97 protein-coding genes and 3 pseudogenes (1 of these 100 only partly in view) are annotated in these 112,988 nt (G+C 72.6%); 60 read left to right on the top strand and 40 right to left on the bottom strand.

The features are described from left to right. The 3 genes from QM782_RS02375 to QM782_RS02365 form a co-directional block, all read left to right on the top strand. Positions 1 to 836 carry the 3' portion of an electron transfer flavoprotein subunit alpha/FixB family protein gene (locus QM782_RS02375; RefSeq protein ID WP_415201338.1) on the top strand. It extends 97 nt beyond the left edge of the window, so 836 of the gene's 933 nt are visible here — the last part of the coding sequence; its start codon lies beyond the left edge, outside the window; its stop codon occupies positions 834 to 836. A 5-nt stretch (positions 837 to 841) separates the two neighbouring features. Then, positions 842 to 1,507: an alpha/beta hydrolase gene (locus QM782_RS02370; protein ID WP_415201337.1), complete on the top strand. Its 666-nt coding sequence runs from the start codon at positions 842 to 844 to the stop codon at positions 1,505 to 1,507. Positions 1,508 to 1,580: 73 nt separating this feature from the next. Next, positions 1,581 to 2,312, top strand: coding sequence for a hypothetical protein (locus tag QM782_RS02365; protein WP_415201336.1), 732 nt, complete (start codon positions 1,581 to 1,583; stop codon positions 2,310 to 2,312). Between the two features lie 12 nt (positions 2,313 to 2,324). Here QM782_RS02365 and QM782_RS02360 read toward each other — a convergent pair whose 3' ends face one another. Both QM782_RS02360 and QM782_RS02355 read right to left on the bottom strand, forming a co-directional pair. Next, positions 2,325 to 3,311, bottom strand: coding sequence for an alpha/beta hydrolase (locus QM782_RS02360; protein ID WP_415201335.1), 987 nt, complete (start codon positions 3,309 to 3,311; stop codon positions 2,325 to 2,327). An 11-nt stretch (positions 3,312 to 3,322) separates the two neighbouring features. After that, positions 3,323 to 3,652, bottom strand: a complete 330-nt coding sequence (locus tag QM782_RS02355) for a hypothetical protein (RefSeq protein WP_415201334.1) — start codon at positions 3,650 to 3,652, stop codon at positions 3,323 to 3,325. Positions 3,653 to 3,787: 135 nt separating this feature from the next. Between QM782_RS02355 and QM782_RS02350 the strand changes: the two genes are divergently transcribed. The 3 genes from QM782_RS02350 (at position 3,788) to QM782_RS02340 (ending at position 9,042) form a co-directional block, all read left to right on the top strand. Next, the gene (locus QM782_RS02350) at positions 3,788 to 7,273 is read left to right on the top strand and encodes a TIR domain-containing protein (RefSeq protein WP_415201333.1); all 3,486 of its coding nucleotides are present in this window, start codon (positions 3,788 to 3,790) and stop codon (positions 7,271 to 7,273) included. A gap of 72 nt (positions 7,274 to 7,345) precedes the next feature. After that, positions 7,346 to 8,383, top strand: coding sequence for an isocitrate/isopropylmalate dehydrogenase family protein (locus tag QM782_RS02345; protein WP_415201332.1), 1,038 nt, complete (start codon positions 7,346 to 7,348; stop codon positions 8,381 to 8,383). Continuing rightward, positions 8,380 to 9,042, top strand: a complete 663-nt coding sequence (locus QM782_RS02340; protein WP_415201331.1) for a YceH family protein — start codon at positions 8,380 to 8,382, stop codon at positions 9,040 to 9,042. The genes QM782_RS02345 and QM782_RS02340 overlap by 4 nt, the downstream gene beginning before the upstream one ends. Here the strand turns inward: QM782_RS02340 and QM782_RS02335 are convergent. Further along, on the bottom strand, positions 9,026 to 10,219 hold the full coding sequence (locus QM782_RS02335) for a patatin-like phospholipase family protein (RefSeq protein WP_415201330.1): 1,194 nt from the start codon (positions 10,217 to 10,219) through the stop codon (positions 9,026 to 9,028). The two genes, QM782_RS02340 and QM782_RS02335, sit on opposite strands and share 17 nt — an antisense overlap. A 99-nt stretch (positions 10,220 to 10,318) precedes the next feature. Between QM782_RS02335 and QM782_RS02330 the strand changes: the two genes are divergently transcribed. Then, complete coding sequence (locus tag QM782_RS02330; RefSeq protein ID WP_415201329.1) at positions 10,319 to 10,513, top strand: hypothetical protein; 195 nt, start codon at positions 10,319 to 10,321, stop codon at positions 10,511 to 10,513. Then, positions 10,510 to 11,694, top strand: a complete 1,185-nt coding sequence (locus tag QM782_RS02325; protein WP_415201328.1) for an MFS transporter — start codon at positions 10,510 to 10,512, stop codon at positions 11,692 to 11,694. Before QM782_RS02330 ends, QM782_RS02325 begins: the two co-directional genes overlap by 4 nt. 6 nt (positions 11,695 to 11,700) lie before the next feature. On the opposite strand, the gene QM782_RS02320 is transcribed toward QM782_RS02325, so the two are convergent. The 4 genes from QM782_RS02320 to QM782_RS02305 form a co-directional block, all read right to left on the bottom strand. Then, positions 11,701 to 12,480: an SDR family oxidoreductase gene (locus QM782_RS02320; protein WP_415201327.1), complete on the bottom strand. Its 780-nt coding sequence runs from the start codon at positions 12,478 to 12,480 to the stop codon at positions 11,701 to 11,703. After that, the gene (locus QM782_RS02315) at positions 12,480 to 13,421 is read right to left on the bottom strand and encodes a 3-hydroxyacyl-CoA dehydrogenase (RefSeq protein ID WP_415201326.1); all 942 of its coding nucleotides are present in this window, start codon (positions 13,419 to 13,421) and stop codon (positions 12,480 to 12,482) included. The genes QM782_RS02320 and QM782_RS02315 overlap by 1 nt, the downstream gene beginning before the upstream one ends. Next, complete coding sequence (locus QM782_RS02310) at positions 13,421 to 14,428, bottom strand: Bug family tripartite tricarboxylate transporter substrate binding protein (protein ID WP_415201325.1); 1,008 nt, start codon at positions 14,426 to 14,428, stop codon at positions 13,421 to 13,423. The genes QM782_RS02315 and QM782_RS02310 overlap by 1 nt, the downstream gene beginning before the upstream one ends. Positions 14,429 to 14,751: 323 nt before the next feature. After that, entirely contained in the window at positions 14,752 to 15,555 is an 804-nt protein-coding gene (locus tag QM782_RS02305) for an SDR family NAD(P)-dependent oxidoreductase (protein WP_415201324.1), read from the bottom strand. A gap of 300 nt (positions 15,556 to 15,855) precedes the next feature. Here QM782_RS02305 and QM782_RS02300 point away from each other — a divergent pair, with 300 nt between their 5' ends. Next, entirely contained in the window at positions 15,856 to 16,668 is an 813-nt protein-coding gene (locus QM782_RS02300; protein ID WP_415205567.1) for a MurR/RpiR family transcriptional regulator, read from the top strand. 13 nt (positions 16,669 to 16,681) lie between these two features. On the opposite strand, the gene QM782_RS02295 is transcribed toward QM782_RS02300, so the two are convergent. Beyond that, positions 16,682 to 17,377: a GntR family transcriptional regulator gene (locus QM782_RS02295; protein ID WP_415201323.1), complete on the bottom strand. Its 696-nt coding sequence runs from the start codon at positions 17,375 to 17,377 to the stop codon at positions 16,682 to 16,684. 109 nt (positions 17,378 to 17,486) lie between these two features. Between QM782_RS02295 and QM782_RS02290 the strand changes: the two genes are divergently transcribed. The 26 genes from QM782_RS02290 to QM782_RS02165 all read left to right on the top strand — a co-directional run bounded on the left by QM782_RS02290 (position 17,487) and on the right by QM782_RS02165 (position 45,260). Further along, positions 17,487 to 18,911, top strand: coding sequence for an FAD-binding oxidoreductase (locus QM782_RS02290; protein ID WP_415201322.1), 1,425 nt, complete (start codon positions 17,487 to 17,489; stop codon positions 18,909 to 18,911). A gap of 2 nt (positions 18,912 to 18,913) precedes the next feature. Then, the gene (locus tag QM782_RS02285) at positions 18,914 to 19,450 is read left to right on the top strand and encodes a TRAP transporter small permease (protein ID WP_415201321.1); all 537 of its coding nucleotides are present in this window, start codon (positions 18,914 to 18,916) and stop codon (positions 19,448 to 19,450) included. Further along, positions 19,447 to 20,724: a TRAP transporter large permease gene (locus tag QM782_RS02280; RefSeq protein WP_415201320.1), complete on the top strand. Its 1,278-nt coding sequence runs from the start codon at positions 19,447 to 19,449 to the stop codon at positions 20,722 to 20,724. Before QM782_RS02285 ends, QM782_RS02280 begins: the two co-directional genes overlap by 4 nt. A gap of 29 nt (positions 20,725 to 20,753) precedes the next feature. After that, the gene (locus QM782_RS02275) at positions 20,754 to 21,770 is read left to right on the top strand and encodes a TRAP transporter substrate-binding protein (protein WP_415201319.1); all 1,017 of its coding nucleotides are present in this window, start codon (positions 20,754 to 20,756) and stop codon (positions 21,768 to 21,770) included. Next, positions 21,767 to 22,552 (top strand): SDR family oxidoreductase, encoded by a 786-nt coding sequence (locus tag QM782_RS02270; protein ID WP_415201318.1) that lies wholly within the window; start codon positions 21,767 to 21,769, stop codon positions 22,550 to 22,552. Before QM782_RS02275 ends, QM782_RS02270 begins: the two co-directional genes overlap by 4 nt. Further along, entirely contained in the window at positions 22,549 to 23,337 is a 789-nt protein-coding gene (locus tag QM782_RS02265) for an SDR family NAD(P)-dependent oxidoreductase (RefSeq protein WP_415201317.1), read from the top strand. Before QM782_RS02270 ends, QM782_RS02265 begins: the two co-directional genes overlap by 4 nt. A gap of 6 nt (positions 23,338 to 23,343) precedes the next feature. Further along, complete coding sequence (locus tag QM782_RS02260) at positions 23,344 to 24,216, top strand: isocitrate lyase/PEP mutase family protein (protein ID WP_415201316.1); 873 nt, start codon at positions 23,344 to 23,346, stop codon at positions 24,214 to 24,216. A gap of 29 nt (positions 24,217 to 24,245) precedes the next feature. Next, the gene (locus tag QM782_RS02255; RefSeq protein WP_415201315.1) at positions 24,246 to 25,163 is read left to right on the top strand and encodes a dihydrodipicolinate synthase family protein; all 918 of its coding nucleotides are present in this window, start codon (positions 24,246 to 24,248) and stop codon (positions 25,161 to 25,163) included. 230 nt (positions 25,164 to 25,393) lie between these two features. Further along, the gene (locus QM782_RS02250) at positions 25,394 to 26,356 is read left to right on the top strand and encodes an ABC transporter substrate-binding protein (protein ID WP_415201314.1); all 963 of its coding nucleotides are present in this window, start codon (positions 25,394 to 25,396) and stop codon (positions 26,354 to 26,356) included. Positions 26,357 to 26,359: 3 nt separating this feature from the next. Further along, complete coding sequence (locus tag QM782_RS02245; protein ID WP_415201313.1) at positions 26,360 to 27,217, top strand: ABC transporter permease; 858 nt, start codon at positions 26,360 to 26,362, stop codon at positions 27,215 to 27,217. An 8-nt stretch (positions 27,218 to 27,225) separates the two neighbouring features. Further along, the gene (locus QM782_RS02240; RefSeq protein ID WP_415201312.1) at positions 27,226 to 28,008 is read left to right on the top strand and encodes an ABC transporter ATP-binding protein; all 783 of its coding nucleotides are present in this window, start codon (positions 27,226 to 27,228) and stop codon (positions 28,006 to 28,008) included. Between the two features lie 270 nt (positions 28,009 to 28,278). After that, on the top strand, positions 28,279 to 29,322 hold the full coding sequence (locus tag QM782_RS02235; RefSeq protein WP_415201311.1) for a TauD/TfdA family dioxygenase: 1,044 nt from the start codon (positions 28,279 to 28,281) through the stop codon (positions 29,320 to 29,322). Between the two features lie 42 nt (positions 29,323 to 29,364). Then, complete coding sequence (locus tag QM782_RS02230; protein WP_415201310.1) at positions 29,365 to 30,336, top strand: Bug family tripartite tricarboxylate transporter substrate binding protein; 972 nt, start codon at positions 29,365 to 29,367, stop codon at positions 30,334 to 30,336. A gap of 114 nt (positions 30,337 to 30,450) precedes the next feature. After that, positions 30,451 to 31,188 carry a histidine utilization repressor gene (gene hutC / locus QM782_RS02225; protein ID WP_415201309.1) on the top strand — a complete coding sequence of 246 codons (738 nt, stop codon included), beginning with the start codon at positions 30,451 to 30,453 and terminating at the stop codon, positions 31,186 to 31,188. 114 nt (positions 31,189 to 31,302) lie between these two features. Then, positions 31,303 to 32,847, top strand: a complete 1,545-nt coding sequence (hutH, locus tag QM782_RS02220) for a histidine ammonia-lyase (protein WP_415201308.1) — start codon at positions 31,303 to 31,305, stop codon at positions 32,845 to 32,847. Between the two features lie 34 nt (positions 32,848 to 32,881). Beyond that, positions 32,882 to 34,597, top strand: a complete 1,716-nt coding sequence (gene hutU / locus QM782_RS02215; protein ID WP_415201307.1) for a urocanate hydratase — start codon at positions 32,882 to 32,884, stop codon at positions 34,595 to 34,597. Between the two features lies 1 nt (position 34,598). Next, positions 34,599 to 35,444: a phytanoyl-CoA dioxygenase family protein gene (locus QM782_RS02210; RefSeq protein WP_415201306.1), complete on the top strand. Its 846-nt coding sequence runs from the start codon at positions 34,599 to 34,601 to the stop codon at positions 35,442 to 35,444. A 53-nt stretch (positions 35,445 to 35,497) separates the two neighbouring features. Further along, on the top strand, positions 35,498 to 36,232 hold the full coding sequence (locus tag QM782_RS02205; protein WP_415201305.1) for a transporter substrate-binding domain-containing protein: 735 nt from the start codon (positions 35,498 to 35,500) through the stop codon (positions 36,230 to 36,232). A 192-nt stretch (positions 36,233 to 36,424) separates the two neighbouring features. Further along, on the top strand, positions 36,425 to 37,093 hold the full coding sequence (locus QM782_RS02200) for an amino acid ABC transporter permease (protein ID WP_415201304.1): 669 nt from the start codon (positions 36,425 to 36,427) through the stop codon (positions 37,091 to 37,093). A gap of 50 nt (positions 37,094 to 37,143) precedes the next feature. Then, entirely contained in the window at positions 37,144 to 37,722 is a 579-nt protein-coding gene (locus QM782_RS02195) for a HutD family protein (protein ID WP_415205566.1), read from the top strand. 8 nt (positions 37,723 to 37,730) lie between these two features. Further along, positions 37,731 to 38,948, top strand: a complete 1,218-nt coding sequence (hutI, locus tag QM782_RS02190; protein ID WP_415201303.1) for an imidazolonepropionase — start codon at positions 37,731 to 37,733, stop codon at positions 38,946 to 38,948. Continuing rightward, positions 38,945 to 40,357, top strand: a complete 1,413-nt coding sequence (locus QM782_RS02185; protein WP_415201302.1) for a formimidoylglutamate deiminase — start codon at positions 38,945 to 38,947, stop codon at positions 40,355 to 40,357. The genes hutI and QM782_RS02185 overlap by 4 nt, the downstream gene beginning before the upstream one ends. Before the next feature lie 40 nt (positions 40,358 to 40,397). Further along, complete coding sequence (hutG, locus tag QM782_RS02180) at positions 40,398 to 41,216, top strand: N-formylglutamate deformylase (protein WP_415201301.1); 819 nt, start codon at positions 40,398 to 40,400, stop codon at positions 41,214 to 41,216. Beyond that, positions 41,213 to 42,592: an FAD-binding oxidoreductase gene (locus QM782_RS02175; protein ID WP_415201300.1), complete on the top strand. Its 1,380-nt coding sequence runs from the start codon at positions 41,213 to 41,215 to the stop codon at positions 42,590 to 42,592. The genes hutG and QM782_RS02175 overlap by 4 nt, the downstream gene beginning before the upstream one ends. 94 nt (positions 42,593 to 42,686) lie before the next feature. Beyond that, a complete protein-coding gene (locus tag QM782_RS02170) occupies positions 42,687 to 43,013 on the top strand; it encodes a hypothetical protein (protein ID WP_415201299.1) in 327 nt (108 codons plus the stop codon). Between the two features lie 150 nt (positions 43,014 to 43,163). After that, on the top strand, positions 43,164 to 45,260 hold the full coding sequence (locus QM782_RS02165) for a TonB-dependent receptor family protein (RefSeq protein WP_415201298.1): 2,097 nt from the start codon (positions 43,164 to 43,166) through the stop codon (positions 45,258 to 45,260). Positions 45,261 to 45,276: 16 nt separating this feature from the next. On the opposite strand, the gene QM782_RS02160 is transcribed toward QM782_RS02165, so the two are convergent. The 4 genes from QM782_RS02160 to QM782_RS02145 all read right to left on the bottom strand — a co-directional run bounded on the left by QM782_RS02160 (position 45,277) and on the right by QM782_RS02145 (position 49,882). After that, complete coding sequence (locus QM782_RS02160; protein ID WP_415201297.1) at positions 45,277 to 46,323, bottom strand: ABC transporter ATP-binding protein; 1,047 nt, start codon at positions 46,321 to 46,323, stop codon at positions 45,277 to 45,279. Continuing rightward, positions 46,320 to 48,536 (bottom strand): ABC transporter permease, encoded by a 2,217-nt coding sequence (locus QM782_RS02155; protein ID WP_415201296.1) that lies wholly within the window; start codon positions 48,534 to 48,536, stop codon positions 46,320 to 46,322. The genes QM782_RS02160 and QM782_RS02155 overlap by 4 nt, the downstream gene beginning before the upstream one ends. Positions 48,537 to 48,539: 3 nt before the next feature. Continuing rightward, on the bottom strand, positions 48,540 to 49,562 hold the full coding sequence (locus QM782_RS02150; protein ID WP_415201295.1) for an ABC transporter substrate-binding protein: 1,023 nt from the start codon (positions 49,560 to 49,562) through the stop codon (positions 48,540 to 48,542). 65 nt (positions 49,563 to 49,627) lie between these two features. After that, positions 49,628 to 49,882: a hypothetical protein gene (locus QM782_RS02145; protein WP_415201294.1), complete on the bottom strand. Its 255-nt coding sequence runs from the start codon at positions 49,880 to 49,882 to the stop codon at positions 49,628 to 49,630. Here QM782_RS02145 and QM782_RS02140 point away from each other — a divergent pair. The 3 genes and pseudogenes from QM782_RS02140 to QM782_RS02130 all read left to right on the top strand — a co-directional run. Then, positions 49,842 to 50,225: pseudogene (locus tag QM782_RS02140) on the top strand (hypothetical protein); the annotation flags it as partial. The gene QM782_RS02145 and the pseudogene QM782_RS02140 sit on opposite strands and share 41 nt — an antisense overlap. Then, positions 50,206 to 50,613 (top strand): annotated as a pseudogene (locus tag QM782_RS02135) (TonB-dependent receptor domain-containing protein); the annotation flags it as partial. The pseudogenes QM782_RS02140 and QM782_RS02135, both read left to right, overlap by 20 nt. 55 nt (positions 50,614 to 50,668) lie before the next feature. Next, positions 50,669 to 51,007 (top strand): hypothetical protein, encoded by a 339-nt coding sequence (locus QM782_RS02130; protein WP_415205719.1) that lies wholly within the window; start codon positions 50,669 to 50,671, stop codon positions 51,005 to 51,007. A gap of 155 nt (positions 51,008 to 51,162) precedes the next feature. Here the strand turns inward: QM782_RS02130 and QM782_RS02125 are convergent, their stop codons facing one another. Further along, a complete protein-coding gene (locus tag QM782_RS02125) occupies positions 51,163 to 52,056 on the bottom strand; it encodes a patatin-like phospholipase family protein (RefSeq protein WP_415201293.1) in 894 nt (297 codons plus the stop codon). 96 nt (positions 52,057 to 52,152) lie between these two features. Continuing rightward, positions 52,153 to 55,065, bottom strand: coding sequence for a protein kinase domain-containing protein (locus QM782_RS02120; protein ID WP_415201292.1), 2,913 nt, complete (start codon positions 55,063 to 55,065; stop codon positions 52,153 to 52,155). Between the two features lie 161 nt (positions 55,066 to 55,226). Here QM782_RS02120 and QM782_RS02115 point away from each other — a divergent pair, with 161 nt between their 5' ends. After that, entirely contained in the window at positions 55,227 to 55,739 is a 513-nt protein-coding gene (locus QM782_RS02115) for a hypothetical protein (protein ID WP_415201291.1), read from the top strand. Positions 55,740 to 55,765: 26 nt separating this feature from the next. Here QM782_RS02115 and QM782_RS02110 read toward each other — a convergent pair whose 3' ends face one another. Then, entirely contained in the window at positions 55,766 to 56,248 is a 483-nt protein-coding gene (locus QM782_RS02110; RefSeq protein WP_415201290.1) for a GNAT family N-acetyltransferase, read from the bottom strand. A 66-nt stretch (positions 56,249 to 56,314) separates the two neighbouring features. On the opposite strand from QM782_RS02110, the gene QM782_RS02105 reads away from it, so the two are divergent. Both QM782_RS02105 and QM782_RS02100 read left to right on the top strand, forming a co-directional pair. Further along, positions 56,315 to 56,866, top strand: a complete 552-nt coding sequence (locus QM782_RS02105; protein ID WP_415201289.1) for an ECF-type sigma factor — start codon at positions 56,315 to 56,317, stop codon at positions 56,864 to 56,866. A gap of 475 nt (positions 56,867 to 57,341) precedes the next feature. Further along, positions 57,342 to 57,701 carry a hypothetical protein gene (locus QM782_RS02100; RefSeq protein ID WP_415201288.1) on the top strand — a complete coding sequence of 120 codons (360 nt, stop codon included), beginning with the start codon at positions 57,342 to 57,344 and terminating at the stop codon, positions 57,699 to 57,701. A gap of 5 nt (positions 57,702 to 57,706) precedes the next feature. On the opposite strand, the gene QM782_RS02095 is transcribed toward QM782_RS02100, so the two are convergent. Further along, positions 57,707 to 58,027 (bottom strand): hypothetical protein, encoded by a 321-nt coding sequence (locus tag QM782_RS02095; protein ID WP_415201287.1) that lies wholly within the window; start codon positions 58,025 to 58,027, stop codon positions 57,707 to 57,709. Between the two features lie 417 nt (positions 58,028 to 58,444). Between QM782_RS02095 and QM782_RS02090 the strand changes: the two genes are divergently transcribed. Next, positions 58,445 to 58,624 carry a hypothetical protein gene (locus tag QM782_RS02090; protein WP_415201286.1) on the top strand — a complete coding sequence of 60 codons (180 nt, stop codon included), beginning with the start codon at positions 58,445 to 58,447 and terminating at the stop codon, positions 58,622 to 58,624. 32 nt (positions 58,625 to 58,656) lie between these two features. Then, positions 58,657 to 63,558, top strand: coding sequence for a neuraminidase-like domain-containing protein (locus QM782_RS02085; RefSeq protein WP_415201285.1), 4,902 nt, complete (start codon positions 58,657 to 58,659; stop codon positions 63,556 to 63,558). 157 nt (positions 63,559 to 63,715) lie between these two features. Here the strand turns inward: QM782_RS02085 and QM782_RS02080 are convergent, their stop codons facing one another. From QM782_RS02080 to QM782_RS02070, 3 genes and pseudogenes are all read right to left on the bottom strand, one after another. Next, on the bottom strand, positions 63,716 to 64,438 hold the full coding sequence (locus tag QM782_RS02080; RefSeq protein WP_415201284.1) for a PEP-CTERM sorting domain-containing protein: 723 nt from the start codon (positions 64,436 to 64,438) through the stop codon (positions 63,716 to 63,718). A gap of 504 nt (positions 64,439 to 64,942) precedes the next feature. Further along, positions 64,943 to 65,248 (bottom strand): annotated as a pseudogene (locus tag QM782_RS02075) (alpha/beta fold hydrolase); the annotation flags it as partial. Continuing rightward, positions 65,224 to 65,508 carry an alpha/beta fold hydrolase gene (locus tag QM782_RS02070; protein ID WP_415201283.1) on the bottom strand — a complete coding sequence of 95 codons (285 nt, stop codon included), beginning with the start codon at positions 65,506 to 65,508 and terminating at the stop codon, positions 65,224 to 65,226. The gene QM782_RS02070 and the pseudogene QM782_RS02075, both read right to left, overlap by 25 nt. A gap of 401 nt (positions 65,509 to 65,909) precedes the next feature. Here QM782_RS02070 and glgB point away from each other — a divergent pair, with 401 nt between their 5' ends. The 7 genes from glgB (at position 65,910) to QM782_RS02035 (ending at position 79,428) form a co-directional block, all read left to right on the top strand. Next, positions 65,910 to 67,817, top strand: coding sequence for a 1,4-alpha-glucan branching protein GlgB (glgB, locus tag QM782_RS02065; protein ID WP_415201282.1), 1,908 nt, complete (start codon positions 65,910 to 65,912; stop codon positions 67,815 to 67,817). Next, a complete protein-coding gene (locus QM782_RS02060; protein WP_415201281.1) occupies positions 67,792 to 69,900 on the top strand; it encodes an alpha-1,4-glucan--maltose-1-phosphate maltosyltransferase in 2,109 nt (702 codons plus the stop codon). Before glgB ends, QM782_RS02060 begins: the two co-directional genes overlap by 26 nt. Beyond that, on the top strand, positions 69,897 to 73,271 hold the full coding sequence (gene treS / locus QM782_RS02055; protein ID WP_415201280.1) for a maltose alpha-D-glucosyltransferase: 3,375 nt from the start codon (positions 69,897 to 69,899) through the stop codon (positions 73,269 to 73,271). Before QM782_RS02060 ends, treS begins: the two co-directional genes overlap by 4 nt. 21 nt (positions 73,272 to 73,292) lie before the next feature. Continuing rightward, positions 73,293 to 73,991, top strand: a complete 699-nt coding sequence (locus QM782_RS02050) for a mechanosensitive ion channel family protein (protein ID WP_415201279.1) — start codon at positions 73,293 to 73,295, stop codon at positions 73,989 to 73,991. Beyond that, positions 73,988 to 75,754 (top strand): malto-oligosyltrehalose trehalohydrolase, encoded by a 1,767-nt coding sequence (gene treZ, locus QM782_RS02045; RefSeq protein WP_415201278.1) that lies wholly within the window; start codon positions 73,988 to 73,990, stop codon positions 75,752 to 75,754. Before QM782_RS02050 ends, treZ begins: the two co-directional genes overlap by 4 nt. After that, entirely contained in the window at positions 75,751 to 78,804 is a 3,054-nt protein-coding gene (gene treY, locus QM782_RS02040) for a malto-oligosyltrehalose synthase (RefSeq protein WP_415201277.1), read from the top strand. The genes treZ and treY overlap by 4 nt, the downstream gene beginning before the upstream one ends. 117 nt (positions 78,805 to 78,921) lie before the next feature. Continuing rightward, on the top strand, positions 78,922 to 79,428 hold the full coding sequence (locus QM782_RS02035; RefSeq protein WP_415201276.1) for a hypothetical protein: 507 nt from the start codon (positions 78,922 to 78,924) through the stop codon (positions 79,426 to 79,428). A 171-nt stretch (positions 79,429 to 79,599) separates the two neighbouring features. Here the strand turns inward: QM782_RS02035 and QM782_RS02030 are convergent, their stop codons facing one another. From QM782_RS02030 to QM782_RS02020, 3 genes are read right to left on the bottom strand one after another with little or no spacing between them, the layout of a single operon-like run. Beyond that, positions 79,600 to 80,385: a hypothetical protein gene (locus QM782_RS02030; RefSeq protein ID WP_415201275.1), complete on the bottom strand. Its 786-nt coding sequence runs from the start codon at positions 80,383 to 80,385 to the stop codon at positions 79,600 to 79,602. 7 nt (positions 80,386 to 80,392) lie between these two features. Beyond that, entirely contained in the window at positions 80,393 to 80,704 is a 312-nt protein-coding gene (locus QM782_RS02025; protein WP_415201274.1) for an AzlD family protein, read from the bottom strand. After that, positions 80,701 to 81,411, bottom strand: a complete 711-nt coding sequence (locus tag QM782_RS02020; RefSeq protein WP_415201273.1) for an AzlC family ABC transporter permease — start codon at positions 81,409 to 81,411, stop codon at positions 80,701 to 80,703. Before QM782_RS02020 ends, QM782_RS02025 begins: the two co-directional genes overlap by 4 nt. A gap of 172 nt (positions 81,412 to 81,583) precedes the next feature. On the opposite strand from QM782_RS02020, the gene QM782_RS02015 reads away from it, so the two are divergent. After that, positions 81,584 to 82,453, top strand: a complete 870-nt coding sequence (locus QM782_RS02015) for a LysR family transcriptional regulator (protein WP_415201272.1) — start codon at positions 81,584 to 81,586, stop codon at positions 82,451 to 82,453. 707 nt (positions 82,454 to 83,160) lie between these two features. Here the strand turns inward: QM782_RS02015 and QM782_RS02010 are convergent. Further along, positions 83,161 to 84,147: a 2Fe-2S iron-sulfur cluster-binding protein gene (locus QM782_RS02010; protein ID WP_415201271.1), complete on the bottom strand. Its 987-nt coding sequence runs from the start codon at positions 84,145 to 84,147 to the stop codon at positions 83,161 to 83,163. Positions 84,148 to 84,245: 98 nt separating this feature from the next. On the opposite strand from QM782_RS02010, the gene QM782_RS02005 reads away from it, so the two are divergent. Then, complete coding sequence (locus QM782_RS02005) at positions 84,246 to 85,169, top strand: LysR family transcriptional regulator (protein WP_415201270.1); 924 nt, start codon at positions 84,246 to 84,248, stop codon at positions 85,167 to 85,169. 15 nt (positions 85,170 to 85,184) lie between these two features. On the opposite strand, the gene maiA is transcribed toward QM782_RS02005, so the two are convergent. The 9 genes from maiA to QM782_RS01960 all read right to left on the bottom strand — a co-directional run bounded on the left by maiA (position 85,185) and on the right by QM782_RS01960 (position 93,584). Further along, a complete protein-coding gene (gene maiA / locus QM782_RS02000) occupies positions 85,185 to 85,823 on the bottom strand; it encodes a maleylacetoacetate isomerase (protein WP_415201269.1) in 639 nt (212 codons plus the stop codon). 2 nt (positions 85,824 to 85,825) lie between these two features. Then, a complete protein-coding gene (locus tag QM782_RS01995) occupies positions 85,826 to 86,710 on the bottom strand; it encodes a Bug family tripartite tricarboxylate transporter substrate binding protein (RefSeq protein ID WP_415201268.1) in 885 nt (294 codons plus the stop codon). 226 nt (positions 86,711 to 86,936) lie between these two features. Beyond that, positions 86,937 to 88,061, bottom strand: coding sequence for a cupin domain-containing protein (locus QM782_RS01990; RefSeq protein ID WP_415201267.1), 1,125 nt, complete (start codon positions 88,059 to 88,061; stop codon positions 86,937 to 86,939). A gap of 28 nt (positions 88,062 to 88,089) precedes the next feature. Further along, complete coding sequence (locus QM782_RS01985) at positions 88,090 to 88,797, bottom strand: fumarylacetoacetate hydrolase family protein (RefSeq protein ID WP_415201266.1); 708 nt, start codon at positions 88,795 to 88,797, stop codon at positions 88,090 to 88,092. A gap of 32 nt (positions 88,798 to 88,829) precedes the next feature. Beyond that, complete coding sequence (locus QM782_RS01980) at positions 88,830 to 90,200, bottom strand: MFS transporter (protein ID WP_415201265.1); 1,371 nt, start codon at positions 90,198 to 90,200, stop codon at positions 88,830 to 88,832. Positions 90,201 to 90,240: 40 nt separating this feature from the next. Further along, the gene (locus QM782_RS01975; RefSeq protein ID WP_415201264.1) at positions 90,241 to 91,494 is read right to left on the bottom strand and encodes an NAD(P)/FAD-dependent oxidoreductase; all 1,254 of its coding nucleotides are present in this window, start codon (positions 91,492 to 91,494) and stop codon (positions 90,241 to 90,243) included. A 26-nt stretch (positions 91,495 to 91,520) separates the two neighbouring features. After that, positions 91,521 to 91,835, bottom strand: coding sequence for a non-heme iron oxygenase ferredoxin subunit (locus tag QM782_RS01970; protein ID WP_415201263.1), 315 nt, complete (start codon positions 91,833 to 91,835; stop codon positions 91,521 to 91,523). 10 nt (positions 91,836 to 91,845) lie between these two features. Next, on the bottom strand, positions 91,846 to 92,319 hold the full coding sequence (locus tag QM782_RS01965) for an aromatic-ring-hydroxylating dioxygenase subunit beta (RefSeq protein ID WP_415201262.1): 474 nt from the start codon (positions 92,317 to 92,319) through the stop codon (positions 91,846 to 91,848). 2 nt (positions 92,320 to 92,321) lie between these two features. Further along, positions 92,322 to 93,584, bottom strand: a complete 1,263-nt coding sequence (locus QM782_RS01960) for an aromatic ring-hydroxylating dioxygenase subunit alpha (RefSeq protein WP_415201261.1) — start codon at positions 93,582 to 93,584, stop codon at positions 92,322 to 92,324. Between the two features lie 705 nt (positions 93,585 to 94,289). Between QM782_RS01960 and QM782_RS01955 the strand changes: the two genes are divergently transcribed. The 3 genes from QM782_RS01955 (at position 94,290) to QM782_RS01945 (ending at position 96,742) form a co-directional block, all read left to right on the top strand. Further along, positions 94,290 to 94,847, top strand: coding sequence for a DNA-binding protein (locus QM782_RS01955; protein ID WP_415201260.1), 558 nt, complete (start codon positions 94,290 to 94,292; stop codon positions 94,845 to 94,847). Positions 94,848 to 95,234: 387 nt separating this feature from the next. Then, a complete protein-coding gene (locus tag QM782_RS01950) occupies positions 95,235 to 95,675 on the top strand; it encodes a hypothetical protein (protein ID WP_415201259.1) in 441 nt (146 codons plus the stop codon). 47 nt (positions 95,676 to 95,722) lie between these two features. Beyond that, entirely contained in the window at positions 95,723 to 96,742 is a 1,020-nt protein-coding gene (locus QM782_RS01945) for a CapA family protein (protein WP_415205565.1), read from the top strand. A 90-nt stretch (positions 96,743 to 96,832) separates the two neighbouring features. Here the strand turns inward: QM782_RS01945 and QM782_RS01940 are convergent, their stop codons facing one another. Together QM782_RS01940 and QM782_RS01935 are read right to left on the bottom strand one after the other, a co-directional pair. Beyond that, on the bottom strand, positions 96,833 to 97,939 hold the full coding sequence (locus QM782_RS01940) for an acyltransferase family protein (protein WP_415201258.1): 1,107 nt from the start codon (positions 97,937 to 97,939) through the stop codon (positions 96,833 to 96,835). Between the two features lie 24 nt (positions 97,940 to 97,963). Then, on the bottom strand, positions 97,964 to 99,997 hold the full coding sequence (locus tag QM782_RS01935) for a diguanylate cyclase domain-containing protein (RefSeq protein ID WP_415201257.1): 2,034 nt from the start codon (positions 99,995 to 99,997) through the stop codon (positions 97,964 to 97,966). 141 nt (positions 99,998 to 100,138) lie between these two features. On the opposite strand from QM782_RS01935, the gene QM782_RS01930 reads away from it, so the two are divergent. Together QM782_RS01930 and QM782_RS01925 are read left to right on the top strand one after the other, a co-directional pair. Continuing rightward, positions 100,139 to 101,551 (top strand): alpha/beta hydrolase, encoded by a 1,413-nt coding sequence (locus QM782_RS01930; protein WP_415201256.1) that lies wholly within the window; start codon positions 100,139 to 100,141, stop codon positions 101,549 to 101,551. Further along, on the top strand, positions 101,548 to 103,752 hold the full coding sequence (locus tag QM782_RS01925) for a hypothetical protein (RefSeq protein ID WP_415201255.1): 2,205 nt from the start codon (positions 101,548 to 101,550) through the stop codon (positions 103,750 to 103,752). The genes QM782_RS01930 and QM782_RS01925 overlap by 4 nt, the downstream gene beginning before the upstream one ends. Here the strand turns inward: QM782_RS01925 and QM782_RS01920 are convergent. Genes QM782_RS01920 through clsB form a run of 4 tightly spaced genes read right to left on the bottom strand, consistent with a single transcriptional unit; the run spans position 103,747 to position 108,217 of the window. Continuing rightward, positions 103,747 to 105,171 carry an alpha,alpha-trehalose-phosphate synthase (UDP-forming) gene (locus QM782_RS01920; RefSeq protein WP_415201254.1) on the bottom strand — a complete coding sequence of 475 codons (1,425 nt, stop codon included), beginning with the start codon at positions 105,169 to 105,171 and terminating at the stop codon, positions 103,747 to 103,749. The genes QM782_RS01925 and QM782_RS01920 overlap by 6 nt on opposite strands. Positions 105,172 to 105,228: 57 nt before the next feature. After that, entirely contained in the window at positions 105,229 to 105,984 is a 756-nt protein-coding gene (gene otsB, locus QM782_RS01915) for a trehalose-phosphatase (RefSeq protein WP_415201253.1), read from the bottom strand. Beyond that, positions 105,981 to 106,991 carry a lysylphosphatidylglycerol synthase domain-containing protein gene (locus tag QM782_RS01910; protein WP_415201252.1) on the bottom strand — a complete coding sequence of 337 codons (1,011 nt, stop codon included), beginning with the start codon at positions 106,989 to 106,991 and terminating at the stop codon, positions 105,981 to 105,983. The genes otsB and QM782_RS01910 overlap by 4 nt, the downstream gene beginning before the upstream one ends. Beyond that, positions 106,988 to 108,217, bottom strand: coding sequence for a cardiolipin synthase ClsB (gene clsB / locus QM782_RS01905; protein ID WP_415201251.1), 1,230 nt, complete (start codon positions 108,215 to 108,217; stop codon positions 106,988 to 106,990). The genes QM782_RS01910 and clsB overlap by 4 nt, the downstream gene beginning before the upstream one ends. 164 nt (positions 108,218 to 108,381) lie before the next feature. Between clsB and QM782_RS01900 the strand changes: the two genes are divergently transcribed. Both QM782_RS01900 and QM782_RS01895 read left to right on the top strand, forming a co-directional pair. Further along, positions 108,382 to 108,684, top strand: a complete 303-nt coding sequence (locus tag QM782_RS01900) for a helix-turn-helix transcriptional regulator (protein WP_415201250.1) — start codon at positions 108,382 to 108,384, stop codon at positions 108,682 to 108,684. Positions 108,685 to 108,737: 53 nt separating this feature from the next. Then, entirely contained in the window at positions 108,738 to 110,045 is a 1,308-nt protein-coding gene (locus QM782_RS01895) for a type II toxin-antitoxin system HipA family toxin (protein ID WP_415201249.1), read from the top strand. 49 nt (positions 110,046 to 110,094) lie between these two features. Here the strand turns inward: QM782_RS01895 and QM782_RS01890 are convergent, their stop codons facing one another. Continuing rightward, positions 110,095 to 110,910: an AraC family transcriptional regulator gene (locus QM782_RS01890; RefSeq protein ID WP_415201248.1), complete on the bottom strand. Its 816-nt coding sequence runs from the start codon at positions 110,908 to 110,910 to the stop codon at positions 110,095 to 110,097. Between the two features lie 71 nt (positions 110,911 to 110,981). Between QM782_RS01890 and QM782_RS01885 the strand changes: the two genes are divergently transcribed. Then, a complete protein-coding gene (locus QM782_RS01885; protein ID WP_415201247.1) occupies positions 110,982 to 112,223 on the top strand; it encodes an MFS transporter in 1,242 nt (413 codons plus the stop codon). Between the two features lie 260 nt (positions 112,224 to 112,483). On the opposite strand, the gene QM782_RS01880 is transcribed toward QM782_RS01885, so the two are convergent. After that, entirely contained in the window at positions 112,484 to 112,987 is a 504-nt protein-coding gene (locus QM782_RS01880; protein WP_415201246.1) for a 6,7-dimethyl-8-ribityllumazine synthase, read from the bottom strand. Position 112,988: the final 1 nt, after the last annotated feature.

Below are 112,988 nucleotides of genomic sequence, written 5' to 3'. Positions count from 1 at the left end.
ACGTGCTGGTCGCCGGCCACAACGCCGGCGCCGCCGCCCAGGCCGCCAGCCAGATCGCCGGCGTCGCCAAAGTCCTGCACGCCGACGCCCCCAGCCTGGCCCACGCCCTGGCCGAAAACATCGCCGCCCAAGTCCTGGCCATCGCCGGCGGCTACAGCCACATCCTGTTCGCGGCCACCGCCGGCGGCAAGAACGTCGCCCCGCGCGTAGCCGCCAGGCTGGACGTCGCCCAGATCAGCGACATCACCAAAGTCATCGGCGCCGACACCTTCGAGCGCCCGATCTACGCCGGCAACGCCATCGCCACCGTGCAAAGCGGCGACAGCGTCAAAGTCATCACCGTGCGCACCACCGGCTTCGACGCTGCCGCCGAAAGCGGCGGCAGCGCCGCGGTGGAAAGCCTCGCCGCCGTCGCCGACACCGGCAAGAGCGCCTTCCTCGGCTCGGAAATCGCCAAGAGCGAACGCCCCGAACTGACCGCCGCCAAGATCATCGTCTCCGGCGGACGGGCGCTGGGCAGCGCGGAGAAATTCAACGAAGTCATGACCCCGCTGGCCGACAAGCTCGGCGCGGCGATCGGAGCCAGCCGCGCGGCGGTGGACGCCGGCTACGCGCCCAACGACCTGCAGGTCGGGCAGACCGGCAAGATCGTGGCGCCGCAGCTGTACATCGCCGCGGGCATCAGCGGGGCGATCCAGCACCTGGCCGGCATGAAGGACTCCAAGGTGATCGTGGCGATCAACAAGGACCCGGAGGCGCCGATCTTCTCGGTGGCCGACTACGGGCTGGAGGCCGACCTGTTCCAGGCCGTGCCGGAGCTGGTTAAGGCGCTTTGAGCGCCATGCGCCTGGAGCCGGCCGCGCCGGCGGGCGTGCAGCTGCTCGACGGCCCCGCCGGGCCGATGGAAGTGCTGCTCGACGCGCCGGCCGGCGTCCAGGGCACGACCGCGGCGGGCATCGCCGTCGTCACCCACCCGCAGCCGCTGCTGGGCGGCCATGCGCGGCACAAGCTGCCGCAGTTCCTGGCGCGTGCGCTGGCCGAGGCCGGCTGGCAGGTCGCCCGCCCCAATTTCCGCGGCGTGGGCGCGAGCGCCGGCGTGCACGACGAGGGCCGGGGCGAGGCCGACGACGTGCTGGCGCTGTGCGCGGCCCTGCGCGCCGCCTGGCCCGGCCGGCGCCTCGCGCTGCTCGGCTTCTCGTTCGGTGCCTTCGTGCAGGCGCGCGTGGCGCACGCCCTGGCGGCGCGCGGCGAACCCGCGTGGCGCGTGGGCCTGGCCGGCATGCCGTTCGGCAGCGTGCCGAGCGGCCGCCGGTTCGACACGCCCGGCGGCATCGCCGACGCGCTGGTCGTGCACGGCGAGCGCGACGAGGTCGTGCCGCTGGCCAACGTGCTGGACTGGGCGCGGCCCGGCACGCAGCCCGTGGTCGTGGTGCCGGGCGCGGACCATTTCTTCACCGGTCGCCTGCCGGTGCTGCGCCAGCTGATGCTCGCGCACCTGGCCGGCTGACGGGCTGACGCGGCCTTCCTCGCGGCCGCCGGCCGCCTGACGGGACGTCCGTCCGGCCGGTATCCTCCGCCGCATGCGCAGCCCCATCGATTTCAGTTCCTGGCAGGGCGTGCTGTCCACGCTGCTGGGGCTGGTGCTGGTCTCGCTGGTGGCGGTCGCGGTCCGCCTGCTCGTGATGCAGCGCGTGCAGCAGCGCCGCGAGCGCCAGAACCGCCAGATCAACGAACGCCTGAAGACGCTGATCGCGGCCTACAAGACGCTGGGCGGCTCGTTCACCGGCGAGCTGGCGGTCGACCCGCGCCACCTGCGCGACCAGCGCCAGCGCGCCGCCGAGACCGCCGGCGAAGGCGCGGACGACGGCGGCGCCGGTGCCGAGCGCCGCCGCCGCATCCGCGATGCGGTGGAGGCGGCGCTGTCCGACGTCATCCTGCTCGGCACCGCCGAGCAGGTGCGCCTGGCGGCCCGGGCCGCGCAGGACATGGTCGCCGGGCGCCAGATCGAGACCGCGGAGCTGGTGCTGTCGCTGCGCACCTTCATCCGTCAGGTGCTGGACCTGGAGGCGATTTCGGCCGACGTGGCGGTGCCCCGGCAGGGGCCGCTGCGCACCGGCGCCGGGGGTGGTCGCGGCGCGGCGGCGGGCGCGTCCCAGGGCGGGCGCGCGGGCGGCGGCGGGGCTGGGCAGGGCGGCGGCGCCGGCATGGCCGCCGGCGGGATGGCCGGGCTGGGCCTGGCGCGGCACGCGGCCGGTGAGGAGGGCGATGCCGCGCCTGCTTCCGCGTCGCCGACGGACGAGCGCGGCGGCTGAGCCGGCGCCCACCTACCGCGTGCGGCCGGGCGCCGCGACGAAGTCCGCGATCGCCTCGGCCACGCCGGCGGCCAGCGGCAGGCGGGCATCCCCGTAGGCTGCCAGGTTGGCCGCGCGGTCGTCCGCCGGCACGGCCTTGAGCACGTGGTTCGCTGCGGGCAGCAGCACCAGCCGGCTGCCCGGCGCGGCCGCCGCCAGGCGGCGCGCATCGGCCACGCCGACCTGCAGGTCGCGCCCGCCCTGCAGCACCAGCGCCGGCAGCTGGACGCCGGCCAGCAGCTGCGCCGGATCGAGCGCGAAGCTGCTGACCAGGAAGCCCTGCACGCGCGGATGGAACAGCGGCCGCAGCGCCGGGTGCAGGGCCGAGACGTCCACGCGCCGGCCGGCCTCCAGCGCGTCGATCGCCGGCAGCGCCTGGCCCAGCAGCGGGCCGTTGGCGGGATGGGCCTGCAGCTGCTCGCGCAGCACCTGGCCGAGCGGCCGCCCGGCCGTGGCGACCAGCACCAGGCCGCACAGGCCCTCGGTGCCGCGGCGGGCCGCGGCCAGCGCGACCAGGCCGCCCTCGCGGTGGCCCCGCAGCCAGACGCAGCCGGCACCGGTGTCGCCGCGCAGCGCGCGCACCCAGCCGTGGACGTTGTCCGCGTAGTCCTCGACCGTCACCGCGTTCGCGTCGGCCACGGCGGCGGCGCTGCCGAACATGCCGCGCTTGTCGATGCGCACGGTGGTGATGCCGCGCGCGGCCAGCGCCTGCGCGAGCCGCCGGTAGGGGGCGGCCTGCAGCCCGGCGGCGGGCGCGTTGCCGTCGCGGTCGGTCGGGCCGGAGCCCGGGATCACCAGCACCACCGGCGCGGCCGGCGTGCCGGGCCCGGCCAGCGTGCCCTGCAGCGGCGCCAGCGGCCCCGGCGCCTGGACCGTGCGTTCGGCCGCGGCCGAAGCGGCGGCACCGCAGGCGAGGGCGCAGGACAGCAGGGCGGGCAGCGGCAGCAGCTTCCTCGGCATGGGGGTTCCCTTCAAGCGATGGCGTCGCCGAACTGCTGCTCGAACGCCGTGCAGAACGCGGCCGATCCCGCCAGCGACAGGCTGAACACGCGCAGCGGCTGGCCGGCGCCGCCGACGTCGTCGGCCACCTGCAGCTCGGCCTCCCAGTCGCCGCCGTCCTCCACCGGGCCGCGGTCGGGGAACTGCGTCCCGGCCCAGTCCAGCACCTGCGCGATCTCGGCCTCGACGGCGGCGGCGTCCGCGGGCACGACGGCCGCCATGGCCTCGAACAGGCCGGTGCCGTCGGTGCCGGCGCTGGGGTCGAACAGCAGGTAGTGCAGGGAGAAGGGCGGGGCGGTCATGTGGTGCGGCAGGGCAATGGCGGAGCGGGCTGGCAAATATCCACCAATTGCACGATGCCGGCGCACCAGCGTAACGCTATGCTGCGCCGGCCGACGGGCGACTCGATCCCGCGGCCGCGCCACGGAGGAGAGAGCATGGGGGAGCCGCTGCTGTTCCTGTCGCACGCCGGCTGCGACACCGAAGCCGCGCTGGCGCTGGCCCGGCGCATCGAGGCCGCGCCGGCGGCGCGCGCGCGTGGGCTCAGGGTCTGGGTGGACAAGCGCGACCTGCGCCCCGGCACGCCGTGGATGGACCAGCTCGAATATGCGATCGCGCAGGAATCGACGGCATTCGCGGTCTACCTCAGCGAAGCCGGCGCCGAGCACTGGGTGCGCATGGAGGTGCGGGTGGCGCTGGACCGCGTGATCGCAGACGGCCGGCGCGGCGCGCACTACCCCTTCCTGCCCGTGGTCGAGCGCAACCTGCTCGACATCGCGCGGCTGCCGCCGTTCGCTCGCCACTACCAGGGCGTGGCCCTGTCGGCGGACGACGGTCTGCAGCAACTGATCGCCGCCGTGCTGGGCGACGCGGCGGAGCCGCGCCGCATCGCGCTGGTCGACGAGCCCTTCCGCGGCCTGGAGGCCTTCGGCGCCGACCATGCCCACCTGTTCTTCGGCCGCGATCAGGAGACGCGCGAACTGCTGGACAGGCTGCGCACGCAAAGCCTGGTCATGGTGGTCGCCGACAGCGGAGCCGGCAAGTCTTCGCTGGTGCAGGCCGGCGTGGTGCCCGGCTTCCGCGAAGGCCGGCTGGCCGACCCCGGCGCGCCGCGCCCGGGCCCGGGCAGCTGGCACGTGGTGCAGATGCGGCCGTTGAACGTGCCGCTGCAGGCGCTGGTCGATGCGGTGTCGGACAGCGCACGCGATGTGCCGGACCTGCAGGCCGCGCTGTTCGACCAGGCCTGCAGCCGCCTGAAGCAGGGTGACGCCAGCGCGCTGGCCGACGTGCTGCGCGCAGGCGCGCCGCGCGGTGCGCAGGTGCTGCTGGTCGTGGACCAGTTCGAGGAACTGTGGACGCAGACGCTGGACGGGCGCCTGCGCACCACCTTCCTGGACGGACTGCTGCTGGCCGTGGCGCCGGTGGACCGGCGCGTGCGCGTCGTCGCCACCATGCGCCGGGACCATTTCTTCCAGACGGCGTCGCATGCCGGGCTGTACCAGCGGCTGGAGGCGGATGGGCGGGCGGCATGCTTCAGCCTGCGCCGCATGGCCGACACGCAGCTCCGGGATTGCATCGAGAAGCCGCTGGCGCTGGCGGGCGTCGACGCGCGGCAGGCGGCGGTATTGGCTGCCGAGGTGCTGCGTGACGTGGGCGGCGAGCCGGGCGAACTGGCCCTGGTCGAGATGGCCCTGTTCAAGACCTGGGCCGAGCGGAACAGGCACCCCACCCTGCTCGATGCCTACAAGGACATCGGCCGCGTCGAAGGCGCGTTGGCGTATGCGGCCGAAGAAGCGCTGCACCGGCTCGGCCCGGCGCGCGCGGCGCTGGCCGAGACGGTGTTCGTCCGGCTCGTCACCCAGTCCGCCGAGGGCGGCGTCACGCGGCGCCGCGCGCACCGCGACGAGTTCGCGCCCGCCGCCTGGGCCGTCGCGCAGCAGCTGGGCACGCGCGAGTCCAACCGCCTGCTCGTGCTCGGGCGCGAGCCGGCGGAGGGTGAACGGGCCGGCGGCGCGGCCCTCTCGGCGGCGGCCGGCGACGCCAGCCACACGGTCGAACTGGCGCATGAACAGATCGCCACGCAATGGGTGCGCTACGGCCAGTGGCTGCGCGGCGTCGACGGCCAGGCCGAGGACAAGGGTGCGCTGGACCGCCTGATCGTGCGTGTGCAGGACTGGGTGGCGGGTGGCCGGCGCTGGAGGGAGGCGACGGCCGGCCGCGGCGAACGCATCGCGTTCGACCGGCTGCGCCAGCGGCGTGGGCACTGGATGTCGGTGGACGAGCAGTCGTTCACCCGGCTGGCCTACTACGTGGCGGGTTTGCCGTGGGCGCTGGCGGGATTCGGCGTCGTGGTCGCCGTGTTCGGCGGGGGGATGTGGATCTTGCAGCAGCAGGTGCGCCTCGTCGATGCCGAGGCCAACGAGATCGGGCACCAGCTCGCGCCAGTGCAGCAAGTGCAGCAACTCGATGACGAGGCGGTACGGCAGCTGATGACTGCCGACGAGAAAGTCCGGCTGGCGTTTGCGATCAAGCTGCGCAGTGATCCTGGATTGGCGCGGTTGTTCAGCCGGCATGCTTGGGTCATCACGCGAGCACTCGCCGGCCGTTCGGCGGCATTGCGCGATCAGTTGATCCAGCAGGTCGTCATGCCGGCTTCGGATGCTGCGGGTTTCGATACGCTGCGTGCGGTTGCCTCTCTGGGTGTGGGGCTGTCGACGCCGCACGCCATCGAGCCGCTGCTCCAGGCGATGGGCGCGACCACGGATGTAGGTGCCCTGCGTGCCCTGGGCGAGGGCCTGGCGGCGGTGGCTGCCAAGCTGGATGCGCAGCAGGCCGGGCGGGCGATCGAGCCGCTGCTCCAGGCGATGGGCGCGACCTGGGATGCAGATGCCCTGCGTGCCCTGAGCCAGGGACTGGCGGCGGTGGCTGCCAAGCTGGATGCGCAGCAGGCCGGGCGGGCGATCGAGCCGCTGCTCCAGGCGATGGGCGCGACCACGGATGCATTTGCCCTGCGTGCCCTGGGCGAGGGCCTGGCGGCGGTGGCTGCCAAGCTGGATGCGCAGCAGGCCGGGCGGGCGATCGAGCCGCTGCTCCAGGCGATGGGCGCGACCACGGATGCAGTTGCCCTGGGTGCCCTGGGCGAGGGCCTGGCGGCGGTGCCTGCCAAGCTGGATGCGCAGCAGGCCGGGCGGGCGATCGAGCGGGTGCTCCAGGCGATGGGCGCGACCAGGGATGCAGATGCCCTGCGTGCCCTGGGCCAGGGACTGGCGGCGGTGGCTGCCAAGCTGGATGCGCAGCAGGCCGGGCGGGCGATCGAGCGGGTGCTCCAGGCGATGGGCGCGACCACGGATGCAGATGCCCTGCGTGCCCTGGGCCAGGGACTGGCGGCGGTGCCTGCCAAGCTGGATGCGCAGCAGGCCGGGCGGGCGATCGAGCCGCTGCTCCGGGCGATGGGCGCGACCACGAATGCATTGGCCCTGCGTGCCCTGGGCCAGGGCCTGGCGGCGGTGGCTGCCAAGCTGGATGCGCAGCAGGCCGGGCGGGCGATCGAGCGGGTACTCCAGGCGATGGGCGCGACCACGAATGCATTGGCCCTGGGTGCCCTGGGCCAGGGCCTGGCGGCGGTGCCTGCCAAGCTGGATGCGCAGCAGGCCGGGCGGGCGATCGAGCCGGTGCTCCAGGCGATGGGCGCGGCCACGAATGCAGGTGCCCTGGGTGCCCTGAGCCAGGGACTGGCGGCGGTGGCTGTCAAGCTGGATGCCAAACAGGCCGCCATGGCCATCCAGTCGGCGCTTGCCATCCCGTTTTCCGATCGCGAGACCGTCGACCGGCTCCTCCAGCCGATCCACCAACGCCCGCCCGCTGGCATGCCCGCGTCGGCTACTTTGTGGGATGTACTGGCCTGGGTTCCCGGGCGGCCGTAGCAGTTGCCTGAACCGCGCCGGCGGCCGCCGCCGGTTATGCTGCCCCGCGTTTCCGTAGCCAGGAGGCCCGCCATGACCATCCCCATCCCCGCCACCCTGATCGCCGGCGACGGCATCGGCCCCGAGATCGTGGAGGCCACGCTGGCTGCGCTGGACGCCCTCGGCGCGCCGTTCGACTGGGACCGCCAGGTCGCCGGCCTGGGCGGCGTGCAGGCCGCCGGCGACCCGCTGCCCGCGGCCACGCTCGCCAGCATCCGCCGCACGCGGCTGGCGCTGAAGGGGCCGCTGGAGACGCCCTCGGGCGGCGGCTACCGCTCGTCCAACGTGCGGCTGCGCGAGGAGTTCCAGCTCTACGCCAACCTGCGCCCGGCGCGCACCCTGATCCCGGGCGGGCGCTTCGACAAGATCGACCTGCTGGTCGTGCGCGAGAACCTGGAGGGCCTGTACATCGGCCACGAGCACTATGTGCAGATCGACGGCGACCCGCACGCCGTGGCCATGGCCACCGGCATCAACACCCGCGCCGGCAGCCGCCGCCTCCTCGAGTACGCGTTCGACACCGCGGTCGCCGCCGGACGCCAGAAGGTCACGCTGGTGCACAAGGCCAACATCATGAAGGCGCTGACCGGCATCTTCCTGGAGACCGGGCTGCAGCTGTACGAGGAGCGCTACAGGGGCCGGTTCGCGCTGGACACCGTGATCGTCGACGCCTGCGCGATGAAGCTGGTGCTGAACCCCTGGCAGTTCGACATGCTGGTCACGACCAACCTGTTCGGCGACATCTTGTCGGACCTGGTGGCCGGGCTGGTCGGCGGCCTGGGCATGGCGCCCGGCGCCAACATCGGCAAGGACGCCGCGATCTTCGAGGCCGTGCACGGCTCGGCGCCCGACATCGCCGGCCAGGGCGTCGCCAACCCGGTGGCGCTGCTGCTGGCCGCCGCGCTGATGCTGGAGCACGTGCGGCTGCCCGACCTGGCGCGCCGCCTGCGCACCGCCATCGACGAGACGCTGAATGTGGACCGCGTGCGCACCGGCGACCTGTACGGCGGCACGGCCGGCACCGCCGCGTTCACCAAGGCGCTGGTCGCGCGCATCCGGGGCGGCGCATGACGGTCCCCATCCTGTCCCTGGCCGAGGCCCGCGTGCTCGGCGTGCTGATCGAGAAGCAGCGCACCGTGCCCGACACCTACCCGCTGACGCTGAACGGCCTGGTGGCCGGCTGCAACCAGAAGACCAGCCGGCACCCGGTCATGGAACTGACCGACGCGCAGGTGCAGGAGGCGCTGGACAACCTGCGCGCGATGAGCCTGGCGAGCGAGAGCAGCGGCGGCCGCGCGATGCGCTACGCCCACAACGCCGACGGTGTGCTGCGCATTCCCTCGCAGTCGCAGGCGCTGCTGGCCGTGCTGCTGCTGCGCGGCCCGCAGACCGCCGGCGAGCTGCGCATCGCCAGCGAGCGCATGCACAACTTCGCCGACATCTCCTCGGTCGAGGCCTTCCTGGACGAACTGGCCGAACGGCCGGCCGGCGCGCTGGTGGCGCGGCTGCCGCGCCTGCCCGGCGCGCGCGAGAGCCGCTGGATGCACCTGCTGTCCGGCGGCGCGCCCGAGGCCGCCGCGGCGCTGGACGCGCCGCTGCCGGCCACCGACCCGGCCGGCGAGGTGCCGGCGCTGCGCGCGCAGGTGGCGCGGCTGCAGGACGAGGTGGCGGCGCTGAAGGTGACGCTGGAGCGCGTCTGCGCCGAGCTGGGCATCACCCCCAGCCCATGAACGCCCGCACCTCGCCGGCGCGCGCCAGCGTGTCGGCCCGGCCCAGCGCCATCAGCTCGCAGGTGAAGCCGGCGTCGAACAGCAGGTAGCTGGCGAAGGCGGCGGCCTGCGCGGCGCTGGCCGGGCGCGGGCGGTGGTCGGCGAACAGCCGGTGCACGACGCCGGGCAGCTTGTGGACGTGGCGCTCCGCGATCGCGTCCAGCCGCTGCGAGGGCGTGATCAGCAGCAGCTCGACCGGGCGCAGCGTGGTGGCCGCGCGCGCCGCCGGCGGCACCAGCGCCAGCGTCTGGTTGATGCGCAGCATCCGCTCCACGTCCACCGGCAGCGCGTCCAGGAAGATGCTGGACAGCGCGTGGCCGGCGATCTGCGCCACGCTGGGCGCGCCGGTGTGGGCGTTCGGCGCCGGCATGCCGGGCGGCTCCTGCAGCCGGCCGGCGCCGACGGCCAGGATGCGCGCGGCGCCCAGGTGGATGGCCGGCGACAGCGGGGCGGACTGGCGCATGCTGCCGTCGCCGAAGTATTCCGTGCCCTCGGGCATCGGCAGCGCCTGCGCCGGGAACACGAACGGGATCGCCGCGGAGGCCAGCAGGTGGGCGTGCGTCAGCGGCTCCTGGACGGCGCGCCGCTGCGAGCGCAGCCAGGGCTGCATCGGCCGCGCCGCCTGGTAGAAGCTGACGTGGTCGCCGCCGCTGTAGCTCGATGCGGTGATCGCCAGCGCCTGCAGGTGCCCGGCGCGCAGCAGCGCCGGCAGGCGCTTCAGCGGCACCAGCCGCTCCAGCAGGCCGGCCAGCGGGGCGTTGTCCAGCAGGCTGGCCGGCTGCGCGTGCCGCCAGCGCACCAGCAGCCGCGCCAGCCCCCACAGCATGCGCAGGTGGCCGGGCGCGTCCAGCAGCTTCAGGGTGCCGACGTCGTACACCTGCTCGGGCCGGAACCGCTGCCAGACCAGTCCCATCGCGGTCACGGCCCGGTCGAAGTCGGCCGCGCCGCAGGCCAGCGCCGCCGCGTTGATCGCGCCGGCCGAGGTGCCGACCAGCACCGGGAACGGGTTGCCCGCGGCCGCCGCGCCGGCCGCGCGCCGCAGCTGCGCCAGCGCCTGCAGCACGCCGACCTGGTAGGCCGCCCGCGCGCCGCCGCCGGTCAGCACCAGCGCCGTGGGGGCGGGGGAGGGGGGGCGCATGCGGCGAGTCTAGGGCGTGCTCCGACGGGCGTTGCTTGGCGTCGGCCCTAGGTATGCTCGGCGGCTTCGCCCCGCGGCTGCTGCCGCCCCTGGTTTGCCATGCCCCTGTTCGTCGCTCCTGCGCTCCACCCGCTGGGACCCGCGCGCCTGCCGCGCGTGCTGGCCGTGCCCGCCCACATGGCGGCTGGCGAGGCGCCGCGGCAGCAGATCCGGTGCGCGGGCGCGTTGCCCGGGCGCGGCGGCGGCCAGGTGGCGCGGCGCCGGCCGCAGAAGCGCAAAGGCGCGGCCGCATGAGCGCGCCGCAGCACCGTGGCGCGGTCTTCACGGTCGCGCTGGCGCAACTGCTGGGCACCTCGCTGTGGTTCAGCGCCAACGCCGCGGCCGACGACCTGGCGCGGGCCTGGGGCCTGGGTGCGTCGGGCATCGGCTGGCTGACCGGCGCGGTGCAGCTGGGCTTCATCCTCGGCACGCTGGTGCTGGCCCTGGCCGGGCTGGCGGACCGCTTCGCGGCCAGCCGCATCTTCGTCGCCAGCGCCGTGCTGGGCGCGGCATGCAACCTCGGCTTCGCCTTCCTGGCCACGGGGCTGGCGAGCGGCATGGCGTTCCGGTTCTGCGTCGGCCTGAGCCTGGCCGGCGTGTACCCGCTGGGCATGAAGCTGATCGTCGGCTGGGCGCCCGCGCGCGCCGGCGCCGCGCTGGCGCTGCTGGTGGCCATGCTGACGCTGGGCACGGCGCTGCCGCACGCGCTGCGCGCGCTGGGTTCGTCCTGGGACTGGCAGCTGGTGATCTCGGCCTCGTCCGTGCTGGCCCTGGCGGCGGCCGGGCTGGTCGCCGCGCTCGGCGACGGGCCGCATGCGCCGCCGCCGCTGCGCGGGCGCCGCGGCGTCCAGGCCTCGGTGCTGCAGGCCTTCGCGGCGCCGCAGCTGCGCGCCGCGGCGCTGGGCTACTGGGGCCACATGTGGGAGCTGTACGCGTTCTGGACGCTGGTGCCGACGCTGCTGGCGCAGGCCGGGCTCGCGCAGCGCACCGGCTGGAGCGTGCCGGCGCTGTCCTTCGCGGTCATCGCGGCCGGGGCGGCGGGCTGCCTGCTCGGCGGCGCGCTGAGCCAGCGCCTGGGCAGCGCGCGCGTGGCCGGCGGGGCGCTGGCGCTGTCGGGCCTGTGCTGCGTCGTCTGCGCGGCGGTCGGCGAGCGCCTGCCGGCGGCCGGGCTGGTGCTGCTGTTCGCGGTGTGGGGCGCTGCCGTGGTCGCGGATTCGCCGCAGTTCTCCGCGCTGTCGGCCCGCAGCTGCCCGCCGCAGTGGGTCGGCAGCGCGCTGGCGATCCAGAACTCCATCGGCTTTGCGCTGACCGTGGCCGCGATCGCGCTGACGACGGTGCTGGTCGAGCGCTGGGGCCTGCGCACCGCCTGGCTGCTGCTGCCCGGGCCGGTGCTGGGTTTGGCCCTGTGCCGCCCGCTGTGGCGGGCGGGGGGCTGAAGCTTCTCAGCCCAGGTGCTCGACGTTGCCGCAGACCGACAGGCTCTGGCCGCTGATGGCAGCGCCCGCCGGCGAGCAGATGAACAGGATCTGGTGCGCGATGTCCTGGGCGCTGACCATCCTGCGCAGCGACACCTTGGACAGCACGCGCGCGCGCATGGCCTCGTGCCCGATGCCCAGGGAGGCCGCCTTGGCCGCGATCACGCGCTCCTGGCGCTCGCCGGCCACGACGCCCGGCAGGACCGCGTTGACGCGGATGCCGCAGGGGCCGAGTTCCATCGCCCAGGTCTGCGTCAGCCCGATGACGCCGAACTTGGAGGCCGCGTACGGCGTGCGCAGCGGAAAGCCCAGCCGGCCGGCCGTGGACGACAGGTTGACGATGGCGCCGCCGCCGGCCGCCTTGAGCAGCGGCACGGCCCGCCGCGCGCAGAGGAAGGTGCCGGTCAGGTTGACCGCGATCGTGCGGGCCCAGGCCTCCGGCTCCACGTCTTCCAGTGCGGCCGTGGGGCCCGCGACGCCTGCGTTGTTGACCAGCACGTCCAGGCGGCTGTCCCAGCGCGAAGCCAGCTGCGCGAACAGCGCGTCCACCTGCGCCGCGTCGGACACGTCGGCCACGCTCTGGCCGACGCCCGGCCAGCGTGCGCGAACCTCGGCCAGCGCCCGCTCGTCGACGTCGCAGATGTGAACCTGCGCACCACCCGCGGCGAAGGCTTCGGTGATCGCCAGTCCGATGCCTTGCGCGCCGGCCGTCACCAGCACGCGCAGGCCTTCAACACCCGTGTCCATCATGGCTCCGATCCGTCCGGCTGCCGTCTTTGGTGCGCGCGCAGCGCCATCAGGCGCACGTCGCGCCAGCGGGCGCGCTGCGCCAGCTGGTCGGCGCCGAGCACGCGCCGGCGCTCCGCCTCGATGCCGGCCACGAGCTGCGGTGACCAGGCGTTGGGCCCCTGCGAGGCGCCGACCGCGGCGTAGGTGTGGCCGTAGCGCTGCGCATAGTCCGCCACGCCGGCCGGCGCGTTCAGGTCGATCGTCTCGAACGGCCCCATGAACGACCAGCGCAGGCCGAGCCCGTGCTTCATGACCTTGTCCAGGTCGGCCGTGCTCGCATAGCCCTGCTCGAACAGGTTCAGCACCTCGTTGAGCACGGCGCCCTGGATGCGGTTGAGCAGGAAGCCGTCGATCTCGCGCCGCACCAGCACCGGCTCCTGGCCGGCGCGCGCGTAGAGGTCCATCGCGCGGGACACGGCGTCTTGCGCAGTCCACGGGGCGGGGCACACCTCCACCAGCGGCACCAGGTTGGGCGGGTTCGTCGGATGCGCCACCAGGCAGCGGTGGCGCCCGGCCAGCGCTGCGGTGAAGCGCGAGGCGGGGATCCACGAGGTGGAGCTGGCCAGTACCGCGTCGGGCGGCGCCAGCGCGTCGAGCTGCTCGAAGATCGCCTGCTTGGCCGGCACGGTCTCGGGGATGTTCTCCTGCACCAGCGCCACGCCGGTGCAGGCGCCTGCCAGCGAATCCGTGGGCGCGATGCGCGCGGCGATCGCGCCGGGTGTCTCGTCGAGCAGCCCGGTGGCATCCATGTCGTGCAGGGTGTCTGCGATGCTCCGCACCGCGGCGTCCAGCGTCGCGGACCGGGTGCCGTACAGGCGGACCTGCCGGCCGGCCCGTGCGAAGACGATGGCCCAGGCCCGGCCGATCAGGCCGGCGCCGACGACGGCCACGCTGGGCATCAATCCGCCCGGATGTCGTTGGCCTTCACCACCGCGCCCCACAGCGTGAACTGGTCGCGCGTGAGCTTGGCCAGGTCTTCGGGCGTGCCGCCGCCGGGCTCGTCGCCGCGCTCGACGACCGAGCGCACCACGGCCGGGTCTTTCAGCGCCGCGTTCATCGCGGCGTTGGCCTTCTGTACCACGGCGGCGGGCAGGCCGGGCGGGCCGTAGAAGCCGATGAAGGAGCTGATCTCGAAGTCTTTCAGGCCCACCTCGTCGGCCGTCGGCACGTCCGGCAGGATTGGCACGCGCGTGCGGGTCGTGACCATCAGCGGCCGCATCTGGCCCGACTTGATGAAGGGCGAGACCACCGACACGGCGTCGAAGATGGCTTCGACGCGGCCGGCGATCAGGTCCACGGCCACCGCGGCGCCGCCCTTGTACGGCACGTGGTTCATGGCCGGCTTGCCCAGGCGCTCGCGCAGCAGCTCCATCGTCACGTGGGTCAGGCCGCCGGCGCCGGAGCTGCCGTAGTTGATGCCGGTCTTCTTGCCCTCTTCCTGCACGAAGCGCACGAACTGCTGGTAGTCCTTGATCGGCGAGGTGGCCGGCACGACCAGCACCAGTCCGGAGGTGAGCATGGTGCCGATCGGCGTCAACTTCAGCGGATCGACGACCGGCGTGTTCTTGTAGGTGTGCGGCGCGATGGTCATCACGCCGTTGCCGGCCAGCAGCCGGTAGCCGTCCGGCGGCGACTTCATCACGTAGTCGTTGCCGATGTTGCCGTTCATGCCGCCCCTGTTGTCGATGATCACCGGCTGCCCGAGCACCTTCTGCATGCCCGTCGTCAGGGCCCGCGCGACGAAGTCGGTCTGGCCTCCGGGCGGGTAGCCCACAACGATCGTCACGGGCTTGGTCGGCCATTCGGCCTGGGCGTGCACGGCCGGGACGGCGAGAAGCGCGCTGCCGGCGATCAATGCGGCGCGCAGTGCGGTGCGCCGGGCGGCGTTGGGCTGGAAGTCGGACATGGTGCGGTGTCTCCTGTCGGTCGAGGTCGTAAGGGAAGGGGGATGGAGCGGGATCTCAGTTTTCCGCGGCGCCGGCGCGCCACCCGCAGCGCATGCAACCGGGCTGCAGGCAGTGGTTCGAACGGCCGCTGAGCAGGCCATGCCCGCGGGCGCCACGGACGGGCCTTGCCCGGCCGCAGGCGTGCCTTGCCGGCCGCAGCGGCTCCGGAGGAGCCGCCTCGTCGGGCCGTCCAGGCCTGCGCAGGCAGGCTTGGAGCCGCGGCCCTCCGCCCCCTGGAGGGGGTTGGCGAAGCGCGCAGCGCGCAGGCCGGGGGTGTCTCATGTCAAACGGGCTGGGGGTTCTTGGCGAGGTCGTACAGGATCGCCGCGCTGGTCAGCCCGCCATCGACGACCAGGTCGTGGCCGGTGACGAAGCGGGCGTCGTCGCTCGCCAGGAACGCGATCACGTCGGCGACTTCGTCAGGGCGCCCGTAGCGGGCCATGGGCGTGGCTGAGACGATGGCGTTGCGCACGATCTCGTTGTGCAGCGTCGCGGTCTGCGGCGTCTCGATGGGGCCGGGCGAGACCGAGTTCACCGTGATGCCGAAGGGCGCCAGGTCGATGGCGCAGGACTTGGCCAGCGCCAGCACGCCGCCCTTGGACGAGGAATAGGCCACGCGGCCGGACCAGACCTGCTGGCCCGAGATGGACGCCAGGAACACGATGCGTCCCGCCCTGCGCTCGGCCATGTGCCGGGCCACGGCCTGGGTGCACAGGTAGCTGCCCGTCAGGTTGATGCCGATCACGCGGTCCCAGGCGTCGAGGGTGTTGTCGAGCACGGAGCCCTGGTGGCTCACGCCGGCGCTGTTGACCAGCACGTCGATGGCGCCGAAGTCGGCGCAGGCCTGGCCGACCACCTGCCCGACGTTGGCAGCATCGCGCACGTCCAGCCGGTACGCGCGCACCTGGCCGTCGCCCGCGCCGAGTTCGGCGACGGCCGCGCGCAGGCGGTCCTCGTCGACGTCCGCCAGCGCCACACGGGCGCCGTCGCGCACGAGCCGTCGCGCCGTCGCGAAGCCCAGGCCGCTGGCGCCGCCGGTGATCAGAGCTACCTTGCCGGCCATGCGGCCGGGTGGGGGAGGGGTCATGCAGGTCTCCAGAAGAATGTCGATGGGGCCGCGGACAGGTGCCTGGGGCAGAGGGGCGCGGCACCCGGGGATTGTAGAAATTATTATCTATTACGTGGAAATATAGAAATATATGAAAAAGGCTTCTCCGATAGATGAAACCCGGAGGCCGCGGCGTTGTGCTGGCCGCCGCCCGTTGTACCGTTTGGGGCGCGCCCGCGCGGCTGCGCGCGCGCTGCCTGACTCCGGTACCCGCCGATGACCGCCTCCCAAGATTCCTTGCCGACCCGCAAGCCCGCCAGCGCGGAAGAACTGCTGGTGATGGCCCGCGCCCATTTCGACGGCTTGAGCCGGCAGCTCAAGCTCATCGCCCGGCACGTGGAGGCGAATCGCGAGCGCATGGGCCTGGAGGGCATCCAGGAGACCGCGGCGAAGTGCGGCGTGCAGCCGTCCGCGGTGGTGCGCTTCGCGCAGCATTTCGGCTTGTCGGGCTTTTCCGAGATGCAGGCGCTGTTCCGGCACGAGGCCGCGCAGAAGCTGGTGCCGCACCCGGACTACCGCGACCGGATCCGCTCGCTGGTGGGCAGCGGCGCCCGGCCGCTGGCGTCGGCCCGGATCGCCGAAGAGGTGATCCGCGGCAGCGTGGAGAGCCTGCAGGCGCTCGAAGCCGGCCTGGCGCACGCGGACTTCGAGGCCGCCGTGGCGCTGATGGTGGAGGCCAAGGCCCTGTGGCTGGTGGCCGCCCGGCGCGCCTTCCCGGTGGGCGCCTACCTGGCCTATGCGCTGCAGCAAACCAGCAAGCCCATCCACTGGCTGAACGGGCTGGGGCACATGCAGCACGCGGAGATGCGCGCCATGTCCGAGGGCGACGTCATGATCGCCGTGTCCTTCGATCCCTATGCGAAGGAGACGCTGGAGGTGGTGGAGGCCGCGCTGGCGCGCGGCGCGCGGCTGATCGCGCTGACGGACAGCAAGTTCAGCCCGCTGGTCCGGCAGGCGTCGGCCACGCTGCTGGTGCAGGACAGCGCGCCCTACGGCTTCCGCTCGCTGACCTCCACGCTGTGCCTGGCCCAGTCGCTCTTCATCAGCCTGGCCTACCGCATGGAGCTGGAGCCCCCGCGGCTGCAGCGGTAGGCGGCGGGCCCCGTCAGGCGCGGGCGCCGCGCCGTGCCTTCAGGTTGGCCACGTAGCTCGCCCGCGTGCCGGCCACGTGCTCGCGCATCAGCGCGTCGAAGGCGGCGAAGTCGCCCGCGACGAAATGCGCCAGCAGCTGCCGGTGCTGCTCGAAGCCGGCCGGCTTGAGCACGTCCTGCGTGGCCGACAGGTGCGTGCGCATGGCCGCGATCTTGGCGCCGGCCGTGGCGTAGGCGGCCTGCAGGTAGGGGTTGCCGCAGTTCAGCACGAAGGCCTCGTGCAGCCGCGTGTCGGCGCGGCTGTAGCGCACGCCGTCCCTGGCCTTGCGCGCGGCGGCCATCTCGGCGATGGCGGCCTGCAGGTCGGCGATGGTCTGCTCGCGCGCGTTGCGGTGCGCCAGCTCGGCCGCGCGCGGCTCGATCAGGCAGCGGAACTCGCACAGCGCCTCCACGTCGGCCTCGGTCGGCTCGAACACGTAGCTGCCGCGCTGCGGCCGCACCGCCACCAGGCCGAGCGACTGCAGCTGCGCCAGCGCCTCGCGCACCGGCGTGCGGCTCACGCCGAATGAGGCGGCCAGCGTCTCCTCCGCGATCATCTCGCCGAGCGCGAACTGGCCGTCCACGATGGCGTCGCGCAGGCGCTGCGCGACCTGCGCGGCCAGCGACCTGGGCGTGTCGATCTTGAAGCGGAGGGCGTTGGGGTCCGGCATGCGCGGAAGTCTCGCAGATACCGCCGCGGGCCGCGGCGCCGGCGGCTGCGCCTGCCATCGGTGTTTGTACTAGTGCTTTAGTACCTTACATACAAGACACTGCGCGGCCATGAACACCACCAGCTTGCCGGGCGTGGACGCGGCCCGGGCCATCGAAGTCCTGTCGCGGCTGCGCGAGCAGCTGGGCGCGGCCGCCGTGCTGATCGGCGACGACGTGCCGGAACGCAACCGCAACGACTGGAGCACCCAGCCGCCCACGCGCCCGCTGGCCGTGGTGCGGCCGGTCGACGCCGCGGGCGTGTCGGCCGCGCTGCGCGCCTGCCGCGAGGCCATGCTGCCGGTGGTGCCGCAGGGCGGGCTGACCGGCCTGTGCGGCGGCGCCCGGCCCGAGGATGGCTGGGTCGCGCTGTCGCTGGAGCGCATGGTCGGCGTGGAGGAGATCGACACCGCCGGCTCCACGATGACGGTGCGCGCCGGCACGCCGCTGGAGGCGGTGCAGCGCGCCGCCGCGGAGGCCGGCCTGTACTTCGCGCTGGACCTGGGCTCGCGCGGCTCCTGCGCGATCGGCGGCAACCTGTCGACCAACGCCGGCGGCAACCGCGTGATCCGCTACGGCATGGCGCGCGAGCTGGTGCTGGGGCTGGAATGGGTGCTGCCGGACGGCACCATCGTGACCAGCCTGAACAAGATGATGAAGAACAACGCCGGCTACGACCTGAAGCAGCTCTTCATCGGCAGCGAAGGCACGCTGGGCGTCATCACGCGCATCGTGCTGCGCCTGCATCCGCAGCCGGGCTGCACACTGTCGGCGCTGTGCGCGCTGCCGGACTACGCGGCCGTGGTGCGCCTGCTGGGCGAGGCCCGGCGCGGCCTGGGGCCGCTGCTGTCGGCGTTCGAGGTCATGTGGCCGGACTACTGGCAGGTGGTGACCGAGCGCGTGGGCGTGCGCTCGCCGGTGGCCGGCCGGCACGGCTTCTACGTGCTGGTCGAGGCCCAGGGCACGGACGAGGCCGTGGACGGCCCGCGCTTCGCCGACTGGCTGGAGCGCTTCGCCGGCAGCGGCGTGCTGGCCGACGCCGCGGTGGCGCAGTCGATGGCCGACACGCAGGCGTTCTGGGCGCTGCGCGATGCCTGCTCGGAGTTCTTCCAGGTGCTGGGCCCGCACATCTCCTACGACGTGGCGCTGGCCGTGCGCGACATGGACGCCTTCGCCACGCAATGCAAGGCGGCGCTGGCCGAGCAGATCCCGGGCTGCGAGAGCATCTACTACGGCCACATCGGTGATGGCAACGTGCACCTGGTCGCCTGGGTGCCGGGCCTGCCGCTCGAGGCGCAGCCGAAGAAGCGCATGGACGACGCGATCTACGGCACGGTGCGCGCGTTCAACGGCAGCGTCTCGGCCGAGCACGGCATCGGCACGGCCAAGAAGCCCTACCTGTCGTACGCGCGCAGCCCCGAGGAGATCGCGCTGATGCGCACGCTGAAGCAGGCGCTCGACCCGCACAACCTGCTGAACCCCGGCAAGGTCATCTGACCATGGACCGCGTCTTCAAGGCGGTGGAGGCGGTGCTCGCCGTGCTGCTGCTGGGCATGGTGCTGATGGTGTTCGGCAACGTGGTGCTGCGCTACGTCTTCAACTCGGGCATCGAGGTGTCCGAGGAGCTGTCGCGCTTCTTCTTCATCTGGCTGACCTTCATCGGCGCCATCGTGGCCATGCGCGAGGGCGCGCACCTGGGCATGGACAACTTCGTCAGCCGGCTGTCGCGCCGCGGCAAGCTCGTCTGCCTGGCGCTGTGCCAGGGCATGGTGCTGTTGTGCTGCGCGATGATGTTCCGCGGCACCTGGGTGCAGCACGAGATCAACGCGACCACGGCCGCGCCGGTCACCGGCCTGTCGATGATCTGGGTGTTCGGCGTGTCCTACCTCACCAGCGTGGCGATCGCGGCGATGGCGCTGCACACGCTGTGGCGCATCGCCACCGGCCGCATCACGGACGGCGAGCTGATCGCCATCAAGGAGAGCGAGGAGGCCCTGCCCGACACCCACGCGGAAGCTCAGGCGGCCAGGCCATGACCATCGCCGTCTTCACCGTCTCGCTGCTCGGCGCGATGCTGCTGGGCCTGCCGATCGCGTTCGCGCTGCTGGTCTGTGGCGCGGCGCTGATGGTGGCGCAGGGCCAGATCGACACCACCATCCTGTCGCAGAAGCTGATCGAGGGCGCCGACAGCTTCCCGCTGCTGGCGATCCCGTTCTTCATGCTGGCCGGCGAGCTGATGAACGCCGGCGGCATCTCGCGGCGCATCGTCAACTTCGCGCTGGCCTGGGTCGGCCACATCCGCGGCGGCCTCGGCCTGGTGGCGGTGTTCGCCTCGGTCATGATGGCCGCGATCTCCGGCAGCGCGGCGGCCGACGCCGCCGCCATCGGCGCGCTGCTGATCCCGATGATGCGGCGCGCCGGCTACGACGTGCCGCGCTCGGCCGGCCTGATCGCCGCCGGCGGCGTGATCGCGCCGGTGCTGCCGCCGTCGATCGGGCTGATCGTGTTCGGCGTGATCGCCAACGTGTCCATCGGCAAGCTGTTCCTGGCCGGCATCGCGCCCGGGCTGATGATGGGCGTGGCGTTGCTGCTGGCCTGGCAGTGGGTGGCGCGGCGCGACAACGTGTCCGTGCTGCCGCGCCAGAGCATGGCCGCGCGCGGCCGCGCCGCGCTGGACGGCGTCTGGGCGCTGCTGATGCCGCTGGGCATCATCGGCGGGCTGAAGTTCGGCGTGTTCACGCCGACCGAGGCCGGCGTGGTGGCCTGCGTCTATGCCTTCGTGCTGGGCGCGCTGGTCTACCGCGAGCTGCCGCTGCGCGCGGTGTACGGCCTGCTGGTGTCGGCGGCCAAGAGCACTGCGGTCGTGGTGTTCCTGATCGCCGCGGCGCTGGTGTCGGCCTGGCTGATCACCACGTCCGACGTGCCGCAGCAGGTCTCGGCCATGCTGCAGCCCTTCATGTTCAACAAGATCGTGCTGATGTTCGTGATCATGGCGCTGGTCGTGGTCGTCGGCACGGCGCTGGACTTCGCGCCCACGCTGATGATCCTGACGCCGGTGCTGATGCCGGTGATCAAGGAGGCCGGCATCGACCCGGTCTACTTCGGCGTGCTGTTCATCATGAACAACGCCATCGGCCTGATCACGCCGCCCGTGGGCATCGTGCTGAACGTGATCTGCGGCGTGGCCAAGATCTCGATGAAGGACCTGATGAAAGGGCTGTGGCCCTTCCTGTGGGCCGAACTGGCCGTGCTGTTCCTGCTCGTGCTGTTCCCCGACCTGGTGCTGGTGCCGCTCAGGTGGTTCAGCTGATTCCCGCCTCTTCAACCCGGAGACATGACATGACCCCGTTCCCCCGCGCCCTGCCCACCGTGCTGGCCGCCGCCGCGCTGGCCCTGGCCGCAGGCCCGGCCAGCGCGCAGTTCCAGAACCGCAACTTCCGCGTCTCCAACGGCGTCAGCAAGGAACACCCGATGGGCAACGGCCTGGCCGCCATGGGCGCCTGCACGCTGGAGAAGTCCGGCGGCAAGATGAAGATCCAGGCGTTCTGGGACGGCGCGCTCGGCAGCGACCTGACCAGCACCCAGAGCGTGCGCACCGGCTCCATCGACATGGTGCTGACCTCCACCGCGCCGGTGGTCTCCATCGTGCCGGCGCTGGGTGTGTTCGACCTGCCGTTCCTGTTCGACACCGCGGCCGAGGCCGACCAGCTGCTGGATGGCAAGGTCGGCGACTGGTTCTCGGCCAAGCTGCCGGCCGTGGGCCTCGTCAACCTGGCCTGGTGGGAGAACGGATTCCGCCACACCACGAACTCCAAGCGCCCGATCACCAAGGCCGAGGACTTCGAGGGCGTGAAGATGCGCGTGATGCAGAACAACGTCTACCTCGACACCTTCAAGACGCTGGGTTCCAACGCCGTGCCGATGGCCTTCACCGAGGTCTACTCGGCGCTGGAGACCCGGACCGTGGACGGCCAGGAGAACCCGTTCACCAACATCGAAAACATGAAGTTCTACGAGGTGCAGAAGTACCTCACGCTCAGCAAGCACGCCTACAGCCCGACGCTGGTGCTGTTCTCCAAGAAGATCTGGGACGGGCTGTCGCCGCAGGAGCAGGCCGTGCTCAAGGAATGCGCCGTGGTCGGCCGCGCCGAGCAGCGCCGCGCCAACCGCGCGATGGAGGCCAAGAGCGTGGACAACCTGCGCGGCAAGGGCATGGCCGTCAACGAGATCGCGCCGGCCGAGATGGCGCGCATCCGCGAGAAGACCAAGGTGATCTACGAGCGCCACGCCAAGGCCATCGGCGAGGAGCCGATCGCCATGGTGCAGGCCGAGCTCAAGCGGATCCGCGGGCAATGAGCGGACTGCTGGACGGGCAGGTCGCCTGGGTTACCGGCGGCGGCAGCGGCATCGGCCTGGCCGGTGCGGTGGACCTGGCCAAGGCCGGCGCGCGCGTGGTCATCTCCGGCCGCGACGCGGCCAAGCTGGCGCAGGCCATCGCCGAGGCCGAGGCGCGCGGCGCGCCCGCGGGCCGCATCACCGCCAGGCCGCTGGACGTGGCCGATGCCGGGGCCGTGAACGCGGTGGCCGGCGCGATCCAGGCCGAACTGGGCCGGGTCGACATCCTGGTCAACAGCGCCGGGCTCAACTACCCCAAGCGCTACTGGTGCGACACCGACGCCGAGACCTTCGCCGACGTGGTGGGCATCAACCTCAACGGCGCCACCTACTGCACGCTGGCGGTGGTCCGGGGCATGCGCGCGCGCGGGCAGGGCACGGTCATCAACGTGGCCTCGTTCGCGGGCTTCCACTACGAGTACATGACCGGCCCGGCCTACACCTCGAGCAAGGCCGCGCTGATGGCGCTGACGCATTCCTTCAACATCGAGGAATGCGTGAACGGCCTGCGCGCCACGGCGCTGTGCCCGGGCGAGGTGGCCACGCCGATCCTGAAGAAGCGGCCGGTGCAGCCGAGCGAGGCCGACAAGGCGCGCATGCTGCAGGAGGCCGACATGGGCCGCGTCATCCGCTTCATCGCCGAGGCGCCCGCGCACGTGTGCGTCAACGAGCTGGTGGTCTCGCCGGTGTGGAACCGCACCTACGTGCAGGACCAGCCGCTGGTGCGCCGGAGGGCGCCGTGAGCGAAGGGCTCGTCGTCGCGGTCACGGGCGCGGGCCAGGGCATCGGCCTGGCGGTGGCGCGCCGGTTCGCCGAGCGCGGCGCGCGCGTCGTCGTCTCCGACATCGATGCCGACCGCTGCCGCCACGCCGCGCAGCAGATCGGCGCGCTGGCCGTGCCGGGCGACGTGACGCGCGCCGAGGACTGCGCCGCGCTGGTGCAGCAGGCCGTGGCGGCCGGCGGCCGGCTCGACGTGATGGTCTGCAACGCCGGGATCATGCAGCTCAAGCCGCTGCTGGAGCTGGACGGCGCGGACTGGGACCGCATGCTCGGCGTCAACGTCAAGGGCTGCTTCCTGACGCTGCAGGCCGCCGCGCGGCAGATGCTGCAGCAGGCCCCGCTGGCTGCCGGCCGGCCGGCCGGCAAGATCGTCACGATGGCGTCGATCGCCGGCCGCAGCGGCGCCGGGCCGATCGCCGCCGTGATCCCGCACTACCGCGCCAGCAAGGCGGCGGTGCTGAGCCTCACGCAGTCGGCCGCGATCGCGTTCGCGCCCCGGCTCACGGTCAATGCGATCTGCCCCGGCCTCGTGGAGAGCGAGATGTGGCGCGGCATGGACCGCGCCTGGGGCGCGCTGCAGGGCCTGCAGGAAGGCCAGGTCTGGCAGCAGCGCATCGCCGGCATCCCGCTGGGCCGGCCGCAGCGGCCGGAGGACGTCGCCGACGTGGCGACCTTCCTGGCCGCGCCGGAATCGGACTACATGACCGGCCAGGCGCTGAACGTCGACGGCGGCCTGATGATGAACTGAGGTGCCATGGAACACCCTGCAGCCACCCTGCGGCGCCTGCTCGCCGCCGGAACCATCGTCCAGGCGCCCGGCGCCTACGACGGCCTGAGCGCCCGCCTGGTCGAGCGCGCGGGCTTTCCCGCGATCTACATGACCGGCTTCGGCGCCACGGCCACGCGGCTGGGCCAGCCCGACATCGGCCTGCTCACGCAGACCGAGATGACCACGCACGCGCGCGACATGGTGCGCGCGGTGGGCATCCCCGTGATCGCCGACGCCGACACCGGCTACGGCGGCCCGTCCAACATCGAGCGCACGGTGCGCGAGTACGTGCAGGCCGGCGTGGCGGCGATCCACCTGGAGGACCAGGTCGCGCCCAAGCGCTGCGGGCAGATGGCCGGCATCCGGCTGATCGACGCGGCCGAGAATGCGCGCCGCCTGCGCTGCGCCGTGCAGTCGCGCGGCGGGGACCCGCTGCTGGTCATCGGCCGCACCGATGCGTTGCCGGCCGCCGGCATCGACGAAGCGGTGTCGCGCGCCCGGCGCTACCAGGACGCCGGCGTGGACCTCGTGTTCGTGGACGGCATCAAGACCGTGGCCGAAGTCGAGGCCGTGGCGCGCCGCGTGGCCGGCCCCAAGGTCGTCTCCATCGTCGACGGCACGCCGGCCGTGGCCCTCACCGCGCCCGCGCTGCAGGCCATGGGGTTTTCCATCGTGTTCTACGCCGTCACGGCCCTGTTCAGCGCCGCGCGCGCCGTGCAGGACGCCCTGGCCGCCCTGCATGCCGGCGGCACGCCGGGCGCGCTGGCGCAGCCCGGCTTGTCGTACGCTGCGTTCGCCGACACCGTCGGCCTGCCGCACCACCAGCAGCTCGACGAGCAGTTCGGCGGCGGCGCCTGATTCCCCCGATCCGAAAGACCCTCACTGCCATGACCACCTCCGTTCCCCATGCCGGCATCTGGCCCGCGCTGCTGACGCCGCTGAACGCCGACCTCTCCATCGACATCCCCCGGTTCGCGCGGCATGCCAAGGCGCTGATCGAGAAAGGCTGCGCCGGCGTGACGCCGTTCGGCACCACGGGCGAGGGCCCGTCGTTCACGGTGGCCGAACGCCGCGCCGCGCTGGAAGGCCTGATCGCCGGCGGTGTGCCGGCCGAGCGCATCCTGGTCTCGACCAGCTGCGCGGCCCTGCCCGATACGCTGGAGCTCACGCGCCACGCGCTCTCGGTCGGTGCCACGCGCTGCCTGATCCTGCCGCCGTTCTTCCTGAAGGGCGTGCCCGACCAGGGCGTCATCGACTGCTATCGCCATGTCATCGACGGCGCGGCCGACGCGCGCCTGCGCGTGGTGCTGTACCACATCCCGCAGATCTCGGGCGTGCCGCTGTCGCACCCGGTCATCGCCGCGCTGCGCCGGCTGTACCCCGACACCATCATCGGCCTGAAGGACAGCGGCTGCACGCGCGCCGACTCCGTGGCCTACGCCGAGGCCTTCATGCCCGGCATGCAGGTCTGGGTCGGCAACGAGCCCGACCTGCCGACCATGGGCGCGCGCGGCAGCCTGGGCGCCGTGAGCGGCATCGCCAACGTGATGCCGCACCTGGTCGGCCGCCTGGCCGTGGCCCAGGGCGACGAGGCCGCGCAGCGCGACCTGCAGCGCGTGCGCGCCTTCCTGGACATCCTGGGCGGCTACGGCATGACGGCCGCGTTCAAGGCCATCATGGCCCTGCTCGACGGCGACGCCGGCTGGCGCCGCGTACGCCCGCCGCTGGTGGCGCTGGACGAGGCCGAGCTGGCGCGCATCAAGGCGCAGATGCGCGGCTTCGCGCTCGACCGCAACCTCGATTGAGCCTGGCACGCTTTCTGCGGAGTCCGCGCATTCGCCGGGCGTTCCGGCCTGCCCGCGTGCCGCGCCGGTAGCCGCGCACCAGACCGGCCCGCGCGGCGCCCCATTCCCGGGATGTCGTGGGTTTGTCTGTATATACAGGCCTGCTCAGGCGAATGAGACTGCGCCCCGCGCGGCCCTGGAGGCCGCCGCCGGCGCGTTCGCAGCGTTCAATCCCAACCGAGGAGGGCCGCATGGCCAAGACTGTTTTCTCCAAGCTCGCCACCCTGCTGGCCGCCGGCGCGCTGGCCGGCGTGGCCCAGGGGGCGGCGGCCCAGACCAAGGTCGTGATCGGCATGTCCGGCTGGACCGGCTTCGCGCCGCTGACGCTGGCCGACAAGGCCGGCATCTTCAAGAAGAACGGGCTGGACGTGGAGATCAAGATGGTCCCGCAGAAGGACCGCCACCTGGCCCTGGCGTCCAAGTCCATCCAGTGCGCCGCCACCACGGTGGAGACGCACGTGGCCTGGAACACCAACGGCGTGCCCATCGTGCAGATCTTCCAGCTCGACAAGTCCTACGGCGCCGACGGCATCGCCGTGCGCAACGACATCAAGAGCTTCGCCGACCTCAAGGGCAAGACCGTGGCCGTGGACGCGCCCGGCACGGCGCCGTACTTCACGCTGGCCTGGATGCTGAGCAAGAACGGCATGCACGTGAAGGACGTCAAGACCGTCACGCTGGCGCCGCAGCCGGCCGCCCAGTCCTTCGTGGCCGGCCAGAACGACGCGGCCGTGACCTACGAGCCCTACCTCTCGACCGTGCGCGGCAACGCCAGCGCCGGTAAGATCCTGGCGACCACGCTGGACTTCCCGCACATCCAGGACACGCTGGGCTGCGCGCCCGACTGGCTCAAGGCCAACGGCACGGCCGCCAAGGCGCTGGCCGACTCGTACTTCCAGGCCCTGGAGATGATCCAGAGCGACCCGGCCAAGTCCAACGAGATCATGGGCGGCGCCGTCAAGCAGACCGGCGAGGCCTTCGCCAAGTCCGCGAGCTACCTGCGCTGGCAGGACAAGGCGGCCAACCAGAAGTTCTTCGCGGGCGAGCTGGAGGCCTTCATGAAGGAGGCCGCCGCGATCCTGCTGGAGTCCGGCGTGATCCGCAAGCTGCCCGACAACTGGTCGGCCATGTACGACGCCCGCTACATCCAGTAAGCGATGGCCGGCGACAGCACCCGCGTCCTGCCCCCGGCCGCGCCCGCCGCCCCCGTGCCCGCGGCCCCGCGGCGCCGGCGCCGCGGCATGGTGCCGCTGGCCCCCGTCAGCCCCACGGCCCGCTGGCTGCTGGGCCTGGGCTTCTTCGTGCTGTTCGTGGCAGTCTGGGCGTTCTTCACGCTCGGCGGCTTCGTCTCGCCGACCTTCCTGGCCAGCCCCGTCACGATGGTGCAGGAGGCCTGGCTGCTGCTGACCGAGTACGGCTTCGCCCACGACATCGGCATGACGGTCTGGCGCGTGGTCGGCGGCTTCGTGCTGGCGGCGGTGGTCGCCGTGCCGCTGGGCATCGCGATGGGCGCGTACAAGCCGGTCGAGGCCTTCCTCGAACCCTTCGTCTCGTTCTGCCGCTACCTGCCGGCGTCCGCATTCATTCCGCTGCTGATCCTGTGGGCCGGCATCGGCGAGACGCAGAAGCTGCTGGTGATCTTCATCGGCTCGGTGTTCCAGATCATCCTGATGGTGGCCGTGACGGTGGGCGGCGCGCGCAAGGACCTCGTGGAGGCCGCCTACACGCTGGGCGCCGACAGCCGCGGCATCGTGCGCCGCGTGCTGATCCCCGGCGCCGCGCCCGGCATCGCCGAGACGCTGCGCCTGGTGCTGGGCTGGGCCTGGACCTACGTGATCGTGGCCGAGCTGATCGGCTCGTCCTCGGGCATCGGCCACATGATCACCGACAGCCAGGCGCTGCTGAACACCGGCCAGATCATCTTCGGCATCATCGTCATCGGCCTGATCGGGCTGGTCTCCGACTTCATCTTCAAGGCGGTCAACAGGAAGCTGTTCGCCTGGGCCAGCCTGTGAGCCACGCCATGCGCAACCAGCTGTCGATCCGCGGTGTCTCGCGCACCTTCACCAGCCCCGGCGGCCAGTCCACGCAGGCCCTGCAGCCGGTGGACTTCGAGGTCCGCAGGAACGACTTCGTGACCATCCTCGGCCCGTCGGGCTGCGGCAAGTCCACGCTGCTGCGCATCGTCGCGGGGCTGGACGACCCGACGTCCGGCCAGGTGCTGCTGGACGGCCAGCGCATCGAGGGCCCGGGCGCCGACCGCGGCATGGTGTTCCAGAGCTACACGCTGTTCCCCTGGCTCGACGTGGCGCAGAACATCCGCTTCGGCCTGCGCGAGCGCGGCCTGCCCGAGGCGCAGCAGAAGGAGCGCGCCGACTACTTCATCGCCAAGGTCGGGCTGCGCGGCTTCGAGCAGCACTTTCCCAAGCAGCTCTCCGGCGGCATGCAGCAGCGCACGGCCATCGCGCGCGCGCTGGCCAACGACCCCAAGATCCTGCTGATGGACGAGCCCTTCGGCGCGCTCGACAACCAGACCCGCGTGCTGATGCAGGAGCTGCTGCTGGGCATCTGGGAGGCCGAGCAGAAGACGGTGCTGTTCGTCACCCACGACATCGACGAGGCCATCTTCATGGCCAGCCGCGTGGCCGTGTTCAGCGCGCGGCCGGGCCGCATCAAGACCGAGATCGCCGTGGACCTGCCGCACCCGCGCCACTACACGGTCAAGACCACGCCCGCGTTCATGGAACTCAAGGCCCGGCTGACGGAGGAGATCCGCGCCGAATCGATGGCGGCGGCAGAGCATTGACCCCGGGCCGGCCGGGTCGCCGCCTGCACGCCGCGTGGCACGCCGATTGCGTGCCATGGCCTCGCGATGAGGGACAGCCCTGCATGGACGTCGATCCGGTGCATGCCTGCTCCTGCCGGGGGCCCGGTTCCGCTCACGCCGCGTCGCCCGCGGCCGGATGACAGTCCTGATTGACAGTCCTGGACGGAGCATCGATAAATTGATCCGTCCTGTCTATACAAATAGGAGATTCCTGGCATGAACGACCGAACCACAGCCGCTGCACCCCCCATGCCTTCGCATCCGATGGAGGGGGCGGAGGCCTGGGTCGGGGCCGACCTGGCGCAGGCGTCCGACTGGCTGTTCCATCTCGACGGCGCCGTGGTGGAAGAGCTGGACCGTGCCTCGCGCCGGCTGCTGGACGCGGGCGTGGATCCGCTGTCCATCCGCCGCGAGGACTTCGACGTGCCCTCCTGGCGCGAGGACTTGGTGCGCCTGCGCGACGTGCTCGAGAACGGGCGCGGCGTCGTCAAGATCACCGGCCTGCCGGTGCAGCGGTTCGGCATGGAGCAGCTCAAGCTGCTGTGGCTGGGCATCGGCGCGCTGGTCGGCACCGTGATTCCCCAGAATCCCTATGGCGATGCGCTGGAGAACGTGATGGCCGAGCCCAACCGCAAGGTGGGGATGCCCAACGTGCGGGCCTACACCACGGATTCGCGCCTGCGCTTCCATGCCGACGACTGCGACATCCTCGGCCTGCTGTGCGTGCGTCCCGCCAAGTCCGGCGGCGAGAACGGCATCGTCAGCTCGATGTCCGTCTTCAACGAACTGCTGCGCACCCGCCCCGAGGTCCTGCCGCAGCTCTTCCGGGGCTATGTGTGCGACCTGTTCGGCGACGAGCGTCCGGGCTACGGCCCGGTGACGGACCATCCGATCCCGGTGTTCTCGTGGCATGCCGGGCGCCTGTCCTGCCGCTACTCGCGCAACTACATCAACATGGCCGCCAAGCGGCTGGGCACCACGCTCGGCGAGGAGGAGGTGCAGGCCGCGGATGCCTTCGAGAAGGCGTCCGAGGACGCCCGCCTGCGCTACGACCTGCGCCTGGATGCGGGCGACATCATGCTGCTGAACAACGCCACCGTGATGCACGCGCGCACCGAGTACGTGGACCACGACGAGCCCGAGCGGCGCCGGCACCTGCTGCGCCTGTGGCTGCGCGCCGACCATGGCCGGCCGCTGGCGCCCGATTTCGAGAACCGGTACGGAGGGGAGTATTCCTTCCGCCTCGGCATGCCGGTGAGCCGCAAGCGCGAGCCGGCTGCAGCGGCCCCCTGAATCCACCACCACCGCCTACCCAGGCCCGACAAGGACGTCCCCATGCCCACGACCCGACGGCACGCGGTCGGCTGCGCCATCGCAGCCCTCGCCTTCTGCGCCCCCGGTGCATTCGCCGAGAGCCCCTTTCCCAGCCACCCGCTGACGCTGGTCGTGCCCTATCCCCCCGGGGGCGCGGCCGACGGGCACATGCGCGTGATGGCCGAGGCCGCGGCCAAGCACCTGGGGCAGCCGGTGACGGTCGTCAACCGGCCCGGTGCGTCCGGCACGATGGGGATCGTGGCGCTGCAGCAGACCCCGTCCGACGGCCACGTGGTGGCGCTGTGGCCGACCACGGCGTTCCGGCTGCCGTATCTGCAGAAGGTGCCCTGGGACCCGATGACCGACGTGTCCTATGTCATCAACGTGACCGGCTTCGCCTATGGACTGGTCGTGCGGGCGGACGCGCCCTGGCACAACCTGGCCGAACTGCTGGCCGATGCCAAGGCCAACCCGGGAACGATCAGCTTCGGCACGCCGGGCGCGATGACCGTGCCGCACCTGGCGACGGAGGAACTGTTCGCCAAGGCCGGGGGCAAGGCGACGCACGTGCCCTTCAAGGGCTATTCCGATGCGGCCACCGCGTTGGGCGGCGGGCACATCCACATGCTGGTGGACGCGCCGAGCTGGGCGGGCATGGTGGAGACCGGCAAGTTCAAGCTGCTGGGCACCTTCGCGCCGCAGCGGCTGGCCAGGTGGCCCGACGTGCCCACGGTCCGGGAATCCGGCTACGACATCGTGGCCACGGCCCCCTACGGCCTGGTGACCGGCAAGGACGTGCCGCCGGCGCAGGTCCAGGTGCTGCACGACGCGTTCAGGAAGTCCATGGGCGATCCGGCCTACCAGGCCTCCATGGACAACCTGATGCAGGTTTCGGCCTATCTGGGGCCGCAGGAGTACAAGAAATGGGCGCAGCAGTACATGAAGGAGCAAAAGGACGTGCTCGAGCGGCTCGGCTATCTGGTGCACCCGTAGCGTGAAGGAACGCCAGCATGCGGCGCGTGCATCCGGGCAGGTCGGGCTGCGCGCGGCCGTGCGGCATTCCCGCGCGTCTTGCGCAGGAGGCATCGCGCTCCGCTGCCGAACGCCATGACCGAGCTCGGCCCCGCGCCTGCCCAGAACGGCGAACCGGCGTACCTGCGCGTCAAGCGCTGGGTGCTGGAGCACATCGAGAAGGGGAGATGGAAGACCGGCGAGCGCCTGCCTTCGGAGGCGGAGTTGGTCAGGCTGTTCGGCGTGTCGCGCATGACGGTCAACCGCGCCCTGCGCGAGCTGACGGCGGACCAGCACATCCGCCGGGTCCAGGGCCTGGGCAGCTTCGTGGCCGAGCCCAAGGTCGCCGCGACGGTGGTGGCCGTCCAGAGCATCCAGGAAGAGATCCGCGCGCGCGGCCACCAGCATTCGTGCGAGGTGCTCAAGCTCGAGAAGATGCGGCGCGACGCGGCGGACGTGCCGCTGGAACTGCCTGCCAGCAGCCTGCTCTTCCACGCCCTGGTGCTGCACCTGGAGAACGGCATGCCGATCCAGCTGGAGGACCGCTACGTGAACGGGCGCATCGCGCCGGAGTTCATGAAGCAGGACTTCCGCACCCGCGCGCTGGGGGACTATCTGATGCAGATGGCGCCGATCTCGCGCGCCAGGCACGTGATCGAGGCGCTGGCCCCTTCGCGGCAGGTGGCGTCCCTGCTCAAGCTCAAGGCCCAGGAGCCGTGCCTGGTGCTGACCCGCTTCACCTGGAGCGACGGCCTGCCGGCCACGTGGGCCCGCCTGTATCACCCGGGCTCGCGCTATCGCTTCACGGCGGAGCTGGGCCTGCAGCGCCGTTGAATTCCGATATGGCACTGAAGAAGCCGTGCATGTGGCGAGGCGCGGAGCAGTGCATGGCGGCCCGAAGGGCAGGCACCGGCGCATCATCGGCCCGGGCATTCGAAGGGGATCGGTATGACTGAGGAACTCGCGCTGGATTGCCAGGGGCTGACGCTGGGCATGCTGCGCGGCGTGCACGCGGGCGCGGCTGTCCTGTCGCTGTCCGAGGCCACGCGCGCACGCGTCGTCCAGGCGCAGCAGGCCGTGGCCAGGATCGTGCAGCAGGGGCAGGTGACCTACGGCATCAACACCGGCTTCGGCAAGCTGGCGCAGACCACCATCGCGGCCGACCGGCTGGCCGAGCTGCAGCGCAACCTGGTGCTGTCGCACAGCGCCGGCACGGGCGAGCCCTTGCCGTCCGGCGTGGTGCGCCTGGTGCTCGCCACCAAGGCGGTGAGCCTGGCGCGCGGCCATTCCGGCGTGCGCCCCGAGATCATCGATGCGCTGCTGGCCCTGTACAACGCCGGCCTGCTGCCGCGCATTCCCGGCAAGGGCTCGGTTGGCGCCTCCGGTGATCTGGCGCCGCTGGCCCACCTGGCCTGCGTGCTGATCGGCGAGGGCGAGGTGACGACGCCCGAGGGCGACGTGATCGCCGGCGCGCAGGCGATGCGGCGCGCCGGCTTCGCGCCCTTCGTGCTGGGCCCCAAGGAGGGGCTGGCGCTGCTCAACGGCACCCAGGTCTCGACCGCGCTGGCGCTGGCCGGCCTGTTCGGCGCCGAGCACGTGTTCGCCGCGGGCCTGGTGGCCGGCGCGCTGTCGCTCGAAGCCATCCAGGGGTCGATCAAGCCCTTCGACGCGCGCATCCACGCGGCGCGCGGCCAGCCCGGCCAGATTGCCGTGGCCGGCGCCGTGCGGGCGCTGCTGGAGGGCAGCGAGATCATCCCGGGCCACGCCGACTGCGGCCGCGTGCAGGACCCGTACTCGATCCGCTGCATTCCGCAGGTGATGGGCGCCTGCCTGGACAACCTGGCCCATGCGGCGCGCGTGCTGGCGATCGAGGCGAATGCGGCCTCGGACAACCCCCTGGTCTTCGCCGACACCGGGGAAGTCATCTCGGGCGGAAACTTCCACGCCGAGCCGGTGGCCTTCGCGGCCGACATCGTCGCGCTGGCGGTCGCCGAGATCGGCGCCATCGCGGAGCGCCGCATGGCACTGCTGCTCGACACGGGCCTGTCGGGCCTGCCGCCGTTCCTGGTGCGCGACGGCGGGGTCAATTCCGGCTTCATGATCGCGCAGGTCACGGCCGCGGCGCTCGCGTCCGAGAACAAGTCGCTCGCCCACCCGGCCAGCGTGGACAGCCTGCCGACCTCGGCCAACCAGGAGGACCACGTGTCGATGGCCACCTTCGCGGCGCGCCGCCTGGCCGCGATGGTGGACAACACGGCCGTGGTCGTCGGCATCGAGGCCATGGCCGCCTGCCAGGGCATCGAGCTGAAGCGGGGCCCGGAGTCCTCGCCGCTGCTGGAGGCCGAGTTCGCCGCCATCCGCGCGCGCGTGGCCTTCCTCGCGCAGGACCGCCTGCTCGCGCCCGACGTCGAGGCCATGCGCCTGTGGGCGCTGCGTGCCGACGGTGGCGCCTGGCCCGCGCCGCTGCGCGCCATCCTGCCCAGCCACGCCTGACCCGCCCGACCGAGGCATCCAAGGAGCACCCGCCATGAACGCACCCGTCCCCTTCGTCGCCGGCATCGGCACCCGCCACGACCCTGACCGCAGGATCGCCGCGCCCACGGGCACGCAGCTGTCGTGCAAGAGCTGGCTGACCGAGGCGCCGTTCCGCATGATCCAGAACAACCTGCACCCCGACGTGGCCGAGCGGCCCGAGGACCTGGTGGTGTACGGCGGCATCGGCCGCGCCGCGCGCAACTGGGAGTGCTTCGACCAGATCCTGGCCTCGCTGAAGGAGCTGGAGGCCGACGAGACCCTGCTGGTGCAGTCCGGCAAGCCGGTGGGCGTGTTCAAGACCCATGCCGACGCGCCGCGCGTGCTGCTGGCCAACTCCAACCTCGTGCCCCGGTGGGCCGACTGGGAGCATTTCAACGAGCTGGACCGCAAGGGCCTCTTCATGTACGGCCAGATGACGGCGGGCAGCTGGATCTACATCGGCAGCCAGGGCATCGTGCAGGGCACCTTCGAGACCTTCGTCGAGGCCGGCCGCCAGCACTACGGCAACGACCTCGCCGGCAAGTGGATCCTGACCGCCGGCCTGGGCGGCATGGGCGGCGCGCAGCCGCTGGCCGCCACGCTGGCCGGCGCCTGTTCGCTGACCATCGAATGCCAGCAGAGCTCGATCGACTTCCGGCTGCGCACGCGCTACGTGGACCGGCAGGCACAGGACATCGACGACGCCATCGGACTGCTGCGCCGGCACACCGCGGCCAGGGAGGCGGTCTCGATCGCGCTGCTGGGCAACGCGGCCGAGGTGCTGCCCGAGCTCGTGCGGCGTGCCCAGGCGGGCGGCCTCAAGCCCGACCTCGTGACCGACCAGACCTCGGCCCACGACCTGATCCACGGCTACCTGCCGGCCGGCTGGACCGTGCCGCAGTGGAAGGCCGCGATGGCCGACCCCGCCCAGCACGCCGCCCTGAAGGCGGCCGCGGCCCGGAGCTGCGCCCGGCACGTGCAGGCGATGCTGGACTTCCAGGCCATGGGCGTGCCGACCGTGGACTACGGCAACAACATCCGCCAGGTGGCCTTCGACGCCGGCGTGCACGACGCCTTCGACTTCCCGGGCTTCGTGCCGGCCTACATCCGCCCGCTGTTCTGCGAGGGCAAGGGCCCGTTCCGCTGGGTCGCGCTGTCGGGCGATCCGCAGGACATCTACAGGACCGACGCCAGGATCAAGGAACTGTTCCCGCAGAACAAGCACACGCACCGCTGGCTCGACATGGCGCGCGAGCGCATCGCCTTCCAGGGCCTGCCGGCGCGCATCTGCTGGCTGGGCCTGGGCGAGCGGCACTTCGCGGGCCTGGCCTTCAACGAGATGGTGCGCACGGGCGAGCTGAAGGCGCCCATCGTGATCGGCCGCGACCACCTGGACACCGGCTCGGTGGCCAGCCCCAACCGCGAGACCGAAGGCATGCGCGACGGCACCGACGCCGTCAGCGACTGGCCGCTGCTCAACGCGCTGCTCAACACCGCCGGCGGCGCCACCTGGGTCAGCCTGCACCATGGCGGCGGCGTGGGCATGGGCTATTCGCAGCATGCGGGCATGGTCATCGTCTGCGACGGCACCGAGGCGGCCGACCGGCGCCTGGCCCGCGTGCTCGTCAACGACTGCGCCTCGGGCGTCATGCGCCATGCCGACGCCGGCTACGAACTGGCCATCGCGACGGCGAAGAAGTTCGGCCTCAAGCTGCCCATGGTGCGGTGAGATGGACGGCCTGCCGGACACCGGAACCCTGCGCCGGCGCGTGGCCGAGCGCGTGGACGACGCCACCGTGGCGCAGTTTCAGCGCGACGGCGCCTGCGTCGTGCGCCAGCTGCTGACGGCCGAGGAACTCGCGCTGCTCGCACAGGGCATCGAACAGAACCTGGCCGAGCCCAGCCCGCGCGGCCTGGTCGCCAGCCGCCCGGACGATCCGGGCCGCTTCTTCGAGGACTTCTGCAACTGGCAGCACATCGCCGCCTACCGGCGCTTCGTGTTCGAGACGCCGCTGGCGCTGCTGGCCCGGCGCCTGATGGGCTCGCGCGAAGTGCGGCTGTACCACGACCACCTGCTGGTCAAGGAGCCCGGCACGCGCCAGAAGACGCCGTGGCACCAGGACCAGCCCTACTACAACATCGACGGCATGCAGAACGTCAGCATGTGGATCCCGGTCGACCCGGTGCCGCGCGCGTCCACGCTGGAGTTCGTGGCCGGCTCGCACCGCGGGCCCTGGCTGATGCCGCGCACCTTCATGGACCACCAGGCCAAGTGGTTCCCCGAAGGCAGCCTGGCGGACCTGCCCGACATCGACGGCGCGCGCGAGCGCTTTCCCATCCTGGGCTGGGACATCGCGCCGGGCGACTTCGTGTGCTTCCACATGCTGACGCTGCACGCGGCCGCCGGCGTGGACGGCCCGCAGCGCCGCCGCGTGTTCTCGCTGCGCTTCCTGGGCGACGACATCCGCCACGCGCCGCGGCGCTGGAAGACCTCGCCCGACTTCCCGGGCCTGGCCGACCAGTTGCCGGCCGGCGCGCCTATGGACCACCCGCTGTTTCCGCGGCTGCTGGGTTGACCCCATCCTGCACGGCCCCGCGCCTTCCTTTCCTTGCAACCGGAGAACCTCCCATGCCACTGCGCCGCCACCTGCTTGCCCTGGCCCTGCTGTCGTCCACCCTGCTGGGCCAGGCCCATGCCCAGGCCGTGCTCAAGGTCGCCACGGACGCCACCTTCCCGCCGATGGAGTTCTTCGAGAACGGCCAGCGCACCGGCTTCGACACCGAGCTCGTGGAGGCCGTCGGCAAGCAGCTCGGCCGCAAGGTCGAGTGGGTCGACATCGACTTCAAGGGCCTGATCCCGGCGCTGGTCTCCCGGCGCGTGGACATGGCCGTCTCGGCCATCTACATCACCGACGAGCGCCGCAAGGTCGTCGACTTCACCGCGCCGTACTACGCGGGCGGCCTGGTCGCCATGGTCAAGGCCGACAACCGCACGATCCGCACGCCGGCCGACCTGGCGGGCAAGAAGGTCAGCGTGCAGGTGGGCACCAAGTCGGTGAGCTACCTGCGGGAAGCCCATCCCCAGGTCCAGCTCGTGGAGGTCGAGAAGAACCAGGAGATGTTCAACCTCGTGGAGGTGGGCCGCAGCGACGCCGCCGTCACCGGCAAGCCGGCCGCCTTCCAGTACGTGCGCACCCGCCCGGGCCTCAAGGTGCTGCCCGAGCAGCTCACGACCGAGGAGTACGGCATGGCGATCCGCAAGGACACGCCGGAACTCACCAAGGCCGTGAACGAGGCGATCGCCAGGCTCAAGGCCGACGGCACGTACGACGCCATCGTCAGGAAATGGTTTCCGGCGCAATGAGGAGGCATCCCCCCGGGCCGCCGCTGCGCGGCTCCCCCCTGCCGCTGCGCGAAGGTGGGCACATCCGGCGGCCTGGCGCAGCCGCGTCCCGCGGATGTCGCCGGCAGGGCCTGCCCCGCGGCCTGCTGCGCCGTGGCGCGCCGAGTGGCGCCGAAGGCGGTGCGCGCCGGCGCGGCGCCCTGAGGATCTAGCATGGAACTGGACTTCTCGCCGGTCTGGGGCGGCTGGGACGCGCTCGCCCGCGGCACGCTGGTCACGGTCGAGATCACCGTCTGCGCGCTGCTGCTGGGCTGCGTGCTGGGCCTGCTGGTCGGCATCGGCCGGCTGCAGCCGCGGCGGCGCTGGCTCCACGGCGCGTGCACGGCCTACGTGACCGTGGTGCGCGGCACGCCCCTGCTGGTGCAGCTGTTCATCCTGTTCTTCGGCCTGCCGCACTTCGGCGTGCTGCTGCCGGCCTTCCTGTGCGGCGTGCTGGGGCTGGGCGTCTACTCGGGCGCCTACGTGTCGGAGATCGTGCGCGGCGCCATCCAGTCCATCGACCAGGGCCAGACCCTGGCCGCGCAGTCGCTGGGCATGACGGCGCCCACGGCCATGCGCCACATCATCCTGCCGCAGGCCGTGGTGCGCATGATCCCGCCGCTGGGCAACGAGTTCATCGCGCTGATCAAGAACTCGGCGCTGGTCTCGCTGCTGACCATCCACGACGTGATGCACGAGGGGCAGAAGATCATCAGCGTGTCCTACCGCTCGCTGGAGGTCTATCTGGCCATCGCCGCGGTGTACTTCGCGCTGACCGGCACGGTCATGCTGGTGCTGCGGCACTTCGAGCGGCGGCTGAGCCAGGGAGGGCTGGTGCGATGAGCCCCGCCCGGCCGCCCGAAGAGGCTCGCACCGCAGGTACTCCCGTGGGCATGTCGGTGCACCGCTTCGACGTGGCGGCATTGCCCGCCACGCCCTGGAAGAACGGCGGCGGCAGCACGCGCGAGATCGCCTGCTGGCCGCCCGGCGCCGGTTTCGACGCTTTCGACTGGCGCGTGAGCATCGCCCGCATCGCGGCCAGCGGGCCGTTCTCGGTGTTCGCCGGGGTGGACCGCGTCATCACGCTGCTCGACGGCGACGGCGTGCGCCTGCACGGCGAGGGCGTGGACCACCGCCTGGCGACGCCGCTGGTGCCGTTCGCGTTCAGCGGCGACACGGCCATCGATTGCACGCTGCTGGGCGGTGCCTCCAGCGATTTCAACGTGATGACGCGGCGCGGCCGGCTGCGCGCGGAACTGCAGGTGCTGCGCGGTGCGGGCGTGCTGCCGGCCGCGCCGCACGGCCTGCTGCTGGCCTGGCGCGGCGGCTGGCGGGCGAATGGCCGGCCGCTCGCGCAGGGCCAGGGCCTGTGGTGGGCCGGCATCGACCCGGAAGCCGCCCCCGCCTGGCGCCTGGACACCGCAGACGCCGGTGCCGCATTGCTGGCCGTGCAATGGCACGCCGCCGGATAGGAGCCCCGATGCCTTCCTTCGACACCCTGCCTTCGGCCGACGGCCTGTGGACCGGCCTCACCGGCCTGGACGGCCGGCCCTGCGCCATCGCCGTCGCGGACGGCCGCATCGCCTGGACCGGCGACCCGCACGCCGTGCCCGCGGCCCATGCCGCCGCGCCGCGCCGCGACGGGCAGGGCGCGCTGGTCACGCCCGGCCTGGTGGACTGCCACACCCACCTGGTCTACGGCGGCCAGCGCGCCAACGAATTCGCGATGCGCCTGGCCGGCGCCAGCTACGAGGAGGTGGCCCGGGCCGGCGGCGGCATCGTCGCCAGCGTGCGCGCCACGCGCGCGGCCAGCGAGGACGCGCTGTTCGCCAGCGCCTCGGCGCGGCTGCGCAGCCTGCTGGCCGAGGGCGTCTGCGCGGTCGAGATCAAGTCGGGCTACGGCCTGTCGCTGGCGCACGAGCGCAAGCAGCTGCGCGTGGCGCGCCAACTGGCCGCCGCCCATGGCGTGACCGTGCGCACCACCTTCCTGGGCGCGCATGCGCTGCCGCCCGAGTACGCGGGGCGCAGCCAGGACTACACCGACCTGGTGTGCCGCGAGATGCTGCCGGCCCTGCATGCCGAAGGGCTGGTCGATGCGGTGGACGTGTTCTGCGAGCGCATCGCGTTCTCGCTGGCCGAGACCGAGCAGGTGTTCCAGGCCGCGCAGGCCCTGGGCATTCCGGTCAAGCTGCACGCCGAGCAGTTGTCGGACATGGGCGGCGCGGCGCTGGCGGCGCGCTACGGCGCGCTGTCCTGCGACCACGTCGAGCACCTGTCGCAGGCCGGCGTCGACGCCATGGCGGCCTCGGGCAGCGTGGCCGTGCTGCTGCCGGGCGCCTACTACACGCTGCGCGACACCCACCTGCCGCCGGTCGCGGCGCTGCGTGCGGCGGGCGTGCCGATGGCCGTCTCGACCGACCACAACCCCGGCACCTCGCCGGCGCTGAGCCTGCTGCTGATGGCGAACATGGCCTGCACGCTGTTCCGGCTCACGGTGCCCGAGGCCATCGCCGGCATCACCACGCACGCGGCGCGCGCGCTGGGCCTGCAGGACACGCACGGCGCCATCGCCGCCGGCCGGCCGGCGAACTTCGTGCTGTGGAACCTGGAGGAGGCGGCCGAGCTGGCCTACTGGTTCGGCCAGCGGCCCGTGCGCTGCGTGGTGCGCCAGGGGCGTCTCGCGGAGGGTGCCGTATGAATGCCTTGTTCGCCACCGACGCGCTGCTGCCCACGGGCTGGGCGCGCGACGTCCTGCTGCGCTGGGACGCCGCCGGCACGCTCGTGCAGGTGCAGCCGGGCGCCGCGCGGCCCCAGGACGCCGCCCAGGCCGAGGGCCCGGTGCTGCCCGGCCTGCCCAACCTGCACTCGCACGCCTTCCAGCGCGGCATGGCCGGCCTGACCGAGTACCGCGGCCAGGGCGAGGACAGCTTCTGGAGCTGGCGCACGCTGATGTACCGCTTCGCGGGCCGGCTCGACCCGGCCCTGCTCGAAGCCATCGCCTGCGGCCTGTACGTGGAGATGCTGGAGACCGGCTACACCAGCGTCTGCGAGTTCCACTACGTGCACCACGACCGCGATGGCCGGCCCTACGCGGACGACGCCGAACTCGCGCTGGCCCTGCTGCGCGCCGCGCGCCGCGCCGGCATCGGCCTCACGCTGCTGCCCGTGCTCTACCAGACCGGCGGCTTCGGCGGCACGCCGCCGTCCGAGGGCCAGCGCCGCTTCATCCGCGCCACCGACGACATGCTGCGGCTGCTGGCGCGGCTGCACGCCCTGTGCGCGGCCCAGGGTGCGCCGGGGGCCGACGGCGCGCCGGCGGTGCGCCTGGGCCTGGCGCCGCACTCGCTGCGCGCCGTGCCGCCCGATGCGCTGCGCGAGGCCGTGGCCGGCCTGCATGCGCTCGACGCCACGGCGCCGGTGCACATCCACGTCGCCGAGCAGACCCGGGAGGTCGACGACTGCATCGCCTGGAGCGGCCAGCGCCCCGTGGCCTGGCTGCTGGACCACGCGCCGGTGGACGCGCGCTGGTGCCTCGTGCACGCCACGCACATGGACGCCGGCGAGATCCGCCGCGCGGCCGCCAGCGGCGCCGTGGCCGGCCTGTGCCCCAGCACCGAGGCCAACCTCGGCGACGGCCTGTTCGACTGGCCGGCCTGGCAGGCCGCCGGCGGCGCCTGGGGCGTGGGCTCGGACGGCCACACCTGCGTGAACGCGGCCGAGGAGCTGATGCTGCTGGAGTACGGCCAGCGCCTGGCCACGCGCCGGCGCAACGTGATGGCGGCGCCGGGCCAGCCGCACGTGGCCACCGCGATGACCCTGGCCGCCGTGGCCGGCGGCGCGCAGGCGGCGGCCCGCCCGGTCGCCGGCCTGGCCGCGGGGCAGCAGGCCGACCTGGTCACGCTGGACGCGCGGCATCCGGCGCTGGCCGGGCTGCCGGCGGCCGAGATGCTGTCCGCCCACGTGTTCGCGAGCCACCGCACCAGCGCGGTCGGCACCGTCCACGTGGCGGGCCGGGCGCGCGTGCGCGCCGGGCGCCATGCGGACCACCTGCAGGCGGCGGCGGGGCTCGTCGAGGCCCGCCGGCGGCTGCTGCAGGATGCGCCCTGAGGCCGCCGCTTCGCCCGCTCCCCGTTTCCGAGAGGTCGCCATGCGCTTTTCCACCACCGAACCGCCGTTCCGCTTCCGCCAGGGCACGCGCCCGCTGCTGGTCTCCATGCCGCACGTCGGCACCCACGTGCCGCCCGCGCTGGCCGCGCGCTTCACGGCCGAGGCGCGCCACGTGCCCGACACCGACTGGCACCTGGAGCGCCTGTACGACTTCGCCGATGCGCTGGGCGCCTCGGTGCTCGTGGCCACGCATTCGCGCTACGTGATCGACTTGAACCGCCCGCTGGACGGCGCCAGCCTGTACCCGGGCCGGAGCGTCACGGGCCTGTGCCCCGTCGACACCTTCGACGACACCTCCATCTACGCCGACCCGGCCGACCAGCCCGGCGAGGCCGAGATCGCCGCGCGCCGCGACGCGATCTGGCACCCCTACCACGCCCGGCTCGCCGAGGAGCTGGCGCGCATCAAGGCGCAGCACGGCATCGCCATGCTGTGGGACGCGCATTCGATCCGCTCGGTGCTGCCGCGCTTCTTCGACGGCAAGCTGCCCGACCTGAACCTGGGCACCGGCCAGGGCAGCAGCTGCGACCCGGCCCTGGCCGAACGCCTGCTGGCGATCGCCCGGCAGGCCACGGGCTACACCAGCGTGCTGAACGGCCGCTTCACCGGCGGCTACATCACGCGCCACCACGGCCGGCCCGGGGACGGCCAGCACGCCGTGCAGCTGGAGATGACGCAGAGCAGCTACATGCAGGAGACGCTGCCCTTCGACTACCTGCCGGCGGTGGCGGCCGGCGTGCAGCCGCACCTGGCGCGCATGCTGCGGGCCGTGCTCGATTTCGCCGAGACGCGCCGGTGAGCGCCTTCGTCCAGGCCCTGCGCGCGGCGCTGGGGGACGACGCGGTCGCCACCGGCGACGCCATCCCCGCGCGCCAGCTGGCCGACTGGAGCGGCGTGCCGCCGGTGCGCCCGCTGGCGCTGCTGCGCCCGCGCAGCACCGGTCAGGTCAGCGCCGCGCTGGCGCTGTGCACCCGGCACCGCGTGCCGGTCGTGCCGCAGGGCGGCATGACCGGCCTGGCCGGCGCGGCCTGCCCGCTGGCCGATGGCGTGGCCCTGTCGCTGGAGCGCATGCACGCCATCGAGCAGGTGGACGAGGCCACGCGCACGCTGACCGTGCAGGCCGGCGCCACCGTGCAGGCGGTGCAGGAGGCGGCCAGCGCCCGCGGCCTGCTGTTCGGCGTGGACTTCGGCGCGCGCGGCTCGGCCCAGGTCGGCGGCGCGCTGGCCACCAACGCCGGCGGCAACGGCGTGCTGCGTTTCGGCATGATGCGCGAGCAGACGCTGGGGCTGGAGGTGGTGCTGGCCGACGGCAGCGTGCTGCCCATGCTGCGCCCCATGCAGAAGAACAACACGGGCTACGACCTCAAGCAGTTCTTCATCGGCGCCGAGGGCACGCTGGGCGTGGTCACGCGCGCGCTGCTGCGGCTGCACCCGGCGCCGGCCGCGCGCGCGACCATGCTGGCCGCCGTGCCCGACTACGACGCCGCGCTCGCGCTGCTGTCCCGGCTGCAGCGGCGGGCCGGCGCCGGCCTGGCGGCGTTCGAACTCATGTGGCGCGATTTCGTGGCTGCCTCGCTGGCCTGGCAGCAGCTGCGCGAGCCCCTGGCCGCGCCGCATCCGCTGCTGGCCCTGGTCGACCTCGACGGTCCCGACGCCGCCCGGCTGCCGGCCGTGCTGGAGGAGGTGCTGGCCCCGGCCCTGGCCGACGGCCTGGTGCTGGACGCCGCCATCGCGCAGTCCGAGGCCCAGGCGCGCGCCTTCTGGAAGATCCGCGAGGCCACGGCCGAGCTGCCCGTGCGCATGCACCCGCCCGTCAACTTCGACGTGAGCCTGCCCATGGCCGAGATCGGCCGCTTCGCCGTCGCCTGCCGCGCCGCGCTCGATGCGCGCTGGCCGGGCCACGCCAGCGTGTTCTTCGGCCACATCGGCGACAGCAACCTGCATGTCTCCACCGACGCGTCCACCGTGGCCGGCGACGTGGAGGGCCTGGAGCGGCTGGTCTACGGCCTGGTCGGCGACTTCGCGGGCAGCGTCTCGGCCGAGCACGGCATCGGCCTGCACAAGAAGCCCTACCTCGGCCGCAGCCGCACGCCGGCCGAGCTGGCGGCCATGCGCGCCATCAAGCACGCGCTGGACCCACTGCACCTGATGAACCCCGGGAAGATCTTCGACTGACGGGCCGCCGTCCACCATCGGGAGGATGCGCGGCGGCATGCTGCGCCGCACAATCCACGCGGTGGCCGCGCATGGCCGTTCCAAGGAGGGACACATGTCGAACTTCTACGTGCCGCTGGCACCCTCGCAACTGCAGCAGGACATCAACCCCTGGACCTGGGCGAGCCGCGTCGCCAATGGCCAGGTCGGGTGGGTGAACATCAACCTGGGCAAGTCGTCCGATCCCGCGCTGGAGCGCCTCATCCTCGACGACGTGGGCAGCTACGGCCGCCAGCTCGGCCAGCTCGGCGACGCGCTGGAAGCGGTGCTGGACCACCTGCCGGTCCACGAGTGGCAGCCCGAGGCGCAGGAGGCGGTGGCGGCGTTCCGCCACCAGCTGCGCGAGGTGCGGCGGCTGAAGAAGAGGGCGCACCGGCGCTGAGCCCGCGGCAGGCCTTCGGCACCGGCCGCCACCCGGCCTGCGCGGCGCCGGATGCGGGAGCGGGGGGCCCGAGGCATGCTCGCCCCCGGGCCCGATACTTGGACGATGCCGCCGCCGCGCCGCCGCGGCGTCCCGAACCCTCCGACCGCCATGGAACACCGCCTGCCGCTCCTCGCCTTTGCCCTCGCCCTCTGCGCGCTGCCGCCGGCCGCCTGGCCGCAGGGCGACGCGGCGGCGCCGGCGCTGCAGTCGGTGGTCGTCACGGCCACGCGCACCGAGGCGCAGGCGCGCGACCTGCCGGCCTCGATCGACCGCATCGACGGGGCCGACATGCGCCTGGGCCGCGCCCAGGTCAACCTGTCCGAGAGCCTGGCGGCCGTGCCGGGGCTGGCCGCGCGCGAGCGGCAGAACTACGCGCAGGACGTGCAGATCTCGGTGCGCGGCTTCGGCGCGCGTGCCGCCTTCGGCATCCGCGGCGTGCGGCTGTACGTGGACGGCATCCCGGCCACGCTGCCCGACGGCCAGGGCCAGCTCTCGCACGTGGACATCGCCTCCGCCGAGCGCGTGGAGGTGCTGCGCGGGCCGTTCTCGGCGCTGTACGGCAACTCCTCCGGCGGCGTGCTGCAGGTCTTCACCGAGGAAGGCCGCGGCGCGCCCGCGCTGCGGCTGGACGCGGCCGCCGGCAGCGACGGGCTGCTGCGCTTCGGCGCCAAGGCCAGCGGCAACACCGGCGCGAACGACGGCGGCCTGGGCTACGTGGTCTCGGCCAGCCGCTTCGCGACCGACGGCTACCGCGCGCACAGCGCCGCGCGCCGCGTGCTGGCCAACGCCAAGTTCACGCTGCGCCCGCACGCGGACGGCAAGCTGACGCTGGTCGCCAACCGCGTGGCGCTGCCCCGGGCCGAGGACCCGCTGGGCCTGACGCGCGCGCAGTGGCAGGCCCGCCCGCGCGGCGTCGCGCCGCCGGCGCTGCAGTACGACACGCGCAAGACCATGGACCAGACCCAGGCCGGCCTGGTCTACGAGCACCACCCGAGCGAGGCCCACGCCTGGCAGGCCAGCCTGTACGGCGGGCGGCGCGGCACCACGCAGTTCCAGGCCATCCCCGCGGCGGCCCAGGGCAGCCCGCTGCATCCCGGCGGCATGATCGACTTGGAGCGCGGCTACGCCGGCGGCGACCTGCGCTGGACCTGGCATGCCACGCTGGCCGGCGCGCCGCTGACGCTGGTCGGCGGGCTGGCCTACGACGGCCTCGGCGAAGACCGGCGCGGCTACCAGAACTTCGTCGGCGACCGCCTGGGCGTGCAGGGCGCGCTGCGCCGCGACGAGCGCAACCGCGTGCGCAGCTTCGACCAGTACCTGCAGGCCGACTGGGCGCCCGCCGCGCGCTGGCGCCTGAACGCCGGCCTGCGCCACAGCCGCATCCGCTTCGATGCGCGGGACCGCTTCGTGAACGCCCAGAACCCCGACGACAGCGGCGCCGCGCGCTACGGCGCCACGCTGCCGGTGCTGGGCGCCAGCTTCGCGGCCAGCGAGGCCACGCGCCTGTACGCCACGGCCGGCAAGGGCTTCGAGACGCCCACGCTGAACGAACTGGCCTACCGCGCCGGCGGCCAGCCGGGCCTGAACTTCGCGCTGCGGCCGGCGCGCAGCAAGAGCCTGGAGCTGGGCCTGAAGTCGCGCGGCGCGCAGGCCGGCGAATGGAGCGCCGCGGTGTTCCGCACCGACACCGCGGACGAGATCGCCACGCTGTCCAGCAGCGGCGGGCGCACCCTCTACCAGAACGCCGGCCGCACGCGCCGCAACGGCCTGGAGCTGGCCTGGTCGCAGACCTTCCACCGGCACCTGCAGGCCCAGCTCGCCTACACCGCGCTGGACGCGCGCTACGCCGGCGGCGTGCATGCCGGCGCGCGCATCCCGGGCCTGGCCCGCCAGAGCCTGTACCTGGGCGCCGCCTGGCGGCCGCCGGCCGGCTGGCGCGGCGGCGTGGAGTGGCGCGCGCAGGGCCGCGTCCCCGTGGACGACGCCAACAGCGACGCCGCCGGCGGCTACGGCGTCGCCGCGGCGTTCGCCGGCTACGCGGCGCGGCTGGCTGGCTGGGAGCTGGAGGGTTTCGTGCGCGCCGACAACCTGCTGGGCCGGCGCTACGCCGGCTCGGTCATCGTCAACGAGGGCAGCGGCCGCTTCTTCGAGCCGGCACCGGGGCGCACCTGGCTAGCGGGCGTGTCGGCCACGGCGCGGTTCTAGCCGCGCGGGCGCCGCCTCACGCGGCGGCCTGCTGCACCACCGACACGCCGTGCGTACCCAGCCCCAGCGCCGTCTGCGCGCCCGGCGCCAGGGGGTTCTCCAGGTCCGGCGAGACCACGAAGACGCTGCCCAGCGGCGTGTCGAAACTGTACTCGTAGACGCTGCCCAGGTAGGCCGCCTTCTTCAGCGTGGCCGGCAGGCCGCCGGGCGCGCCGATGCGCCAGGCCTCGGGCCGCACCGCGACCTTGACCGGGCCGGCCGCGACCGCATGGCGCGGCGTGAAGGCCAGCGGGCCCAGCGCGACCTGGCCGTCGGCCCGGGCCTCGGCCGGGAACACCATGGCCTCGCCCATGAAGCCGGCGACGAACTCGCTCTGCGGCCGGCTGTACAGCGCCTGCGGCGTGCCGCGCTGGGCGATCACGCCGTGGTCCATCACGATGATCTGGTCCGACACCGCCAGCGCCTCGCTCTGGTCGTGGGTGACGTAGGCCACCGTCAGCTTTAGGCGCTGCTGGATCGCGCGGATCTCCTCGCGCATCTCGCGGCGCAGCCGCGCGTCGAGGTTGGACAGCGGCTCGTCGAACAGCAGCACGGCCGGCTCCAGCACCAGCGCGCGCGCCAGCGCCACGCGCTGCTGCTGGCCGCCGGACAGCTCGCTCGGCAGCCGCTGGTCGTAGCCGACCAGGCCGACGCCCCGCAGCGCCTCGCGGGCGCGCGCCGCGGCCTCGGGCCTGGCCACGCCGCTCATGCGCAGGCCGTAGGCCACGTTGTCCTGCACGTCCATGTGCGGGAACAGCGCGTAGCTCTGGAACATCATGCTGACGTTGCGCTCGGCCGGGCCCAGCGTGGTCACGTCGCGCCCGCCCATCAGGATCTGGCCGGAGGTCGGCGACTCCAGCCCCGCGATCATGCGCAGCGTGGTGGTCTTGCCGCAGCCCGACGGGCCGAGGATGGTGGTCAGCGTGCCCTGCGGCACCTCGAAGCTGATGCCCTTGACGGCCAGCGGCGCCTTGGGGTCGCTGCCGTAGCGCTTGGTGACGTTGCGGAATTCGATGCCGTTCATGCGGGTTGTTCCATCGTGGGTTGGCCCGTTTGCGGGGGCGTCCTGCGCCGGCCCAGCCGGCGCTCGCCGACCAGCAGCTGGATCAGCGCCGTGGCCAGCGACATCAGCACGATCAGCACCGTGCAGTAGGCCAGCGCCACGCCGTAGTCGCCGTTGCCGACGCGGCCGATGATGTAGGTGGTGGCCAGTTCGTTCTCGGCCGTGACGAGGAAGATCACGGCGCTGACGGTGGTCATCGCGCGCACGAAGCTGTAGACGAGCGCCGCGACCAGGGCGGGCTTGAGCAGCGGCAGCACCACGCGCAGCAGCGTCTGCGCGGTGGAGGCGCGCAGCATCATCGACGCCTCGTCGAGCGAGCGGTCCAGCTGCTTGAACGCCGCCGTGCCGGCGCGCACGCCCACCGGCAGGTTGCGGAACATGAAGCACAGCACGATGATCAGGCCGGTGCCGGTCAGCTCCAGCGGCGGCACGTTGAAGGCCAGGATGTAGCTCACCCCCAGCACCGTGCCCGGAATCGCGAACGCCAGCAGCGCCGCGAACTCGAAGGCGCCCTGGCCCCGGAACGTGTTGCGCGCCAGCAGCCAGGCGATCAGCAGGCCCACCGCCGCCGTGATCGGCGCGGAGATGCCGGCGAGCTTGAGCGTGGTGAACAGCGAGTTCCAGGCGGTGCCGGCCCAGACCAGGCCGTACTGCCCCCATTCCAGCGCGAACGCGGTCCAGAAGTGCTTGAGCGTCGGCGTGTAGTCGCGCCCCCAGGTCTGCACGAAGCCGCCGGCGAACGCGAACAGGTAGACCACCACGGTGAACGCGATCCAGGGCAGGGCCACGCCGTGGCAGGCGCGGCGCACGCCGTCGGGCAGGGGCATGGCGATGCCGGCGTCGCCCTTGCCGCTGACCGTCGTGTAGTTCTGCCGGCCGAGCACGCCGCGCTGCAGCGCGAACACCGCCAGCGCGAAGCCCGTCAGCACCCAGGCCAGCGCCGCGGCGCGGCCGGCGTCGTACTGCGCGCCGACGATCGCGAAGAAGATGTCGGTGGACAGCACGCTGTACTGCCCGCCGACCACGATGGGGTTGCCGAAGTCCGCGATGCTCTCGATGAAGCCGACCAGGAAGGCGTTGGCCAGCCCGGGCTTGAGCAGCGGCAGCGTGACCGTGAAGAACGTGCGGCGGCGGTCCGCGCGCAGCATCTGCGCGGCCTCCTCCAGGCTGGGCGCGATGCCCTGCACCACGCCGCGCATGATCATGAACGCGATCGGCGTGAACGCGAACAGCTGCGCCGTCAGGATGCCCGGCAGCCCGTAGAACCAGCGCGTGGGCGCGACGCCGAACCAGTTCTCCAGCAGCTGGTTGACCATGCCGGCGCGGCCGAACAGCAGGATCAGGCCCAGCCCCACGACGAACGGCGGCGTGATGATGGGCAGCAGCGCGACCACGCGCAGCGGCCCCTGCCAGCGCCGGCTGCCGCGCTCGGCCATCAGCGCCATCATGGTGCCCAGCACCGTGGTGCCGGCGGCCGCCAGCAGCGCCAGCAGCAGCGTGTTCCAGGCCACGCCGCAGCTGGCGCCGCCGGCCAGGCACGACAGGCCCCAGATGCGCTCGGTGAACACGCGGCCGAGGAAGGCCGCGAGCGACCAGTCGCCGTCCTCGGTGCGGAACGCGCCGGCCAGCGCCTTGCCGACCGGATAGGCGATGAACAGCGCCAGCAGCACGCCGCAGCCGACCACCGCGCCCGCGACGAACAGGTCGCCGCGGAAGAAGCCCAGCCGCGCCAGGCCGAAGGCCGCCAGCAGGATCAGCGCGGCGATGGCGACGAAGCCGCCGGCGCCGATGCCGAACTGGTTGACCGACAGCTCGCCGAACAGCGCCTGCAGCGTGGCGATGCTCCAGCCGCGCGCGCCGATCGAGAAGCCCGCCAGCGCCAGGCCGGCCGCGCCCAGCAGCCCGCCGGCCAGCAGCCAGCGGCCCTGCGCGCGGCCGGCGGGCTGCAGCGCGCCGATGGCGGCCAGCGCCAGGCCCGCCACGCCCACCAGCAGCCAGCCGCGCCCCTGGCGCAGGGCCTGCAGCAGCCCGTTGGCCGCATCGCCTTCGGAGAAGACGCCGGGCAGCGCCTGCCACCAGCTGGTGTCCTGGATGGCGTACCAGGGCAGCACCAGGTACGCGAGCAGGCCGGCCGCGACGCAGAGCCAGGGGGCGGCGTTGGGATGGCGCGGCACGGCTCAGCGCGGCAGCGAGTTGACTTCCTTCTCCCAGCGCGCGATCAGCCGCCGCCGCTCGGTGCTGCTGCCGTATTTCCGGTAGTCGTAGTCGATCAGCCTGATCTTCTTGAAGTCCGGCACGTTCGGGTCGACCGCGGTGGCCTTGTTCGACGGCAGCTGGTACTGCTTGGCCGCCGCGCCGAAGGCCTGGGCGCCGGGCGTCAGCGCCCATTCGTAGAACTTCTTGGCCTGCTCCAGGTTGCGCGCGCCCTTGACGATGCTCATCGAGCCGATCTCCGCGCCGGTGCCTTCGCTGGGCGTGCTGGTCTCCACCGGGAAGCCCTGCATGCGCTCCTGCGGCGCGTCGTGCACGAAGCTGATCGACACGGCGGTCTCGCCGCGCGCGACGGCCTTGATCGGGCCGGTGCCCGAGCGCGTGTACTGGCCGACGTTGCGGTGCAGCGCCTTCAGGTAGTCGAAGGCCTTGTCCTCGCCCATCAACTGCACCAGCGTGGCGATCATGGTGTAGGCCGTGCCGCTGGAGGCCGGGTTGGCCACCTGGATCTCGCCCTTGTACTCGGGCTTGAGCAGGTCGGCCCAGGATTTGGGCGCGGCCAGCTTGCGCTTGGCCAGCAGCTCGGTGTTGTAGCCGAAGCCCAGCGGGCCCATGTAGATGCCCACCGTCCGGTAGGCGGACTGGGCGGCCTGCTGCTGCGCCCAGGGGTACAGCTGGGGCAGCGAGGGCGACTTGTACTCCAGCGTCAGCCCCTGCTCGGCGGCCTGCAGGTGCGGGTCGCCGGTGCCGCCGAACCAGACGTCGGTCTTGGGGTTGTCGCGCTCGGCGATCAGCTGGGCCAGCGCCTCGCCGGAGCCCTTGAGCGCGAGATTGATCTTCACGCCGGTGGTCTTGGCGTAGACCGTGGCGATCATGTTGCACCAGTCGGCCTGCACCGAGCAGATCACGTTGACCTGCTGGGCCGACGCGGCCGCGCTGGCGGCCAGCGCGGCGCCGGCCAGGAGGATGTTGGAAATGGTCTTGTGCATGGCTCTCACGCTGCGGTCGGAAACGAAAACGGCCCGATCGGGCCGGCGCCGAGCCTAGCAGTGTGTCAATCGCGTGACATTGGCGTGAACCCTGGGCGGGCGTCGTCCCCGCCCGCTCCCGCGCCGTCCGCCGGGACGCCGTCCAGCGCGGCCTGGCTGCTGCGCAGCCACTCGCGGTAGGCGCGGCGCGCGGCGCGGCGCTCGGCCTTGCGCTGCTGCCGGCGCAGCAGCAGGTGGCGCACGACCAGCGACACCGTCAGCACGGCCAGCAGTACCACGATGAGGATGAACGACCAATCGATCTCGAACAGCGTGCCCACGGATGCTCCCTATACCTCAACCGCCGCGGTTTTACCACCGCCCCGGGGTCGCTCGCGGTCTCGGCCTACAGCCGGTGCCGCAGGTGTCCGCTGGGCGCCACGGTGCGGCGCGGCCACACTGGCGCCTCCGTTTCGCCGCGGCCTGCGCGGCCCGCACCGCACCAGCATGCTCACCGAACAAGATCTCCACTACTTCCGGGAAGGCACGCACACCGCCCTGGCGGGCCGCCTCGGCGGCGTGCTCGACGGCGACGGCGCCCGCTTCGCGGTCTGGGCGCCGAACGCCCGCGCCGTCAGCGTGATCGGCGACTGGAACGGCTGGGATCCCGCGGCCGACCCGCTGGCCCCGCGCGGCGACGGCAGCGGCCGCGCGCGCTACGGCGCCACGCTGCCGGTGCCCGAGTTACGCCGTCACCGGCGGCCTGCGCGCGTACGCGGCCGCCGGCAAGGGCTTCGAGACGCCGACGCTGAACGAGCTGTCCTATCGCGGCGACGGTCGGCCGGGCCTGAACTTCGGGCTGCAGCCGGCGCGCAGCGACAGCCTGGAACTCGGCCTGAAGGCCCGCAGCGCGCGGGGCGAGTGGAACGCGGCCGTGTTCCAGACCCACACCAAGGACGAGATCGTCACGCTGTCGAGCAGCGGCGGGCGCAGCGTGTTCGGCAACGCCGGCCGCACGCGCCGCGACGGCTTCGAACTGGGCTGGACGCAGACCTTCGCGCAGCATTTGCGCGCGCGGCTGGCCTCCACCGCGCTGGACGCGCTACCACGACGACCCCCATGCCGGCATGCGCCTGCCGGGCCTGGCCAGGCCCGGCCTGTACGCCGGCGCTGCCTGGCAGCCGCCGTCGGGCTGGCGCGGCGGCGTGGAGTGGCGCGCGCTGGGCCGCGTGCAGGTCAACGACCTGAACGACGATGCCGCAGCCGGCCACGGCGTGGCCTCGGCCTTCGTCGGCTACGCCGCGCGGCTGGCCGGCTGGGAGCTGCAGGGCTTCGTGCGCGCGGACAACCTGCTGGACAAGCGCTACGCCGGCTCGGTCATCGTCAACGAGGGCAGTGGCCGCTTCTTCGAACCGGCGCCGGGGCGCACCTGGCTGGCCGGCGTGTCGGCAACGCTGCCGTTCTGAGCCCCAATCGCAGTCCTGTGCAATGGCAGCCGACGCTGCGCCCTGCCGCTTGTGGGGAAGGGCGGGGGCCAGCGGTGGGCCGCGGCGCCTGTCGTGCGCGCCCCCTCCCAGCCGTCCCCCAGAGGGGAAGGAGCGGGCTCTTCGATTGACGCGGCTCAGGCGGCCAGCCGCTCGTGCCCGTCCTGCAGTGCGTTCCACAGCTCGGGCAGCGCGGCCTGCGCGGCCTGGCGGCCGAGGTTGGACAGTGCCGGCATGGCGCCGGTTTCCCACAGCCCCACGTGCTGTCTCAGCGGCAGGTGCAGCGAGACGATGCGCTGCCCGCTGGCGCGCGCGGCGTCCAGTCGCGCCTGCATCAGGTTGTTGATCATGGCAGTGGTGGCTTGCGCCGCCAGCCGCTTGGCGCTGTTCGGCCGGCGCGGCATCTCACCACGGAGGCCCAGCGCGATGACCACCTGCGCATCGACAGCCACGCCGACCGGCAGCGGATCGCTGACCACGCCGTCGACCAGCCGGCGTCCATCGATCTGCACGCTCGGGAAGATGAAGGGCACGGCCATGCTGGCCAGCAGCGCGTCCGTCAGCGGTCCTTCGGACAGCACCACGCGCTGGCCGGTGGCCGCTTCGGTGGCGACCACACGCAGCGGCGTGGCCAGCTGTTCCAGCCGCAGGCCACCGAAGGCGCTGTTCAGCCGCTCGGCGATGCGGCGGTTGTCGCGCAGCGAGAAATCGGCGTCGAACCCGGCCCATCGGGGTGCCAGCAGCTGCGCCAGCGCGCGCCAGCGCTTCTGGCGCGTGAGGTCGGCCGTCCACAGGCGGACCGCGGTTTCCAGCGCATCGTCGGCGTTCATGCCGGCTGCGATGGTGGCGCCGAACAGCGCGCCGGAGCTGCAGCCCACGACCAGGTCGGGCCGGATGCCTTCGCGCGCCAGCCGGTCCACGACGCCGATGGCCGCGACGCTGCGCACGCCGCCGCTGCCCAGCACCAGCGCGATGCGGGGCGGGCAGGCCTTGCGCGCTGCGCCGCGTGGGGGTTCTGTCGGGATGCTCATGGCGCGGGTCTCCTGGGTCGGGTTGCGGGTGTGGGGTGGTTGGACGGGGGCTTGCGCTTCAGCCTGCACCACGCACTGGCGTCGCCGCGGCGGACATCAGCCAGGGTTCGAGGCCAGCGCGCGCAGCATCGGCAGCGGCGATGTGGCCAGCAGTGCGGCGGCGGCCAGCCGCTGCCTGCGTGCATCCTGCGCGTGGCCGAGCTGCGCCAGCGCGCGCGCCGACCAGTGCAGCGCTTCGCCGTGCCAGGCGCTGTCGGGATGCACCGCGCGCCAGGAGGCCAGCAGCGGCTCCAGCACGCGCAGCGCCTCGGCGGCGCGCCTCTCGTGCAGCAGCAGCCGGGCCTGCGCGACCCAGGCCGGCGCCGAGCGCGGCGAGGGCTCGACCTGGGCCTGCTCGAACAGCGCCAGCGACTGCCGCACCCAGGGCGCGGCCTGCGCGGCATCGCCGCGGTCCAGCCAAGCGCTGGCCAGCTCGGCCGCGATCACGGCCTGGCCCGACCGCCGGGTGGCCGTGCGGCCCGGGTCGTCCCAGGCGCGGCGCGCATGGGCGATGGCCTCGTCGGTACGGCGCTGCAAGCGTGCGTTCAGGGCGGCGATCGCCCAAGCCTCGGCGCGCAGTCCGGCCTGCGCCTCGCCGATGCGCTGCACGGCTTCCTGCACCATCTGCGCAGCGGCGTCAGCCTCGTTGCGCAGCGCCTGCATCTGCGCGTGGCGCAGGAATTGCGCGATCTGGACCGGGCTGGCGTCGGCGCGCAACGGCCGCGGCGCCAGCTCCAGTTCGACCGACAGCGCATGCGCTTCGTCGGCGAAGCGCGCATAGCCCAGCGCTCCGGCCAGCGCCGCGCGCGTGTCGCGCTGGTCCAGGTTGTCCTCGCCGCGCTGCTGCGCGTCGATGGCCACGCTCGCGCTCAGCAGCACCAGCGCTTCGTTGATTTTGCCGGTCTCCGACAGCGCCAGGCCGAGTTGGTACATGGCCATGTGCACGCGCGGCGTGTCGCTGCCGTCCAGAACGCGCTGGTCCTGCAGCACGCGGCGCAGGATCGGCACCGCATCGGCCGGCCGGTCGTTGCTGCGCAGTGCCGCGCCGTACCAGCGCTCCACCAGCGCCAGCGTGACCTGGGGCCGCAGCGCCCCCAGGCTCGCCTCAGCTCGCGCGCGGGCCTCTTCGGCCGCGCCGAGCTGGTCGCGGTGCTGGTAGAAGCGGCCGTAGGTGCTGGCCAGCAGGCCCATGGTCAGCACGGTCTGCTCGTGTCGCGGCCCCAGGTGCTGCTCGGCCAGCGCGATCGCCTGCTGCAGCGTGGCGTAGGCGGCCGGCGCGTCGCCGCGACGGGCGTGCTGCAGCGCCTGGCTGCGCAGCGCCAGCACGGCGTCGGCCGCGGTCGTCGGCAAGCCGGCCAGCGCATCGGGCACCAGCGCATCGGCGATGCGGCCGGCCTCGTCCGGATGGTGCAGCTCGAGGCTCTGGGCCAGCAGCGCGCGTGCGTGGATGCTCAACGGGTGGCGTGGGCCGTGCACCAGCGTCGCCCGCGCCACGGCCGCGCGCAGGGCGGGAGCACCGCGCGATGGATCGCCCAGCCCGGCCAGGCCCTCGCCGACGACCACGCCCAGCTCGGCCGCCACGCGTGGCTCGGCGGCCAGCTCCTGCTCGATGCGCTCGCCGGCCACCGCTAGCAGGTCGGCCGCCAGCACCGCGCCGGCGGCACCCTGGCGCGGCTGGGCATGGCGCAGGATCGAGGTCACGAACTGCCTGGCCTGCTCGGCGCGCTGCGCCTGCTCGCGCGCGTGCGAGGCCTGCCACAGCGCGGCGCCCAGGCCGGCCAGCAGTGAGGCCAGCACCAGGGCGGCCACGGCCAGCGGCAGCCGGCGTCGGCGCAGGAACTTCATGCCACGGTAGCGCCAGCTCGGCGGCTGTGCCAGCACCGGTTCGCCCTGCAGGTGGCGGCGGATGTCGCCGGCCAGGGCCTCGACGCTGGGATAGCGCGTGGCGGTCGAGACGCGCAGCGCCTTGTGCACGATGGTGTCCAGGTCGCCGCGCAGCGCGCGGCGGGTGGCCGCGTCGCCGGCACGCAGGCTCGGCGGCACCACGCGGACCTGGTGCAGGGCCTCTTCCATGTCCGCCTGCACGCGCGGCCCCAGCGTGTAGGGCCGCTGCCCGACGAGCAGTTCGTACAGCACCACGCCCAGGGAAAACACATCGGCCAGGGTACCGACCGGGTGGTTGCCCAGGTACTCGGGCGCGGCGTAGTCCGGCGTGATGGGCCGGCCGAGCTGGCGCGTGAGATCCGTCATCGCCGGATCGTCGTCGTCCAGCAGCTTGGCGATGCCGAAGTCCAGCAGGCAGACCTCGCCCTGGGGGGTGACGAGGATGTTGCTCGGCTTCAGGTCGCGGTGCACCACCAGGCGGCTGTGCGCGTAGGCCACGGCGTCGGCGACCTGCAGGAACAGCTGCAGCCGCTGCGGCACGCCGAGGCGGTGTGCGTGGCAGTGCTGGTTGATCGGCTGCCCGTCCACGCAGGCCATCGCCAGCCAGGGCCGGCCCTGCTCCGTCAGGCCGGCGTCGTACAGCCGCGCGATGTGCGGGTGTTCCAGCGTGGCCAGGATGTCGCGCTCGCGCGCCATGCGCCGCGCGAAGCCGTGCGCCCAGCTGGCGTGCGGCAGCTTCAGCGCCACCTCACGCTGCAGGCCGCCGTCGCAGCGCCGCGCGCGCCAGACGGTGGACATGCCGCCACGCCCGAGCTCGGCCACCAGCAGGTAGGGGCCGATCCGGTCGCCCGGCGCGTCTTCCACCAGGCCCTGCGCGGCCAGCAGCGCAGGGGCGCCGCGCTGCAGGAAGTCGTCGGTCTCCAGCGCGGCGCGCGCCAGCATGGCGCGCAACTGCGGCAGCAGCGGTCGATGGTCCGGCGGCAACGTGGTCAGCCAGGCGTCGCGGCGCTCCGGCGGCAGGTCCAGCGCCGCGGCCAGGAGCTGGTTGAGCTGCCGCAGGGTCTGCATGTCGGGAGGCGGGCGCATGGGGGTCAAGCAGCATCCTTGTCGACCGTTCCACGCATTGTCTGCACCGAACCGGACATCGGGCACATCCCCGGAACATGGGCGACGGCGCCGGGGCGCCCGCTGTCCTGCCTGCGCGCGCGACTGCGTGGAACGGAGTTCCATCGATAAGGAGGTGCAGCATGTTTCATCCAGGTGCCGCGGCCGGCTTGGCCATCGCGTTGTCGCTCGCAGCCTGTGGCGGCGGGGACGACCCGCCCGCCGACGCGTCGCCCCATGTGGCGCTGGCGATCGTCGAGGCTGCGCCGGTTACGCACGCCGGCGACCTGCGCCTCGCACCCGGGGCCGGCGCGACCATCGCGCTGCGCGAGCCCGACGGCCTGTCGGGCGAGCCGTACTGCTTCGTGCGCTTCCCATCGACGCTGCACACCGACGGCGGGACCTACGAGTTCACCCTGGCCTTCCGTGTCCGCGACCGGCGCGTGCTGGCGGTGACGCTGCTGCACCTGGACACCCGCTGGTGGGTCGCGGCCTTTCAGCCCGATGCGGCCCAGGCCAGCGTGGACGCTGCGCGCGGCACGCTGCACCTGGCGCGCCTGCGCAGCACCCAGGGCATCCAGGTTGGCTTCGAGGCGGTGCTGGACGGCTGGGTGCGCTTTCCCAGCGACCCCAAGGAGCCGGCATGCGCTGCATGAGCCAGGACGGTGCGGCATGCGGCGTGCTAGAGCTGCCGGCGGAAGAAGCGCGTGTCGACGGCCATGACGGGAAAGCGCGCCGGCAGCGCGGTCCGCGCGATCTCGGCGAAGCCGTTCCTGGCGTAAAAGCGGTGCGCAGCCTGGAAATGCTCGGTGGTGCCCAGCCATGCCGTGCCGAAACGCCGGGCCGTGGCCCAGGCGAGCAGTCCGTCGAGCAACTGCCGGGCCACGCCGTGGGCCGGCCCGCGCCAGCCGCGGGCCACGAACATCTTGCGCAGCGCGCCCTGGTCGTCGCCGATGTCCAGCCATCCGATGCTGCCGACGACAGCGCCGTCGGCCGTGGCGACCCAGAAATTGCCCTGGCCGCGCTGGTAGAAGCCGGCGATGTCGGCCAGGTCGGGCTGGTCGGCCAGCGTGACGGCGAGGCCGAACTCCGCCTGCTGGATCGGCAGGACCAGGGCGATCACCCCGGCAGCGTCGGCGGGCAGGAAGGGACGGATCTGCAGCATGCTCGTGTTCCTTGTCGTGATCAGGCCCGCCGCGGAGCGGCGGTGCCAGGCGCTATGCTCCGGCCGATGGCGACCGAGACCCCGCCCGCATCCGGCCCGGCCGTGGCTCCGCCCGCGGTGGAGGCGCTGTTTCCGGCGTTGTACAGCGAACTGCGGCGCCTGGCGCGTTCGCGCCTGGCCGGCGGCCGGCCGACGCTGCTGGATACCTCGGCCCTGGTGCACGAAGCCTATCTGCGCATGCAGCGCGGCGGTGGCGTGCAGGTCGCCGACCGCGAGCACTTCCTGGCCTATGCCGCGTCGACGATGCGCTCCATCCTGATCGACTTCGTGCGCCGGCGCAGCGCGGACCGGCGCGGCGGCGGCCTGCAGCATGTCACGCTGGACACCCTCGCCGCCGAGCAGTTGGGTGCCTCGACCGACGAGGAGATCCTGGCCGTGCACGAAGCGCTGGAAGCCCTGGCCGAGGTCGATGCACGGCTGGTGCGCGTGGTCGAGATGCGCTATTTCGCCGGCCTCAGCGATCTGGAGATCGGCGCCGCGCTCGGCGTGACAGACCGCACCGTGCGGCGCGACTGGGAGCGCGCGCGCCTGTTGCTGTCGCAGATGCTGGCGCGGTGAGGGCATCTCAGTTGTCCATGGCGCTGCGCGCCACCCGCATCGCATGCAACCGGAGCCGACGCTGTTCCCTCTCCCGCTGGCGGGGGAGGGCTGGGGTGGGGGGTGGCGCGGCGTCGTGCAGGCCTTCACCCCAACCCGCTCCCAGAGGGAGAGGGAGTGAAGACCGGCGCGCTGCGCTGAATGGGGTGCCCGGTTGCATTTCAGGGCAGAGTGGATGCCGCGGCCGGCAGCGGCTGCATGGCGTGATCGAGGTGCGCGCGCCGGGCATGGCGCGCGGGGTCGATGGCAGGTGGATCGCTGCGCAGGTCGGGACTTGGCATGGCGGGCATCCGGTGAGGTGAAAGGGCGGGTGGCACGCGCCCCCACGACCGGTCCCACGCAGCCGGCGCAGCGCGGCGGACATGCGGGCGCCGCGTCCGCCGCGGCGTGCGTGCTGCGTGGTACGGGGTGTTTCAACCATCACACGGAGACCCTCATGTCCATTTCCCGTTCGACCTCGTACTGGTTGCTGGCCCTGGTGACAGCCGGCGGCGCGGCCTTCGCGTACGACGTGCCGCCATCCGGTCTGCCGCCCATGTCCACGGCCCGGCAGCAGGTCCTGCACGACCATGCCGTGCAGGCGTTCCGCGCACAGCGCTATGCCGCTGCCTACGGCCGCTTCGTGCGGCTGGCCGACACCGGCCACGCGCCCTCGGCCCAGCTGGCGCTGGCCATGTTCCAGCACGGCGAAGAACTGTTCGGCAATGCCTGGACGGCAACGCCGGAGCAGCAGCGGCGCTGGCAGCAACTGGCGCAGCAGGTGCCGGTCGGCGCCCACGAGCCGGCCGGCGAGTAGCGCGCCTACGGCTCGTTCTGGCATAGCCAATGCCAGCGCAGGGCCGGGTCGCGCCGGCAGGCGTCCAGCAGCACGCGCCGGGCCAGGTTCACTGCCTGCGGCACCGGTGCGGCAGGCGCACGCCACAGTTCGCCCGGCGCATGCACCGGCTCGGGCCGGGTGGCATTCGGCGCGTCGCGCCCGGCCGCGGCAGCGCGCGCCGGCACCGGCTGCGCGGCCCAGGCGGGGCCCGGCCCCATCGCCATCACCACGAGCACCAGCCCGGGCAACACCGCCGCGCGCAGCGGGCGCGGCGTCGCGGTGGAACAGGGGCGGCGCAATGGCATGGCGTGGGGCTCGACGGATGGCCGAACGGGCCGAGTGTGGGCGCTTCGTCTCTGTGTGGGGTGTGTTGCAGGCGCCCTTTGTCCGCAGATTTGTGGAAGCCCGCCAGGCAGCGCGTCCGTCCTGGCCGGCCTGCGGCGTGAAACCAACAGCACCGCGCGGACCCCCCCGGCCGTCGCGGCCCGATACCGCCGGTCGTTCTCTCGCGCCACCGGTCCACGAAAGGATGCTCCATGGACAGTCCCTCCACTGCCGCCGTCGCGTCGCCCATTTCGCTGCCCGAAGGCGGTGGCGTGCTGCGCGGCATGGGCGAGAAGTTCGCACCCGACCCTTTCACCGGCAGCAGCCGCTGACCTGGCGCGATGGTGCAGCGCCGACCCGCTCGGCCCCGCGGACACGTCACGGTCGAGGCCGGCGCCATGGTGGGCATAGGCGGCAGCTACGGCCTGGAGACGCGCAAGGCCAATGGGTTGCTGAGCCTGCCGCTGGTGCGCGCCAAGGCATCGGTCGGCATCGACGTCGAGGGCATCAACGCCCTGGAACGCGTGGTCACACGGGGCGTGATCGACCTGTACATGCCCAACATCACCGGCATCTGACGGCCTTCAATCAACACCAGGAATCCACCACCATGTACACCCATCCCTCCCGCCGCACCGCACAGGCATCCGTCCACGCCACCGCCGGCGGCATCGGCATCCAGTTCACCGCGCCAGCGCCCGGCGCCGTGGTCGGCCGCCAGTTGCAGGCCAGCGGCCGCATCACGCCGTTCAACGGCGTCATCCACGATGTCGTCCTGCAGTGCGACGGCGTGGCGCTGTCGCCGCCGGTCACGCTGGGCGGCTTCCAATGGAGCTGGTCCGGCGCGCTGCCGGCCCACGTCGGCGCGCAGCAGCCGGTTCAGCTCGTCGTGCAGGTCGCGGGCGTGTTGTACGGCCCGCCCGGCCCGGGCGGCGAACCGCCCGAGGAGATCCCGGCCAGCGGCAGCTCCAGCGTGACGGTGCGGCCCGAGGCCGAGCCGCCGCTGCTGCAGGTGGACGGCTTCACCTCGCCGGTCACGCCGGCGATGCTGCCGTACCCCTTCGTGCTGTCGGGCAGCGCCTCGGACGGCGAGGGCTCCACCTCGGGCCTGGTGCGCGTGGAGGTGCAATTGGGCGATGCCGAGTTCGTGCCGGCCGAGAACCCCCGGGGCGACTGGTCGAGCTGGCGGCTGCCGCTGCAGATGCCGGCCGGCGAGCACCGCTTCACGGTGCGCGCGGTCGACGGCTTCGGCAGCGTGGCCACGGCCCAGCGCTACCTGGTGGTGCAGATCCCGGTGGAGCTCGGCGAGGTCGAGCAGGTGTTCGAGCGCCCGGCCTATCTGCGTGCGCTGCGCGATTTCGCGCGGCGCTGCGTGGCCATCGACGGCGGTCCCGGGCCGGATGCGCAGGCGCTGGCTGTGCGTTTCCTGCAGCCCTTCGACGCGTTGACCGATCCGGCCCGGTACGCCCGCGCAGTGGCGCCGGTGGCGCGCACGCGCATCGCGGTGGAGGTGCTGCGGCGCCGGCTGGCGCAGGCCGTGCCGGCCGCGCTCGACCAGGCCTTCCGCGCCGACGTGTACGCGGCGCTGCTGCACCAGTTCGGCACCGACGCCCAGGCGCTGGCCCTGGCGCGCGCCGGTACGCATGAGGAGCGCCAGGCTCTGGCCGCGCGCCTGGGCCTGGCGCTGTCCGGCACCCGCCCGGACGTGCTGGACGCGCTGGCGCTGGACCCGGCCTCGCTGGACGATGCCGCGCTGGAGCACCTGTTCGGCCTGCAGCCCATCGCCGCGGCCGAGCCGCTGCCGGCGCCGCCGCCAGTGGGGGCGCTGCTGCTGGCCCAGCTCGACGCGCTGCGCCAGGACTGGCAGCGCCGCGACACGCAGGAGCGCGATGGCGCCGCGCAGCCGCTGCCGCTGCTGGATCCGGACCTGGTGGCACCGGGCCAGTTGCGCCAGCGCGGTGGCGACGACCAGGCCCAGGTGCTGTGGACGGCACGCGCGGCCTGGATCGCGGCCGAGCTGGCGCGCATCCGCGCCATCGGCGCCGGGGCCGCGGAGGGCGCCCGCTTCGACCTGCTGGTTGGCGAATGCATCGGCCCGCTGGACTTCGCCGCGCTGCTGCAGCAGGACGCCGACGGCATCGACATCACCCCCGTGCTGCAGCCGATGGCGCTGGCGCGCCCGGCCTTCCGCCTGCTGGCGCAGTGCCGCGCGACGCTGGACGACGGCCTGCCGCTGCAGGCCGCCCAGTGGGCCGAGGTGCACGACATCGCGCTGCAGGTCGCCAAGCGCCGGCTGGCCGCTGCCTGGCGCAGCGAGGAGCGCGCCGCCGCCCTGGTGCTGGAGCCCGAGCGCTTCCAGGCCGAGCCGGATCCGGCGGCCCCCGCCGCGGACCCGGCCGGCCCCTGGCGGCGCGAAGCGGGCGAGGCCGCCGCCTGGGCTGCCACGCTGCAGGCGCGCCAGGCCCAGGCCGTGGCCGTGCGCCAGGCTTTCGCCGCGGCTGTGGACTTCGCGCAGGACCGCGCGCTGCCGGCGCTGCGCGACGCGCTGATCGCGCACTGGGGCGCCCAGCAGCAGCCGCCGCTGGGCGCCCAGGCCGCGGCCACCCGGCTGTCGCACGCGCTGGCCATCGACCTGCGCGACGGCACCACGGTGCGGGTCTCGCGCGTGATGCAGGCCATCGAGACGCTGCAGGGCCTGCTGTTCTCGCTGCGCGCCGGCCGGCTCGGCCCGGCCGACGGCGGTGCCGGCTGGGAGATCCGCGCCGACGCCGGCTTCGACCGCGAATGGGCCTGGATCGGCAGCTACCAGACCTGGCTGGCAGCCGAGCGCGTGTTCGCCTATCCGGAGAACCAGCTTCTGCCGACGCTGTACCTGCCCGACGCGCCGCACCTGGCACCCAGCCCAGCCTGGACGGCGCACCTGGCCCGGCTGCGCGCGCAGGCGGCGCTGTCGCCGGCGTCGGCGCGCGCACTCGCCGCCGAGTACCTGGCTGCGCTGCGGTCCGAGCCGGGCGTGGACCTGCCGGGCGCGGTGGCCGCGATCACCGACGAGCGCGACGACCAGGGCCTGGCCGCGCTGCAGGCGCTGTCGACCGAACTCGTGGCGGACCGCGCCGCGCATGCGGTGCCGACCTGGCTGTGGGAGGTGTTCTGGTTCGTGCCCATGTCGATCGCGCTGCAGCTGCAGCAGGCCGGCCAGTTCCTGGCGGCGCTGGGCTGGTACCGCACGGTGTTCGCGTTCGACCTGGCGGCCGGCCGGCGCTGCATCTGGCACGGCCTGGCGCGCGAGGCCGCGATCGATTCCCGCTATGACCGCGTGCCCGAATGGCTGTCCGATCCGGACAACCCGCACGCGATCGCGCGCACGCGGCGCAATGCCTACACGCGCTACACGGTGCAGAGCATCGCCGGCTGCCTGATGCGCTATGCAGACACCGAGTTCGCCCGCAACCAGGCCGAGGCCACGGTGCGCGCACGCACGCTGTACGAGACGGCGCTGGCGTTGCTGAGCCTGCCCGAGGCCGCGCCCGACCCGGCCGCGGCGCAGCGCCATCCGCCGAACCCGCTGTGGGACGCGCAGGTGTCGCGCGCGCAATCCAGCCTGGACAAGATCCATGCCGGGCTGAACCTGGCCGGTCTGCCGCTGGTCCTGCTGGACGATCCATCGACCCAGGTGTTGCCCAGCCCCTACCGCTTCGGCGCGCTGTTGGAGCGCGCACAGAGCCACGTGGCGATCGCGCAGCAGATCGAGTCGGCCTATCTATCGGCGCTGGTGGCGGCCGACGCGGCCGCGCTGACCGAGCTGCAGGCGCGTCAGGGCATGGCGCTGGCACGCAGCACCGTGGTGCAGCACGACCTGCGCGTGGCCGATGCCGGGCTGGCGCTGGCCCAGGCCGCGACCGGCCGCGACCGCGCGCAGGCGCTGGTGGACCACGCACAGGCCCAGCTCGACCGCGAGGCCGGCTTCGGCAGCTTCCTGCGCATGGTGTCCAAGCTGCACAGCATCGCTACGGCGCCGACGACGGGCTGGAGCAAGCTCGGCGGGATGGCCGGCCTGGCTGCGGACATGCTGGAGCGCCGCGGCGCGCTGAACTACCAGCTCGGCCTGGCGCACTTCGACCTGCGCGTCGGCCAGTTGCAGGTGGCGCGCGCCGGCCAGCAGCAGGCGCTGGCGCGCGCCGAGCGCAGCCAGGCGCTGCTGCAGGTCGAGCACGCTGAGGCGTTGGCCGATTTCCTGGCGCGCAAGTTCACCCAGGCCGAGCTGTTCGAGTGGATGGGCCGCGTGCTGGGCGAGGTCTATGCCTACTTCCTGCAGCAGGCCACGGCGCTGGCCCAACTGGCGCAGGCCCAGCTGGCGTTCGAACGGCAGGAGCGCGGCCTGGCCTTCATCGGGCCCGACTATTGGCAGAGCGATGCCGAAGGCGCATCCGCGCCGGCCGACCGGCGCGGCCTGACCGGCTCGGCCCGGTTGCTGCAGGACATCGCGCGGCTGGACCAGTTCGCGTTCGAAACCGACCGGCGCCGGCTGCAGCTGTCGCAGACCCTCTCGCTGGCCCAGCTGGCGCCGCTGGAGCTGCAGCGCCTGCGCGAGACCGGCGTGCTGGCCTTCCACACGCCGATGCGCATGTTCGACGCCGAGTTCCCGGGCCATCACCTGCGCCTGGTGCGGCGCGTGCGGCTGTCCATGGTGGCCACGGTGCCGGCGGTGCGCGGCGTGCGGGCCACGCTGTCCACGCCCGGCCTGTCGCGCGTGGTGGTCGAGCGCGACGGCTTCGCCAGCGTGACGCTGGCACGGCCGGCCGAGGCCATCGCGTTCACCGGCACCAGCCAGGCCAGCGGCCTGTTCGAGCTGGAGCCGGACCGCGGCCTGCTGCTGCCGTTCGAGGGCATGGGCGTGGACGCGGCCTGGCGGCTGGATCTGCCCAAGCCGGCCAACCCGTTCGACTACGGCCAGATCGCCGACGTGCTGCTGACGCTGGACTACAGCGCGCTGGACAGCCGCGACTACCGCCGCAAGGTGGTCGCCGGCCTGGGCCGGCGCGTGGGGGGCGAGCGCCTGTTCAGCGTGCGCCACCAGTTCCCCGACGCCTGGTACGCGCTGCACAACGCGCAGGCCGAGCCCGACCCGGCGCGCCGCATGCGCATCGACCTGCCGCTGCGCGGCGAGGACTTCCTGTTCCATGCGCAGGCGCGCGCGGTGGAGCAGCTGTCGCTGGTCTGCGTGCGGCGCGACGGGCTGCGCGAGGAACTGGAGATCGCGGCCGTGCACCATCTGGCGGCGGGCGGCAGCGAGACCGTCAGCAGCGCGGCGGTCCGCACGGTCGAGGGCATGGCCAGCACGCGCCGTCCCTCGGGCGCCGGCTGGCGGCCCTTCATCGGCATCGACCCGGCCGGCGACTGGCGCATCGCGCTGGTGGACACGCCGCTGCTGCGCAGCTGGTTCGAGCAAGAGCTTGTCGACGACATCGTCTGGGTGGTGGGGATGTCGGCACAGGGGCCGGCGTGGGATTGAAACCACCCGCACGGCGCTGGCGCCGGCGGTCCGGCGGCTGAGGCATGCGCCGCGCCGCGGTCGTGGGAAGCCTGCCGCCAGGTCGCGCGGACCTGGCGCGCGGCGGGCGTGCCCGGGCGCATGCACCCATCGCCCGGGCCGGCCTGGGCCGGCGGGTTCAGGCCGCCGCGCGGCGCAGCCGCCACCCCAGGCCCAGCAGGCCGCCCGTCAACAGCGCCAGGCTGCCCGGCTCGGGAACCGATGCGCTGACGCCGCCGAACGTGAAATCGTCGATCGTGAAGCCTTCCGATCCACGGCCGAAGATCTTGAAGCCCCCGATGTCGGCGCTGTCGTGTTCGATGCCGACGAAGTAGCCGGCATCGCCAACGCCCGTTTCGAGGATTTCCTCGTCTTCGAACGAGAAGGCGAAGATGGTGTTCTGCGCGATCAGGGTGACGAAGTCGAGCTGCTGGTTGACCCAGAAGCCCACGCGCGAGACCTTGCTCGGGAAAAACACCTCCATGAAGGCGCCTGGCCCGAAGTTCGTCTCGCCGTCGAAGTTCACCGTGCCGAGCACGTTGCTGCCGGAATGCGCATCGCCGGCGACCGCGCCTTCGAGCCGGTAGATGGCCGGCGCATTCACGCCCACCATGCCGCCCACCGTGAATTTGACGCCCGGGGCCTGGTCGAACAGGAAGGCGCCCGGGTCCACCGCCAGGCCCGACGTGTAGCTGCTGATGGCCTGTGGCGTTCGGCCATGGGGGGTGCTGCCTTCGAAGTCGAGCACGGTGGCGCCGCTCTGGAACGCGGCGATCGTGGCCGCGTCGCGCGTGACGATGACGTCGGCCGTGGCCAGCGTGCTGCAGGCGGCGAATGCCAGGGCAATGGGAAACCGTTGCATGGGAAAGCCTTTCTTGGAGGATGGGTGGAACGGTGCGTGGCTTTTTCAGGGCCACGCCTGTTCCACGCAGCTACGGCCGCAAGGCGGACAAGCGGCCGCCCGGCGCTTCCGGTCGGCGTTGCGGCGCGCGGTCCACCAGCCGCTGCCGTTCCGGACGGGGCTTGCTGCCTGTCAGGGCCGGTCCAGGAACGCGAGCGCCTCGGCCAGCAGCGCGTCGGGCGCTTCCTCGGCGATGTAGTGGCCGCAGGGCAGCGCGCCGCCGCGCACGTCGGTGGCGCGCGGCGCCATGCGTCCAGCGGCTGGAAGCAGCGGTGCACGACGCCATCGCGGCCTCAGAGCGCGAGCAGCGGCATGGCCAGGCGCACGCCGCGGTCGTGGTCGGCGCGGTCGTGCGCGAAGTCGATGCCGGCCGCCGCGCGATAGTCCTCGCAGATGCCATGCACCGTGCCCGGCAGCGCCAGCGTGCGCTCGTACTCGGCCAGCGCGCGCGGGTCGAACGGCGCGGGGCCCGCGCTGCGCCGGCCCATCACCTCGCGCACGTAGGCGGCCGGGTCGGCCTCGATCAGGCGCTCGGGCAGCGGCGCGGGCTGGATCAGGAAGAGCCAGTGGCCAGTAGGCGCGCGCGAAGGCCTCGCCGGTCTGCTCGTACATGGCCAGCGTCGGCGCGACGTCCAGCAGCACCAGGCGGCGCACCGCGGCGGCATGGTCCAGCGCCAGCCGGTGGGCGACCCGCGCGCCGCGGTCATGCGCCAGCACGTCGAACTGCGCATGGCCCAGCCCGCGCATCACGCGCAGCAGGTCGCGCGCCATGGTCCGCTTGCTGTAGCTCGCATGGTCCGCGTCCCCGGCCGGTTTGGACGCGTCGCCGTGTAGCCGCGCAGGTCCGCCAGCACCAGCGTGAACTGCGCGGCTTGCGCGGGCGCGACCTTGTGCCAGATCGCGTGCGTCTGCGGATGGCCGTGCAGCAGCAGCGGCCGGCCGCGGCCGCCGGTGCGCACGCGCAGCCGCACGCCGGCATCCACCTCGACGTCCTGTGCCGAGAAACCCGGGAACAGTTCATCGGCGTGCATGGGCGCTCCGCGGCTTGCGCTCGCCCGTGGGCTCCAGCGGCTGCATGTTGCTGGCGGACAGCCAGTCGCGGTAGGCGCGGCGGGCGGCGCTGCGGAATGTGGCGAATGCCGAGCATGCCGGTCAGTGCCGCGAGCGCCACGACGATCAGGATGAATGACCCGTCCACGATGAAAAGCTCGCCCATCTGTTTCCTTTCTCCGTTCGACCTGACCCGATGGACGGGTTTGCACCTCCGCCGCCGGCATTTCGCGGTCTTTGCCTACAGGCGCAACAGGGCGGGCGACTCGCCATCGGAATCGAATGCGTGCAGACTTCGGGCACGGCGCGCCGTACGCCGCCGTGTTGAACCTTGTTGCGGCGCGCGCGGGCCGCGCGTCGCGTGCTTCTTCCCTCCGAGCACATGAGCACACTGACTGACCAAGACCTCCACTACTTCCGCGAAGGCACGCATACGCACCTGGCCGAGAAAATGGGGGGCGTGCTGCACCCCGACGGCCAGGGCGCGCACTTCGCGGTGTGGGCGCCGAATGCGCGCGCCGTCAGCGTGGTGGGCGACTGGAACGGCTGGGACGCGGGCGCGGACCCGCTCGCGCCGCGCGCCGACGGCAGCGGCCTCTGGGAGGGCGGCGCCGCCGGCGCGCACCATGGACAGGCCTACAAGTACCGCATCGTGACGTCCCACGGCCAGCCCCTGGACAAGGCCGATCCGCATGCGCTGGCGACCGAGCTCGCGCCGGCGACCGGCTCGCGGCTGTGGACGCTGGACTACGCCTGGCAGGACCAGGCCTGGATGGCCGGCCGCGCGGTGCGCCAGGCCGGCAGCGCGCCGATGTCCGTCTACGAAGTCCACCCGGGGTCGTGGCGCCGCGACGACGGCCAGTTCCTGGGCTGGCGCGCGCTGGCGCCGGCGCTGGCCGAGCACGTGCTGGCCATGGGCTTCACGCACGTGGAGCTGCTGCCGGTGACCGAGCACCCGTTCTACGGCTCGTGGGGCTACCAGACCACCGGCTACTTCGCGCCCACGGCGCGCTACGGCACGCCGCAGGACCTGATGTTCTTCGTCGACCACCTGCACCAGCGCGGCATCGGCGTGATCCTGGACTGGGTGCCCTCGCATTTCCCGACCGACGCGCACGGGCTGCAGGCCTTCGACGGCACGCACCTGTACGAGCATGCCGACCCGCGCCAGGGCTTCCATCCGGAGTGGAACTCCAGCATCTTCAACTACGGCCGCGACGAGGTGCGCAGCTTCCTGCTCTCGTCCGCGCTGTTCTGGCTGCGCCACTACCACTTCGACGGGCTGCGCGTGGACGCGGTGGCGTCCATGCTGTACCTGGACTACGCGCGCCGGGCCGGCGAGTGGATCCCCAACCGGCACGGCGGGCGCGAGAACCTGGAGGCCGTGCACTTCCTGCAGGTGCTGAACCAGGCCGTCGCGCGCGAGCTGCCGGACGCGCTGACCATCGCCGAGGAGTCCACCGCCTGGCCCGGCGTCACGCACCCGGTGGAGCAGGGCGGCCTGGGGTTCTCGATGAAGTGGAACATGGGCTGGATGCACGACACGCTGCAGTACTTCGGCCTGGACCCGGTGTACCGCCGCCACCACCAGGGGCAGCTCAGCTTCTCGCTGGTCTACGCCTTCCACGAGCGCTTCGTGCTGCCGCTCTCGCACGACGAGGTGGTGCACGGCAAGGGCTCGCTGCTGGGCCGCATGCCGGGCGACGCCTGGCAGCGATTCGCGAACCTGCGGGCGCTGTTCGGCTGGATGTGGGCGCACCCGGGCAAGAAGCTGCTGTTCATGGGCGGCGAGTTCGGCCAGGGGCGCGAATGGGCGCACGAGGGCGAGATCGACTGGCCGCAGTCGCGCGAGCCCCTGCACGCCGGCGTGGCGCGCTGGGTCGGCGACCTGAACCGGCTGTACCGCGCCGAGCCCGCGCTGCACGCGCTGGACTTCGAGCCGGCCGGCTTCGACTGGATCGCCTGCGACGACGCGCGCGCCAGCGTCTACGCCTTCGTGCGCCAGGCCGGCGCGGGCGCGCCGCCGGTGCTGGTGGCCTGCAACCTCACGCCCGTGCCGCGCCACGGCTACCGGCTCGGCGTGCCGGCGGCCGGCCGCTGGCGCGAAGTGCTCAACAGCGACGCGCCCGCCTACGGCGGCAGCGGCATGGGCAACCTGGGCGGCGTGCAGGCCGAGGCGCACGGCGCGCACGGCCGCCCGTTCTCCGTCTGCCTGACGCTGCCGCCGCTGTCCACCCTGATGCTTCGCCTCGAAACGGATGCCCATGACGACTCCACCACCGACTCCTGACCGCCCGCCGCGGCGCCGCCGCGCCGCCCCGCCCGCTACTGCAGCCGCGCCCCTGCCGCCGCTGCCGGCGGACGGCCAGGCCCGCGCCGTGATCGACGCCGTGCTGCCCCAGGTCGACGCCGGCCGCTTCGCCGTCAAGCGCGTGGTGGACGAGCCGCTGGAGGTCACGGCCCACGTGTTCACCGACGGCCACGACAAGGTGCGCGCGCGCCTGTGCTGGCGCCGCGCCGGCGAGCCTGCCTGGCGCGAGACCGAGATGCAGCCCCAGGGCAACGACGTGTGGACCGCCGCCTGCGCGCCCGACGCGCCCGGCCCCTGGCGCTACACGGTCTGCGCCTGGGTGGACCACTTCGATTCCTGGCGCGCCGAGCTGTTGCGCCGCGTGGACCTGGCCGACATCCTGCTGGCCGCGCGCGTCGGCGCCGAGCTGGTGCAGCAGGCCGCCGGGCGCGCCGGCGGCGAGGACGGCGCGCGCCTGGCCAGCCTGGCCGACAACCTGCGCAGCCGCGCCGAGGCCGCCAGCCGCGCCACCATCGCCGAGATCGAGTCCGTCTCGCTGGAGGTCGAGGCCATCAAGCAGCTGGCGCTGGCCGAGGACCTGGCCGAGCTGGCCGGCCGCTACCCGGACCGCCGCCACGCCTGCTGGTACGCCGGGCCCGACGGGCTGCCGCTGGCGGTGGACCGGCCGCGTGCCGCCTTCAGCACCTGGTACGAGATGTTCCCGCGCTCGGCCGCGCTCGAGGAGGGGCGCCACGGCACGTTCAGGGACGTGCAGGCCCGCTTGCCCTACGTGGCGGCGATGGGCTTCGACGTGCTGTACCTGCCGCCCATCCATCCGATCGGCCGCAGCCGCCGCAAGGGCCCCAACAACACGCTGATCGCGCGCGAGGGCGACGTCGGCAGCCCCTGGGCCATCGGCGCCGAGGAGGGCGGCCACAAGGACGTGCTGCCGGCGCTCGGCACGCTGGCCGACTTCCGCGACCTGGTGGGCGCCGCCAACGCGCTGGGGATCGAGATCGCGCTGGACATCGCGTTCCAGTGCGCGCCGGACCATCCCTGGGTCCGGCAGCATCCGCAGTGGTTCCGCCGCCGCCCGGACGGCAGCGTGCAGTACGCCGAGAACCCGCCCAAGAAGTACCAGGACATCTACCCGTTCGACTTCGAGACGGAAGACTGGCGCGCGCTGTGGGCCGCGCTGAAGGACGTGTTCGACCACTGGATCGCGCAGGGCGTGCGCATCTTCCGCGTGGACAACCCGCACACCAAGGCCTTCGCGTTCTGGGAATGGGTGATCGCGGCGATCAAGGCCGAGCACCCGGACGTGCTGTTCCTGGCCGAGGCCTTCACGCGGCCCAAGGTCATGCACCGGCTGGCCAAGCTGGGCTTCTCGCAGAGCTACACCTACTTCACCTGGCGCAACAGCCGCCACGAGCTGATGGAGTACTTCACCGAGCTGGCGCACGGCCCGGGGGCGGACTACTACCGGCCCAACGCCTGGCCCAACACGCCGGACATCCTGAACGAGCACCTGCACCACGGCCCGCGCTCCATCTTCATGGCGCGGCTGGTGCTGGCGGCCACGCTGTCGGCCAGCTACGGCATCTACGGCCCGCCCTACGAGCTGCTGCAGGGCGAGCCGCGCGAGCGCGGCAGCGAGGAATACCTGGACTCCGAGAAGTACCAGCTGCGCCACTGGGGCGAACTGAGCCTGGAGCGCGCGGACAGCATCGCCGGCTTCATCGCCACGGTGAACCGCATCCGCAAGGAATACCCGGCCCTGCAGTCCAACCGCTCGCTGCGCTTCTTCGACACCAGCAACCCCTACCTGGTGGCCTACGCCAAGCGCGACGCGGACGGCCGCAACGCGGTGCTGACGGTGGTGAACATCGACGCCACCTTCACCCAGACCGGCTGGGTGCAGGTGGACGCCGGCTGGCTCGGCGTGGACGGCGGCGGCTTCGTGGCCCGGGACTTGCTCACCGGACAGTGCTTCGACTGGCGCGACGGCGGCAACTTCGTGATCCTGGTGCCGTCGCAGATGCCGGCCCACGTGCTTGCCATCGAGAGGAGCGACGCTGCATGAAGAATCCGGAACAAGCGGCCGCCGACGGCGTCCCCCACCTGCCCGGGGCCGGGCAGGGGCCGGTCACGCCCACCGGCGACGCCGGCCTGTGGTACCAGGATGCGGTGATCTACCAGCTCAACGTCAAGGCCTTCGTCGACTCGAACGCCGACGGCGTGGGCGACTTCAAGGGCGTCACCAGCCGGCTCGACTACGTGAAGGACCTGGGCGTCAACACCATCTGGCTGATGCCGTTCTACCCCTCGCCGCTGCGCGACGACGGCTACGACATCGCCGACTACCTGGACGTGCACCCGCAGTACGGCACGCTCTCCGACTTCGAGGAGATGCTGGCCGAGGCGCACCGGCGCGACCTCAAGGTCATCACCGAGCTGGTGATCAACCACACCTCGGACCAGCATCCCTGGTTCCAGCGCGCGCGCCGCGCGCCGCCGGGCTCGCCCGAGCGCGACTTCTACGTCTGGAGCGATTCCGACCGGAAGTACCAGGGCACGCGCATCATCTTCACCGACACCGAAACCTCGAACTGGACCTGGGACCCGGTCGCCAAGGCCTACTTCTGGCACCGCTTCTTCAGCCACCAGCCGGACCTGAACTTCGACAACCCGCTGGTGCTGGAGGCGATCTTCGAGGTCATGCGCTTCTGGCTGGACCGGGGCGTGGACGGCTTCCGGCTCGACGCCATCCCCTACCTGGTCGAGCGCGAGGGCACGAACAACGAGAACCTGCCCGAGACGCACGCCATCATCAAGCAGCTGCGCGCGGCCATCGACGCGAACTACACCAACCGCTTCCTGCTGGCCGAGGCCAACCAGTGGCCCGAGGACGTGCGCGAGTACTTCGGCGACGGCGACGAGTGCCACATGGCCTACCACTTCCCGCTGATGCCGCGCATGTACATGGCCATCGCGCAGGAGGACCGCTTCCCGGTCACGGAGATCATGCAGCAGACGCCGGACATCCCGCAGAGCTGCCAGTGGGCCATCTTCCTGCGCAACCACGACGAGTTGACGCTGGAGATGGTCACCAGCAAGGAGCGCGACTACATGTACAGCACGTACGCGGCCGACCCGCGTGCGCGCATCAACGTGGGCATCCGCCGGCGCCTGGCGCCGCTGATGGACAACGACAGCGACCGCATCAAGCTGATGAACAGCATGCTGCTGTCCATGCGCGGCTCGCCCATCATCTACTACGGCGACGAGATCGGCATGGGCGACAACGTGTTCGTCGGCGACCGCAACGGCGTGCGCACGCCGATGCAGTGGAGCCCCGACCGCAACGCCGGCTTCTCGCGCGCCGACCCGCAGCGCCTGTACCTGCCGCCGATCATGGACGCCGTCTACGGCTACGAGGCGCTGAACGTGGAGCAGCAGCAGCGCGAGCCGGCCTCGCTGCTGAACTGGATGCGCCGCATGCTGGCCGTGCGCGCGACCAGCAAGGCCTTCGGCCGCGGCGACCTGGTGTTCCTCAAGCCCGGCAACCGCAAGATCCTGGCCTACCTGCGCGTGCACGGCGACGAGGTCATCCTGTGCGTGGTCAACCTCGCGCGCTCGGCGCAGCCGGCCGAGCTGGACCTGTCCGGCTTCAAGGGCCGCGTGCCGGTGGAGATGCTGGGCCGCGCGGCGTTCCCGCCGATCGGCGAACTGCCCTACCTGATGACCATCGCCGCGCACGGCTTCTACTGGCTGCGGCTGGCCACCGACGTGGCCGTGCCGAGCTGGCACCAGGAACTGCTGCCGGCCGAGGACCGGCCGGTGCTGGTGCTGTTCGACGGCTGGAACAGCCTGTTCCGCGACCAGGTCGTGCCCTGGCGCATCGGCATGGCCGTCAAGACGCGCCAGCAGTTCGAGCACGAAGTGCTGCCGCGCCACATCGAGGCGCAGCGCTGGTACGCGGCCAAGGGCACGGCGCTGCAGCGCGCACGCATGGTGCAGCACGCGCTGTGGGAGCAGGGCGACGACGCCTGGCTGCTGGCGCTGGTGGCGACGGAGGGCGCGCCCGGCCCCGGCCACGAGGAGCAGGCCTACTTCGTGCCGCTGTCCCTGGCCTGGGAAGACCGCGAGGAGGAGCGCTGCCGCGCCTTCGCGCCGGCCGCCGTGGCCCGCGTGCGCCAGCAGGCCGAGGTCGGCTACATGGCCGACGCCTTCGCCGACGAGCGCTTCTGCCGCGCCGTGATCGCCGCCATCGGCGCCGGCCGCGTGCTGGCCGCCGGCGCCGGCTGCATCCGCTTCGTGCCGACGCGCTGCTTCGCCGAGCTGGCCGGCCGCGACGTGGCCCAGCTGCCGATCGAGCGCCCGCAGGCGCAGAGCAGCAACACCGTGGTGCTGGTGGACGAGCGGCTGTTCCTGAAGGGTTACCGCCGCATGCGCCGCGGCGTGAACCCGGAGTTCGAGGTCGGCCGCTTCCTGACCGAGGTCGCGAAGTTCCCGCACTGCGCGCCGGTCGCCGGTACCGTGGAGTACGTGGCGGCCGACGGCACCGCCAGCACGCTGATGCTGCTGCAGGCCCACGTGGAGAACCAGGGCGACGGCTGGGCCTGGCTGCTCGGCTACCTGGAGCGCCACCTGGAGGAGCTGCGCGCGCCCGTGGCCGCGCCGATGCCCGAGGACGTGCACGGCGCCCACGTCACGCTGATGCAGACGCTGGGCCGCCGCACCGCCGAGCTGCACCTGGCGCTGGGCATCCGCAGCGGCGATGCCGCGTTCGACCCCGAGCCGCTGTCCACGGCCGACATCGTGGCCTGGCGCGAGCAGACCCAGGCCGAGCTGCAGCAAAGCCTGGACCTGCTGCAGGCCGCGCTGCCGCGCCTGCACGGCGCCGTGCAGGACGATGCGCGCGCCGTGCTGGCCGGCAGCGCCCGGCTGGCGCAGCGCATCGCCGGCGCCGGCCTGCTGGAGCACGAGGGCCTGAAGATCCGCATCCACGGCGACTACCACCTGGGCCAGGTGCTGCTGACGCGCAACGACTTCGTGATCGTCGACTTCGAGGGCGAGCCGGGCCGCGACTTCGACGCGCGCCGCGCCCGGCAGTCGCCGCTGCGCGACGTGGCCGGCATGCTGCGCTCGTTCGACTACGCGCGCGCCAGCGCGCTGCGCAGCGTCGCCCACACGCCCGAGGAGCTGGCGCCACTGGCCGGCCCGGCCCGCGCCTGGGAGGCGGCCTCGCGCGCCGCCTTCCTGCAGGCCTACCGCGACACCGTGGCCGGCACGCCGCTGGCCGTGTCGGACCAGGCGCTGAGCCTGCTGGCGCTGTTCGAGCTGCACAAGGCGCTGTACGAACTGCGCTACGAACTCGAGAACCGGCCGGACTGGGTGCACATCCCGCTGGCCGGCATCCTGGCCCTCGCGCACGGCGGGGCCGCTTCCTGAACGCGGAAAGGCACGGCATCCATGGACCAGATCAACGTCATGCTCGAACCCGTGCGCGCCTTCCTGTTCCAGGTCGGCGCGTTCCTGCCACGGCTGGCCATCGCCGCGCTGGTGCTGCTGGCGGGCTTCCTGATCGCCAAGGCCGCGCGCTTCACGGTCGAGAAGGGGCTGCGCGCGATCAACTTCCACGTGCTCACGCGCCGCGCCGGGCTGGACGGCTTCCTGCAGCAGGGCGGCACGCAGGCCGACACCATCGGGCTGCTGGGCCTGCTGTCCTACTGGGTGGTGATCCTGGCCGCGCTGATCGTGGCCTTCAGCGGCCTGGGCCTGACGCACGTGACCGAGCTGCTGAGCCGCGTGATGCTGTTCGTGCCGCAGCTGATCGTGGCGCTGCTGGTGCTGGCCTTCGGCGCGTACTTCGCGCGCTTCGTGTCCAACGCGGTGGCCACCTACTGCAAGGGCGTGGGCATCCACGACACGGCGCTCGCGCGCATCGCCTACTACGCGGTGCTGGCCTTCGTGGTCATGATCGCGCTGGACCAGATGGGCATCGGCGGCACGCTCGTGCGCGACGCCTTCCTGCTGATCCTGGGCGGCGTGGTGCTGGCCGTGGCGCTGGCCTTCGGCCTGGGCGGCAAGGACTGGGCCGCCGCGCAGCTGGAGCGCTGGTGGCCGTCCAAGCCCGACGACCGGCGCGACCCGCCGGACGGCCTGCGATGAACTTCGGCGCCAGCCTGCTGCCCGGCGGGGGCGTGCGCTTCCGCCTGTGGGCACTAGGGGCGCGGCGCGCCGAGTTGCTGCTGCAGGACGGCCCGGCCCGGCCGATGCAGGCGCAGGCCGGCGGCTGGCATGCGCTGGACGTGCCCGGTGCCGGGCCCGGCACGCGCTACCGCTTCCGGCTCGACGGCGGCCATCCCGTGCCCGACCCGGCCTCGCGCCGCAACCCCGGGGACGTGCACGGCCCCAGCGAGGTCACGGACCCGTCCGCCTACGCCTGGCAGGACGGCGGCTGGCGCGGCCGCCCCTGGCACGAGGCCGTGGTCTACGAGCTGCACGTCGGCTGCTTCACGCCCGAGGGCACGTTCGCGGCCGCGGCCGGGCGGCTGGCGGAGCTGGCGGAACTCGGCATCACCGCCATCGAGCTGATGCCGCTGGCCGACGCCCCGGGCGCGCGCAACTGGGGCTACGACGGCGTGCTGCCGTTCGCGCCGGAGTCGCGCTACGGCACGCCGGACGAGCTCAAGGCCCTGGTCGACCGCGCCCATGCCCTCGGCCTGATGGTGCTGGTCGACGTGGTCTACAACCACTTCGGTCCCGACGGCAACTACCTGCACGGCTACTGCCCGGACTTCTTCAACCCCGCGCAGCAGACGCCCTGGGGCGCGGCCATCAATTTCGACAGCGCGCACAGCGCCGAGGTGCGCGCCTTCTTCGTCGCCAACGCGCTGTACTGGGTCGAGGAATTCCATGCCGACGGCCTGCGCCTGGACGCCGTGCACCAGATCCGCGACGGCTCGCCGCGGCCCATCGTCGAGGAGATCGCGCAGGCGCTGCAGGCCGGCCCCGGCCGGCGCCGCCACGTGCACCTGGTGCTGGAGAACGACGCCAACCAGGCCAGCCGCCTCGCGCCCGCCGGCCTGGCCACCGCGCAGTGGAACGACGACCTGCACCACGCCGCCCACGTGCTCGCGACCGGCGAGACCGACGGCTACTACGCCGACTACGCCGACGCCCCGGTGCAGCGGCTGGCCCGCGCGCTGGCCCAGGGCTTCGTCTACCAGGGCGAGCGCTCGGCCCACCAGGGCGGCCCGCGCGGCGAGCCCAGCGGCGCGCTGCCGCCGACGGCCTTCGTCTCCTTCCTGCAGAACCACGACCAGGTTGGCAACCGCGCGCTGGGCGAGCGCCTGTCGGCGCTGGCGCCGGCCGGGCGGCTGGACGCGCTCTACGCCTGCCTGCTGCTCGCGCCGCACATCCCGATGCTGTTCATGGGCGAGGAGTACGCGGCATCCACCCCGTTCCTGTACTTCTGCGACTTCCAGGGCGCGCTGGCCGAGGCCGTGCGCGAGGGCCGGCGCAACGAGTTCAGGCGCTTCGCGGCCTTCGCCGACGCGGCGGCCCGCGCGCGCATCCCGGACCCGAACGCGGAGCAGACCTTCGCCCGCTCCCGGCTGCAGTGGGACGAGCGCGCGCAGCCGCCGCACCGCGAGCGGCTGGCCCTGGTGCGCCGGCTGCTGGCGCTGCGCCGCGCGCACCTGGTGCCGCGCCTGGCCGGCCCCATGCGCGGCGGCCAGGTGCTGGGCGGCGGCGAACTGCTGCACGTGCGCTGGACGCTGGCCGACGGCAGCCGCTGGGAGATCGCCGCCAACTTCGGCCAGGCCCCCGCCGTCCTGCCGCCCGCGGCCCGGCCGATCCTGCACCTGCACGCCGCGCCCGACGGCAGCCTGCCGCCCTGGGCCGTGCGCGTCGCCGTGGAGGTTCCGTGAGCCCCGCCCGGCCGCCCGAAGGGGATCCTTCACTCCCGGAGGGACCGGGCCGTGCGCCAGCGAGCGCCGCCCGGCCGCCGGAAGGCGCCCGCGCCGCCGCCCGTCCGGAAGCCGGTTCGCCGGCAGGCGCCACGATCCCGCGCGCCACCTACCGGCTGCAGCTGCACCAGGGCTTCGACTTCGCCGCCGCCACGGCCATCCTGCCGTACCTGGCGCGGCTGGGCGTCAGCCACGTCTATTGCTCGCCGATCACGCGCGCGCGGCCCGGCAGCCTGCACGGCTACGACGTGGCCGACCCGCGCGAGATCAGCCCCGAGCTGGGCGGGCGCGCCGGCTTCGAGCGCTTCGCCCTGGCCGCGCGCGGCCAGGGCCTGGCGCTGCTGCTGGACATCGTGCCCAACCACATGGGCGTGATCGGCGGCGACAACCCCTGGTGGGCCGACGTGCTGGAGCATGGCCAGGCCTCGGCCCACGCCGGCTTCTTCGACATCGACTGGCAGCCCATGGACCCGGCCATGGCCGGCAAGGTCCTGCTGCCGGTGCTGGGCGCACCCTACGGCGAGGTGCTGGACCGCGGCGAGCTGCAGCTGCACTGGGAGCCGCAGGAGCACCGCCTCGCGCTGCGCTACTTCGAGCACCGCTTCCCGACCGACCCCGGCACCTGGGGCCCGGTGCTGCGCCTGGCCGCCGACGTGGCCGAGGACGCCGACACGGCCCAGGGCCTGACCCTGCTGGCCGAGCAGGCCGACGCCCTGCCGCCGCGCGCCGACCGCGGCGCCGCCGGCGCGCGCGAACGCGCCGAGGCCGCGGGCCGGCTGCGCCTGGCCTTCGCCGAGTTCACCGGCCAGCGCAAGGCGCCGGCCACCCAGGCGCTGCAGCGCGCGCTGGAGCTGCTGAACGGCGCGCCGGCGCGCGACGCGCTGCACGCCTTCCTGGAGCAGCAGGCCTGGCGCCTGGGCTTCTGGCGCGTGGCGGCCGACGAGATCAACTACCGCCGCTTCTTCGACATCAACGAGCTGGCCGCCCTGCGCGTGGAGGACGAGCGCGTGTTCGAGGCCACGCACGCGCTGGCGCTGGACCTGGCGGCCGCCGGCATCGTCGACGGCCTGCGCATCGACCACCCCGACGGCCTGCGCGACCCGGCGCAGTACTTCGCGCGGCTGCAGGAGGGCTACCGCCGCCGCCGCGCCGCGCTGCAGCCCGACGCCGCGCCGGAGCCGGACGCGCTGGCGCTGTACGTCGTGGCCGAGAAGATCACCGCCTCCCATGCCGACATGCCGCGGGATTGGCCGCTGCACGGCACCACCGGCTACCGCTTCGGCGCGCTGCTGAACGGCCTGGTGACCGACCGCAGCCAGGGCGCGCGCATGGAGCGCATCTGGCGCAGCTTCACCGGCAACGCCGAGCCGTACGCGGACACGGTGTTCGCCGCCAAGCGCGCCGTCGCCCACGGTGCGCTGGGCGCGGAGCTGAACCTGCTGGCCACGCAGCTCAAGCGCATCGCCGGCGCCAACCGCCGCACGCGCGACTACGGCTTCACCACGCTGCGCGAGGCCATCGCCGAGACCGCCGCCGCGATGCCGGTCTACCGCACCTACGTGGTCGAGCAGGCCAGCGAGCAGGACCGGCGCTTCATCGACTGGGCCGTCGCCCAGGCGCGCCGGCGCAGCGCCATCGCCGACCCCAGCGTGTTCGATTTCCTGCGCCGCTGCCTGCTGGGCGAGTGCGCGCCCGGCAGCGGCGCCGACGCGCTGCTGCCGCTGCGCCGCTTCGCCTGGCGCTTCCAGCAGTTCTGCGCGCCGCTGGCGGCCAAGGGCGTGGAGGACTGCGCCTTCTACCGCCACCTACGCCTGGTCTCGCTGAACGAGGTCGGCGGCGAGCCCGAGGCCCTGGGCCTGACGCTGGCGGCCTTCCACGGCGCCAGCGCCGACCGCGCCGCGCGCTGGCCGCACACCCTGCTGGCCACCTCCACCCACGACAACAAGCGCAGCGAGGACGTGCGCAACCGCATCGCCGTGCTGTCCGAGCGGCCGGCGCCGTGGCGGCTGGGCTTGTCGCGCTGGCACCGCTGGACGCGCTCGCTGCGCCGCGACTTGCCCGGCGGCCCCGCGCCCTCGCGCGACGACGAGTTCCTGCTCTACCAGACGCTGCTCGGCAGCCTGCCGCCCGGCGAACTGGACGAAGAAGCGCTGGCCGCCTACCGCGAGCGCATCGTGCGCTACATGCGCAAGGCCGCGCGCGAGGCCAAGCTGCGCACCAGCTGGGTCCGTCCCGACGAGGACTACGAGCAGGCGCTGCAGGCCTTCGTCGAAGGCCTGCTGGCCCGGCCGGCGCCGAACCCGGCCCTGGCCGACCTGCGCGCGCTGGCCGCCCAGCTGGCCTGGTTCGGCGCGCTGAACAGCCTGGCGATAGTGGCCATCAAGTTCACCTCGCCCGGCGTGCCCGACCTCTACCAGGGCAACGAGATGCAGGACCTGAGCCTGGTGGACCCGGACAACCGCCGTCCGGTGGACTACGCGCTGCGCGAAGGCACGCTGGCCGCGCTGGAGGCGCTGCTGCTGGCGCCCGAGCCCGAGCGCCTGGCCGCGCTGGCGCACATGGCCGCCACGCCGCAGGACGGGCGCCTGAAGCTCTGGGCCACCTGGCGCCTGCTGGCCCTGCGCCGCGAGGACCCGGCGCTGTTCGCGCAGGGCGCCTACATCCCGTTGCGGACCACCGGCCGCGCGCGCGGCCACGTGGTGGCCTACGCGCGCCGCACGCGTGAGGGCCTGCTGGTGGTGCTGGCCGCGCGGCTGCTGGCCCGGCTGCTGCGCGAGCCTGGCCGTGCGCCGGTCGGCGAAGCCTGCTGGGGCGACGCCAGCGTGGACCTGGCGCCGGCCTTCGCCGGCTGGCCGGGCGGCGAGGGCGACCAGCTCGCGCTGGACGTGCTGAGCCACAGCCCGCGCCGCCTGCCGCGCGGCGTGCTGCGCCTGGCGGATGCGCTGCAGGCGCTGCCGGTGGCGGCGTTCTGGATCGACGCGCGCACACCGCACACACCGCACGAACCTTGAGGCCGCGCAGGCGGCCGGGCCTTGCGGCGCCGGCTGGCCGCCCCTCGCGGCCGGGTGGCCGTTCCGGTGCGGGAATGCCGGGCGCTACTGCGCCAGGGGCCGGCGCCTGCGCACCGTATGCACCAGGCGCATGCGGTCGATGTCTTCACCGACATGAGCGGCGCGTACATGGGATCGGCCAGGTCGGCCGTTCTCGTCCATCCGAGCTTCATCTCGCCCACGATGCGCATCAGCATCTTCCGCGTGCGCAGCGCGACCACCTCGGCCGGGGCCGGTGATCCATCCTGCGCGTACGCCAGCCGCGCCGGGGACAGCACGGAGGTGCGCACCATCGGGCCGTGCAGCGAGAACTGGAACCGGAAATTCCGGGAGCGGGCGTTGATGTCGCGATCGGGTCAGCACGATGAAGTACGTCCGCGCGCTCGCATCCGCCAGCCGCCTCGCCAGGCTGGTGCCCAGGGGCGGGGAGTCCTCGGTCGGGTACTGGTTGGTCTCCGTGAATGGGCCGTCGACCCCGGACGGCACCCGGAGGGAGGCCTTGACCCAGAGTCCGGTGTCCTCGGTCAATGCCCGGGCGACGTTCGCGCGAACTGCTCCGGCACGCCGTCGGTCGGGACCACGTAGAGCACCACGCTGTCGACCGGGCTGGACGGCACGAACCGGGGCGGTGCATGTCGGCGTGTGCGGTGGGGCGGAGGGGTCCGTCGGCTGGCGCGGTTGGCCACGGCGGTTTCGGAGTAGTTGAAGAAACTCAATGCTTCATCTTGAACTGCGGCCCTGCCGAGGGCACGGTGCTCAGGCCGAGGCGTGTCCAACTTTGAAGCGTTCGAGGAGCCATAGCATGCCCCCGCCGACGCCAACACTCAGGAGCGTGGCGCCAAGGTAGACCACAGTGATCGGAAGGCGCTCCAACCCTGCGGCGACAGTCATGAAGAATGCTCCAAAGGCTGGAGATCCCAGGATGACGCCTTTGGTCATGGCGGCGGACGCGCCATTTCCATCGTGCAAATGGGTAAAGACCACAAGTATCAGCACGAACACGGGAAAGGGGGCGGTCAGTCCACTCAGCTGTGGCCCAAGGTGTGCGCTGACGAGCGTGATGGCCAGCACAAAGCATCCGGCGACGACCATTCGTGCCGGCAGCTCCCATTTCGGTGCCGTGCGACCGGGTGCGCTGGTAGGGAGTTTCGGAAAGCTCCAGCCCAGTACTGCGAGACTGACGGAAAAAAAGAGCGCCGCCGTTAGCAGCGACCAGTGAAACTGGCTCCAGACCAGGGTGGCGACGAAGAAGCCCAGAATTCCACATGCCGCGCTGGCCCATGCCTCCCTGCGCGCTGCCGTTGCTGCGTACACGAAGCAGAAGATGCACGTAGATACCTGCCCCACGAGGTTGGCGGCTGCGGATTGGCGGGCGAAGTCCGCGCCTTGCTCCACGGCCGTGAAGATCGAGATAGGCCCGGTCAAGAGCGGAATACCCATCATAAGTCCGCCCACGGCAGGCCCGAAGCGGCGGGCCAGCCAGGTGACGGAAAGGATCAGAAAGGGCGCTGCGGCAAGTTTGAACAAGGTGATGGTTGTCACGACGCGCCTAGAAAAAATGGCGGAGCAACGCTGCCGCGATGATGCCGGCAGCGATCGCGGGCAGAGGCTTCTTCAGCAGCAGCATCACGGTGGCCGTGACCAGCAGCGCCAGCCGCGCGGCGTTGTCACCCTTCATTGCCAGCGGCGCAAGAAGTGCCACCAACACCGAGCCGGACATGGCACGGATGAACTGCTGCATCTTGCGGCCGATGGGAATGAACGACATCACGAAGATTCCGCCCCAGCGGGTAGCCAGTGTCACCACCGCCATGACCAGAATGATGACCAGCGTGCCGGTGACTGTCGATTCGATGCTCATGGATTTTTCTCCATCCAGACTATGCCCAGAACACCGCCCGCCAACGCCCCCACGACGACGTGGCTGTTTTCCGGAAGATACGAGTAAGCCAGCAACGACGAGCAGGCAGCGACTGTCCATATGACGAACAGACGCAGGTTCTTCTGTCCGCCAATCACCATCGCCAGTAGGAAGCAGCCCATCACCATGTCCAGACCCCAGCGCACCGGATCATGAATGGAATTGCCGAAGTAGAGGCCCAGCCAGGAACCCAGTATCCAAGCCAGCCACAAGGCGATTCCGCCACCCAGCAGCAGCCCCAGGCCGGACTCGCCACGTCCGAATGCCTGCATGGACATGGCCCAGTTGGCATCGGAGACGAACAGCATGGCTCCGTATCGTCTGGCAGGCGGCAGATGGCGCATCCACGGATAGAGCGTGGCCCCCATCAGCAGGTGCCGGGCGTTGACGGCAAAGACCGTGATGACCAGCGGGATCAGGGGCACTTGCGATCCCCACAGATCCAGCACGGCGAACTGCGCAGCACCGGCAAAGACCAGGGTGCTCATGAGGACGGTCGAAGGGATGTCCAGTCCTGACTGCGGGGCGGCCAGCCCGAATGCCAGGCCGAAAACGACCACGAAAAGGGAAATGGGGAGCAACTGCTTGAAGCCAAGCCATACGCTGCGGCGATCAAGTTCATATGCAATGGCAGGAGTGCTTGTCAAAGCCTCATCTCTTTCTCATGTACTTCTTTCAGCGTCGCGGCGAAGCATGGATCGCTTGCGAAGGTCAGCCGTTGGCAGACGTGCAGGCCGGAAGGATGCACCAGTCAGGAGGTAACGAAAAGCGCATAATTCTGCAGTCTTCCATCCGAGGATCGAATATCACGGAAGCGTCATGCACAGCCCAGACCTGCAAGTCGATTGGCTCAAATGCTTTGTCACGGTCGTGGACGCGGGTTCGTTGTCCGGCGCCGCGCCGGAACTGCATCGCTCGCAATCGGCCGTGAGCATGCAGCTCAAGAAACTGGAGGCTGCCGTGGGGCGGCAACTTTTGGTGCGCGGCCCACGGCAGCACCAACTCACGCCTGACGGGCAAGTCCTGCTGGGTTACGCCCGACGGATACTCGATCTGCATGCGGAGGTGCAGGTGGCTTTCCACGGCGAGGAGTTGACGGGCCGCGTTCGCCTGGGGGTTCCAGACGACTACGCCGCGAGCTACCTGACGCCCGTTCTCAAGCGCTTCGCCCCGAGATACGGCAACGTGGAGATCGAGCTGAACTGCGAGCAATCGACATCCCTGATTCCGCGCGTCGAGAGTGGCGACCTGGATTTGGCGCTGATCTCGCGCGACCACGCCCGACGCGGCACCTTGTTGTTCCACGAACCGATGGTGTGGGTGGGCTCGCCGCAGTTCGACGCGTGGCGGCGTGATCCTTTGCCTATCGCGGTCTATGAACGCACCAGTCTGGCAAGGCGCAGCGCGATCAATTCATTGGGCTTGCAGGGGCGTCGGTACAAGGTGGTCTACAACAGCTCCAGCCTGGCGGGCCAGATTGCAGCTGTCGAGAGCGGATTGGCCGTTGCGGTTCTGACCCGGTGCAGCGCGCCGTCGCATCTGGAAATCTTGGGCAGCGTGCATGGGCTGGGGCCGCTGGAACCCATGGAAGTGTCGGTGTACCGCAGCCGTGCGTCACGCGGCTCCAAGGCCGTGGACAGTCTGTACCACCTTCTGATTCAGACGCTCAGGATTGCCGAATCCTCCTGAAGAGACCAGCCTGGGCGTGTCGGCGCGATGCGTCGCCGGGTTTTCGGGCTGCATCCGATGCCGTCTTTGCCGTCACGGCCGCGCGACCTCGATCCCTCCATCTCTCACGCCTTCGCACCGGCGGCGCAGCGCGCAATACTGGATGGCTCTTGTACGGAGGCCTCGACCCGGAGTCCCATGTCCTTGGCCAATGCCCCCGGCAGCGTTCGCGGCGTCGTGTGCTCACATGGAGCGTGCCGTGGCGAATGAGCGATGAATCTGGCGACACGCGGCGCGCTTCGCGTTGGCCAACGAGGGAGGCCAAGAACATGGCGCAGCCCGAGACGCTAGCCGCCTTGAGCAATCTGTGGATGGCCAGGCCGTGCTGATGGCCCAGGTGCGCCTGGCCGGGGCATGAAGGGCCGGCCAAGGCCTGTATCGCGGCGCTCGGAAGATCTGCGGACGCCTGCGAGCGATGGCAGGGCATTGCGCCAGCGCGCAACCGCCCACATTGGGTGGCTCCGTCGCTTCAGCACAGACCCAAGCAATCCGTGAAGAGCGTCCTCAAGGCGAGGCTGTCGGTCTCGCTTCACCTGGAGCGTTCAGCGCCTCGGACCGGGGCCCCGATCGCCCGGTCGCCGACAGCAGCGCGCCCGAGGGCCAGGCACGCAACCGGCGCATCGAGGCCCGTGTCGGCCGGTAGCCTGCGGCCTGGGCGCCGGCATTCCTCAGTTGCCCTGCATGTAGAACGCATCCGCGTGGACATGCATCGGGTCGATGCCCTTGCCCAGGGCGACCAGCGTGGTGGTCTCGACCATCGGCGGCGTGCCGCGCAGGTAGGCGCGCCAGCCGTGCAGGCTGGCGATGTCCTGGGCGATGGCCTGCGTCACGAGGCCGCGGCGCTGGGTGGCGGGATTCGCGCCCGATGCGACGACGATGTGCGCCACCAGGGCCGGATGATCGCGGCGCAACTGTTCGATCCAGTCCAGGCCGTACAGATCGCCCGGCGACCGCACGCCGACATACAGGTGGATCGGGTTGCGCATGCCGGCCGCCACGGCGCCGCGGATCACGCAGAGGATGGGCGCGAGCCCGGTGCCGCCGGCCACGCACAGCAACGGCCCCGCGTGCCGGGGGCGCAGGTAGGCCGCGCCGAGCGGGCCGCTGACCCGGACGGCGTCGCCCACCCGCAGGCGGCCGGCGATGTGGGCGCTGGTGCGGCCCCTGGGCATCAGCTGTACGTGGAACTCCAGCAGTTCCTGCCCGGGCAGGCTGGCCATCGAGTACGGGCGCGAGAGCCCGGGCGCGAAGGTGAGCTGGGCGTACTGGCCCGGCGAGAACGCCAGCGGCTTGGCGGGCCGGAGCAGCAGGCGGCGCACGTCCCGCGCCAGCGGTTCGATGGCCGCGACCCTGGCCTTGACGATGCATGCCCGGTGCACCACCGCCTCCTGCGGCGCGGGGACCTCGATCGTGCAGGGCCCGGTCAGGTAGGTCTGGCACGCCAGCAGCGCGCCGTCCATGCCGTCCAGCGGGCGCTGCTGGGCCCGCCCGCCGTCGAGCACGTCGCCGGCCAGCACGCGGCAGCGGCAGGTGCCGCAGCGCCCGGACAGGCAGGAGTACGACATCGGCACCTGGGCCGCGCGCAGGGCTTCGAGCAGGTTGGCGCCGGGCGCCACGCGGATCACGCGGTTGAGCGGCTGAACGAGGATGTCCATGGCATGGTGCCGCCGCCCACGGGCGGCCGGACGGTTGCTGGAGAATCGTCCACCGGCAGGCCCGGGACGGGCCTTTTCACGAGGGAGGATGCCACGCGATGGAACTGTCCGACATCGACCTGAACCTTCTGGTCCTGTTCCAGCAGCTCATGGTCGAGCGCCGCGTGTCCAAGGTGGCGGAGAACATGGGGCTCACGCAGCCCGGGGTGAGCAATGCGCTGGCCAAGCTGCGCCGGATCTTCGGCGACGAGCTGTTCCTGCGCACGGCCTCGGGCATGGTGCCGACGCCGTTCGCCGAGCAGCTCGGCGAGCCGATCGGCTACGCGCTGAGCATGATCCACAGCGGGTTGAACCAGCGCGTCGAGTTCGATCCGGCCAGCGTCAGGCGCACCGTGACCATCGGCATGACCGACATCGGCGAGATCGTGTTCCTGCCCGCGCTGATCGAGCGCCTGGGCCACGAGGCGCCGGGCGTCACGCTCAACACCGTGCGCAACACCGCGGTCAACCTGCGCGACGACATGGAGTCCGGCAAGGTCGACCTGGCGATCGGGCTGCTGCCGCACCTGAAGGCCGGCTTCTTCCAGCGGCGGCTGTTCCGCCAGCGCTACGTCTGCCTGTTCCGGCGCGGGCACGCGCTGGAGCGGCCGCGCGTGACGCTGGCCGACTACACGGCGGCCGAGCACCTGGTGATCGTGGCGGCCGGCACCGGCCACGGCAAGGTCGACGAGCTGATCCGCAAGGCCGGCATCGAGCGCCTGGTGCGGCTGACGGTGCCGCACTTCGTGGGCGTCGGCCACATCCTGCAGCGCACCGGCCTGGTCGCCACGGTGCCCGAGCGGCTGGCCGACGAGCTGGTCGAGCCGTTCGGGCTGGCGCTGCGCGCCCATCCGGTGAAGCTGCCCGAGGCGCCGATCAACGTCTTCTGGCATGCCAAGGTGCACCGCGAGCCGTTCAACCAGTGGCTGCGCCGCGTGGTCTTCGAGCTGTTCGGCTCCGACGCCGCGCAGGGGCCGCAGTAGCCCGTCCACGCTGGCTCAGGCCGCGTCGGGCTGCGCGGCCGGCGCCGCCTCGCGGAACGCCGGCAGCTGCGCGCAGGCCCGGTCGACCGCCTGCACGCATGGCCAGCGCGCGAGGTCGACCGCGAAGCGCCGCGCGCTCTCGACCTGCGGCACCAGGTAGACGTCGGCCAGCGTGGGGCCGTGGCCGAAGCAGAAGTCGCCGCGTTGCCGGTCTGCCGCCAGCAGGGCCTCGATGGCGTCGAACCCGGCGCTGATCCAGGTGCCGCACCAGTCGGCGACCGCGGCATCGTCGGCCCCGAAGCGGTGGCGCAGCGCTTCCAGGATGCGCCGGTTGTTCACCGGGTGGATGTCGCAGCCCACGATCGCCGCGAGCGCACGGACTCGGGCACGGTCGCCTGCGTCGGCCGGCAGCAGCGGCGGATCCGGATGGCGCTCTTCCAGCCACTCGATGATCGCTGGCGACTGCGTCATGACGCCGCCCTCCGTCTGCAGCACCGGCACGAACTGCTGTGGGTTGATGGCCTTGAAGGCCGCGGCGAGATGCTCTTCGCGCCGCAGGTCGACCGCGACCTGCTCGTAGGCGAGGCCCTTGAGGTTCAGGGCGATGCGCAGACGGTGCGAGGTGCCGCTGCGGAAGAAGGTGTAGAGCTTCATGGTCAGTCCAGAGAGATCCTGGCGCGCTTGACGACTTCGCCGAACGTGCGCGAATCGCGTTCGATGGCCTTCGTGAGTTCGGCCGGCGGCCCGATGTAGGGCTCGAAGCCGAAGGTCGCCAGGCGCTCCCTGACCTCGGCGGTCGCCAGCACCTGGCCGACGTCGGCGTTGATCTTGTCGACCACAGCCTTCGCCGTGCCTGCCGGGGCGAACAGGCCGACCCAGGTCTTCACCTCGAATCCGGCGGGGCCGCCCGCCTCGCCGACGGTCGGCACGTCGGCATAGCCCGGCAGGCGCCGGGGTGCCGCGAGCGCCAGGAACTTCACCTTCTTCGCCTGGTACATCGGGCCGGCGGTCGCCGCCGTGCCGAACGCCCACTTGATGTCGCCCGTGGCGATGGACGTGTAGACATTGCCCATGTCCTTGAACGGGACGTGCACCATCTTCGTGTCGGTCGCGGCCTCGAACATCGCCGCGCCGACGTGGGCCACGCTGCCGATGCCCCAGGAGCCGTACGTGACATCGCCAGGCGCGGCCTTCGCCGCCTTGACCAGGTCGCCCACGTCCTTCCAGGGTGAATCGGCGGCTACGACGATGAAGAAGTTCGTGAAATAGACCGGTGCGACCGGCTCGAAGTCCTTCGCCGGGTCGTAGGGCAGCTGCTTGAACACGTGCGGCTGCAGGGCCATGTGCGTGTTGTCCAGCTGCAGCACGGTGTAGCCGTCCGGCGCTGCGCGCTTGGCATCTCCGATGGCGATGAAGCCGTTGGCCCCCGGCTTGTTGTCGATGACCAGCTGCTGGCCCCAGGTGCGCGACAGGCGCTCCCCCAGGATGCGCATCACGGCGTCGGGGCCGCTGCCGGGGGAGTACGGGGCCACCGAGCGCACCGGCTTGGCGGGAAAGGTCTGCGCCAGGGCGCCGGGCAGGCATGTCGCGCCGGCGAGAACCAGGGCGCACAGCGGAAGGACCCGGGCGCGGAGGCCGGCTGCCGGTGGTCGGACGAGAGGCGAGCGAATGGCGGAGGACATGGCGTGGGCTTTCTTGATGGGTCGGGCGCAGTCGGCCTGTGGACGGGCGGATGAAGCGGGGCACACCCCGCTGCCAGCGGCCCGCTCAGCGGGTGACCTGGGTGCGGTGGGCGTGCAGGGCCTCGAAGATCGGCGCGTCGCCGAAGCGGAACAGGTCGAGCGGGCCGTCCGCCCCGGCCCGGGCCGAGAACGGCTGCCACGACGGCACGACGAACAGGTCGCCCCGTGCCACCTGCCAGGTGCGCTCGCCCACGGTGACGGTGCCGCTGCCGTCGAACACCTGGAACACGGAGGAGCCGACTTCGCGCTGCACCAGCGTCGTGGCGCCCGGGCGCACGCGGTGCATCTCGGTGCGCATCGTCGGCAGCACGTCGCCGCCGGTAGTCGGGTTGGTGAAGCGCACGGCCGCATGTCCGGGGCTCAGCGTGCCGGGCTGGCCTTCGGCTTCCAGCGCCAGCTGGTCGGCCAGTGCGCGGTCGGTGTCGGCCCACCGGTACGCCAGCAACGGCGTGGCGGGCTGGGCCTGCGTGCTGGAAACCGGGCGCAGGCCGGGGTGGCCCCACAGCCGTTCGGAGTACGACCGCTGCGCCGTGCTGCGCTCGGCGGACGAGATCTTCTCGCGCCCGGCCTCAAAGAACTGGCTCTCGGCGTAGTACGAGAACGGAATGTCCAGGCCGTCGATCCAGGCCATCGGCTCGGTGGCGGCGTTGTGGTGGGCATGCCAGTTCCAGCCCGCCTGCGGCAGGAAGTCGCCGCGCGACATGCGCACGGCGTCGCCGTTGACCACCGTCCATACACCCTCGCCCTCCACCACGAAGCGGAAGGCGTGCTGCGTGTGGCGGTGCTCGGGGGCGTCCTCGCCCGGCATCAGGTACTGGATGGCGGCCCACAGCGTGGGCGTGGCGAAGGGCCGGCCGCCCAGCGTGGGGTTGGCCAGCGCGATGGCGCGGCGCTCGCCGCCGCGGCCCACGGGCACGATCTCGCCGGCCTGCGCGGCCAGCGCCTTCAGCCGCTCCCAGCGCCAGAGGTGGGGCACGGCCTTGGACTTCGGATGCAGCGGCATCAGGTCGCCGATCTCGGTCCACAGCGGCACCAGCAGCTCCTGCTCGAAGCCGCGGTACAGCTGCTCCAGCGCGGGCGTGGGCTCGGGCTGTCCCGGCGCGGCGGTGGCGTGCAGCCGCACGGGGGAGGGCGTCAGGTCGATGGTCATGGCGGGCTCTCCGTCGTCTGTCGCGCCGTCATTCGGCGGGGCCGATGTCCAGGGCGATCGTGCCGACGCCTTCAATGCGGCCTTCGATGCGGTCGCCGGCCTGCACCGGGCCCACGCCTTCGGGCGTGCCGGTGAAGACCAGGTCGCCGGGCTGCAGGTGGTAGTACCTGGACAGGTCCGCGATCAGCTCCGGGATGTTCCAGATCAGCTTGGACAGGTCGGACTGCTGGCGCACCGTGCCGTTGACCGCCATCGACAGCGCGCCCTGGCTCAGCACGGCCTGCGGCATCGGCACGATCTCGGAGACGACGGACGACTGCTCGACGTCCTTGCCCAGGTCCCAGGGGCGGCCTTTCTCGCGCGCCGCGAGCTGCAGGTCGCGGCGCGTCATGTCCAGGCCGCAGGCGTAGCCGTAGATGAGGCCGGGCGCGTCGGCTTCGCTCACGCGAAAGCCCGGCGCGCCGATGGCGAGCACCAGCTCCATCTCGTGCTGGTAGTCGGCCGTGCCCGGCGGGTAGGCCACGGTGGCGCCGGATTCGACCAGCGTCGACGGCGCCTTGGTGAAGTAGAACGGCACTTCGGCCGACTTGTCGACGGGGCGCCCCATCTCGACGGCATGGGCGTGGTAGTTGCGGCCGACGAAGAACAGGCGGTGGATCGGCAGGCGCTCGCTGCGGCCGCGCACGGGCAGCGAGTAGACGGGCGGCGGGGTCCAGAGGTAGGTGGCGGCGGTCATGGGATGTCCTTCGTGGGGTGGGGAGGGGGTGTTCAGGCGCGCGCGGCCGTGGCCGGCGCGGGCTTGGCGGCTTCGGCCGCCGGGGCGGCATGCTGGTGCGACGCCGAGCGGCCGTGGTCGATCAGCAGCACGGCCAGCATGCCGACCAGGCCCGGGATACCGATGGCGAGGAAGTTCTGCTGCAGCGGCAGCTGCAAGCCGACCAGCACGCCGATCAGGATCGGCGCCAGGATGGCGCCGCTGCGCCCGATGCCGAGCGCGAAGCCCAGGCCGGTGGAGCGGATGGCCATCGGATAGAACTGCCCGGTGTAGGCGTTGGCCACGATCTGCGTGCCGATGGTCGAGGCGCCGGCCAGCGCGACCACGATGAATAGCAGTTCCTGCGGCATGGGCACGCCCAGCAGGCTGATCGACACCGCCGCCAGCGCGTACATCGCGGCCAGCACGTACTTGATGTGGAAGCGGTCGGCCAGCCAGCCGCCGCCGACGGAGCCGACGATGGCGCCGGCGTTCAGCACCAGCACGAAGGTCAGCGCCGAGCCCAGGCTGTAGCCGGCGCCGGCCATCAGCTTGGTCAGCCAGGAGCTGAGCGCGTAGACCATGAACAGGCACATGAAGAAGGCGATCCAGAACATGATGGTGCTGAAGCCGCGCCCGTCGGTGAACAGGTGGCGCACGGGCGCGCCGTCGGCCTTGTCGTGCGCCGGCACGGTGAACCGGTCGCCGGGCTGCGGCGGATGGTCCGGGTCGATGCGGGCGGCGATGTGGCGCAGCTCCTCGTGCCGGCCCTTGGCGAGCAGGAACGGCATCGATTCTGGCAGCGACTTGAGGATCAGCGGGATCAGCAGCACCGGCGCCGCCGCCGCGAAGAACACGGACTGCCAGCCATAGCTCTCGATCAGCCCCTTGCCGAGCAGCGCCGCCACGATGCCGCCGACCGCATAGCCGCTGAACATCAGCGTCACCAGCGTGGCCCGCATCCTGCGGGGCGCGTACTCCGTCATGTGGGCCACCACGTTCGGCATGACGCCGCCGATGCCCAGACCGGCGAGGAAGCGCGACACGCCGAACAGCACCGGGTCGCGGGTCAGGCCCGCGGCCGCGGTGAACAGGCTGAACAGCGCGATGCACAGCACGATGGCCCAGCGCCGCCCGATGCGGTCGGCGATGGTGCCGAGCGAGATGGCGCCGAACATCATGCCGAACAGCGCCGAGCTGACCATGAAGCCGGCCTGCGTCGGATCGACCTGCATGTCCTTCATGATCGAAGGCAGCGCGATGCCCACGACCGCGAGGTCGTAGCCGTCGAAGATGATGATCAGGGCGCACCACAGCAGCACCAGGCCGTGGAAGCGGTTGAAGCGCGCGTCGTCCGCGAGCTGGTGGATGTCGATCTGTCGCATGGGGTTGTCTCCGTCTTGTCGTTGTCGGGGCGCCGGGCCGTCAGAGCCTGGACATCGGGGTGCCTGGGTCGGCCAGGCGTTCGGCGTCCACGGGCTTGCGCTGCTCGATCAGCCGCCGCGCGAAGCGCAGGTCGCGGGCCGCGTTCGGGCCGAGCGCCGCCTGCACCACGTCGCCGGCCAGGAAGAACAGCACGAAGCTGCCGGATGCCGCGTCGCCGCGGCGCACGACGCGGTGCGCCGACGTGGGGATGCCGTAGATCTGCAGGTTCATGCCGTGCTGGTCGGACCAGAACCAGGGCAGCGGCTGGTAGTCGACCGGCAGGCCCAGCGCCGAGCGCGCGGCGGCGATGCCCTGCTCCTGCGCGTTCTGCCAGGATTCCAGCCGCAGCCGGCGGCCGGCCCAGGGGTTGGCCGCCACGGCGACGTCCCCGGCCGCCAGGATGTCCGGGTCCGAGCTGCGGCAGCCGGCGTCGACCAGCACGCCGCCGTCGCAGGCCAGGCCGGCCGCGCGCGCCAGTTCGTCGTTCGGCACCAGGCCGACGCCGAGCACGATGGCGTCGCACGCGAGCGCGCTGCCATCGGCCAGTTGCACCTGCGGGCGGCCGTCGGCCTGCCGGGCGAAGCCGCGGACCTGCGCGCCGAGCAGCACGCGCGTGCCCTGGGCGCGGTGCAGCGCCAGCAGGTGCTCGGACACTTGCGGCGGCACGCTGCGCTCGCACAGGCGCTCCTGCGTCTCGAGCACCACCACCTCGGCGCCCAGCTGGCGCGCCGTGGCGGCCACCTCCAGGCCGATCCAGCCGCCGCCGACCACCACCACGCTGCGGCCCGGCGCCAGGGCCGGGGCCAGGCGCAGCGCGTCGTCGATGGTGCGCAGGGTGTGCAGCGCCACCGTCTCGCTGCCCGGCAGGGCGAGCGTGCGGGCGCGGCCGCCGGTGCACAGGATCAGCTTGTCGTAGGCCACCGCCGTGCCGTCGGCCAGCAGCACCTGCTTGCTGGTGCGGTCGATGCGGCTGGCCTGCGTGCCGGGCCGCCACTCCAGCGCCAGCGCGTCGAAGGCCTCGGGCGGCATCAGCCGCGTGCTCTCGTGCTGCGCCGCGCCGGCCAGCACGGCCTTGGACAGCGGCGGGCGCTCGTAGGGCCGGTGCGCCTCTTCGCCGATCAGCACGATGCGCCCGGCGAATCCTTCCTTGCGCAGCGTCTGGGCGGCCCAGCCGCCGGCCTGGCCGGCGCCGACGATCACGATGCTCGCGGGCGCGCGCGCGCCGTCCGCGACCTCTGGTCGCTCGACAGTCATGGTGGACTCCTGGAGGGTGGGCCGCTTCAGTCGAGGGCCAGCCAGACGCGGCCGCCCTCGATCTTCACGGGGTAGCTGCGCAGCGCCTCGGTCACCGGCGCGCAGGTCGGCTGGCCGGTGCGCACGTCGAACTTGCCCTGGTGCAGCGGGCATTCGATCTCGTGCCCTTCCAGGAAGCCGTCGCACAGCCGCGCATGGCCGTGCGTGCAGACGTTGTCGGTGGCGAAGACGCTGCCGTCCACGCCGTACAGCGCGATGTCACGCCCGGCGACGGCCAGGCCGATCACGTCGTCCTGCGGCACGTCGCCCTCGGCGGCCGCGTCGATCCATTGGGTGCTCATGGCGGCGTCCTCAGATCGGGTAGATCAGCGAGTTGGGGATCATCTCGCTGTCGTAGACGACCAGGCGCGAGGCGAATTTCAGGCCCTGCGGCGTGCGCACGACCTCGTCGATGCTGCGGCCGACGTTGAACACCGTCGACTCCCGTGACAGCCGGGTGCGGAACACGGCGTAGTTGGCCTCGGCGTGGATGCGCCCGTCGGCGTCGACCTGGTGGACCAGCGGCGCGCCGACTACGTGGCGCTGGTAGTAGGGATCGTGGAACAGCGTCTCGCGGATGCCGTAGACGCGGTCCTTCAGCATGCCCTTGCTCTCGAAGGAGAGCGTGGCCAGCGGGAAGCCGCGCTCGTGGTTCTCGCGCGGCTGCAGCTTGTAGATGCAGGCGTCGAGGAAGAACTCGGGCCAGGCGTCCCAGTCGGCCGCGTCCAGCGCGCTGGCGTAGCGGGCGTACAGCTGGGTCAGTTCGAAGTAGTCCTGCGCGTCCATGGTCAGGCCTCCATCGTGGTGCGCCAGTATTCGTACATGCCGCGGATCAGCGTCTCCGTCACCATGTGGTCGGTGTCGCCGACCTCGCGCCCGCCCAGCTCGGCCAGCGTGCGGTGGCAGGGCTTGGTCTCGAAGCCTTCCTGCGACCACTCGATCGCCTCGCCGTCGTCGGCCGAGACGAAGCCGGCCGGGCCGAACAGGTTGGCCTGCCGCAGCCGGCGCCGCGTCATCTCCTCGCTGTCGTCCTCGAAGCCGAAGTGCGTCCAGACGAAGTCGAAGGCGCCGTGGCCGTCGGGCTGGATGTGGCGCGTGGACACGCTGTTGACCTGCTGCTGGAAGATCACGCTGGGGAACACGGTCATCATCACGGCCGTCGGCGTGCCCCACCAGTCCTCGTGGACGATGTCGAGGAAGCGCGCGTCGTGCAGCTGCATGCTGTCCTTGAAGCTGGAGACCTGCGTGACCTGCTCGGACTTGCCGGCGCTGCCGCGCGCGGAGACCATGGCCGCGTGGCGGTGGCGGGCGTCCATGAACAGCTGCGACTTGTTGTCGGCGCGCCAGAGCCCGAAGGTGACGAACCAGGTGTGCAGCAGGCCCGGGTGGTAGGGGTCCTTGATGTTCTCCTGCATCAGCTTCCAGTTGCCCGGGATGCGCTGGCGGTTGTAGCCGAGGATGCGCAGCCGGCGGCCGTCGAACAGGCGGTCGAAGTAGCCGAGGATCACCGGGCCCAGGAAGTCCTCCAGCGGTTCCACGCCGTGGTCGAACGCAGCGAACACGACGCCGCCGCGCGTGGCCACCTTGAGCTTGGTCAGGCCGTGGTCGGCGGGATTGAAGTCCTTGGGCATGCCGCCGTTGACCTTGCCGTCCTGCTTGACGCCGCGGCGGAACGGCACGCCCTGCAGGTCGCCGGACAGCGTGTAGTTCCACTGGTGGTAGGGGCAGGTCAGGCTCTCGCGGTTGCCGTGGCGCTCGCGGCAGAAGGCCATGCCGCGGTGCGCGCAGACGTTCTCCACCACATGGATCGAGCCGTCCTTGTCGCGCACCATCAGCACCGAGCGCTCGCCGACCACGGTGCGCTTGAAGTCGCCGGGGTTCGGGATCTCCGCTTCCAGGCCGACGTAGCACCAGTGGCCCTGGTAGAAGAAGCGGTCCAGTTCCTTGCGGTACAGGGCCTCGTCGGTGTAGGCCTGGAACGGGATGCGGCTGGTGCCATCGGTCTCCCACCGGATCTGCGGTGGAAAGACGGTGACGGGGCATTCATGCATGGGGGCGTCTCCTGTCGTGGTCGTGGTGGCCGGCGCACGTGTGCGCCGTGCTTGGCGGGGCGCGGCGCTCCGTGCGAAGGGCGTCCGTGCCTGGGCCGCGATCATTCGCGGATAGGCAATATCAGTCAATGGAACGTCAGTGATATTGCACATCACCGGCAGCAATGTTGCGGCTGGCGTGTTTCCCGTTGGCCTGGACGGTGCTGGTGTTCCGTGGGAAATGCGCATGGATGTCCCATGAGACTCGGCCAGCCGGTAGGCGGATGCGACCATTCCTTCCGGCGCCAAGGCTGCGCCGCCGACTCGGCGGAAGACCTGGCGCGCGTCCGCGCGCCGCCGCCCCACGGCCATCGCGGACGAGCTGCGTACTCCAGGCGCTCAGGATTGCCGGATCCTCCTGAAGAGACCGGCCTGGACGTGCCGGCGCGATGCGCCGCCGGGCTTTCGGGCCGCGCCCCGTGCCGTCTGTGCCGCTACGACCGCGCGACCTCGATCCCCCCGTCTTTCCCGCCTTCGCGCCTGCGGCGCTGCGCGCGATACTGGATGGCTCGCGGAGGAAGGCCTCGACCCGGAGTCCCATGTCCCTGGCCAATGCCCCGGGCAGTGTTCGCGGTGTCGCATGCCCGCAGGGGGCGTGCCGTGGCGAATGAGCGATGAATCTGGCGACACGCGGCGCGCTTCGCGTGGCCGACGAGGGAGGACGACATGGCGATCATCGGTGTGATGGGTTCGGGCAAGGACGAGTGGCCGGAATGGGCCACGCCGCTCGGCACGTGGATCGCCAGCCATGGCTTCGACCTGCTGACGGGGGCTGGGCAGGGCGTGATGGTGTCGGTGGCGCGTGCATTCGCGTCGACACCGGGGCGGCGTGGCCGCTCGATCGGGATCGTGCCGAGCGAAGCCCACGCGTCGCGTGGGTTCGTGCCGGTCGCCGGCTATCCCAATCCGTTTGTCGATCTGCCCATCGTGACGCCATTGCCACGCAAGGAAGTGGGCGCGTCCGACGATGCATTGAACCGCAACCATGTGAACGTGCTCACCAGTGACGTCGTCATCGCACTGCCCGGGGGAAGAGGGACGCTGGACGAGATCCGGCTGGCCATGCGCTTCGCGAAGCCGTTGATCTGCCTGGGGCCGGTCGGTGCATTCGAGGGCGTGCCGCCTCGTTCGCACATCGTGCAGTCACTCGATCGCGTCCAGGCATTCGTGCTTGCGCAAACCGGCCGCATGGAAGGTGTAGGCAGCGGCAGTGCTCCACCTTGAGTGTCCGCTGAACGCTCTCGTGGCCGGCGCGTTGGGCGGCGTTCTCGGACGCCGGGGTGGTGGAGAGCTGGGCGTGAACAACGCCGGCATCGGTGCGGGGCGCTCTTTCGCAAGCGCCAGGGCGTCACCGCATCCATGCGCGTCCACGGCTGATGGCTGCCATCGGCACTTCCGCGGCAAGGCCTCGATGGGAGCGGCGAGGGCGTGGCTCGCAAGGCACGGGCTGCCATGGCCCGGACCGCTGACGCGCTCTGCGGGCTGCTGGCTTCTTCGCCCCTGCAAGGGCGCGCGGCCTGCCGTCCACCCTGGCAAGCGGCGATGGCGCTAGCATTTGCGCCAGCTGGTTCTCGGCCCGGAATGGGCCGGCCAGGCGATGCAAAGGGCGCCATGGCTTCTTCTCTTCGCAAGACGCTGCTGGGCAGCAGCCTGCTGCCGGCCCTGCTGGCGCTGGGCAGCGGCATCGACGCCGCCGCGGCGCCGCTGTTGCATTGCCACCTGGAGCAGGGCGATACCGTCACCGACACGCGGACCGCGCCGACGACCGATCCCTACCGCGTGGCCGCGCTGCGCGTGAACCGTTTCCGCTTCAAGGCGGTCGTGGTCGGCGACGACCGCCGCATCGGGTACATCAAGCTCTACACGTACTACGACGCCGGAAACGCGGCCGACGGCCATGCGCAAGGCGTACGCCTGCTGCACGAGGCCAAGTATCTGGCGCCGCAGCCGCACCGCGGTGCCGGGCCGGCCAGCCTGACCGGCACCGTCTACCTGTACGAACCGCGCCTGGGGCGCGAGTTCAGCTACGACTGCGCGCTGCGCGAGGAGTGAGCATGCGGCGCCACCCCACCATCGAGATGCCGGCGTCGCTCAGGACCATGGCGGCGCGGCTGGCGTTCGCACTGGGCGCCGCGTTCGCGCTGCCAGGCGCTGGCGCGGGCGCGCAGGATGGGGCGCCGGCGCCGGTTTCCTTGGCCATCGTCGGCGACGTGATGCTGGCCGGCGGCCCGGGCAGGGCGATCGCGCGCGGACACGATCCGCTCGGTCCGTTCGGCGCCATCCTGGCCGCGGCCGACGTGCGCGTGGCCAACCTCGAATGCGTCGTCGCCAGCACGGGCCGGGCGGAGGCGGACAAGCCGTGGACGTTCCGCGCCCATCCGCGTTCCGTGGCGGTGCTCAAGCGCCACCTGGATGCCGTCAGCCTGGCCAACAACCACAGCGGCGACTACGGGCCGCGGGCCTTCGGCCAGATGCTCGGCCTGCTGGGCCGGGCCGGGATCGGCGTGTTCGGCGGCGGGCACGACCTGGCCGAGGCGCATGCGCCGCTGATCGTCGAGCGCAAGGGCTTGCGCATCGCCCTGCTGGGCTACGACGAATTCTTTCCGCGCAGTTTCGAGGCCGACACCGACAAGCCGGGCGTGGCCTGGAGCGAGGACGAGCAGGTGCGCCGCGACATCGCCGCGGCGCGCACGGTGCATCGCGCCGACCTGGTGATTCCCTTCATGCACTGGGGCATCGAGCATGCGCCGCTGGCCGATGCGCGCCAGCGCACGCTCGCGCGCCTGATGATCGATGCCGGTGCCGACGCCGTGATCGGCAGCCATCCGCACGTGACGCAGGACGTCGAGACCTATCGCGGCAAGCCCATCGTCTACAGCCTCGGCAATTTCGTGTTCGACGGGTTCAGCGACGCGGACAACAACACCGGCTGGCTGCTGCGCCTGGAGCTGGACCGCGACGGCGTGCGCAGCTGGAACACTGTGATCGCGCGCATCGATGGCCGCGGCATTCCGCATCCGCGTCCGGACCGGCCGGCGCCATGCTGGGAACGGGGGGCGCCGCAGGCGCACATGTGCCGCGCGGCCGCTTTCTCGGGCAAGAGACCGCGGCATTCGTGAAGGCGCGGCGGCGCGGGCCGGGGCAGCCGGGAGTGGGTGCCCCGCGCCGCAGCGCGCGGTGGCCTGGCCGCCTCCAGGCCGCCGCCGCGCTCACCGCCCGGCCATCCGCATCAGCCAGCGCCGGAGCGGCGCCTTGCCGCGCTCGGCCAGCGGGCCCAGCAGCGCCACCACCGGCAGCGGCCCCAGCACGACCAGCAGGCGCCGCTGCTCCACCAGCCCCAGCCCGTCGGCCAGCGCCCCGAAGAACTGCAGCAGCGGCTGGTGGAACAGGTACAGCGCGAAGGTGAGCCCGGCCAGCCAGCGGATCGGCCGCTCCAGCGCCGCCGGCGGCGCGGCGGCATCGCGCAGCAGCCGCCGCGCGCCGACGAAGTGCAGCGTGACCAGCGTGCCGACCAGGTAGTTCGCGAGGAAGTGCTGCGAGAAGCCCAGCCGCGCCAGCCAGACGGGGCCGATCCATTGCAGCGTCAGCGCGTCCAGCGTTTCCTGCAGCAGCGAGAAGCGGTAGGCCAGGTACAGCGCGAGCGTGGCCGTGCACAGCGCGACGGCCGCGGGGCGGGGCAGGCGGTCGGCCAGCGGCGTGCGGCAGGCCCACACGCCGCCGAGCCACACGGGCAGCAGCAGCGCGATCTTGGGGCCCATGGCGAGCGCCACCAGCGCGACGGCGGCGACGCGCCGGCGGCCGCGCGTGAACAGGGCGGCCGCGAACAGCAGGTAGTACCAGAACTCGTAGCCGATCGACCAGTACGGCGTGTTGGTGAAGGGCTGGATCGACCAGAACCACAACTCGTGCAGGAACAGCAGGCAGGCCGCCAGGCGCGCGGCCGGGTGGCTGTACTCGTACAGCTCGAACGCATAGAGCTGCGGTGCCAGCCGCATGCCCACGGCGTCCAGCGCGGCGGTCAGTGCCAGTGCCGGCACGCAGACCGACCACAGCCGCGCCAGCCGGGCCGCCAGGTAGGGGGCGGGCCGGTTCTCGCCGCGCGCGGCGACGTGCGCGATCACGAAGCCGGACAGCACGAAGAACAGCATTACCGCGTCGTCGCCGAACACCGACAGGTGCCACAGCCCCGGCAGCCCGCCCGAGATGCGGTGGAAGCCGGCGTGCAGCAGGAACACCGCCGCCGCGGCCAGGAAGCGCAGCAGGTCCAGGTAGACCGACAGGGCCGGGCTCATCTCGGACGGTCGGGCGATGTGCATGCGCGGGGGCGGCGGGCGGGTACCTCAGAGCGCCTGCGGCTGCAGGCCGGTGGGGCGTGCTTCCGGCAGCAGGTCGGCGTCGCTGGCGACCACGCAGCGGGCGCGGCCCTGCTGCTTGGCGCGGTACAGCGCGGCGTCGGCGGCCTGCACCAGCCGTCCCGGTGCCAGGCCGCCGTGCGGCGCCACACTGGCCACGCCGATGCTGACCGTGACGTACGGGCCCGAGGGCGCGTCCGGATGCGGCAGGGCCGCGGCGGCGACCGCCTCCAGGCAGCGCTGCGCCACGCAGGCGCCGGCCTGCGCGTCGGCCTCGACCAGCAGCACGGCGAACTCCTCGCCGCCGTAGCGCGCCAGCTGCTCCACCGGCTGGCGCAGGCAGGACGACAGCGCCTGCGCGACCGCCCGCAGGCAGGCGTCGCCCTGGGGATGGCCCAGGGCGTCGTTGTAGGCCTTGAAATGGTCCACGTCGATCATCAGCAGGGCCAGCGGATGGCACTGGCGCAGCCCGCGCGACCATTCGGCGGCCAGCGTCAGGTCGAACTGCCGCCGGTTGGCGACGCCGGTCAGCTCGTCGGTCAGCGAGAGCGTGGCGAGCTGCGCGTTCATGCGCTCCAGTTCGAGCTGCGAGCGCTTGCGCTCGGTGATGTCCAGGTGGGTGCCGACCACGCGCAGCGGCCGGCCGCGGGCGTCGCGCTCCATCACCATGGCGTTGCTCAGCACCCAGATCCAGTGGCCGTCCCGGTGCTTGCGGCGGTGCTCGATCCGGTAGCTGGGCGTCTCGCCGCGCAGGAGGGCCCGGGCGGCCTGTTGCAGGGCCGGCATGTCGTCCGGGTGCACCAGGGTGCGCCAGAACGAGGTCTGCATCGGCTGGCTGGTGGGCGTCAGGCCCAGCATCTCCATGTCGCGCGCGTTCACGGTGACGGTGTCGCCGGCCAGGTCCCACTCCCACAGGCCGAGGTCGGCGCCGCGCAGTCCGAATTCCAGCTGCCGCGCGCTGCGGCGTTCGGCCTGGGCGGCGGCGCGCTCCATCCGCTCCTGGAGGCTGCGGCGGCGCTGGTGCCAGCGCAGCCAGGCGCCGCTGGCGGCCATGGCGGCCAGCAGCAGCAGGATCTCGTGGCGCGTCTGGGCGCGCCAGGGCGCCAGCACCGCGTCGGCGCTGCGGCTCATGCGCACCACCAGCGGCTGGTTCAGCCGCAGCCCGGGGGCGTGGATCGTGCGCATGGCCACCAGGCGCGGCCCGCCGCCGTCGGCCAGCGGGCCTTGCTGCACGGTCGTGGCCTGGCCGCTGCGCAGGTGCCGCTCGAACAGCGAGCCGGGCTGGTTCAGGTTGAAGCCCGGGCGCGAGGACTCTATCGGCGAGCTGACGATGATCTGCCCGCCGCCGTGCACCACGGTGGCGCGGGCGTCGCCGGCGTACAGCGCCGCGCGCAGCACCAGCTCGAAGTACTCCGCGTCCAGCGAGGCCGTGACCACGCCGGCGGCCCGGCCATCGTCGCCGCGCATGTTGCGGGCGAACACGGTGGCGACGCGGCCGGACACGCCCACGAACGGTGGCGATACGTACAGCCCGGCGCCGTCGGGGTCGTTGCGGGCGAGCTGGAAGTAGGAACGCAGCTGGAAGTCCTGGCCCACGAGGCCGGGCCGGCTGGCGGCCACGACCCGGCCCTGTGGGTCGAGCACCTGCAGCACGCCCACGCCGGGCATGGCGCTGGCCAGCAGGCGCAGCTGCGGCGATACGGGGTGGCCGGGGGATGCGGCGGACAGGTCGCCCGAGAACAGCAGGTAGCGCACGCTGGCCAGCGCGTCGCTGACGCCCTGCAGCTGGCGCACCAGGTTCAGCTCCACGGCCTCGGCCTGGTTCTGCAGGCGTTCCAGGTCGCGCTGGACCAGCGCCTCGCGCGCGGCCCGGATCGCGTGCGCGGCATAGGCCAGCAGTACCAACCACAGCAGCCCCCACAGCAGCCATTCGCGCACCGCACGCCGGCCCGGCAGCGCCCGCAGCCAGGCCAGGCCGTGCGCGCGGGCGAGGGGGGCGGGGATGGTTTCCGGCAAGTCCATGGGTCGGCCCGGTCAGCACAGGCAGGACCGGCGGGGGCAAGCGATGTTATGGCAGGCCGCCGGGCTGGCGGAGACGTCATCCGTTTGGATGATGTGCGACGCGCCTCGCCGGGCCTATGCTGCCCGCAGGAGGGTAGCCACATGCACGGACGACACGGGGGATGGACCGGCGCGATCGCCGGACGGGCGCGGCTGGCCGCGGCGCTGGCGGCCCTGGCGCTGGCCGGCTGCGCGGCGCCGCCCGCGCGGCTGGTGCCGAGCGAAGACGCGGCGACGCCGATGTGGCTCGACGCGCAGGGCCGCCCTCGGACCTTCGCGGCCTACGCGGAGGAAGCGCGCCGGCGCATCGCGGCCCGCAACACCGTGGTGGCGGCGCAGCGCACGCCGGCCGACCGCGAGGCCATGGCCGCGCTGGTCGGGCCGCACGAGTGGCCGCGAGCCGCAGGGGCCGGCACGGACTGCACGGCGGAGAACACCGATGCGCTGCTGCTGGTGCACGGCCTCACGGATTCGGCCTTCCTGATGCGCGACCTGGGCGATGCCCTGGCCCGCGCGCCCCTGGCGCCAGGGCGTTGCACGATGGCGCGCAGCCTGCTGCTGCCCGGGCACGGCACCGTGCCGGGCGACCTGCTGCGGGTGCGCTACGAAACCTGGCTGGCGGCCACCGAGTGGGGCGTGCGCAGCTTCGCGGGCAAGGCCGACCGGGTGCACCTGGTCGGCTTCTCGACGGGCGGGGCGCTCGGCATGTTGGCGGCGTACCGGCAGCACCCGCAGCCCGGTGCGCCGGCGCTGGCCAGCCTGGTGCTGGTATCGCCCGCGCTGCAGCCGCTCGACCGCCGGGCGCAGAAGCCCCTGGTCCTGCGCCTGCTCGCCGCCAGCGGCCTGAAGTCCTGGCTCGGCGAGCACGACGACGGCGACTTCGCCAAGTACGAGTCGTTCGCGCTCAACGGCGGCGCGCAGGTCGCGCGGCTGGCGCAGGTGCTGGACAGGGAAGAGGGCCCGTTCCCGCTGCCGGTGTTCATCGCCTTGAGCCTGGACGACCACACGGTGAATTCGCGCGTCACCGTCGAGCGCTTCCTCGCCCGGTCCGTGGACGGCAGCCGGCTCTGGCTGGCGGCGCCTGGCGCCGCCGCCCATTCCGACCCGCTGGTGCGCCGCGCGGCCGCCGACCCGCGGGCGCGGGTGGTGGACGCCGCCGCGGCGCCGGACGTGCGGGACATCGCCCACCCGGCGCTGCCGGTGCGCCCCGGCAACCCGCACTACGGCCGCGGGGGCGACTACGTGGACTGCCTGGCCTATGACGACGATGGGCTGCCGCCGGGCGACGCATGGTGTGCCTGCCTGGGCGCCCGCCCGGCGCGGCGCCCCCTGCCCCCAGCCTGCGAAGGGCGGCCGCCGGACCGCGCCGTGGTGTACGGCGAACTGCCGGTACCGCCCGCTGCGTCGGCCGGCCCGCTGCTGCGCCGGCTGACGTTCAACCCCCTGTTCGACGACATGGCGGCCGGGATGCTGGCGTTCCTGCGCCGGCAGGCCGCGGAAGGAGTGCAACCATGACCCCGGGCAACAACCAACACCACGGGTGGTCGCGTGTGCGCGGCGTACTGCGCGCCCTGGGCATCGCGGGCCTGCTGGCGCTGCTGTGCGCCGGCTGCACCTCGGTCGCGCCGTACCGCACGATCGTGCAAGAGGCCCCGCTGGCGCCGGACGAGGCCGAGTGCGCGCGCTACGACCCCGCCGCGGACGGCAGCCTGCGGCGTGTCGAACTGCGCGCGCAGCGCCGCACCGAGCGGCTGGATTGCTACGCCTACGCGATCGAGAGCACCGACCAGTACAAGCTGTTCTTCGTCGAGTTCGACGAACAGGGCCGCTTCTACGACCGGGCGCAGATGACGCGGCTGGAGCGCTACCTGCAGCACATGCGCCAGCGCGGCCGCGCGGTGGCGCGGTCGGGCAAGCCCGCGGAGGACTGCAGCGACGGTGGCGGCGGCCTGAGCATCGTGACCTTCGTGCACGGCTGGCGCCACAACGCGCGCCACGACGACGGCAACGTCCAGCTGGCGCGCCAGGTGTTGCGCTACACCTACGCCGGCGAGCAGGCCCGGCCCCAGTACAACCCGGCGCGCTGCCCGCGCCAGGTGGTCGGCATCTACGTGGGCTGGCGCGGCCTGTCCACCACCGCCACCGACGCCGCGGACAGCGCACTGCTGCGTACGTTGCTGGCCCCGTGGGAGCTGCTGTCCGTCTGGGACCGCAAGAACACCGCGCAGAACGTGGCGGTGGGTTCGGTGCGCGAGCTGTTCGGCACGGTGCGGGCCTACCAGGAGCTGCGCAACGACGAGGAAGGCGCGGCTTGCGGTTCCGCGGCCGAGGCCGGGGCGCCAGCGGCCGGCGGCGCGGGCCGGGCATCGGCGCGGCCCGCCGCAGCGAAGCCGGGGCCGGCGACCGGGAAGGGAAAGGACAACGCCGCTCCCAACTCGCTCGGCGTGTCCGAGTCCGTGCTGGGCACGGTCTACCAGTGCCTGGCCGTTCGCCACCTGATCGTCGGCCATTCGTTCGGCGCGCTGATCGTGCACAACGCGGTGGCCCAGCAACTGGTGGAGAACGTGGCGAGCGGCCGCTTCGTCGATCCGGACGAAGAGGGCTGCCGCCCCGGTCCCAGCGCCCGCCAGGGCGGCCGCGCGCTGGTGCGCGGCTATGCCGACCTGATCGTGCTGCTGAACCCGGCCGTGGAAGGCGCGCGCTACGAGCCGCTGCACGAGGCCGTGATGCGCCGCGGCCAGATCCGGAACCCGCGGACCGGCGCCTTCTGCCGGAACCAGAAGCCGGTGATGGTGGTGTTGACCTCCGAGCACGACCTGGCCACGCGGCAGGCGTTCTACGCCGTGCGGGCGCTGAACACGGTGTTCGAGAACAACCGTCCCTACAGCCCGCAGCTCAGCGCCGAGATGCGTGACTACGTTGCCCAGGAAGAGAGCCGCAGCAGCCTGCGCACGATGGGCCACGACCCGCGCTACACCACCCATGTGGTGGTCGGCTGGGACAAGTTCCTGCAGCAGCAGGCGGCGGGGCATGCGCCCGGGGCGCAGCCGGCCGGGACGTCACGGGGGGAGCCAGCGCGCAGCAGCCAGGCGCAGGCGCGTTTCGACGAGATGCGCAAGGCGGACCAGGAGGCCGCCGCGGCGCATGCCGCGCTGGCGGACGAGATCCGCCGCCGCTGCGCTTCCGGCGCGACGCCGTCGGCCGAGGACCAGCTGTTCTGCGCGGACGCCGCCGCGCGGAGCACCGCCAGCTCCGTCCCGCCGCAGGACCTGTTCGAGGCCTGCATGGCCGCCGCGCTGGTGGACGAGAACCTGGCGCGCGTGCTGCAGCCGGATGGCCAGGGCAGCGAGGGGCGCGGCGTGGCCGGCTGGGGCGCCCTGTTCGCGGGCGGCGCCGTGCTGAGCCATCTGCCCTACTACTTGCCGGACTACAACCTCGATGCGCACGAAGTGCTGGTCGGCAACGGCGACCTGCCGGAGTACCACTCGCCGTACAGCCCGGTCTGGAACGTGATAGTGCGCGACGCCAGCATCATCGACGGCCACAACGACGTGGATGGCGACAGCCTGGTCCGGTTGATCGCGCAGCTGTACCGCTCGGTCGTGCTGAGCAGCTTCGATCCGGCCGTCTTGCAGAAGCTGCCGGCCATCGCCGGGCAGGAACGCCAGCACTGCGCCACCCTGAGGACCGCGGCGCAGCACGGGCCGGCGCTATAGCCGCAGCCAGTCGGGCCCCGACTCCTCGGCGTCGGCCGCGGCCAGCTCGTCGAGGAAGCTGCGGCACCACCAGTGCACGTCGAAGCGGCGGATGCCGTCCATCAGGCGTTCGTGGCGGCGGCGGCGCTCGGCCAGCGGCATCTGCAGCGCGAACTGGATCGCGTCGGCCATGGCGGTGCTGTCGTAGGGGTTGACGAGCACGGCGTCGGCGCGCATCTGCTCGACCGCGCCGGCGAAGCGCGAGAGCACCAGCACGCCGGGATCTTCCGGGTCCTGCGCGGCGACGAACTCCTTGGCCACCAGGTTCATGCCGTCGCGCAGCGGCGTGACCAGCGCCACGCGCGCGGCGCGGTACAGGCCGGGCAGGCGGCGGCGCGCCATCGTGCGGTGCATGTAGCGCACCGGCATCCAGTCCAGTTCGCCGAAGTCGCCGTTCATCGAGCCGGCCAGGCTTTCGAGCTCGCGCAGGATGTCGCCGTAGGCGTCCACGCTCTCGCGGCTGGGCGCGGCGATCTGGATCAGCGTGGCGCGGCGGATGTTGTCCGGGTGCCGGCGCAGCAGCTCGCGGAAGGCGCGCAGCCGGTGCGGCAGGCCCTTGGAATAGTCCAGCCGGTCCACGCCGACCAGCAACTGGCGGCGCGAGTATTCCTCGCGCATGCGGCGGTACATCTCGGTGGCGTCGTGGGCGGTGGCCAGGGCGTCGAATTCCTCCACGTCGATGCCGATCGGGAACGCGGCGGTGCGCAGCGTGCGGCCGAAGGCGCGCCAGCGCCGGCCGTCGCCGTCGCGGTCCTCGGCGTGGGCCTCGATGGCGGCGTAGTGGTTGAAGTGCTGCAGGTCGGCCTCGCTCTGGAACCCCACCAGGTCGTAGGCGAACAGCGAGCGCGCCAGCCATTCGTGCGCCGGGATGGCCGCGAAGATCTGCGGCGGCGGCAGCGGGATGTGCAGGAAGAAGCCGATCCTGTGCCGGCTGCCCAGCGCGCGCAACTCGCCGGCCAGCGGGATCAGGTGGTAGTCGTGCACCCAGATCACGTCGTCCTCGCGCAGCAGCGGCAGCAGCTTGCGCGCGAACAGCTGGTTCACGCGGCGGTAGCCCTCGATGTAGCCGGCGTCGAAGTCGGCCAGGTCGAGCCGGTAGTGGAACACCGGCCACAGCACGGCGTTGGAGTAGCCGAGGTAGTAGGCGTCGTGGTCCCACTGCGAGAGGTCCAGCGTGGCCAGCGTGACGTTGCCGGCCTGGTGCAGATGGACGTGGGTGTCCTCCGGCGTGGGGCCTTCGATGTCGAGGACCTTGCCGCTCCAGCCGAACCACAGGCCGCCGCCTGCCTGCAGCGCGCCGGACAGCGCCACGGCCAGGCCACCGGCTTCGGTCTTGCGGGGATCGGCGACGCGGTTGGAGACGCAGACGAGACGGGCCACGCGGTATTCCTTTTCTGGGGTGGGCAATGGGGGATGGATGGGCGGCAGGGGCGGGGGTCAGCGCGGGGCGGGGCCCTCCACCCAGGCCTGCAGCGCGGCGCGCACGGCCGCGGGATGGGCGATGCGGTGGCGCGCCTGCGTGGTGCCCGGGCCGACCTTGATGCCGGTGCCGCCGTGCTGCTGTGCGGCGGCGAAGCCGGGCTCGTCGGTGGTGTCGTCGCCCAGGAACACCGGCGTGCGCCCGGCGAACGGCGGCTCGCCCAGGAAGGCGCCGATCGCCATGCCCTTGTCGGCCAGCGCGGACTTGGCCTCGAACACCATCTTGCCGTGCAGCAGGCTGACGCCGGGCGAGGCGGCCACCGCGGCCTGCATGACTTCGCCGCACAGCGCCTCGAGCTGCGGCGCCTGCCGGTAGTGCAGCGCCAGCGCGCCGCGCTTGGGCTCCAGCGCCAGCGCGGGGTGGCGGCGCAGCAGGTCGGCGGCGGCGCGTTCCACGGCGTCCAGCGAGGGCGCGGGCAGCAGCACCAGGCTGCCGTCGGCCGCGCGCCGCTCGCTGCCGTGCACGCCGGCCACCGGCAGGTCCAGCGGGTGCAGGAAGGTGTCGATGGCGCCGACCGCGCGGCCCGAGACCACCGCCAGCGCGCCGCCCAGGCGCGTGCGCAGCGCGGCGAGCAGCGGCACCAGCGTGTCGGGGATCACGATGGCGTCGGGCTCGGGCGCGAGCTCGACCAGCGTGCCGTCGAAGTCCAGGAACAGCGCCGAGCGGTCGGCGTCCAGCAGCGGGGCGAGGGGGAGGTCGTCGGGAATCGTCATGCGTCGCGGGGGCGCTGCCGGTGGCGCAGCTCCAGGAACAGGAACAGCACCACGGCCAGCGCCAGCGGTGCGAGGTAGTACAGCGCGCGGTAGGCCAGCAGCGTGCCGATCAGCGTGGCCGGCGCAAGTTGCGTGCCCAGCAGCGCCACGAACACCGCCTCCAGCACGCCCAGGCCGGCCGGCACGTGCGTGACGACGCCGGCCACGGCCGCCAGCAGCAGCACCGCGAGCACCGTCGGGTAGTCCACCTGCTGGCGCAGCAGCACGTGGATGGCGGCCGCGATCAGCGCCCAGTTGGCGCACGACAGCGCCAGCTGCAGCGCCGCCATGCGGCCCGAGGGCAGCCTGAACGTATGGCCGCGCAGGCGCAGGCTGCGGTGCGCGGCGCCGGCGACGGCGCACAGCGCCAGGTAGCCCAGCGCCGCGGCGGCCAGCAGCGCGCCGGCGATGCGCAGCACGCCGGGGGCGATGTGCCAGTCCGCCGGCAGCGCCGGCGGGAACAGCGCGAAGGCCAGGCCGCCCAGCAGCAGGTAGCCCAGCCAGTTGGTCGCCAGGCTCAGCCCCAGGATGCGCGCGATCTGCAGGTGGTCCAGCCCGAGGCGGCCGTACAGCCGGTAGCGCGAGGCCACGCTGCCGACCAGCGCGCCGAAGTTCAGGTTGAACGCGTAGCTGACGAAGGTGATGCCCATCACCGTGGGCACCGGCAGCCGGTGGCCGGTGGCGTGGCGGCCGATCAGGTCGAAGGTGGCATACAGCAGGTGGCTGGCGAAGGCCAGTGCCCCCGCCAGCAGCAGCACCGACGGCGGCAGGCTGCGCAGCGTCTGCGCGACCTCGTCCCAGTGGATGGTGCGCGCCTGGTTCACCAGCAGGATGCCGACCGCCACGAAGAACGCGCCCCACAGCGCCCGGCGGGCCCAGGGCCACCACGCGCGGGCGGCGATGCCCTGGCGCACCGGATGCGCCTGGCGCGGCAGGGCCGCGGGGCGGCGCAGGCTGGTGGCGCTCATGGCGCGGCTTCCCTGACCTGCGGCGGGCCGGCCGGCTCCAGCTGCGGCTGGTGGCGCGGCAGGCTGCCCAGCCAACTGGGATAGCGGCGCAGCACGTGGAACACCACGAAGCTGCGCAGCAGCTGCCAGCGTGTGGGTTCGCCGATGGTGTCGCGGTCGATCGGCCGGCAGGCGGTATCCACCAGGTGGTCCAGCCGCGCGCGCAGCGTCCGGTTGAAGGCGCGGTCGTGGATCAGCACGTTGGCCTCCAGGTTCAGCGCCAGGCTCAGCGGGTCCAGGTTGCTCGACCCCACGGTGGCCCACTGGTCGTCCACCAGCGCTACCTTGCCGTGCAGCGGGCGCTCGCAGTATTCGTAGACCTCCACGCCCGCGTGCACCAGGTGGTGGTACAGCATGCGCGCGGCCATGGTCACGATCGGCATGTCGGGCTCGCCCTGCAGGATCAGCCGCACCTGCACGCCGCGCCCGGCGGCGCGCCGCAGCTCGCGGATCAGCCGGTAGCCGGGGAAGAAGTAGGCGTTGGCGATCGTGACCCGCTCGCGCGCGGCGCGGATCGCCAGGCGGTAGTAGCGCTCGATGTCGTTCGGGTGGCGCACGTTGTCGCGCGTGACCAGCATGGCCTGCGCGTCGCCGGCCGGCGGCAGCGCCCTGGCGCGCTTGCGCAGCAGTGGCCGGTGGCGGAACCAGCGGCGCACGCCCTGCTGGCGCCGCGTGCCTTCGGCCAGCATGGCGTGCACGAAGCGGTGGATGTCGCCGACCAGGGGGCCGCGGATCTGCACCGCATAGTCCTGCTTGGCCTGCGGGCCGTAGTCCATCAGGTGGTCGGCCGAGTAGTTGATGCCGCCGACGAAGGCCAGCTGCGCGTCGACCACGACGATCTTGCGGTGCATGCGGCGCAGCATGTTGGTACGCCAGCCGAACAGGCGCAGGCCGGGGTCGAACACGTGCACGCGCACGCCGGCCTCGCACAGCGTGCCGACGAAGCGCTCGGACAGGTCGGGCGAGCCGAAGCCGTCGATCGTCACGTCCACCTGCACGCCGCGCCGCGCCGCCGCCAGCAGCGCCGCATGCAGGTCCAGGCCGACCTTGTCCTCGAACAGGATGAAGGTCTCCAGCACCACCTCCTCGCGGGCGCCGGCGATGGCCTCGAACACGCGCGGAAAGAATTCCTCGCCGTTCTCCAGCAGTTGCAGGTCGTTTCCGCGGGTCCAGCGCGTCGGGTTCATGGTGTGGTTGGGGGCAGGCAGAGAGCGAGACGAGGTGTACCCCGCATGGCGCCGTTCACCTGTAGGACAAGGACGGCTGGGCCTGTGCCGCGAAAGCGCGACCTGCCGTATGGGCGGTGGTTGTGCTACTCTTGATGATCTTCATGCATTGAAAGATCATTTAAATGAGCATCACCACGCTGCTGGCCGACGCCCGCAAGGCCCGCGGCATGACGCAGGCCGCGCTGGCCGACGCCGCCGGCCTGTCGCGCATGACGGTGCAGCGCACCGAGGCCGGCGAGATCGACCCGCGCCTGTCCACGCTGCTGGAGATGGCGCGCGTGCTGGGCCTGGAACTGCTGGCCGTGCCGGCGGCGCTGCGGCCCGAGCTGGAGGCCTTCGTGCGCGCCGGCGGCCGGCTGCTGGCCCAGCCGCCCGGGGCCGGCGCGCCGCCTTCGGTGGTCGACGCGATCGGGCGCGGCCGGTGAGTCCCGCCGGGCTGCCCCAAGGTGCCCGCGCCGCCGCCCGTATGGGCGAAGGCATGCCGGCGGCCACCACGATCCGCTACCTGCGGATGCACCTGCACCTGCCGGACCGCAGCCGGCGCGCGATCGGCTACCTGTCGCAGTACGGCGACATCCTGCGCGCCTCGTTCGACGCCGACTACATCGCCGATCCGGCGCGGCCCCTGCTGTCGCTGGCCCTGCGCGGCGAGAGCGAGCCGGCCACGCGCCAGATCCTCTCGGCCGCGCACGACGCGCGGCTGGTCAGCCTGGGCGGGCGCTGGCCACCGTACTTCGCCAACCTGCTGTCCGAGGGCCACAACCGCGAGCGGCTGGCGCGCGAGCGCGGCTGCAGCCCCGACGACGAGTTCGAGCTGCTGGCCGCGGCCGGCCACGACCTGATGGGCGCCATCGAGGTCGAGCCGGTGCCCGCGCGCGAGGGCATCCCCGACGTGGTGCGCCACTGGCACACCGCGCTGGGCCTGGACGTGCTGGAGCCCGGCTTCGTCGAGGCGCCGGTGGAAGACGCCGCGGCGCTGCCCGGCGTGGTCACCAAGTTCTCGGCCGTGCAGGACGGCCGGCGCTACGTGGTGCGCCGCCGCGGCCAGGCCGGCGCCTTCATCCTGAAGCTGCCGACCGCGCGCCACCCCGAGCTGGTCGCCAACGAGATGGCCGGCTACCGCCTGTGCGGGGCGCTGGGCCTGGCCTGCGCGCAGGCGTACGTGATCTCGCGCGCGGACGCCGAACTGCCCGAGCAGGTGCCGTTCGACCAGATCCTCGCGGTGCCGCGCTTCGACCGCGGGCCGGACGGCCTGCGCATCCACATGGAGGAGTTCGCCCAGGCGCTGCAGTACCCGCCGCAGCACAAGTACGGCCGCGACATGGTGCGCGACTACGCCACCATGCTGCAGGTGCTGGACCGCTACTCGGCCCGCCCGGCGCCGGACGTGCGCGAGTTCGTGGCGCGCTTCGTCGCCTTCGTCCTGCTGGGCAACACCGACGCGCACCTGAAGAACTGGGCGCTGCTGTACCCCGACGCACGCACCCCGGTGCTGGCGCCGCTGTACGACCCGGTCTGCGTCAGCGCGCTGTTCGCCGACGTGGCGCCGGGCGAATACGCCGTGAACCGCGCCATCGACGCGCGGCTGCGCGCCTTCGGCTGGGACCAGCTGGAGGCCCTGCTGAAGGCCGCGCGGCTGCTGCGCGTGCCCAACCTGCTGCGCGTCGCCCGCCAGCTGGTGCGCCAGGCGCAGGCCGAATGGCCGGCACTGCTGCGCGAGGCGCCGGCGGCGGTGCGCGACGCGGTGGCGCAGCGGCTGTCGGGCGGGGTGGCGCTGGCGGCCTGAGCGCCGCAGGCCGGCTGGCGCGCCGCGCGACCGGCCGTGGCCGGTGTGGTCAGCGTCCCTGCACGCTGCTCGGCGGCTGGCCCATGGCGGCCTTGAACATGGCCGAGAACGCGCTCTCGCTGGCGTAGCCCGTGGCCGCGGCCGCCTGTGCGACCGAGGCGCCCCGCGCCAGCAGCGGCAGCGCGTGCGCCAGCGCGGCCTGCTGGCGCCACTGCTGGTAGCTGGTGCCCAGCTGGTCGCGGAACAGCCGGGCGATGGTGCGCTCGCTGGCGCCCACGTCGGCGGCCCAGCCGGCCAGCGTGGTGCGCGCGGAAGGCTGGCGCAGCACGGCCTCGCAGACCGCGCGCAGCCGCTTGTCGCCGTGCTGCGCATGCGGCATCGGCACGGCCAGCTTCTGCGGGTCGGCATGGGCGATCTCGTCGAGCACCAGCCGGATCAGCAGCGCCTCGCGCTCGGGGCGCGGCGCCAGGTCCAGCGCCTGCACCAGCTCGCGCAGCAGCGGCGAGACCACGATCATGCGGCTGCCGCGCCAGCCGGGCGGCGTCACGTCCGCGTGCAGGTACAGGGTGCGGAATTCGGCTGCCTCCAGCACGTCGATGCAGTGCATCTCGCCCGGTGCGATCCAGACCGCGCGCGAGGGCGGCAGGATGTAGGTCGTCTCGCCCGGGCCCTGCTCGCCGGCCAGCACGCGCACGCGCACGGTGCCGGTGGCGCAGTAGGCCAGCTGTGCCCACGGATGGCGGTGCGGCTCGAAGTGCGTGTCCGCCGGCATGCTGCGCGCGCGCACACGCACCGGGCGCGCGGCGTCCGGCGTGAAGGTGTGCGTGTCGCCGAGGGGCACGAGACGGGTGGTGCGGCCGGGCATGGGCCGGATTGTCCGGTATTCGACGAAGTCTGTCGTTTCGTCGCGATTCGGAAGCCGTAGCATCGCGCCCCATGAGCACCACATCAGCGGCCTCCCTGCCGGCGGGCAAGGCGGGCCTGAGGCAGGACGCGCAGGTCATCGGCCTGGTGGGCATCGCCCACCTGGTCAGCCACTTCAGCCAGCTGCTGCTGGCGCCGCTGTTCCCCTGGCTGAAGGATGCCTTCGGCGTCGGCTACGCGGAGCTGGGCTTCCTGATGACGATCTTCTTCGTGGTCTCCTGCGCGGTGCAGGCGGCCTCGGGCTTCGTGGTGGACCGCTTCGGGCCGCGGCCGGTGCTGTTCGGCGGACTGGCGCTGCTGGCGCTGGCGGCCTTCGGCTACGCGACCAGCACGCAGTACTGGATGCTGGCGCTGTGGTCCGTCGTGGCCGGCCTGGGCAACGGGGTGTTCCATCCGGTGGACTACACGCTGCTGAACCGCAAGATCAGCCCGGCGCGGCTGGGCCACGGCTACAGCGTGCACGGCATCACCGGCAGCCTGGGCTGGGCGCTGGCGCCGGCCCTGCTGGTGCCGGTGACGATCGCGGTGTCCTGGCGCACGGCGCTGGTCTGCGCGGGCGTGTTCGCCACGGCCGTGCTGGTGCTGCTGCTGGTGCACGGCGACAAGCTGGCGCTGCCGGCCGCGCCGGCGGCCAAGCCCGGCGCGGCGGCGGACAGCAGCTTCGGCTTCCTGCGCATCCCGGCCGTCTGGATGTGCTTCGGTTTCTTCTTCTTCTATGCCATGGCGCTGGGCGCCGTGCAGGCCTTCGCGCCCGGCGCCGCGCGCGAACTGCACGCGGTGCCGGTGGCTCAGGCCGCGCTGTGCCTGACGGTCTACATGGTCTGCAGCGCCGCGGCCATGGTGGGCGGCGGCTTCCTGGTGGCCGACCCGACGCGCTGCGAGAAGGTGGTGGCCATCGGCATCGGCTTCGCGGCCTGCGTGGCGCTGTGCCTCGGCTTGCTGGACGTGCCGGGCGCGCTGGTGCCGGTGCTGTTCGGCCTGATGGGCCTGGGCGCCGGCCTGGCCGGTCCGTCGCGCGACATGATCGTCAAGCGCGCCACGCCGCCGAACGCCAGCGGCCGTGTCTACGGCGTGGTGTATTCGGGCCTGGACATCGGCCAGGCCATCGCGCCGCTGGTGTTCGGCACGCTGATGGACCGGCAGCAGTACCGCGCGATCTTCGTCGGCCTGGCCCTGGTCCAGGCCGTGCTGATCGCCAGCGCGTTCAACGTCGGCCGCGTGCGGCGCACGCCCGCAGCCCCCGCGCACGCCTGAGCCACGCCCGCCTGTCAGCCGCGTAGGCCAGCCGGGCGAGGGCGCAAGCTCTGCCGTGAAGGCCGTCGAATCAGCACCGCCCGCCTCGACCGTGCAAGCCAGCCGGGCGAGGGCGCAAGCTCTGCCGTGAAGTCCATCGAATCAGCACCGCCCGCCTCGACCGTGCAAGCCAGCCAGGCGAGGGCGCCAGCCCGGAGGGACCGCCCCCTGCGGGACCCCACCCGGAGGGTGGGGTCCCGCAGGGGGTGGGCCCGTAGGGATCAAGCCGCCAGCAACGTCTCCAGCCGCTGCAGTCCGGCGATCGTCTGCACGCAGGCCTGCGCGGCCTCGGTGCCCTTCACGGCGAAGTGCTGCTGGAAGTACTTGCGGTGCTCCACGTGCTCGTGGAAGTGGTGCGGCGTCAGCACCGCCGAGATCATCGGCACCAGGGTCTGCAGCTGCAGGTCCATCAGCCGGCTGACCACGGCGTCGGCGACGAATTCGTGGCGGTAGATGCCGCCATCGACGACCAGCGCGCAGCAGACGACGGCGGCGTAGCGGCCGGACAGCGCCAGCCGCTTGGCGTGCAGCGGGATCTCGAAGGCGCCGGGCACGTCGAGCACGTCGATCTGCGTGCGCGGCACGCCCAGGCGCTCCATCTCGGCGAGGAAGGCCTCGCGCGCCTGGTGGACGATGTCGGAATGCCACTGCGCCTCGACGAAGGCGATGCGTCGGCGGTCGCCGCCGGCGTGCGTGGGGAGGGGAAGGTCGTTGAGCTGACTCACG

Source organism: Pseudorhodoferax sp., from assembly GCF_047601025.1.
In the GTDB taxonomy this organism is placed as follows: domain Bacteria; phylum Pseudomonadota; class Gammaproteobacteria; order Burkholderiales; family Burkholderiaceae_C; genus Pseudorhodoferax.
Note: the sequence above shows the minus strand (reverse complement) of the source record. Positions and strands in the feature narration are given on the sequence as shown.

Excerpts from the sequence above, each read along its gene's own strand:
- QM782_RS02370 (WP_415201337.1), top strand. The coding sequence starts at position 842 with ATGCGCCTGGAGCCGGCCGCGCCGGCGGGCGTGCAGCTGCTCGACGGC.
- QM782_RS02365 (WP_415201336.1), top strand. The coding sequence starts at position 1,581 with ATGCGCAGCCCCATCGATTTCAGTTCCTGGCAGGGCGTGCTGTCCACG.
- QM782_RS02360 (WP_415201335.1), bottom strand. The coding sequence starts at position 3,311 with ATGCCGAGGAAGCTGCTGCCGCTGCCCGCCCTGCTGTCCTGCGCCCTC.
- QM782_RS02355 (WP_415201334.1), bottom strand. The coding sequence starts at position 3,652 with ATGACCGCCCCGCCCTTCTCCCTGCACTACCTGCTGTTCGACCCCAGC.
- QM782_RS02350 (WP_415201333.1), top strand. The coding sequence starts at position 3,788 with ATGGGGGAGCCGCTGCTGTTCCTGTCGCACGCCGGCTGCGACACCGAA.
- QM782_RS02345 (WP_415201332.1), top strand. The coding sequence starts at position 7,346 with ATGACCATCCCCATCCCCGCCACCCTGATCGCCGGCGACGGCATCGGC.
- QM782_RS02340 (WP_415201331.1), top strand. The coding sequence starts at position 8,380 with ATGACGGTCCCCATCCTGTCCCTGGCCGAGGCCCGCGTGCTCGGCGTG.
- QM782_RS02335 (WP_415201330.1), bottom strand. The coding sequence starts at position 10,219 with ATGCGCCCCCCCTCCCCCGCCCCCACGGCGCTGGTGCTGACCGGCGGC.
- QM782_RS02330 (WP_415201329.1), top strand. The coding sequence starts at position 10,319 with ATGCCCCTGTTCGTCGCTCCTGCGCTCCACCCGCTGGGACCCGCGCGC.
- QM782_RS02325 (WP_415201328.1), top strand. The coding sequence starts at position 10,510 with ATGAGCGCGCCGCAGCACCGTGGCGCGGTCTTCACGGTCGCGCTGGCG.
- QM782_RS02320 (WP_415201327.1), bottom strand. The coding sequence starts at position 12,480 with ATGGACACGGGTGTTGAAGGCCTGCGCGTGCTGGTGACGGCCGGCGCG.
- QM782_RS02315 (WP_415201326.1), bottom strand. The coding sequence starts at position 13,421 with ATGCCCAGCGTGGCCGTCGTCGGCGCCGGCCTGATCGGCCGGGCCTGG.
- QM782_RS02310 (WP_415201325.1), bottom strand. The coding sequence starts at position 14,428 with ATGTCCGACTTCCAGCCCAACGCCGCCCGGCGCACCGCACTGCGCGCC.
- QM782_RS02305 (WP_415201324.1), bottom strand. The coding sequence starts at position 15,555 with ATGACCCCTCCCCCACCCGGCCGCATGGCCGGCAAGGTAGCTCTGATC.
- QM782_RS02300 (WP_415205567.1), top strand. The coding sequence starts at position 15,856 with ATGGCCCGCGCCCATTTCGACGGCTTGAGCCGGCAGCTCAAGCTCATC.
- QM782_RS02295 (WP_415201323.1), bottom strand. The coding sequence starts at position 17,377 with ATGCCGGACCCCAACGCCCTCCGCTTCAAGATCGACACGCCCAGGTCG.
- QM782_RS02290 (WP_415201322.1), top strand. The coding sequence starts at position 17,487 with ATGAACACCACCAGCTTGCCGGGCGTGGACGCGGCCCGGGCCATCGAA.
- QM782_RS02285 (WP_415201321.1), top strand. The coding sequence starts at position 18,914 with ATGGACCGCGTCTTCAAGGCGGTGGAGGCGGTGCTCGCCGTGCTGCTG.
- QM782_RS02280 (WP_415201320.1), top strand. The coding sequence starts at position 19,447 with ATGACCATCGCCGTCTTCACCGTCTCGCTGCTCGGCGCGATGCTGCTG.
- QM782_RS02275 (WP_415201319.1), top strand. The coding sequence starts at position 20,754 with ATGACCCCGTTCCCCCGCGCCCTGCCCACCGTGCTGGCCGCCGCCGCG.
- QM782_RS02270 (WP_415201318.1), top strand. The coding sequence starts at position 21,767 with ATGAGCGGACTGCTGGACGGGCAGGTCGCCTGGGTTACCGGCGGCGGC.
- QM782_RS02260 (WP_415201316.1), top strand. The coding sequence starts at position 23,344 with ATGGAACACCCTGCAGCCACCCTGCGGCGCCTGCTCGCCGCCGGAACC.
- QM782_RS02255 (WP_415201315.1), top strand. The coding sequence starts at position 24,246 with ATGACCACCTCCGTTCCCCATGCCGGCATCTGGCCCGCGCTGCTGACG.
- QM782_RS02250 (WP_415201314.1), top strand. The coding sequence starts at position 25,394 with ATGGCCAAGACTGTTTTCTCCAAGCTCGCCACCCTGCTGGCCGCCGGC.
- QM782_RS02245 (WP_415201313.1), top strand. The coding sequence starts at position 26,360 with ATGGCCGGCGACAGCACCCGCGTCCTGCCCCCGGCCGCGCCCGCCGCC.
- QM782_RS02240 (WP_415201312.1), top strand. The coding sequence starts at position 27,226 with ATGCGCAACCAGCTGTCGATCCGCGGTGTCTCGCGCACCTTCACCAGC.
- QM782_RS02235 (WP_415201311.1), top strand. The coding sequence starts at position 28,279 with ATGCCTTCGCATCCGATGGAGGGGGCGGAGGCCTGGGTCGGGGCCGAC.
- QM782_RS02230 (WP_415201310.1), top strand. The coding sequence starts at position 29,365 with ATGCCCACGACCCGACGGCACGCGGTCGGCTGCGCCATCGCAGCCCTC.
- hutC (WP_415201309.1), top strand. The coding sequence starts at position 30,451 with ATGACCGAGCTCGGCCCCGCGCCTGCCCAGAACGGCGAACCGGCGTAC.
- hutH (WP_415201308.1), top strand. The coding sequence starts at position 31,303 with ATGACTGAGGAACTCGCGCTGGATTGCCAGGGGCTGACGCTGGGCATG.
- hutU (WP_415201307.1), top strand. The coding sequence starts at position 32,882 with ATGAACGCACCCGTCCCCTTCGTCGCCGGCATCGGCACCCGCCACGAC.
- QM782_RS02210 (WP_415201306.1), top strand. The coding sequence starts at position 34,599 with ATGGACGGCCTGCCGGACACCGGAACCCTGCGCCGGCGCGTGGCCGAG.
- QM782_RS02205 (WP_415201305.1), top strand. The coding sequence starts at position 35,498 with ATGCCACTGCGCCGCCACCTGCTTGCCCTGGCCCTGCTGTCGTCCACC.
- QM782_RS02200 (WP_415201304.1), top strand. The coding sequence starts at position 36,425 with ATGGAACTGGACTTCTCGCCGGTCTGGGGCGGCTGGGACGCGCTCGCC.
- QM782_RS02195 (WP_415205566.1), top strand. The coding sequence starts at position 37,144 with ATGTCGGTGCACCGCTTCGACGTGGCGGCATTGCCCGCCACGCCCTGG.
- hutI (WP_415201303.1), top strand. The coding sequence starts at position 37,731 with ATGCCTTCCTTCGACACCCTGCCTTCGGCCGACGGCCTGTGGACCGGC.
- QM782_RS02185 (WP_415201302.1), top strand. The coding sequence starts at position 38,945 with ATGAATGCCTTGTTCGCCACCGACGCGCTGCTGCCCACGGGCTGGGCG.
- hutG (WP_415201301.1), top strand. The coding sequence starts at position 40,398 with ATGCGCTTTTCCACCACCGAACCGCCGTTCCGCTTCCGCCAGGGCACG.
- QM782_RS02170 (WP_415201299.1), top strand. The coding sequence starts at position 42,687 with ATGTCGAACTTCTACGTGCCGCTGGCACCCTCGCAACTGCAGCAGGAC.
- QM782_RS02165 (WP_415201298.1), top strand. The coding sequence starts at position 43,164 with ATGGAACACCGCCTGCCGCTCCTCGCCTTTGCCCTCGCCCTCTGCGCG.
- QM782_RS02160 (WP_415201297.1), bottom strand. The coding sequence starts at position 46,323 with ATGAACGGCATCGAATTCCGCAACGTCACCAAGCGCTACGGCAGCGAC.
- QM782_RS02150 (WP_415201295.1), bottom strand. The coding sequence starts at position 49,562 with ATGCACAAGACCATTTCCAACATCCTCCTGGCCGGCGCCGCGCTGGCC.
- QM782_RS02130 (WP_415205719.1), top strand. The coding sequence starts at position 50,669 with ATGCGCCTGCCGGGCCTGGCCAGGCCCGGCCTGTACGCCGGCGCTGCC.
- QM782_RS02125 (WP_415201293.1), bottom strand. The coding sequence starts at position 52,056 with ATGAGCATCCCGACAGAACCCCCACGCGGCGCAGCGCGCAAGGCCTGC.
- QM782_RS02120 (WP_415201292.1), bottom strand. The coding sequence starts at position 55,065 with ATGCGCCCGCCTCCCGACATGCAGACCCTGCGGCAGCTCAACCAGCTC.
- QM782_RS02115 (WP_415201291.1), top strand. The coding sequence starts at position 55,227 with ATGTTTCATCCAGGTGCCGCGGCCGGCTTGGCCATCGCGTTGTCGCTC.
- QM782_RS02110 (WP_415201290.1), bottom strand. The coding sequence starts at position 56,248 with ATGCTGCAGATCCGTCCCTTCCTGCCCGCCGACGCTGCCGGGGTGATC.
- QM782_RS02105 (WP_415201289.1), top strand. The coding sequence starts at position 56,315 with ATGGCGACCGAGACCCCGCCCGCATCCGGCCCGGCCGTGGCTCCGCCC.
- QM782_RS02100 (WP_415201288.1), top strand. The coding sequence starts at position 57,342 with ATGTCCATTTCCCGTTCGACCTCGTACTGGTTGCTGGCCCTGGTGACA.
- QM782_RS02095 (WP_415201287.1), bottom strand. The coding sequence starts at position 58,027 with ATGCCATTGCGCCGCCCCTGTTCCACCGCGACGCCGCGCCCGCTGCGC.
- QM782_RS02090 (WP_415201286.1), top strand. The coding sequence starts at position 58,445 with ATGGTGGGCATAGGCGGCAGCTACGGCCTGGAGACGCGCAAGGCCAAT.
- QM782_RS02085 (WP_415201285.1), top strand. The coding sequence starts at position 58,657 with ATGTACACCCATCCCTCCCGCCGCACCGCACAGGCATCCGTCCACGCC.
- QM782_RS02080 (WP_415201284.1), bottom strand. The coding sequence starts at position 64,438 with ATGCAACGGTTTCCCATTGCCCTGGCATTCGCCGCCTGCAGCACGCTG.
- QM782_RS02070 (WP_415201283.1), bottom strand. The coding sequence starts at position 65,508 with ATGCACGCCGATGAACTGTTCCCGGGTTTCTCGGCACAGGACGTCGAG.
- glgB (WP_415201282.1), top strand. The coding sequence starts at position 65,910 with ATGAGCACACTGACTGACCAAGACCTCCACTACTTCCGCGAAGGCACG.
- QM782_RS02060 (WP_415201281.1), top strand. The coding sequence starts at position 67,792 with ATGACGACTCCACCACCGACTCCTGACCGCCCGCCGCGGCGCCGCCGC.
- treS (WP_415201280.1), top strand. The coding sequence starts at position 69,897 with ATGAAGAATCCGGAACAAGCGGCCGCCGACGGCGTCCCCCACCTGCCC.
- QM782_RS02050 (WP_415201279.1), top strand. The coding sequence starts at position 73,293 with ATGGACCAGATCAACGTCATGCTCGAACCCGTGCGCGCCTTCCTGTTC.
- treZ (WP_415201278.1), top strand. The coding sequence starts at position 73,988 with ATGAACTTCGGCGCCAGCCTGCTGCCCGGCGGGGGCGTGCGCTTCCGC.
- QM782_RS02035 (WP_415201276.1), top strand. The coding sequence starts at position 78,922 with ATGCACCAGGCGCATGCGGTCGATGTCTTCACCGACATGAGCGGCGCG.
- QM782_RS02025 (WP_415201274.1), bottom strand. The coding sequence starts at position 80,704 with ATGAGCATCGAATCGACAGTCACCGGCACGCTGGTCATCATTCTGGTC.
- QM782_RS02015 (WP_415201272.1), top strand. The coding sequence starts at position 81,584 with ATGCACAGCCCAGACCTGCAAGTCGATTGGCTCAAATGCTTTGTCACG.
- QM782_RS02010 (WP_415201271.1), bottom strand. The coding sequence starts at position 84,147 with ATGGACATCCTCGTTCAGCCGCTCAACCGCGTGATCCGCGTGGCGCCC.
- QM782_RS02005 (WP_415201270.1), top strand. The coding sequence starts at position 84,246 with ATGGAACTGTCCGACATCGACCTGAACCTTCTGGTCCTGTTCCAGCAG.
- maiA (WP_415201269.1), bottom strand. The coding sequence starts at position 85,823 with ATGAAGCTCTACACCTTCTTCCGCAGCGGCACCTCGCACCGTCTGCGC.
- QM782_RS01990 (WP_415201267.1), bottom strand. The coding sequence starts at position 88,061 with ATGACCATCGACCTGACGCCCTCCCCCGTGCGGCTGCACGCCACCGCC.
- QM782_RS01985 (WP_415201266.1), bottom strand. The coding sequence starts at position 88,797 with ATGACCGCCGCCACCTACCTCTGGACCCCGCCGCCCGTCTACTCGCTG.
- QM782_RS01980 (WP_415201265.1), bottom strand. The coding sequence starts at position 90,200 with ATGCGACAGATCGACATCCACCAGCTCGCGGACGACGCGCGCTTCAAC.
- QM782_RS01975 (WP_415201264.1), bottom strand. The coding sequence starts at position 91,494 with ATGACTGTCGAGCGACCAGAGGTCGCGGACGGCGCGCGCGCGCCCGCG.
- QM782_RS01970 (WP_415201263.1), bottom strand. The coding sequence starts at position 91,835 with ATGAGCACCCAATGGATCGACGCGGCCGCCGAGGGCGACGTGCCGCAG.
- QM782_RS01965 (WP_415201262.1), bottom strand. The coding sequence starts at position 92,319 with ATGGACGCGCAGGACTACTTCGAACTGACCCAGCTGTACGCCCGCTAC.
- QM782_RS01960 (WP_415201261.1), bottom strand. The coding sequence starts at position 93,584 with ATGCATGAATGCCCCGTCACCGTCTTTCCACCGCAGATCCGGTGGGAG.
- QM782_RS01955 (WP_415201260.1), top strand. The coding sequence starts at position 94,290 with ATGGCGATCATCGGTGTGATGGGTTCGGGCAAGGACGAGTGGCCGGAA.
- QM782_RS01950 (WP_415201259.1), top strand. The coding sequence starts at position 95,235 with ATGGCTTCTTCTCTTCGCAAGACGCTGCTGGGCAGCAGCCTGCTGCCG.
- QM782_RS01945 (WP_415205565.1), top strand. The coding sequence starts at position 95,723 with ATGGCGGCGCGGCTGGCGTTCGCACTGGGCGCCGCGTTCGCGCTGCCA.
- QM782_RS01940 (WP_415201258.1), bottom strand. The coding sequence starts at position 97,939 with ATGCACATCGCCCGACCGTCCGAGATGAGCCCGGCCCTGTCGGTCTAC.
- QM782_RS01935 (WP_415201257.1), bottom strand. The coding sequence starts at position 99,997 with ATGGACTTGCCGGAAACCATCCCCGCCCCCCTCGCCCGCGCGCACGGC.
- QM782_RS01930 (WP_415201256.1), top strand. The coding sequence starts at position 100,139 with ATGCACGGACGACACGGGGGATGGACCGGCGCGATCGCCGGACGGGCG.
- QM782_RS01925 (WP_415201255.1), top strand. The coding sequence starts at position 101,548 with ATGACCCCGGGCAACAACCAACACCACGGGTGGTCGCGTGTGCGCGGC.
- otsB (WP_415201253.1), bottom strand. The coding sequence starts at position 105,984 with ATGACGATTCCCGACGACCTCCCCCTCGCCCCGCTGCTGGACGCCGAC.
- QM782_RS01910 (WP_415201252.1), bottom strand. The coding sequence starts at position 106,991 with ATGAGCGCCACCAGCCTGCGCCGCCCCGCGGCCCTGCCGCGCCAGGCG.
- clsB (WP_415201251.1), bottom strand. The coding sequence starts at position 108,217 with ATGAACCCGACGCGCTGGACCCGCGGAAACGACCTGCAACTGCTGGAG.
- QM782_RS01900 (WP_415201250.1), top strand. The coding sequence starts at position 108,382 with ATGAGCATCACCACGCTGCTGGCCGACGCCCGCAAGGCCCGCGGCATG.
- QM782_RS01895 (WP_415201249.1), top strand. The coding sequence starts at position 108,738 with ATGCCGGCGGCCACCACGATCCGCTACCTGCGGATGCACCTGCACCTG.
- QM782_RS01890 (WP_415201248.1), bottom strand. The coding sequence starts at position 110,910 with ATGCCCGGCCGCACCACCCGTCTCGTGCCCCTCGGCGACACGCACACC.
- QM782_RS01885 (WP_415201247.1), top strand. The coding sequence starts at position 110,982 with ATGAGCACCACATCAGCGGCCTCCCTGCCGGCGGGCAAGGCGGGCCTG.